109 protein-coding genes, 1 other RNA gene, 3 pseudogenes and 1 other annotated feature (2 of these 114 only partly in view) are annotated in these 115,343 nt (G+C 48.7%); of the genes and pseudogenes, 47 read left to right on the forward strand and 66 right to left on the reverse strand.

What is annotated here, in order from left to right; translation table 11 throughout:
• Window positions 1–1,620: the 3' portion of an NAD-dependent malic enzyme gene (locus LVQ77_RS04170; RefSeq protein WP_232864362.1), read on the forward strand. Its footprint begins 42 nt before the window's first position; only the last 1,620 of its 1,662 coding nucleotides appear in the window; its start codon lies off the left edge, out of view; the stop codon is at window positions 1,618–1,620.
• A gap of 101 nt (window positions 1,621–1,721) precedes the next feature.
• Here LVQ77_RS04170 and LVQ77_RS04175 read toward each other — a convergent pair whose 3' ends face one another.
• On the reverse strand, window positions 1,722–2,558 hold the full coding sequence (locus LVQ77_RS04175) for an AraC family transcriptional regulator (RefSeq protein WP_232864361.1): 837 nt from the start codon (window positions 2,556–2,558) through the stop codon (window positions 1,722–1,724).
• Between the two features lie 389 nt (window positions 2,559–2,947).
• On the opposite strand from LVQ77_RS04175, the gene cfa reads away from it, so the two are divergent.
• A complete protein-coding gene (cfa, locus tag LVQ77_RS04180; RefSeq protein WP_232903764.1) occupies window positions 2,948–4,096 on the forward strand; it encodes a cyclopropane fatty acyl phospholipid synthase in 1,149 nt (382 codons plus the stop codon).
• Window positions 4,097–4,194: 98 nt separating this feature from the next.
• Complete coding sequence (gene metK / locus LVQ77_RS04185; RefSeq protein ID WP_232903765.1) at window positions 4,195–5,340, forward strand: methionine adenosyltransferase; 1,146 nt, start codon at window positions 4,195–4,197, stop codon at window positions 5,338–5,340.
• Between the two features lie 314 nt (window positions 5,341–5,654).
• Here the strand turns inward: metK and LVQ77_RS04190 are convergent, their stop codons facing one another.
• Entirely contained in the window at window positions 5,655–6,548 is an 894-nt protein-coding gene (locus LVQ77_RS04190; protein ID WP_232903766.1) for a LysR substrate-binding domain-containing protein, read from the reverse strand.
• A gap of 109 nt (window positions 6,549–6,657) precedes the next feature.
• Between LVQ77_RS04190 and LVQ77_RS04195 the strand changes: the two genes are divergently transcribed.
• A complete protein-coding gene (locus LVQ77_RS04195; RefSeq protein ID WP_232903767.1) occupies window positions 6,658–7,239 on the forward strand; it encodes a nuclear transport factor 2 family protein in 582 nt (193 codons plus the stop codon).
• Window positions 7,240–7,331: 92 nt separating this feature from the next.
• Here the strand turns inward: LVQ77_RS04195 and LVQ77_RS04200 are convergent, their stop codons facing one another.
• The 4 genes from LVQ77_RS04200 to LVQ77_RS04215 form a co-directional block, all read right to left on the reverse strand.
• On the reverse strand, window positions 7,332–8,363 hold the full coding sequence (locus LVQ77_RS04200) for a methionine synthase (RefSeq protein ID WP_232903768.1): 1,032 nt from the start codon (window positions 8,361–8,363) through the stop codon (window positions 7,332–7,334).
• A 27-nt stretch (window positions 8,364–8,390) separates the two neighbouring features.
• On the reverse strand, window positions 8,391–9,368 hold the full coding sequence (locus tag LVQ77_RS04205) for a DUF1852 domain-containing protein (protein WP_232864357.1): 978 nt from the start codon (window positions 9,366–9,368) through the stop codon (window positions 8,391–8,393).
• A 498-nt stretch (window positions 9,369–9,866) separates the two neighbouring features.
• On the reverse strand, window positions 9,867–10,061 hold the full coding sequence (locus LVQ77_RS04210; protein WP_232903769.1) for a hypothetical protein: 195 nt from the start codon (window positions 10,059–10,061) through the stop codon (window positions 9,867–9,869).
• Window positions 10,062–10,167: 106 nt separating this feature from the next.
• On the reverse strand, window positions 10,168–11,103 hold the full coding sequence (locus LVQ77_RS04215) for a LysR family transcriptional regulator (RefSeq protein WP_232903770.1): 936 nt from the start codon (window positions 11,101–11,103) through the stop codon (window positions 10,168–10,170).
• Window positions 11,104–11,201: 98 nt separating this feature from the next.
• Between LVQ77_RS04215 and LVQ77_RS04220 the strand changes: the two genes are divergently transcribed.
• Window positions 11,202–11,636 (forward strand): DMT family transporter, encoded by a 435-nt coding sequence (locus tag LVQ77_RS04220; protein ID WP_232864354.1) that lies wholly within the window; start codon window positions 11,202–11,204, stop codon window positions 11,634–11,636.
• Between the two features lie 9 nt (window positions 11,637–11,645).
• Window positions 11,646–12,119, forward strand: coding sequence for a DMT family transporter (locus LVQ77_RS04225; protein WP_232903771.1), 474 nt, complete (start codon window positions 11,646–11,648; stop codon window positions 12,117–12,119).
• 114 nt (window positions 12,120–12,233) lie between these two features.
• Here the strand turns inward: LVQ77_RS04225 and LVQ77_RS04230 are convergent, their stop codons facing one another.
• Window positions 12,234–13,688, reverse strand: coding sequence for an APC family permease (locus tag LVQ77_RS04230; protein WP_232864352.1), 1,455 nt, complete (start codon window positions 13,686–13,688; stop codon window positions 12,234–12,236).
• Between the two features lie 665 nt (window positions 13,689–14,353).
• Between LVQ77_RS04230 and LVQ77_RS04235 the strand changes: the two genes are divergently transcribed.
• From LVQ77_RS04235 to LVQ77_RS04250, 4 genes are all read left to right on the forward strand, one after another.
• A complete protein-coding gene (locus LVQ77_RS04235; RefSeq protein WP_232903772.1) occupies window positions 14,354–16,318 on the forward strand; it encodes an EAL domain-containing protein in 1,965 nt (654 codons plus the stop codon).
• Window positions 16,319–16,676: 358 nt separating this feature from the next.
• Window positions 16,677–18,899, forward strand: coding sequence for an EAL domain-containing protein (locus tag LVQ77_RS04240; protein ID WP_232903773.1), 2,223 nt, complete (start codon window positions 16,677–16,679; stop codon window positions 18,897–18,899).
• Window positions 18,887–19,804: an amino acid ABC transporter substrate-binding protein gene (locus LVQ77_RS04245; protein ID WP_232903774.1), complete on the forward strand. Its 918-nt coding sequence runs from the start codon at window positions 18,887–18,889 to the stop codon at window positions 19,802–19,804. Before LVQ77_RS04240 ends, LVQ77_RS04245 begins: the two co-directional genes overlap by 13 nt.
• Before the next feature lie 55 nt (window positions 19,805–19,859).
• A complete protein-coding gene (locus tag LVQ77_RS04250; RefSeq protein WP_232903775.1) occupies window positions 19,860–20,747 on the forward strand; it encodes a transporter substrate-binding domain-containing protein in 888 nt (295 codons plus the stop codon).
• 79 nt (window positions 20,748–20,826) lie between these two features.
• Here LVQ77_RS04250 and LVQ77_RS04255 read toward each other — a convergent pair whose 3' ends face one another.
• The 5 genes from LVQ77_RS04255 to LVQ77_RS04275 all read right to left on the reverse strand — a co-directional run bounded on the left by LVQ77_RS04255 (window position 20,827) and on the right by LVQ77_RS04275 (window position 25,968).
• The gene (locus tag LVQ77_RS04255; protein WP_151995639.1) at window positions 20,827–21,141 is read right to left on the reverse strand and encodes a hypothetical protein; all 315 of its coding nucleotides are present in this window, start codon (window positions 21,139–21,141) and stop codon (window positions 20,827–20,829) included.
• A 175-nt stretch (window positions 21,142–21,316) separates the two neighbouring features.
• On the reverse strand, window positions 21,317–22,624 hold the full coding sequence (hisD, locus tag LVQ77_RS04260; RefSeq protein ID WP_232903776.1) for a histidinol dehydrogenase: 1,308 nt from the start codon (window positions 22,622–22,624) through the stop codon (window positions 21,317–21,319).
• 3 nt (window positions 22,625–22,627) lie between these two features.
• Entirely contained in the window at window positions 22,628–23,767 is a 1,140-nt protein-coding gene (locus tag LVQ77_RS04265; RefSeq protein ID WP_232903777.1) for a nuclear transport factor 2 family protein, read from the reverse strand.
• A gap of 162 nt (window positions 23,768–23,929) precedes the next feature.
• Window positions 23,930–24,901, reverse strand: a complete 972-nt coding sequence (locus tag LVQ77_RS04270; protein WP_232903778.1) for a nuclear transport factor 2 family protein — start codon at window positions 24,899–24,901, stop codon at window positions 23,930–23,932.
• Window positions 24,898–25,968, reverse strand: coding sequence for a LacI family DNA-binding transcriptional regulator (locus tag LVQ77_RS04275; protein ID WP_232903779.1), 1,071 nt, complete (start codon window positions 25,966–25,968; stop codon window positions 24,898–24,900). The genes LVQ77_RS04270 and LVQ77_RS04275 overlap by 4 nt, the downstream gene beginning before the upstream one ends.
• A 281-nt stretch (window positions 25,969–26,249) precedes the next feature.
• On the opposite strand from LVQ77_RS04275, the gene LVQ77_RS04280 reads away from it, so the two are divergent.
• The 6 genes from LVQ77_RS04280 (at window position 26,250) to LVQ77_RS04305 (ending at window position 32,387) form a co-directional block, all read left to right on the forward strand.
• On the forward strand, window positions 26,250–27,500 hold the full coding sequence (locus LVQ77_RS04280; RefSeq protein ID WP_232864343.1) for an MFS transporter: 1,251 nt from the start codon (window positions 26,250–26,252) through the stop codon (window positions 27,498–27,500).
• 94 nt (window positions 27,501–27,594) lie between these two features.
• The gene (hisD, locus tag LVQ77_RS04285; protein ID WP_232864342.1) at window positions 27,595–28,926 is read left to right on the forward strand and encodes a histidinol dehydrogenase; all 1,332 of its coding nucleotides are present in this window, start codon (window positions 27,595–27,597) and stop codon (window positions 28,924–28,926) included.
• The gene (locus LVQ77_RS04290) at window positions 28,926–29,693 is read left to right on the forward strand and encodes an SDR family NAD(P)-dependent oxidoreductase (protein WP_232903780.1); all 768 of its coding nucleotides are present in this window, start codon (window positions 28,926–28,928) and stop codon (window positions 29,691–29,693) included. Before hisD (LVQ77_RS04285) ends, LVQ77_RS04290 begins: the two co-directional genes overlap by 1 nt.
• A complete protein-coding gene (locus tag LVQ77_RS04295; protein WP_232903781.1) occupies window positions 29,690–30,421 on the forward strand; it encodes an alpha/beta fold hydrolase in 732 nt (243 codons plus the stop codon). Before LVQ77_RS04290 ends, LVQ77_RS04295 begins: the two co-directional genes overlap by 4 nt.
• Complete coding sequence (locus tag LVQ77_RS04300; protein WP_232903782.1) at window positions 30,418–31,209, forward strand: HpcH/HpaI aldolase family protein; 792 nt, start codon at window positions 30,418–30,420, stop codon at window positions 31,207–31,209. Before LVQ77_RS04295 ends, LVQ77_RS04300 begins: the two co-directional genes overlap by 4 nt.
• An 11-nt stretch (window positions 31,210–31,220) precedes the next feature.
• Complete coding sequence (locus tag LVQ77_RS04305) at window positions 31,221–32,387, forward strand: cupin domain-containing protein (RefSeq protein ID WP_232903783.1); 1,167 nt, start codon at window positions 31,221–31,223, stop codon at window positions 32,385–32,387.
• A gap of 58 nt (window positions 32,388–32,445) precedes the next feature.
• Here the strand turns inward: LVQ77_RS04305 and LVQ77_RS04310 are convergent, their stop codons facing one another.
• On the reverse strand, window positions 32,446–32,652 hold the full coding sequence (locus tag LVQ77_RS04310; protein WP_064518370.1) for a hypothetical protein: 207 nt from the start codon (window positions 32,650–32,652) through the stop codon (window positions 32,446–32,448).
• Between the two features lie 291 nt (window positions 32,653–32,943).
• Between LVQ77_RS04310 and ynhH the strand changes: the two genes are divergently transcribed.
• The 3 genes from ynhH (at window position 32,944) to LVQ77_RS04320 (ending at window position 35,103) form a co-directional block, all read left to right on the forward strand.
• Complete coding sequence (ynhH, locus tag LVQ77_RS22460) at window positions 32,944–33,150, forward strand: protein YnhH (RefSeq protein ID WP_503489109.1); 207 nt, start codon at window positions 32,944–32,946, stop codon at window positions 33,148–33,150.
• Entirely contained in the window at window positions 33,147–34,559 is a 1,413-nt protein-coding gene (pykF, locus tag LVQ77_RS04315; protein WP_034455914.1) for a pyruvate kinase PykF, read from the forward strand. Before ynhH ends, pykF begins: the two co-directional genes overlap by 4 nt.
• A 307-nt stretch (window positions 34,560–34,866) precedes the next feature.
• Window positions 34,867–35,103 (forward strand): major outer membrane lipoprotein, encoded by a 237-nt coding sequence (locus LVQ77_RS04320; RefSeq protein WP_034455915.1) that lies wholly within the window; start codon window positions 34,867–34,869, stop codon window positions 35,101–35,103.
• A gap of 74 nt (window positions 35,104–35,177) precedes the next feature.
• Here LVQ77_RS04320 and ldtE read toward each other — a convergent pair whose 3' ends face one another.
• The 7 genes from ldtE to sufA all read right to left on the reverse strand — a co-directional run bounded on the left by ldtE (window position 35,178) and on the right by sufA (window position 41,854).
• Window positions 35,178–36,227 (reverse strand): L,D-transpeptidase LdtE, encoded by a 1,050-nt coding sequence (gene ldtE / locus LVQ77_RS04325; RefSeq protein WP_232864336.1) that lies wholly within the window; start codon window positions 36,225–36,227, stop codon window positions 35,178–35,180.
• A 100-nt stretch (window positions 36,228–36,327) separates the two neighbouring features.
• Complete coding sequence (gene sufE / locus LVQ77_RS04330; protein WP_232903784.1) at window positions 36,328–36,744, reverse strand: cysteine desulfuration protein SufE; 417 nt, start codon at window positions 36,742–36,744, stop codon at window positions 36,328–36,330.
• A 13-nt stretch (window positions 36,745–36,757) separates the two neighbouring features.
• Window positions 36,758–37,978: a cysteine desulfurase SufS gene (sufS, locus tag LVQ77_RS04335; RefSeq protein ID WP_232903785.1), complete on the reverse strand. Its 1,221-nt coding sequence runs from the start codon at window positions 37,976–37,978 to the stop codon at window positions 36,758–36,760.
• Window positions 37,975–39,255, reverse strand: a complete 1,281-nt coding sequence (sufD, locus tag LVQ77_RS04340) for a Fe-S cluster assembly protein SufD (protein WP_232903786.1) — start codon at window positions 39,253–39,255, stop codon at window positions 37,975–37,977. Before sufD ends, sufS begins: the two co-directional genes overlap by 4 nt.
• A complete protein-coding gene (gene sufC, locus LVQ77_RS04345) occupies window positions 39,230–39,976 on the reverse strand; it encodes a Fe-S cluster assembly ATPase SufC (RefSeq protein WP_232864332.1) in 747 nt (248 codons plus the stop codon). The genes sufD and sufC overlap by 26 nt, the downstream gene beginning before the upstream one ends.
• 16 nt (window positions 39,977–39,992) lie before the next feature.
• Complete coding sequence (gene sufB, locus LVQ77_RS04350; protein ID WP_232903787.1) at window positions 39,993–41,477, reverse strand: Fe-S cluster assembly protein SufB; 1,485 nt, start codon at window positions 41,475–41,477, stop codon at window positions 39,993–39,995.
• An 8-nt stretch (window positions 41,478–41,485) separates the two neighbouring features.
• A complete protein-coding gene (gene sufA, locus LVQ77_RS04355; protein ID WP_232903788.1) occupies window positions 41,486–41,854 on the reverse strand; it encodes a Fe-S cluster assembly scaffold SufA in 369 nt (122 codons plus the stop codon).
• 447 nt (window positions 41,855–42,301) lie between these two features.
• Here sufA and iraP point away from each other — a divergent pair, with 447 nt between their 5' ends.
• Window positions 42,302–42,637 carry an anti-adapter protein IraP gene (iraP, locus tag LVQ77_RS04360; protein ID WP_232864329.1) on the forward strand — a complete coding sequence of 112 codons (336 nt, stop codon included), beginning with the start codon at window positions 42,302–42,304 and terminating at the stop codon, window positions 42,635–42,637.
• Window positions 42,638–42,713: 76 nt separating this feature from the next.
• Window positions 42,714–43,235, forward strand: a complete 522-nt coding sequence (locus LVQ77_RS04365) for a GNAT family N-acetyltransferase (protein WP_232903789.1) — start codon at window positions 42,714–42,716, stop codon at window positions 43,233–43,235.
• Between the two features lie 444 nt (window positions 43,236–43,679).
• On the opposite strand, the gene LVQ77_RS04370 is transcribed toward LVQ77_RS04365, so the two are convergent.
• From LVQ77_RS04370 to ydiJ, 23 genes are all read right to left on the reverse strand, one after another.
• On the reverse strand, window positions 43,680–44,180 hold the full coding sequence (locus LVQ77_RS04370) for a GlcG/HbpS family heme-binding protein (RefSeq protein ID WP_232864326.1): 501 nt from the start codon (window positions 44,178–44,180) through the stop codon (window positions 43,680–43,682).
• 102 nt (window positions 44,181–44,282) lie between these two features.
• Entirely contained in the window at window positions 44,283–44,897 is a 615-nt protein-coding gene (locus LVQ77_RS04375) for a response regulator transcription factor (RefSeq protein ID WP_232903790.1), read from the reverse strand.
• Window positions 44,897–46,210, reverse strand: coding sequence for a sensor histidine kinase (locus LVQ77_RS04380; RefSeq protein ID WP_232903791.1), 1,314 nt, complete (start codon window positions 46,208–46,210; stop codon window positions 44,897–44,899). Before LVQ77_RS04380 ends, LVQ77_RS04375 begins: the two co-directional genes overlap by 1 nt.
• Before the next feature lie 34 nt (window positions 46,211–46,244).
• Window positions 46,245–46,670, reverse strand: coding sequence for a nucleoside triphosphatase NudI (gene nudI, locus LVQ77_RS04385; protein WP_232903792.1), 426 nt, complete (start codon window positions 46,668–46,670; stop codon window positions 46,245–46,247).
• 318 nt (window positions 46,671–46,988) lie between these two features.
• Entirely contained in the window at window positions 46,989–48,041 is a 1,053-nt protein-coding gene (eutR, locus tag LVQ77_RS04390; protein ID WP_134183065.1) for an HTH-type transcriptional regulator EutR, read from the reverse strand.
• Between the two features lie 18 nt (window positions 48,042–48,059).
• Window positions 48,060–48,542 carry an ethanolamine utilization microcompartment protein EutK gene (gene eutK / locus LVQ77_RS04395; protein WP_154149993.1) on the reverse strand — a complete coding sequence of 161 codons (483 nt, stop codon included), beginning with the start codon at window positions 48,540–48,542 and terminating at the stop codon, window positions 48,060–48,062.
• A gap of 10 nt (window positions 48,543–48,552) precedes the next feature.
• Window positions 48,553–49,212, reverse strand: coding sequence for an ethanolamine utilization microcompartment protein EutL (eutL, locus tag LVQ77_RS04400; RefSeq protein ID WP_134183069.1), 660 nt, complete (start codon window positions 49,210–49,212; stop codon window positions 48,553–48,555).
• A 13-nt stretch (window positions 49,213–49,225) separates the two neighbouring features.
• Window positions 49,226–50,122 (reverse strand): ethanolamine ammonia-lyase subunit EutC, encoded by an 897-nt coding sequence (gene eutC, locus LVQ77_RS04405; protein ID WP_232903793.1) that lies wholly within the window; start codon window positions 50,120–50,122, stop codon window positions 49,226–49,228.
• A gap of 19 nt (window positions 50,123–50,141) precedes the next feature.
• Window positions 50,142–51,503 (reverse strand): ethanolamine ammonia-lyase subunit EutB, encoded by a 1,362-nt coding sequence (locus tag LVQ77_RS04410; RefSeq protein WP_134183073.1) that lies wholly within the window; start codon window positions 51,501–51,503, stop codon window positions 50,142–50,144.
• Between the two features lie 12 nt (window positions 51,504–51,515).
• Window positions 51,516–52,913: an ethanolamine ammonia-lyase reactivating factor EutA gene (gene eutA / locus LVQ77_RS04415; RefSeq protein ID WP_232903794.1), complete on the reverse strand. Its 1,398-nt coding sequence runs from the start codon at window positions 52,911–52,913 to the stop codon at window positions 51,516–51,518.
• Window positions 52,910–54,154 carry an ethanolamine utilization protein EutH gene (eutH, locus tag LVQ77_RS04420; RefSeq protein WP_232903795.1) on the reverse strand — a complete coding sequence of 415 codons (1,245 nt, stop codon included), beginning with the start codon at window positions 54,152–54,154 and terminating at the stop codon, window positions 52,910–52,912. The genes eutA and eutH overlap by 4 nt, the downstream gene beginning before the upstream one ends.
• Window positions 54,155–54,200: 46 nt before the next feature.
• Window positions 54,201–55,388 (reverse strand): iron-containing alcohol dehydrogenase, encoded by a 1,188-nt coding sequence (locus LVQ77_RS04425; RefSeq protein WP_232903796.1) that lies wholly within the window; start codon window positions 55,386–55,388, stop codon window positions 54,201–54,203.
• Entirely contained in the window at window positions 55,378–56,217 is an 840-nt protein-coding gene (gene eutJ / locus LVQ77_RS04430) for an ethanolamine utilization protein EutJ (protein WP_232903797.1), read from the reverse strand. Before eutJ ends, LVQ77_RS04425 begins: the two co-directional genes overlap by 11 nt.
• Before the next feature lie 10 nt (window positions 56,218–56,227).
• Window positions 56,228–57,637, reverse strand: coding sequence for an aldehyde dehydrogenase family protein (locus LVQ77_RS04435; protein ID WP_232903798.1), 1,410 nt, complete (start codon window positions 57,635–57,637; stop codon window positions 56,228–56,230).
• 15 nt (window positions 57,638–57,652) lie between these two features.
• The gene (gene eutN, locus LVQ77_RS04440) at window positions 57,653–57,940 is read right to left on the reverse strand and encodes an ethanolamine utilization microcompartment protein EutN (RefSeq protein ID WP_134183085.1); all 288 of its coding nucleotides are present in this window, start codon (window positions 57,938–57,940) and stop codon (window positions 57,653–57,655) included.
• Between the two features lie 105 nt (window positions 57,941–58,045).
• Entirely contained in the window at window positions 58,046–58,339 is a 294-nt protein-coding gene (eutM, locus tag LVQ77_RS04445; RefSeq protein WP_034455942.1) for an ethanolamine utilization microcompartment protein EutM, read from the reverse strand.
• A gap of 35 nt (window positions 58,340–58,374) precedes the next feature.
• Window positions 58,375–59,391, reverse strand: a complete 1,017-nt coding sequence (gene pta / locus LVQ77_RS04450; RefSeq protein WP_232903799.1) for a phosphate acetyltransferase — start codon at window positions 59,389–59,391, stop codon at window positions 58,375–58,377.
• On the reverse strand, window positions 59,381–60,190 hold the full coding sequence (gene eutT, locus LVQ77_RS04455; RefSeq protein ID WP_232903800.1) for an ethanolamine utilization cob(I)yrinic acid a,c-diamide adenosyltransferase EutT: 810 nt from the start codon (window positions 60,188–60,190) through the stop codon (window positions 59,381–59,383). The genes pta and eutT overlap by 11 nt, the downstream gene beginning before the upstream one ends.
• A gap of 12 nt (window positions 60,191–60,202) precedes the next feature.
• Complete coding sequence (gene eutQ / locus LVQ77_RS04460; RefSeq protein WP_232903801.1) at window positions 60,203–60,889, reverse strand: ethanolamine utilization acetate kinase EutQ; 687 nt, start codon at window positions 60,887–60,889, stop codon at window positions 60,203–60,205.
• Window positions 60,886–61,347 carry a EutP/PduV family microcompartment system protein gene (gene eutP, locus LVQ77_RS04465; protein ID WP_232864313.1) on the reverse strand — a complete coding sequence of 154 codons (462 nt, stop codon included), beginning with the start codon at window positions 61,345–61,347 and terminating at the stop codon, window positions 60,886–60,888. The genes eutQ and eutP overlap by 4 nt, the downstream gene beginning before the upstream one ends.
• 5 nt (window positions 61,348–61,352) lie before the next feature.
• Window positions 61,353–61,688 (reverse strand): ethanolamine utilization microcompartment protein EutS, encoded by a 336-nt coding sequence (gene eutS, locus LVQ77_RS04470; protein WP_232864312.1) that lies wholly within the window; start codon window positions 61,686–61,688, stop codon window positions 61,353–61,355.
• A 210-nt stretch (window positions 61,689–61,898) separates the two neighbouring features.
• Window positions 61,899–62,309 (reverse strand): 1,4-dihydroxy-2-naphthoyl-CoA hydrolase, encoded by a 411-nt coding sequence (menI, locus tag LVQ77_RS04475; protein ID WP_134183097.1) that lies wholly within the window; start codon window positions 62,307–62,309, stop codon window positions 61,899–61,901.
• The gene (gene ydiJ / locus LVQ77_RS04480) at window positions 62,306–65,362 is read right to left on the reverse strand and encodes a D-2-hydroxyglutarate dehydrogenase YdiJ (RefSeq protein WP_232903802.1); all 3,057 of its coding nucleotides are present in this window, start codon (window positions 65,360–65,362) and stop codon (window positions 62,306–62,308) included. Before ydiJ ends, menI begins: the two co-directional genes overlap by 4 nt.
• A 329-nt stretch (window positions 65,363–65,691) precedes the next feature.
• On the opposite strand from ydiJ, the gene ydiK reads away from it, so the two are divergent.
• Together ydiK and rprA are read left to right on the forward strand one after the other, a co-directional pair.
• Window positions 65,692–66,792, forward strand: coding sequence for an AI-2E family transporter YdiK (ydiK, locus tag LVQ77_RS04485; protein ID WP_064518327.1), 1,101 nt, complete (start codon window positions 65,692–65,694; stop codon window positions 66,790–66,792).
• 211 nt (window positions 66,793–67,003) lie between these two features.
• Window positions 67,004–67,110, forward strand: an RNA gene (rprA, locus tag LVQ77_RS04490) — antisense sRNA RprA.
• A 1,342-nt stretch (window positions 67,111–68,452) separates the two neighbouring features.
• Here rprA and ppsA read toward each other — a convergent pair.
• On the reverse strand, window positions 68,453–70,825 hold the full coding sequence (ppsA, locus tag LVQ77_RS04495) for a phosphoenolpyruvate synthase (protein ID WP_232864310.1): 2,373 nt from the start codon (window positions 70,823–70,825) through the stop codon (window positions 68,453–68,455).
• Between the two features lie 324 nt (window positions 70,826–71,149).
• Here ppsA and ppsR point away from each other — a divergent pair, with 324 nt between their 5' ends.
• The 8 genes from ppsR (at window position 71,150) to LVQ77_RS04535 (ending at window position 79,449) form a co-directional block, all read left to right on the forward strand.
• Window positions 71,150–71,983 carry a posphoenolpyruvate synthetase regulatory kinase/phosphorylase PpsR gene (gene ppsR, locus LVQ77_RS04500; protein WP_151996135.1) on the forward strand — a complete coding sequence of 278 codons (834 nt, stop codon included), beginning with the start codon at window positions 71,150–71,152 and terminating at the stop codon, window positions 71,981–71,983.
• 159 nt (window positions 71,984–72,142) lie between these two features.
• Window positions 72,143–73,189, forward strand: a complete 1,047-nt coding sequence (gene aroH / locus LVQ77_RS04505) for a 3-deoxy-7-phosphoheptulonate synthase AroH (protein ID WP_154149970.1) — start codon at window positions 72,143–72,145, stop codon at window positions 73,187–73,189.
• Window positions 73,190–73,392: 203 nt separating this feature from the next.
• Window positions 73,393–73,557 (forward strand): hemin uptake protein HemP, encoded by a 165-nt coding sequence (gene hemP, locus LVQ77_RS04510; protein WP_034455958.1) that lies wholly within the window; start codon window positions 73,393–73,395, stop codon window positions 73,555–73,557.
• A 292-nt stretch (window positions 73,558–73,849) separates the two neighbouring features.
• Window positions 73,850–75,826, forward strand: coding sequence for a TonB-dependent hemoglobin/transferrin/lactoferrin family receptor (locus LVQ77_RS04515; protein ID WP_232903803.1), 1,977 nt, complete (start codon window positions 73,850–73,852; stop codon window positions 75,824–75,826).
• Between the two features lie 9 nt (window positions 75,827–75,835).
• Window positions 75,836–76,867: a hemin-degrading factor gene (locus LVQ77_RS04520; protein ID WP_232903804.1), complete on the forward strand. Its 1,032-nt coding sequence runs from the start codon at window positions 75,836–75,838 to the stop codon at window positions 76,865–76,867.
• Window positions 76,864–77,679, forward strand: coding sequence for a heme/hemin ABC transporter substrate-binding protein (locus tag LVQ77_RS04525; protein ID WP_232903805.1), 816 nt, complete (start codon window positions 76,864–76,866; stop codon window positions 77,677–77,679). Before LVQ77_RS04520 ends, LVQ77_RS04525 begins: the two co-directional genes overlap by 4 nt.
• Before the next feature lie 35 nt (window positions 77,680–77,714).
• Window positions 77,715–78,677, forward strand: coding sequence for a FecCD family ABC transporter permease (locus tag LVQ77_RS04530; protein WP_232903939.1), 963 nt, complete (start codon window positions 77,715–77,717; stop codon window positions 78,675–78,677).
• A complete protein-coding gene (locus LVQ77_RS04535; protein WP_232864306.1) occupies window positions 78,670–79,449 on the forward strand; it encodes a heme ABC transporter ATP-binding protein in 780 nt (259 codons plus the stop codon). The genes LVQ77_RS04530 and LVQ77_RS04535 overlap by 8 nt, the downstream gene beginning before the upstream one ends.
• Window positions 79,450–79,453: 4 nt before the next feature.
• Here LVQ77_RS04535 and selO read toward each other — a convergent pair whose 3' ends face one another.
• The 7 genes from selO to btuC form a co-directional block, all read right to left on the reverse strand.
• Entirely contained in the window at window positions 79,454–80,899 is a 1,446-nt protein-coding gene (gene selO, locus LVQ77_RS04540; protein ID WP_232903806.1) for a protein adenylyltransferase SelO, read from the reverse strand.
• 78 nt (window positions 80,900–80,977) lie between these two features.
• Window positions 80,978–81,694: an EAL domain-containing protein gene (locus LVQ77_RS04545; RefSeq protein ID WP_232903807.1), complete on the reverse strand. Its 717-nt coding sequence runs from the start codon at window positions 81,692–81,694 to the stop codon at window positions 80,978–80,980.
• Between the two features lie 167 nt (window positions 81,695–81,861).
• Window positions 81,862–82,836 carry a LacI family DNA-binding transcriptional regulator gene (locus tag LVQ77_RS04550; RefSeq protein ID WP_232903808.1) on the reverse strand — a complete coding sequence of 325 codons (975 nt, stop codon included), beginning with the start codon at window positions 82,834–82,836 and terminating at the stop codon, window positions 81,862–81,864.
• Between the two features lie 136 nt (window positions 82,837–82,972).
• Complete coding sequence (locus LVQ77_RS04555) at window positions 82,973–83,434, reverse strand: NlpC/P60 family protein (protein WP_034455965.1); 462 nt, start codon at window positions 83,432–83,434, stop codon at window positions 82,973–82,975.
• 80 nt (window positions 83,435–83,514) lie between these two features.
• Entirely contained in the window at window positions 83,515–84,261 is a 747-nt protein-coding gene (gene btuD, locus LVQ77_RS04560; RefSeq protein ID WP_232864302.1) for a vitamin B12 ABC transporter ATP-binding protein BtuD, read from the reverse strand.
• Window positions 84,261–84,809 (reverse strand): glutathione peroxidase, encoded by a 549-nt coding sequence (locus LVQ77_RS04565; RefSeq protein ID WP_232903809.1) that lies wholly within the window; start codon window positions 84,807–84,809, stop codon window positions 84,261–84,263. The genes btuD and LVQ77_RS04565 overlap by 1 nt, the downstream gene beginning before the upstream one ends.
• Before the next feature lie 32 nt (window positions 84,810–84,841).
• Window positions 84,842–85,822 carry a vitamin B12 ABC transporter permease BtuC gene (btuC, locus tag LVQ77_RS04570; RefSeq protein ID WP_232903940.1) on the reverse strand — a complete coding sequence of 327 codons (981 nt, stop codon included), beginning with the start codon at window positions 85,820–85,822 and terminating at the stop codon, window positions 84,842–84,844.
• A gap of 392 nt (window positions 85,823–86,214) precedes the next feature.
• Between btuC and LVQ77_RS04575 the strand changes: the two genes are divergently transcribed.
• Window positions 86,215–87,156, forward strand: a complete 942-nt coding sequence (locus tag LVQ77_RS04575; RefSeq protein ID WP_232903810.1) for a VirK/YbjX family protein — start codon at window positions 86,215–86,217, stop codon at window positions 87,154–87,156.
• A 186-nt stretch (window positions 87,157–87,342) separates the two neighbouring features.
• Here LVQ77_RS04575 and LVQ77_RS04580 read toward each other — a convergent pair whose 3' ends face one another.
• Entirely contained in the window at window positions 87,343–87,561 is a 219-nt protein-coding gene (locus tag LVQ77_RS04580) for a DNA-binding transcriptional regulator (protein WP_232903941.1), read from the reverse strand.
• Window positions 87,562–87,720: 159 nt separating this feature from the next.
• On the opposite strand from LVQ77_RS04580, the pseudogene LVQ77_RS04585 reads away from it, so the two are divergent.
• The 4 genes and pseudogenes from LVQ77_RS04585 to LVQ77_RS04600 all read left to right on the forward strand — a co-directional run.
• Window positions 87,721–88,424: pseudogene (locus tag LVQ77_RS04585) on the forward strand (phage portal protein); the annotation flags it as partial.
• Window positions 88,425–88,700: 276 nt separating this feature from the next.
• Window positions 88,701–89,279 (forward strand): serine acetyltransferase, encoded by a 579-nt coding sequence (locus LVQ77_RS04590; RefSeq protein ID WP_232903811.1) that lies wholly within the window; start codon window positions 88,701–88,703, stop codon window positions 89,277–89,279.
• Window positions 89,280–89,830: 551 nt separating this feature from the next.
• Window positions 89,831–90,913, forward strand: a complete 1,083-nt coding sequence (locus LVQ77_RS04595; RefSeq protein ID WP_232903812.1) for a DUF262 domain-containing protein — start codon at window positions 89,831–89,833, stop codon at window positions 90,911–90,913.
• Between the two features lie 11 nt (window positions 90,914–90,924).
• Window positions 90,925–91,698: a HEPN domain-containing protein gene (locus LVQ77_RS04600; RefSeq protein ID WP_370644973.1), complete on the forward strand. Its 774-nt coding sequence runs from the start codon at window positions 90,925–90,927 to the stop codon at window positions 91,696–91,698.
• A gap of 263 nt (window positions 91,699–91,961) precedes the next feature.
• Here LVQ77_RS04600 and LVQ77_RS04605 read toward each other — a convergent pair.
• Window positions 91,962–93,848, reverse strand: a pseudogene (locus tag LVQ77_RS04605) (replication endonuclease); the annotation flags it as partial.
• A gap of 16 nt (window positions 93,849–93,864) precedes the next feature.
• Between LVQ77_RS04605 and LVQ77_RS04610 the strand changes: the two are divergent.
• Window positions 93,865–94,544: pseudogene (locus tag LVQ77_RS04610) on the forward strand (phage integrase); the annotation flags it as partial.
• 119 nt (window positions 94,545–94,663) lie between these two features.
• Here LVQ77_RS04610 and ihfA read toward each other — a convergent pair.
• The 10 genes from ihfA to LVQ77_RS04660 form a co-directional block, all read right to left on the reverse strand.
• On the reverse strand, window positions 94,664–94,963 hold the full coding sequence (ihfA, locus tag LVQ77_RS04615; protein ID WP_001229265.1) for an integration host factor subunit alpha: 300 nt from the start codon (window positions 94,961–94,963) through the stop codon (window positions 94,664–94,666).
• 4 nt (window positions 94,964–94,967) lie between these two features.
• Entirely contained in the window at window positions 94,968–97,355 is a 2,388-nt protein-coding gene (pheT, locus tag LVQ77_RS04620; protein ID WP_232865464.1) for a phenylalanine--tRNA ligase subunit beta, read from the reverse strand.
• A gap of 14 nt (window positions 97,356–97,369) precedes the next feature.
• Window positions 97,370–98,353, reverse strand: coding sequence for a phenylalanine--tRNA ligase subunit alpha (pheS, locus tag LVQ77_RS04625; RefSeq protein ID WP_034455974.1), 984 nt, complete (start codon window positions 98,351–98,353; stop codon window positions 97,370–97,372).
• A gap of 66 nt (window positions 98,354–98,419) precedes the next feature.
• Window positions 98,420–98,543: a sequence feature (Phe leader region), on the reverse strand.
• On the reverse strand, window positions 98,494–98,538 hold the full coding sequence (gene pheM, locus LVQ77_RS04630) for a pheST operon leader peptide PheM (RefSeq protein ID WP_001386830.1): 45 nt from the start codon (window positions 98,536–98,538) through the stop codon (window positions 98,494–98,496). (Overlaps the previous feature by 45 nt.)
• 76 nt (window positions 98,544–98,619) lie before the next feature.
• Window positions 98,620–98,976 carry a 50S ribosomal protein L20 gene (rplT, locus tag LVQ77_RS04635; RefSeq protein WP_000124850.1) on the reverse strand — a complete coding sequence of 119 codons (357 nt, stop codon included), beginning with the start codon at window positions 98,974–98,976 and terminating at the stop codon, window positions 98,620–98,622.
• A gap of 45 nt (window positions 98,977–99,021) precedes the next feature.
• Window positions 99,022–99,219: a 50S ribosomal protein L35 gene (rpmI, locus tag LVQ77_RS04640; RefSeq protein WP_005968897.1), complete on the reverse strand. Its 198-nt coding sequence runs from the start codon at window positions 99,217–99,219 to the stop codon at window positions 99,022–99,024.
• Window positions 99,220–99,315: 96 nt separating this feature from the next.
• Window positions 99,316–99,858, reverse strand: coding sequence for a translation initiation factor IF-3 (gene infC / locus LVQ77_RS04645; RefSeq protein ID WP_072009408.1), 543 nt, complete (start codon window positions 99,856–99,858; stop codon window positions 99,316–99,318).
• Between the two features lie 4 nt (window positions 99,859–99,862).
• The gene (thrS, locus tag LVQ77_RS04650) at window positions 99,863–101,791 is read right to left on the reverse strand and encodes a threonine--tRNA ligase (protein WP_064518256.1); all 1,929 of its coding nucleotides are present in this window, start codon (window positions 101,789–101,791) and stop codon (window positions 99,863–99,865) included.
• A gap of 483 nt (window positions 101,792–102,274) precedes the next feature.
• The gene (locus LVQ77_RS04655; RefSeq protein ID WP_232865465.1) at window positions 102,275–102,526 is read right to left on the reverse strand and encodes a YdgH/BhsA/McbA family protein; all 252 of its coding nucleotides are present in this window, start codon (window positions 102,524–102,526) and stop codon (window positions 102,275–102,277) included.
• A 267-nt stretch (window positions 102,527–102,793) separates the two neighbouring features.
• Entirely contained in the window at window positions 102,794–103,552 is a 759-nt protein-coding gene (locus tag LVQ77_RS04660) for a DUF481 domain-containing protein (protein ID WP_151995436.1), read from the reverse strand.
• Between the two features lie 289 nt (window positions 103,553–103,841).
• On the opposite strand from LVQ77_RS04660, the gene pfkB reads away from it, so the two are divergent.
• From pfkB to LVQ77_RS04675, 3 genes are all read left to right on the forward strand, one after another.
• Window positions 103,842–104,771: a 6-phosphofructokinase II gene (gene pfkB, locus LVQ77_RS04665; protein ID WP_232903814.1), complete on the forward strand. Its 930-nt coding sequence runs from the start codon at window positions 103,842–103,844 to the stop codon at window positions 104,769–104,771.
• A 98-nt stretch (window positions 104,772–104,869) separates the two neighbouring features.
• On the forward strand, window positions 104,870–105,160 hold the full coding sequence (ghoS, locus tag LVQ77_RS04670; protein ID WP_232903815.1) for a type V toxin-antitoxin system endoribonuclease antitoxin GhoS: 291 nt from the start codon (window positions 104,870–104,872) through the stop codon (window positions 105,158–105,160).
• A 103-nt stretch (window positions 105,161–105,263) separates the two neighbouring features.
• Window positions 105,264–106,124: a fructosamine kinase family protein gene (locus LVQ77_RS04675; protein WP_232903816.1), complete on the forward strand. Its 861-nt coding sequence runs from the start codon at window positions 105,264–105,266 to the stop codon at window positions 106,122–106,124.
• Between the two features lie 35 nt (window positions 106,125–106,159).
• On the opposite strand, the gene LVQ77_RS04680 is transcribed toward LVQ77_RS04675, so the two are convergent.
• Complete coding sequence (locus LVQ77_RS04680; protein ID WP_064518235.1) at window positions 106,160–106,696, reverse strand: YniB family protein; 537 nt, start codon at window positions 106,694–106,696, stop codon at window positions 106,160–106,162.
• Window positions 106,697–106,863: 167 nt separating this feature from the next.
• On the opposite strand from LVQ77_RS04680, the gene hxpB reads away from it, so the two are divergent.
• The 5 genes from hxpB to LVQ77_RS04705 all read left to right on the forward strand — a co-directional run bounded on the left by hxpB (window position 106,864) and on the right by LVQ77_RS04705 (window position 111,499).
• Window positions 106,864–107,532 carry a hexitol phosphatase HxpB gene (hxpB, locus tag LVQ77_RS04685; protein ID WP_232903817.1) on the forward strand — a complete coding sequence of 223 codons (669 nt, stop codon included), beginning with the start codon at window positions 106,864–106,866 and terminating at the stop codon, window positions 107,530–107,532.
• Between the two features lie 157 nt (window positions 107,533–107,689).
• Complete coding sequence (gene kduD, locus LVQ77_RS04690; RefSeq protein WP_154153176.1) at window positions 107,690–108,451, forward strand: 2-dehydro-3-deoxy-D-gluconate 5-dehydrogenase KduD; 762 nt, start codon at window positions 107,690–107,692, stop codon at window positions 108,449–108,451.
• 113 nt (window positions 108,452–108,564) lie between these two features.
• Window positions 108,565–109,155 carry a metal-dependent hydrolase gene (locus LVQ77_RS04695; protein WP_232903818.1) on the forward strand — a complete coding sequence of 197 codons (591 nt, stop codon included), beginning with the start codon at window positions 108,565–108,567 and terminating at the stop codon, window positions 109,153–109,155.
• Window positions 109,156–109,288: 133 nt separating this feature from the next.
• Window positions 109,289–110,680: an L-cystine transporter gene (locus LVQ77_RS04700; protein ID WP_151995441.1), complete on the forward strand. Its 1,392-nt coding sequence runs from the start codon at window positions 109,289–109,291 to the stop codon at window positions 110,678–110,680.
• A gap of 132 nt (window positions 110,681–110,812) precedes the next feature.
• Window positions 110,813–111,499 (forward strand): tetratricopeptide repeat protein, encoded by a 687-nt coding sequence (locus LVQ77_RS04705; RefSeq protein WP_151995442.1) that lies wholly within the window; start codon window positions 110,813–110,815, stop codon window positions 111,497–111,499.
• Between the two features lie 80 nt (window positions 111,500–111,579).
• Here LVQ77_RS04705 and cedA read toward each other — a convergent pair whose 3' ends face one another.
• Window positions 111,580–111,882, reverse strand: coding sequence for a cell division activator CedA (gene cedA / locus LVQ77_RS04710; RefSeq protein WP_370644956.1), 303 nt, complete (start codon window positions 111,880–111,882; stop codon window positions 111,580–111,582).
• 95 nt (window positions 111,883–111,977) lie between these two features.
• On the opposite strand from cedA, the gene katE reads away from it, so the two are divergent.
• Complete coding sequence (gene katE, locus LVQ77_RS04715; protein WP_232903819.1) at window positions 111,978–114,239, forward strand: catalase HPII; 2,262 nt, start codon at window positions 111,978–111,980, stop codon at window positions 114,237–114,239.
• Window positions 114,240–114,291: 52 nt separating this feature from the next.
• Here katE and osmE read toward each other — a convergent pair whose 3' ends face one another.
• Window positions 114,292–114,630 carry an osmotically-inducible lipoprotein OsmE gene (gene osmE / locus LVQ77_RS04720; protein WP_064518222.1) on the reverse strand — a complete coding sequence of 113 codons (339 nt, stop codon included), beginning with the start codon at window positions 114,628–114,630 and terminating at the stop codon, window positions 114,292–114,294.
• Window positions 114,631–114,904: 274 nt separating this feature from the next.
• Between osmE and nadE the strand changes: the two genes are divergently transcribed.
• Window positions 114,905–115,343: the 5' portion of an NAD(+) synthase gene (gene nadE / locus LVQ77_RS04725; RefSeq protein ID WP_232903820.1), read on the forward strand. The gene runs 386 nt beyond the window's last position; the window shows 439 of its 825 coding nt (coding positions 1–439); the start codon lies at window positions 114,905–114,907; the stop codon falls past the right edge of the window.

The raw sequence follows: 115,343 nt of genomic DNA on the forward strand, positions 1-115,343 counted from the left end.
ACTACCTTTAATAAGGGAAGCGCATTTAGTAACAGTGAGCGTAATGAATTTAACTTACATGGACTTATCCCCACAATTGTCGAAACAATAGACGAACAAAGCGACCGGATACGCTTCCAGCTAAATAATTTCATTACTGATGAAGATAAGCATATTTTTTTGCGTAACTTGCAAGATACAAATGAGGTGCTTTTTTATCATTACATCACATCTGATATCGAAGCTTCACTGCCATTAATTTATACGCCAACGGTTGGTTATGCCTGCCAGCACTTTTCGGAAATCTGGCGTAAAAACCGAGGAGTATTTATTGCCTGGGAGGACCGAGACAATATTGAAAGCATTCTTCGAAATGTTCTTAGCGATGATATCAAAATTATTGTGGTTACAGACGGTGAGAGAATTCTCGGTTTAGGTGACCAGGGCATTGGTGGAATGGGTATTCCTATTGGGAAATTGTCTTTATACACGGCTTGCGGCGGTATAGACCCGCACCAGTGTTTACCCGTAATGCTCGATGTCGGGACTAATAATAAAGAACTGCTAAGTAATCCATTATATATGGGAGCCCGCCACGCACGCATTTCTGATGCGGAATATTTTGAGTTCATTGATATTTTTGTGTCAGCAATTGAGCGCCGTTGGCCAGGAGTGTTGTTGCAGTTTGAGGATTTTGCACTACAACATGCAACGCCATTGTTGAAAGAATACCAGGATAAGTTATGTTGCTTTAATGATGATATCCAGGGAACAGCGGCTGTAGCATTAGGCTCTATTCTCGCAGCCTGTCTGCGTAATAAAATATCACTTTCCGAGCAACGTATTATGTTCGTTGGGGCTGGGTCTGCTGGTTGTGGCATTGCCGAGCTCATTGTATCAGCACTTAAGGCTGATGGTATTGATGAGGAAATCGCCAGAAGTCATATATTTCTTGTCGACAAAGATGGTCTGGTATTAAAAGACACCCCTGCATTAACTGATTTCCAGTATCGACTGGCTCATGCAAGAGAAAGCTTAACATTTTCCCCTGATGGCAAAAATATTGCGGCGCTGGTTAATTGCATCCAACCATCGATATTAATTGGGGTATCGGGTGTACCAGGCCTGTTTACGGAAGAAGTTATCAAATCGATACATTCTTGCACTTCCACGCCAATTATTTTCCCGTTGTCGAATCCAACATCACGCGTTGAGGCTGAACCTGTCGATATTATCGAATGGACCGAAGGTAACGCAATCATCGCAACAGGAAGTCCATTCGCGCCGGTTATCTACAATGGTAATAAACACATTATTTCTCAATGCAATAACTCTTATATCTTCCCGGGTCTTGGGTTGGGCGTTTTACTCTCAAATGCGAAACGTGTAACCGAAAGTATGTTCCTGGCAGCCAGTAAAGTCCTTGCACAATCATCGCCTATGCTCAAAGACCCGCATGGAGCATTATTACCTGAGCTTACAAAGATTCATGAAATATCTAAAAAAATCGCCATTGCCGTTGCGCTTGCAGGTGCTGAAGATGGCGTTGCTACCAGCATGGGAATTTATGAATTAGAAGAAAAATTAGAGAAGATATTTTGGAAACCTGAATATCAGGGTTACAAGCGTATTTCATTCTGACTGATTGCCCCTACTCCATTTTTTGATTAGCCATAAAAAATCCGGAAATGTTTAGCATCTCCGGATTTTTATTAAGCTACCTCCCCAGCAAACATCTGGTTTTAATCATATAAAATCGCAGCTGGCGGTGGAGGTGTAGCTTCATAGCGCGAGGGAGATACGCCAAATAATTGGCGGAATGCATAGGTATAAGCTGACGTACTACCGTAACCCAGCATTAACGCAATCTCGGTCACGCTGCGTGACTGGCGTAGTAAAATAATTGAATGCAGTAAACGATGTCGTTGTTTCCAGTTGCTGAACGTTATCCCGGTTTCTTTAATAAAATGCCGTGAAAAAGTACGTGGCGACATTCCTATCCGCTCGGCCCACTCTTCCATTAAATGGGGTAAATCGGGTGATTCGCTGATCACCTGGCACATTTCCAGCAATGCCGGTGCCGTAGGCCAGGTCATTGCAAATCCTGCGGCGGGAAGATCGTTTAGCACGTCGATTAAAGTGGATACCAGGCGCCCTTCTTTACCGTTAGCATCATAAAACTCGGGGATAGTCTGCGTTGCATGGTGGATAAAACTACGCGCAAAGTCAGAGACAGTTACCAACTTTAGCTCCGCTTTACAACCCGTAGCCGCATAGTAATCCGGGTCGATATCAAGGTTCTCCAGCATCACTTCACTGGCAGTTTGCACCCGATGAGGCATAAATGCCGGTATCCATAACCCATAACAGGCAGGAATAATGTATGAATTATTCTCCACGGAAATATATAGGGAGCCTTCACGGGCGTAGTGGAACTGAATGAAAGGATGAGAATGCAGTTCTGATTGCACGTTTTCCGCCAGCATAAACGAACGGAAGAAAACAGGGCGTGCAAGTTTAGCCCCTGTTGCATCGCCCGTGTAGCGGAATGAGTGTAATACCTTTTTTGTTTTAACCATCTGACTCACCTAAATTGACGCTTGATCGACACAACTTGGCATCCCTTCATGATACACAAACCTTCTTAGCTGCGATAATTAATTCATCAGCCCAGTCAATGAGTAACCAAAAATCAGTAAAGTAGTAACATGAAATATTTAATCGCACCCAGAATAAAGCGTTGACTGACATCGCCATTAGTTTAGCCAATAAAAAACTCAGAGGTATTTATAATAAGCCACTCTACTATTTATAAAATATATAGCTAGCATGAGCTAATTATTTATACCGCAGCAGTCAATCAATAACAAATTTATATATTTGTTATTCAAACTTTCTTTTAACGAAACATAAATGAGTTCAGATAGTCGAGTAGAAATTTAGCTTAGGCTTTTATTGAGGATGAGATATGAGTGTTGAAGTTGAAAGTGCACCCGTCGTACGCAAAGACAACTGGTATCGGATTGCAGAAGATCTTGTGAACCAGGCTGATGTCCGTTTTAACGGCAGCCGCCGCTGGGATATTCAAGTACACAATCCTGACTTTTATAAACGTGTTTTGCAGGAAGGTTCTATTGGCCTTGGTGAATCCTACATGGAAGGTTGGTGGGATTGCGCCGCGCTGGATGTTTTATTCGAGAAAATCCTTCGTGCAAAACTCGATGAGAAAGCACCAAAAAACTTCAGGGATTTAGCCCGTGTCGCGGGTATGCGCTTATTTAATTTACAGACACGTAAACGCGCCTGGATTGTTGGCAAAGAACATTACGATATCGGCAATGATCTGTTTGCAAAAATGCTCGATCCGTATATGCAGTATTCCTGCGGCTACTGGAAAGATGCGACCAACTTGCGTCAGGCGCAAGAAGCCAAATTGAAAATGTTATGTGAAAAATTGCAGCTTCAACCCGGTATGAAACTGCTGGATATTGGCTGCGGTTGGGGCGGTTTGGCACAGTACGCTGCAGAACATTACAATGTTCATGTTACCGGTGTGACCATCTCTGAAGAACAGCAGAAAATGGCACAGGAGCGTTGCACCTGGCTGGATGTGTCCATCAAGCTAATGGATTATCGCGATCTCGACAGCCATTTTGACCGTATCGTTTCCGTCGGGATGTTCGAGCATGTTGGGCCAAAAAATTACGACACCTATTTTGAAGTGGTGAACCGCTGCCTTAAACCGGACGGAATGTTCCTGCTACACACTATTGGTGCGAATAAATCAGATACCAACGTTGATCCATGGATTAACAAATATATATTCCCTAACGGCTGCCTGCCTTCTGTAAAACAAATAGCCAGCGCCTCAGAACCCCATTTTGTCGTCGAAGACTGGCACAATTTCGGTGCAGATTATGACCTGACATTAATGGATTGGCACCAACGTTTTAATCTTTTCTGGCCTGAGATACAGGATAATTACAGCGAATCTTTTAAACGCATGTTCAATTATTACCTCACATCTTGTGCAGGAGCTTTCCGTGCCCGCGATATTCAGCTGTGGCAAGTTTTATTTAGCCGTGGTGTAGAAGGTGGAATGTATGTTTATCGCTGATATTGGCTATAACCTTAATCGCAAATTAATTTCGATAATATAACTACTATTTTTATTATCAGTATTAAATGATTTAGTTATTAATTTAAGGATTTTGTATGTCACAACAGTTATTCACCTCAGAATCTGTTTCTGAAGGGCATCCTGATAAAATAGCCGACCAAATATCTGATGCTATTCTCGATGCCATTATTGGACAAGATCCCAGAGCGCGCGTGGCCTGTGAAACGCTGGTAAAAACCGGCATGGTTTTGGTGGGGGGAGAAATTACCACCGACACGTGGGTGGATATAGAAGAGATTGTGCGCCGCACGATCCATGACATCGGCTATAACAGCTCAGAAATGGGGTTTGATTCCCACACTTGCGCCGTTTTAAGTGCGATTGGTAAACAGTCTCCCGATATAAATCGTGGAGTAGATCGTGAAGATGAAGCAAATCAAGGTGCAGGCGATCAAGGGCTTATGTTTGGTTATGCATCCAACGAAACCGATGCGCTAATGCCCGCTCCTATTACCTTTGCTCACCGTTTAATGGCACGCCAGGCTCAGGTGCGGAAGAGCGGTTTATTACCCTGGTTAAGACCAGATGCGAAAAGTCAGGTTACCTTTGCATATGAGAATGGCAAAATCACCGGTATTGATACCGTGGTTATTTCCACTCAACACAGTGAAGCAGTCACCCAGCAAACCCTACGTGAAGGCGTGATGGAAGAGATCGTTAAGCCTGTTTTACCGCCTGAGTGGCTGACGCGCGATACCAAATATTTTATTAACCCAACCGGCCGATTCGTTATTGGTGGGCCAATGGGTGACTGTGGGCTGACGGGCCGCAAAATTATTGTTGATACCTACGGCGGTATGGCGCGTCACGGCGGCGGTGCATTTTCCGGTAAAGATCCATCTAAAGTTGATCGTTCAGCCGCATATGTTGCACGCTATGTCGCTAAGAATATTGTTGCCGCCGGGTTAGCTGATCGCTGTGAGATTCAGATTTCTTATGCCATTGGTGTTGCAGAACCCACCTCAATAATGGTGGAAACCTTCGGTACTGGAAAACTGGATAATGAAAAACTGATTATGCTTATTCGTGAGTTTTTCGACCTTCGCCCACATGGGTTAATCCGCTCGCTGAATTTGCTGCAACCGATATATCAGCAAACAGCGGCCTACGGTCATTTTGGACGTGATATTTTTAGCTGGGAACAGACCGACAAAGCTGACCTGCTACGCCGCTTCCTTTAAGTTTTCACGCTCTATAGGGCCAGGTTGTTAGCGCGAGTTAATTCTCATAGAGAACAGTTAACATCAGGAAATCCACGCTTTTGCGTGGATTTTTCTTTCATTCGCTCAGACTGCGGCATTTCCATTTCATATAAAATTCACTCGAACGCCTCTGGATATATATTGCACAAATAATTTTAGTTAAGTAATTAATAAACTCCAGAGAGTGCGAGATGAACCACCGACCCGGCACTGTTTGCCAATGAATTGCATCAAGTCATGATTTCACTGAGGAAATAAGGAAAAAATCGCCTACGGTCACGCCGGGAAGTTGTTCACCCTATAAAGAGACCGTGTTTCCGGGTGTGCTTGAGGTAGGCAAGCACGGCGGCACTGGGTTCGTCTTTACGACTGACCATCATCAGATTAGCTGCCAACTCCTTCGAATCAAGAACTCGATAAACCACACCCGGGATCGCCACCTGTGCTAATGGTGCTGGGACAAGGGCGATACCCAACCCGGCTCCAGCCATAGCGAGGACGCTTAGTGAACTTGATATCCGATAAGCAATATGCAAAGCGTCGCCAAGCAGTTTATGGAGTTGCGTATCAAGTTGAGAATCCACGTCATTTATTGCGTACATAATCAAAGGCTCATGGGCCAGCATATCTACCGTCAGACTCTCTTTATCGGCGAATCTGTGCTCGCTGGACATCACCACGACCCGTCCCCATTCACCCACAGATTCGTAGACAAGGGTTGATTCATGATCCGGATCGTAATCAGGCATATAGCCTACATCCAGCACCCCATTCTGAATGGCTTCATTTTGAAGCTGTGGCGCAAGCTCCTGGCAAATTATTTCAGCGTCCGGGTAGGCCCGATGAAAAGATCGGACATCCTGCATCAGCCTGCCGCTGAAGACAGCATTACCGGCAAACCCTATCCGCACCCGGCCTGTTTCACCGCGAATAGAACGCTCCACGGCAAGACGGGTATGTTCTACTTGCTTTAGTGTGCGCGTGGCTTCCGCTTGCAATAGCTTCCCGGCTTCGGTCAGTTCCACACGACGGCTGGTCCGAATCAACAATGGCCCACCCAGCTCAGCCTCAAGGGCTTTAATCTGCATGCTTAACGCGGGTTGAACAATATTGAGCCGTTCCGCCGCCCGGCCAAAATGCCGTTCCTCTGCGACAGCCAGAAAATACTTCAGGTGGCGTAAATCCATAAATCGCTCCATTAATCATTAAAAATGATTAATCAGTAAAATCTATATATTTGAGTTTAACTACTTTCGGGACCAAACTGAATCCAGTCAAACAACAGGAACTAAAAATATGCAAAATCAACTTCAAGACCGCCAACAACTTAACGACCTGATGAATGGCTGGATGCACCGTGATTTAGGTGAATGGGATCAGTTACGCGACTTGTTCCACCCTGACGGCACGATTGAAATCACCTGGTTTGAAGGCTTGGGAAGCGACTTTGTTAATGGTTCAATGCGAATGGGCGCTTCTGACCTGCGTACCAAGCATCTCATTGCTTCACCTGCTGTTACCTTTAATGAAGCCGGGGATAAAGCAATTCTGGAAACCAATGCCATCATCATCGCTGAGAACGTAAAACTGAACATTGGTTGTGAGTGTCATAACCGTTTTTACGACCTGGCAGAAAAACGAGATGGAGTGTGGAGGTTGTTCCACCGTCAGAGTGTTTACGATATCGGCACCTTCACCTTCCCTTTAGGCCCTGTAGAAATTGACCAGGCGATTGTGACGAAGTATCCGCGTGAATATGCAGCGCTGGCCTATTTACTGGAGCAGAGCGGTTTCCCTCTTGGGCGCGTATTCGCTACTCGCGGCAGTGAACTGGAAGCAAAAATGAAAGTTGAAGGTAAGCGCTGGTTGGCTGCCTGATCCCGACTCAAAAAGAGGTGAACATATCACCTCTATCCAAGTGCCTAAATTCAGTGTGTCACTCCACTTCTATGATCTAATTTTTGCCGAAGTTATTTGTTTAAGAGTTCTCTACGTACTATTTCCGCACCAGCACTTAAAGCATTTAGCTTGCCCCTTGCTACCTGGCGAGATAAGGGGGTCATGCCACAGTTGGTGCTTGGATAAAGCTTGTCTGCATCTACAAATTGCAGTGCTTTTCGTAGCGTATTAGCGACTTCCTCAGGTGTCTCAATGATATTGGTTGCCACATCAATGGCCCCGACCATGACTTTTTTGCCTCGGATGAGTTCAATGAGATCCATTGGAACACGAGAGTTTTGGCATTCCAGCGAAATGATATCGATATTGGATGCCTGCAACTTCGGGAAGAACTCTTCATATTGCCGCCATTCCGAGCCCAATGTCTTTTTCCAGTCTGTATTGGCTTTGATGCCATAGCCGTAGCAAATATGTACGGCAGTTTCACATTTAAGGCCTTCAATTGCTCTCTCTAAAGCGGCAATACCCCAATCGTTCACCTCGTCAAAAAACACATTAAATGCCGGTTCATCAAACTGGATAATATCGACGCCAGCAGCCTCTAACTCTTTAGCTTCCTGATTGAGAATTTTGGCGAATTCCCAGGCCAGCTTTTCACGACTTTTATAATGGCTATCATAAAGCGTATCGATCATGGTCATCGGACCTGGCAGCGCCCATTTAATAGGTTGGCTGGTTTGCTGGCGTAAGAATTTGGCATCTTCAACAAAAACAGGCTTCTGCCGGGATACAGGGCCAACCACTGTAGGAACGCTGGCATCATAGCGATTGCGAATTCTTACCGTTTCACGTTTTTCAAAATCAACGCCAGTGAGGTGCTCAATAAACGTAGTGACAAAATGTTGGCGCGTTTGCTCGCCATCACTGACTATATCAATACCTGCTTGTAGCTGATCTTGCAGACACAAACGCAGAGCATCTTGTTTACCGTCAATTAACTCCTCGCCCTGCAATTTCCAGGGTGACCAAAGTGTCTCAGGTTGTGCAAGCCAGGAGGGTTTAGGTAAACTGCCCGCAGTCGATGTAGGTAATAATATTTTCATAATAGATGACCTTATATTTTTAGTTAATCAAAGAACGTAATTTGCGGACCATTTCTCAAGGAGAGTTCTGTATGGTTTTATGAAATTCTCTTCAGTAAACTTACCCTGTTCAATCGCTAACTGACTGCGTTCTTCTCGATCATAAACAATTTGAGTTAATGAATAGTCCTGTTGATTCAAGCTAGGTTGATACTCTTTTCCTGCTACAGAATTAGCATTATAAATTTCAGGACGATAAATCTTTTGAAAGGTCTCCATCGTGCTAATGGTACCCGTCAGTTCAAGATCCGTGTAATCGCCAGTCAAATCACCAACAAAATAAAATGCCAACGGTGCAACACTATTTGGTGGCATAAAATAGCGAGCCTGCAACCCCATTTTGTTGAAATAGTGATCGGTCATGGAGGGTTCATTTTGCTGGTATTCTACGCCCAATACAGGATGCTGATTTTCAGTGCGGTGGTACGTATTTTTACTGGACACGCTTAAACATATAACCGGCGGTTTCTTAAAACGTTCTGTGTAAGCGCTTGAGTTAATGAAGCATTTGAATATGTTGCCATGCAAATCACCAAAATTATCTGGTGTGCTAAATCCAGGCTTATTCTTGTTATGATCTAACAGCACGACACTAAAGTCATAATCTCGCACGTAAGAGGAAAAATTATTCCCCACAATGCCTTCAATACGCTCGTTAGTTTTTTGATCGACAATATTTGTTTTCAATATTTCAATCACTGGGAAGGTATCACCCTTGCCTTCAACATCCATCTCAACGGAAATTATTTCGAGTTCGACAAAATAACGGTTCCCTTTAGGATTATCCCAATGCGCCAATGAATTGAAACGATCGTCAATCATCTTTAAAGCATTGCGCAAGTTCTCCTGACGCTTACTTCCTCTAGCCAGATTAGCAAAGTTAGTCGTGATGCGCGTATTTTCGGATGGATTATAATTCTCATCGAAAGAAAGGCTTTTAATAATAAATTCAAATTGTTTATTCATCGCGATTGGGTATCCTAATTTCTGATAAAACCTGAATTTATTTTTTGCTTTTCTTCATTACCAAACTTTCTTTTCAGGTGATTTATTCAGTAGTTTTCATATTGTCTGTAGCTAATTGCAGTAGGTAATTTATGCCAGAGTCATTGATTGAGGAAAAGTGATTAAATTTCAGCGAACATGAATTATCTTCATGTTGAGGTGAATGGTCATAGTCAATATCAGGAAAGCAGTCCCCTTCTCATAGGATTCAACGCTGGAATTCAGCGGAACGGAAGCGGTTAACTGGGTAGACATAGGGTGAGGTTACAAGGGAAGACATAACCGCATATCATTATGATATATATGATTATATTATCTTATAATCGAACATCCTCGGCCTGAAGAAAGACCATAGCCTCACCCCGATTCAGCCCCAGTTTAATAATAACCATAAATAAGTAAGGATATTGATCGCCTACTGATTCTAAGTGAAAAAAGCGCAGATAATGGAGGTAAATTTTATTCTGCTTTAATTTTATTAAGAGCAGAGAAAATGAGAAACCGCTGGTATAGCTCAGCCTTAAACCTTATTGAAAACATGGTTAAAACTATAGAAGCATGCAAACCTTTCTTCACTTGATGGTTGAGAAATGCTGCAGGCAATAAAGCCTGAGCTCCCGGATATTTCGTCTTCAATTCTTCAATCACACTCATTATAAGGCCCCTTACCAGATTCAGTTAATTCAGGTTTTCATAACCCGGTTATTGCTCGTTTCTCTATCCACATAGGGAACTATATCCCAACTATGGTCGCTAAGTTTCAATCAAACTGCCAGTAAAGCGGTGTGCCGTAAACTTCGACGAAATAATCAATGACTGCCCGTACATTTAGCGGAGGATGGCGTGCGTTGGGATATATAGCAGCGATATGCTGCGGCTCGGTATTGATCGCGGCCTCAAATCCCTCCATCAATCTGACAAGGTCACCTTTTTTAAGACTGTCACCAATCAGCCAGTCAGGAAACAGCACCATTCCCATGCCGCTAAGTGCGCTGGTAAGAAGAGATTCGGCATTGTTGGAGGTGAGTAATCCAGTAATGGGATAGTGGGTCCAGGAGCCAGCTGGATCCCTGAATAACCAGCGATTTGGACCCGATGATCCTCTGTAAACCAGGCATTTATGGTTATTCAGTTGGGCTGGAAATTCCGGTTTTCCAAATTTTTTAATATAGCCGGGAGAGGCAACCAGATGATAACGCTGAGCTCCAAATATGCGCGCGTGGAAAGAAGAGTCCGTCAGCGTGCCAATTCTGAAAATAACATCTGAGGCATCCCTGTGCGGGTCGATGTAATCATCAGTCTGCGTCAGTTCAATCAGCAATCGGGGATAGCGAGCTGAAAGTTCGCTAAGCCAGGGGGCAATATGGCGCTGGCCGAAAAATACGGGCGCATTAATCCTTATCAGCCCTGCAGGCTCAAGGGCTCTATCCTGCATCTCTTTACGAGCTTCGCTCATTTGCTCAGTCATGGTACGGGCATAGCTAATAAATAACCGTCCAGCCTCAGTGGGAATAACTGCTCGGGTATTTCGATAAAAAAGCTGCTGACCAAGTGCGTCCTCCAGTTGAAGGATGACGCGTGAAATCATTGATACGGAGACCCCTTCACGCCGAGCTACGACTGAAAAGCTTTGAGCATCAAAAACACCGATAAAAAATAACAGTGTGCGAAAATTTATCGTGCCTGGATCGTACATTATCTCAACTTCTGCAAAGGTGTTTCCTGGATTATACCGTTTTTCATTACACATCACTGCTATAGGATTCTCCACCTCAACCACTGGAGACTGTTTTAATGCAGCTTATATTTATATTGCTCGTCGTTGCAGGCGGGATGGGACTATCCGTAGAAGCCGGATTATTAGGACCACTGGGCAGCGAAGTCGGAGACTTATGGGCAACGTTCAGTATTTTCGGAGTCGGTGCTGCGCTGACATTCTTGTTAATGCTGTTCTTTAGTCCACGAAACAGCCCTTCCTTCTTTGCCCAACCATCATGGACTCTGCTGGGCGGCATTCTGGGCCCTGTTTACGTCGTGATCCTCACCGTTGCCGTTCCAAGTATTGGAATTGCGATGACCATGATTGGTATTTTGGCAGGACAGGTCTCCAAAAGTCTGGTCATTGACCATTACGGGCTGTTTGGTTCTTCTCATCGGAAAATTGACAGTAAGCGTCTTATCGCGCTGATTTTTATTGTTGCGGCCCTATTCCTCATGGCAAAAGGCTGAGGTGAACTCGTGAATATATTAATGATCATTCTGGCTGTCGTTGGCGGTGCGTTTCTTAGCATGCAGGCTGCAATTAATGGCAAGTTGGGTAGCAACGTTGGAGTATTTCGCAGTGCATTTCTGACTTTCTCGGTTGGCGCACTGGTGACCGCTCTGCTCATTTTCTTCTTCGAACCCAGGCATGCTGTGAGCTTACTGGATGTGCCGAAATGGCAATTGCTTGGCGCACTTTGTGGCGTTCCTTACATTGTCATTATGGTTCTGGCTGTTCAGCGAATTGGAGCGGCGGTTGCGACTGTTGCGGTCATCTTTGGCCAACTGGCAATGAGCATGCTCATTGATAATTTTGGCTGGTTAGGAAACGTTGCGATTCATTTTTCTGTGACACGCCTTGGTGCAGTGGTCTGCCTCGGAATAGCGCTTTTCTTTATTTACTCCAGTAATAAAACCAATGCTGTGCCAGTGGAAAATATCGCCAACTGAATGATACCTATCGGCAGGTCCATTACATTGAAATAACAGGATCTAAGATTTAGGCGGTCACCACAAAGCCCTAATCGGCTTGTGGTGACCGCAGATTAACACTGCATCAGGATATTAACTGCTCCGCACGGCTGGCGTCTGCCCTCGGGTATGCCGCCTTGCCAGCAAAGGGAAAATGAACCCTAGCCCAACCAGCACTATTGGTGTGGCAATGTTAAGTGACAGCTGGAAAATCCACTCAGGCGTAAAGGCATCCAACTTTTTCGGGAAAATCCCCGTCAGGCAGGCGAAAGCTGTAAAAGCAAAACACCAGATACCCACCGTGAGAGCCAGCTTGCGATTTCGGATAAAAACATACTCTGGTGAGTATTTCTCCGCGAGGCGCAGTACCGCAATAAAGGCCACAAAGACCCACAAATAACGCAATGGCATAACCACGGAGTTCAGATTCAGTAGCCATTTATACAAGTCGTTCATATCCCCGATACCCAACGTTGGCAGCATTATCAAAATAGCCACCAGCACCAGCGTCATCAGATAGCCATTCACAGGCGTACCCGCATCATTTGTCCGGCATAGTTTCTGAGGAATATAGCGGGAGTCAGCATCGCCCAGTAATACTTTCAGCGGCGCATCAATGGAGAAGACCAGGGCAGCAATTTGTCCAAGCGTGTTAGCCACCGCGTAGATAACCATTAACCAATTCCCCATATGGTAATACCCACCCAGTTTCTGGAAGGCGTAATACTGGCCATTCGTCATCAGGTCATCGGGAATATTATTCGAATCAAACATCATCCCCATCGCCAAAGAGCCAAGGATCGCGCAGACGGCAACCATCACGGCTAGTATTAGCATTCCACGGGGAAACTCACGGCCCGGGTTGCGGGTACTGTTGACATAAGGAGAGATTTTTTCAGCGCCACCGACAGCAAACACCAGCATCGAAATGGTTGTGATATAGGTGAAATCAATATGGGGGATGAATGTCTCCCACGTGATATTCGTCGTGGCAATATGCACCTCTGTGATGGCAGGTGCGGTTACTGCCATCACAACATACAGTAACGACATGACAAACATGGCGATACCGGCAACCGATCCCACTATCTTCAGTGATTTCATCCCTCGGGAGGCCACCCACATAAACAGGACAAACAGCGCAAGCGTAATCCCCTGCAAGGCAACCACACTGTATTCTTTGATTAGCGAACCATCGCCGTTAATGGCCCACCCAAGGGCTATCAAAATTGCCTGTGGTTTTTGCGCAAGATATGGAACATGCACCACCCAGTAAGTCCATGCAGCCAGATAAGCGAGGCCTGGGCCCATGGTGTGTTTGATCCAGGTGCTGACTCCTCCTTTACCATCTTTAAATGTTGCCCCCAGTTGCCCAACAATCAGCGCGTAGGGAATAAAGTAAAGTGCAAAAATAAACACCCAGGAAAAAATAACGACCAGCCCCTGGTTGGCATAGTTATTGACAACATTGCCAAACCCCCAGACGGTAATAAACGACATCAGCGCGATGTTATACCACCGCAACTGTTTTTGCTCAGACTGTGCCATAAACGATATCCCTTAACTGTTTATTTATTATTACTTGCGGTAATTTATTAATTGGGGGGAATTATGCACATTAGTAGCAGGGACAATATAACTATATCGTGTAAAAGTTCGGCTCTCCGCACAATATATTTCTGTATCAGTGTTTGAAACAGCCCAAAAGCATAGAGGAACCACCATCAGGCCCAGTCTTTGCGGTTTTTGTTCATTTTGATGCCATGGATTGTGGGATTGACAGAAGTATTAACTTATTTAACACATTGGTAAAAAACACAAAACATTAAATCAATTTACTTCACATCACGACCGACATCAAAATATATAAATTTGTCAGTAATTTTGTTACCAAACCCACCTATAAATAAATCACCAATAAATAAATGTATATTTCTGGACAGTAAATACATCAGGTCAGATGACTGCTTAAACAATGTAATATTTTGAGAATAGCTACTCATTTAATTAGCATCAGTAATAAAATTCAATATCGCCACTTTTCATATGGTGATATAGTAGCTTTTAACATCGCAACAACAATAACATATGAACCCACAATTAAGTAACGAATGAACTACAACTTAACTAAAAGAAACGCGATTAGCATATTCCACAAAATAAAACTAAACTTCATTAACAATCGTATTTCACAGGCAGTGCTGAGTTCTACTATGGCGATTATGCCATTTTCCGTGTTACGCGGATTAGTTATTGTTGCAGGCACGTTATGTCTGAATGTTCACTGGGTAAAAATTTCGACTTGGTTAGAAAACCTACAGCAAAGTATGCTTGTTTTTCTCCCAATACTTTTAAATATCATTTTTTCTCTGCAATGGGCTGTCAGATATCGTTTATCTATCATGCTCAGCATCTCTCTTAGCTTAACGGTTTTACTTGGTATTACCGGCCTTGAACATAATAATGAAACTAACTTTTTTATTGGTGTAAGCCTGCCAGTTGCTCTGCTGGCTGCAATCTTTACCAATTTAATTTTAGAAAAGAACATTAAACTGTTCCGCACCAATAGAATAAAATTCAACTGGCCTTCCGTAAAAATACTATTAATATTTTTCAGTAAACTGCTTGGTTTGGTTCTGATTGGTCATCTCATTTTGCATGCCAGTGATTGGCTTACTCAGGACATTTCCGACGTAATATACCCTGACAATTTCACCCATGGACTACTTTATGAGCTAGTGCGAGAAGCCACCTGGTTCTTTGGCGTACATGGCTATTATATTTTCCAGGATATCGGCTTCAGGTTCATGAATGAAACGATATCTAATATGGATGCGTGGAAAGCTGGCCACGATTCATTAAATATATTAAGTGTTCCCTTTTATGAGACCTGGTGCGCATCAGGTGGCAGCGGAGGCACACTTAGTCTCTTGATTTGCTTACTCATTAGCCGTAACCCATCAAATAGACATTTGATCAATGTCTCTTTGCCGCTAGCCATTTTCAATATCAATGAGCCACTCATCTTTGGTGTACCGGTAGTACTGAATCCGGTGATGTTTATCCCTTTTCTAATGACGCCTGCAGTGGATTACATCATTGCCTACTACGCCACCCTTTGGCACATTATCCCCCCTCTTCAGCAAATGGTAGGTTGGGCAACACCGGCCATCATTAACGCCTGGTTGGGTACAAATGGAGCAATAAGCGCTGTGTTGTTCCAGATATTTTTAATTTTTACCGGTATTGGAATTTACTGGCCTTTCCTGCGCTATATGGAAAAACGTGACTATAAAGAGATCACTCTGCCTTGTGGCAACACAAGTTTTGTTCCATTGAAAGGAAACCAGTTTCAATTACCTGTACCAGGCCATAGCGAAGTTGAATCACCGCATCATTATCTTTCTGAAGTAAATGAGTATATTGATGCCAGACGTAATATTAACGATCTGCAAAGTAGTGGTAATTTCGTACTGTGGTATCAGCCGCAAATAACGGTTGATAGCCAGAAAATTGTAGCAATGGAAGTGTTGCTTCGTCATCAAGGTGATGATGGAAAAATAACACCACCGTACTTTTTAAAATATTATGAACGAATTGGCATGATGCCAGAGGTCGATTTTTGGGTATTGGAGAATGCTGTAGAAGCCATTCATCATGAACTCTCTCGCTTTCCTGGCATGACGCTTTCGGTAAATATTTCACCACAAACTTTACTTGATCCAAATTTCCTAAGTCTGGTGAGTAAGCTACTACGTAATCCATTACCATCAGGCTGGAAGTTAGAGATGGAGATTACCGAATCGCAAAAAGTTAAAGAACCTGAGCAAGTTATAGAGGTTCTCGCTGAACTACGACAATATGGCATTAAAATCGCTCTTGATGATTTTGGCTCAGGCTATTCCACGCTCTCGTATTTAACGCAATATGAGCTGGATAAAATCAAACTAGACCGTACGCTTGTGCTCGGGTTAGCACGTGAAGGTGGTGAAGAATTTCTCCATCACGTTGTGCAACTTTGCAAAAGTTCCGGCAGCCTGGTATTGATTGAGGGTGTGGAAACAGAGAAAGAACATCAAATAGTTAAGAACTGTGGTATCCATTTGGCACAAGGCTTTCTGTTTCATCGGCCACAACCTATGAACAATCTATGCAAACTTTTAGAGGTTGATACTTAACGATACTCATAATCCATAATGGATATTATTATTTGCAATAAATCTATTTTTTTGGATATTACGCTTGTTATGAGAAGATCAAAACACATGTACGTAATCATGGATATGTTAATATTTATCGTTGACGCATTAATTAGCCATCCCTATACTCCTGACTTTGCAATTAAAGTATACCCTGCCCTATGAACATGTTTTCTTAACAGCATGACTCATCGGCAAAAATACACCGTGCAATAACATTATACAAATAAAGCATTAACAAATATCGTCATATAAACAACAAAGAAAATAATAGTTTATATTTAAAGATCTCTCTTGAGCCTTCTTTAGTCGCTTACAAAAGAGTACAAATAGAAAAATGGTAGATAAAGAGCTGGTTCAACATGAGGTTGCGCCTCCCTGTAAAAAGGATTCCAACTTACGTGGGGAATATCGCTGGTATCATTCGATTACCGGGAAAGTTGCTATCTACCTTATGTTGGGGATTCTGATTGCCTATGGCGTTGGCTCTGGGGCAGGCCTTTTTGAGGTTAACCGAATATCTCATGAGCAATGGTTTAAACAAGCATCAACTAACTCGCAAATTACCAGTTATATCATCCGCAATATCTACACCTCAGTAACGGTAAAATCCAACCATGAAGGTCAGGTCATTTCCATCGAATCAGAACACCCACTCTGCGATGACGAGACGGTAATTCAGACAGGCTTCGATCCGGCCGATATGCTGACCCTGGTTTCAACACAAACACACAATCCGACGTGGCTATTGTTATACGATAAGAATAAAGGTTTTATCGACACTCAGGCAGCGCAAAAAATGACCGCCACTGACGGCACTGCAAACAGTGCGGCACTAGAGCAATATTACCGTGGCTTTGTCTCTATTGGTGGGAAAGAGTATTTCGTAGGCTCAATTCCCATCGTTAATCCTTCCGGCGAGTTGATCGGTGCTGTTGTCAGTAGCATTGGTGAGCGCAATGCCCTCTCGGCTACTCATAATAAGTTGTTGAAAAACACCTTGTTGATGCTAATTTTGATCCTGGGTATTACAGTTGTGGTCGTGAACTGGCTAGTGCGTAATCTTTTCCGTCCGGTTCCTCGACTTGTGCAAGCGGTGACTTTGATAGCTGATGAGCAAACGGACCAGCTCACCCCGTTCCAGAATCAAGAAGATGAGATAGGCGAACTGGCAAAAGCGATTGAAAAACTACGCGTGGCAATGGTTGACCGCGGTTATCTACAACGCATGCAAGAAATGGCGCAAAGGATGGAGTACATGGCACACCATGATTCTCTGACATTGCTACCAAATAGAGTGGCTTACCGAAACTCGATCGACGACAGATTATTAAGATTAAGAACTGAAGGCTGTATCTTCAACCTGCTATTGATCGATCTGGACAATTTCAAACCCGTAAATGATACCTACGGACACGTCGTAGGTGATGAACTGCTTTTAGAATCTGCTACACGCCTGTCAGCCCTAATTAATCAAAGCGATATGGCGATCCGCCTCGGTGGAGATGAATTTGCCATTCTTCAGCAGGTTAACAAAGACTCGATATCTGAAGCTGAGATACTTGCTCGAAAAGTTTTAGAGGCACTCAGCAAGCCGTTCTCCTGCAGTGGGCACGCTTTCTCTATCAGTTGTAGCATTGGGATTTCCTGTGCACCTCAACATGGTAACACCCGAGAAGATCTTTTCACTCATGCTGACCTTGCGCTCTACACGTCCAAAAGTTTCGGGCGAAATTGCTTCCATTTCTATTCTCACGGCATGACGATGAACCCATCTAATAACCTCCTCTTTAGCCAGGAAATTGAAGATGGCATCAGAAATAATGAGTTCTTTCTCCATTATCAAAAAACTATCAGCCTCGGAAATTATGGCATTGAAGGCTACGAAGCTCTTGTTCGCTGGCAACATCCGAGTAGAGGCTTACTACAACCACACCACTTTATTTCTGTCTCTGAAGATATTGGGCTCATTGCCAGGTTAGGTGAATGGCTGATACGCAGCGCCTGTATGGACGCAGCTAACTGGCCAGCAGCAAAAATGGTTGCGGTGAATGTCTCTCCACATCAACTGCGTAGCCCAAGAATATTGGACATTATTCGCAACGCATTACAAGACAGTGGCCTGGACCCTGCGCGTCTGGAAATTGAAATTACAGGATCTGAGCAACTTGACCGCGAAGTCATCCTGCCGACACTAAATGCAATTCAGGCTCTGGGAGTGGGTATTGTTCTGGACGAATTTGGAACAGGTTTCGCCACGCTGGATTACCTGATTATCTTCCCATTCAGTCACATTAAAATTGCCCGCTCTCTTATTGATGTTCTCGACAAGTGTGAAGACAGTCAGATTTTGGTGGGGATGCTGGTTCGTTATGCACTACAGCGCGGATTGAAAGTCACCGCAAAAGGTGTTGAAACACAACAACAATATGAGTTTTTGACCTCCCTTAGAGAAGAAGAAATAACTGTTCAGGGATATTATTTTAGCCGGGCCGTAGAAAATGCCAGCGTTATGGCAGAGCTCGAACTGGAGAGAATGGAGAACACATGCAATTCATAACCACTCATTTATATCAGTCGCTTTTTTTTCTGGCAGTCACACTTCTACTCAGTATTGGTCTGCTGACCCCCTCCGATAGCCGAGCCGATGAGCTTTTATCACGCATCGCACAGACCAGGACTATTACACTTAGCTACCAGACTGATGTATTTCCTTTTTCATATGTTGAGGGCAATAAACCACAAGGCTTCTCCATTGAAATATGCAATCGACTGGTCGATATGCTTAAGCAGGAGCTAAATATTCCCGCCTTAAAAATTCATTGGGTACCTGTCTCCACGGCCACTCAATTTTTAACCATTGAGAATAAAACAATCGATATGGGATGCATTCCCACGGTCTACACAGTGGAACGCCAAAAATTAGTGACGTTCTCAGAGCCCTATTTTTTCTCGGCAACCCGCTATGTATCTCGTAAAGAAGATCATATTTCCGATATCAGCGAGCTCAATGGCCATACCGTGATGGTAAAAAGCGGTACCGTGTTTGTCCGACACATCCAGCAGGCCAATTCAGAGCATCAACTATCACTAAATATTGATCTTGGAACCGACAATGCTAAAGCGTTCTCCGACCTTGAAAGCGGACAAACACCTGCCATAGTCTCAAGCGACGTTCTGCTACTTGGGCAAATTGCACTTTCTGGGCATCCGCAGGCGTTTGCGATATCAGCAGATACCCTTAGTCCAAGATTGCCTATTGGTATGCCGATGCAAAAAGATAATGGCGATTTTACCGATGTGATTAATCGCTCCATGAAACGCCTGATGCTCAGTAAAGAGTTTACCAACATTTATAACAAATGGTTTTTTGAGTCCATCATGCCTCAGGGAATTACTCTCAACTGGCCAATGCCACCTGAATTGAAACAGTCGATTTCTTCAACTGAACTTTATTCTTATTAACTACTCTTCGTCTTTTTTCCACCACGAAGATAACAAACAACCACAAAAAATATAAATGAAAAAGAAACACTTTCTTAACTACGTACTGAGTTTATTTTTAGTTTGTTATGCGGTTCTTTTAAAGGCAGAGACAAACATGTCGACGCTGGAAAGAATTTCCAATCATAAAGTGATTAATATTGGCTATCGTGATGCACCACCCTACTCTTATAAAACCAGTGATGGTCATGTAGTCGGTTATGTCATTGATTTATGCAAAGATGTAACCGAATCTTTGAAAAAAAACCTGCGCATTAAAGACTTGGTTGTTAATTATATTCCAACACCAGTTTCTATGCGTACCACAATGCTAAACCATAACATTATTGACATGGATTGCTCTGTTAATACTGATACAGTGAAGCGTGAAAGCGTTGTGCTATTTTCCCGACATTATCTGTCCGTTTATACACGCTTCGGTTCATTTGGTGGAAGTAATATTAATTCCAATACAGACTTAGCCGGTAGAACGGTCAGCGTGGTAAAAGGTACTACTGATTTATTCAATGTTAACAGCCTTAACCGCTTGCAGAAACTTAACATTATGGTTCTTACGCAACCCACTATGAAAGATTCATTTTCTGCAATGAGTAGCCATAAAAGTTATGCCACTGCAATGAATGAGGTATCCTTAAAACAACTCATTGAAAGCAGCGAAAATATGAAAGGATATCAGATATCTACATTGACATTAGGCCCGCCGCAAGACTTAGGCATAATGCTGCGACATAATGATATAGCGCTAAAACACATGGTTGATGAAAATCTTAATACACGCTTCAATCGTAGCGATTTCAAACAGTTTTATGAGCAATGGTTTAATAGTAAATTACCAGGGAAGAACATTAACCTACACCTTCCTCTTTCTGCTGAAATGTATCAATACATCACTAAAAAATCTTAACCGTATTTCAGCCAGCACAAAGATTTTCAGAAATAAAAAAGGGAGAAAGGTAACTTTCTCCCCACTGCTCTGATATTCATTACATCAGTTGAAGCAACATGCAGAAAGACATTCCGCACAAAACACCATATAACAAATTACTCTGGGCCGTTTTACGTACACGTTTTTGAGAATGGATGGTGACATCTTCCAGTCTTTTACGGACGTTGCGCGAAACCTGAGTATGGTGTGTTATGACATCTTTTGAACAGTGCCGGAACCTTGCGATATCATCCCTTATAAACTCATCGACAACGCCGTTGTTGGCTTTGAGTTCGCGGACAATTCCTTCAAGCATTTTTTCCATGCCTTTTACCCGCAGGACAACATCTTCTTCCATTTCCAGTGACAGCATAATCCAAATCCATGATTAATAATAACACTCTGGGGGTAATTCATTTACCACCCATCCCTTTCAGGATAATAATGTCGTTAAGAAACACCCTAAGCAAGATAATAAACATTAATAAAACTTAAGTTGAAAAATCTTCAGGTGAATTGCCGCTATATTGTTCACCTGAAAATAATGATTAATCACGCTCCCCGTTGGTTATTGCATCAATACTGTCAGGCAACAGACGAATTTCCGCCGCGCGGCGATGCGCCTGCATTCCTTCGGTACGGCTTTGACGAACGGCGGGCTGCGCTACCGCCGCGATGCCGTGGTTGTCGATCCACTGGTGCGTGCAAATCTTCACATACGCGCCTACCCACAATCCGCCGGTATAGCGGGCGGCAGCCATGGTCGGCAAAGTATGGTTGGTGCCGCAGCATTTGTCGGAGAACACCACGCTGGCGTTTTGCCCGATAAACAGCGAGCCGTAATTGCGGATTTTGCTGGCCGTAGCATGTGGGTCGCGAGTGTGCACCTGCAAATGTTCGGTTGCCATGTGGTCGGCCCACGCGATCAGTTGCTCTTCGTCGCGGCAGATAACAATTTCGCCCTGCCGTTTCCAGGCTTCACCAGCGGTTACAGCCGTAGGCAAATTCGTTAGCTGGCGCTCAATTTCTGCAAGCGTGGCACGGGCGATTTGCGGGCTGGTTGTCGCCATGCCAACACGGGTATGCACGTCATGTTCGGCCTGAGCCAGCAGGTCGGCGGCCAAAATGCGCGGGTCGGCGCTGTCATCGGCAATCACATAAATCTCACTTGGCCCCGCCAGCGCGTCTATCCCCACTTTGCCAAACACCTGGCGTTTTGCTTCATTAACGAAGGCATTACCCGGCCCGACAACTTTATCCACTACCGGGATAGATTCCGTACCCCAGGCCATGGCGGCAATGGCCTGCGCCCCACCCACTTTAAAGATGCGATGTGCGCCCGCCAGGTGGCAAATGGCGATCATTGCCGGATGCGCGCCCGGTGGCAGGCAGGCAATAATTTCATCACAACCCGCGACCACCGCCGGGACGATGGACATCACCGGCGCGGATAAAATCGGGTAGCGCCCGCCTGGCACATAACAGCCCACCGTTTGAATCGGGATAATGCGGTGCCCCAAATGCACGCCCGGCAGCGTTTCGATATCCAGCGGCTGCATGGTGGCCAGTTGCGCCTGCGCAAAACGCTTCACCTGGGCAATGGCAAACTCGCTGTCCTTGCGGGTTTGCGGGTCAAGCTCCGCCAGCGCGCTGGCGATTTCATGCTCTGAAACTTCAAATTTGTCCGGTGTGGTTTTATCAAATTTGGCCGAATAATCGCGCAGTGCGGCATCGCCACGCTCACGCACCTGGTCGATAATATTTTGCACCGTCTCGGTTAGCGTGCGGTCGGCCTGAACATCCTGCCCCAGCGGGCGTTTAATAAACTCAACATCAGCTTCAGAAATCGTGCCCATCTCTTATTCCTCCATTTGTCCCAGTTTGATTTGCGCCAGCAGTGCCAGGTGATCGTAAACCACCCATTCATCGACGATTTTGCCGTTAACGATGTGGTAATGAGACATACCCATCACGAACAGACGTTCGCCAGTCGGTTTGCCCAATTCGCCATAACCAAGGTGATGGCCTTCCATAATCCAGCGTACCGCCACTTTAGTGCCGCCTTCGTCGCAAGGGTTGGAACAGATGTGCTGCGGCATCCATGCACCGTCCGGGATCATGCCAATCAGCGCCAGCGTCTGATGGATCACCGCCGCCTGGCCGTACAGCTCTTTCATTAATGGGCCGTGCCACTGCACGTTCGGGGCGTAAACATCTTTAATTTTGCCTAGCATGCGGCGGTTATAAATTTCGTGCAGCCAGCGCAGGCATTGTTCTTCGCTATCGGTGTGGGCGATAGAAACGTCGCATTCCATTTCCGGCGGGTATTGCCCAACCATGCGGCGGTTTTCGCCGATATCGGTCACGCGGAAGCCTTTATCGAACTGCTCTTTTGCCATGCCGTGCGCTATCACATCGGTATCAAGCCCCAACTGGCGCATCATCGCCATGTTGTCGCTGACCACCCATTCGCGATAAATCTTATTCTCGTGAATCATGCAGTCCGCCACGGTGCGGGTCACGAAGGTGCGGTTGGTCGGTTTGCCCAGATGGCTGTATTGGGTGTGGCGGCCCGTGCCGGTCACCAGGTGGGATGTGTAAAAACCGTCAACATCGTTACCATTCCAGATAACCTGAGTCGCCATGCCGCGGCGTTCCGGGAAAGCAATTAAACGCTGCAAGGTATCCTGCACCACTTGCTCGCGGTTATACATGGTGCCGAGTGCGTTATATAAAACGCAGTTGTGGGTGTAATGGGAATAAATTAAACCGACGTCGCGTTCATCCCATATTTTATGCGTGCAGCGCACGATGTAATCGACAATATCGGTATAACAATCATCAAAGCCACGTAATGATTGCACGCGTGGGCGTTTCTCCGGGACTAAATCAACAAAGTCGCGGCGTTCGACTTGTAATACAGGTTCATCGCGAGTGGGTTTGGTATTGCTTTTCTCTGAAGCTACTGGCGTTTTATTGGTTGTTTCAGTTGAAGACATATGACCTCCTGCGTTATTTGAATGCGCGACAGAATTTGTCAGCGCACATTATTCAGGGATAGGAATATCCCTCACCTGCAAATGGCGATAATCTTTATTTCTTTGCTTAGATATTTGGCGAGGAGCTTATCCCCGCCACTATTAATGAGTAATTAATTGCAATTAATTAAAAATCTGTGACCAAATTGCTAATTCATCCACACCTAAATATTCACGAATAATTAAACCGTCGCGTAATTCCAGCTGGCTAATACCGGTAATAGAAACCGGGCGTCGTGTTGGTGTTCCGAATTTCCCATAACCGTCGTGCCAGGTTAAAAGCGACCAACGTAATGAAAGGCGTACCGGTTCGTTTGCATCGCGGCGCACCACCAAATGGTGCAGATGCGTTTCGCTATCAGCAAACGAGGCGCGATAGCCCGATAAGAACCCGCCAATATCCTGCTCGCCTGTGCACAGCACATGCCCCGGCCCGTGCAATGTAGCAGCAGGATGATAAAGCCCCGGCACCACGCCGCTGTTCCCGCCCGCCCACATCGACAAATAGCGCTCCACCAGCCCTGCTAATGGGCCGTCGACGTCATCGCCTTCCGGGCCGCCAGCCCAACGGGCGTCCATCTCTTCGGCGCTGATATTTTCAAGCCCGGCTTCGCGGCGTGCATCCGCCAGCTGGCGGGCAAAATCACGCACTTCCACACCGGTTTGCAAAATGATGGCGGCGCGGTCTTGCAACAACCACTCCTGGCGCACTGCGCCTTCTGCACATACGCGGTCAGCCCAGGTACGCACCCAAATAGATTTGCCACTCGGTTTACCAAAGAACCCTTCGCCCTGATGCTGAATACAGGCCACGGTGCGTTGGGCGGCGTAATATTCCGACTGCGGCGAATGGGAAAAGAGAATATCTTCGGTCAATACCGTGCGCTGCGGGAAGCTGTGCATCGCTTCGAGCGTCAGGCGCATAAACTGTGAAAGGTCATTGAGCTGTCTTTCCGGGGTGTTAAACACCACCGGCGTGGCGTAAAAATCCGCCAGTTGGCCGATATCTTTTTGCTCCCACACCACATGGGTCAGCGTCAAAATAAACTGCTGGATAGAGTCAAACTGAGGGCTAAAGCCCGGCAACCTGGTCATTCAACCTCCTGCGGCTGGAATAAAAACAGCCCATCTTTTTCGATAACGCCAGAGCGTGGACGCCTTGCGGAGTGTCGCACCACCAGCACGCCGGGAACCACAACCTGTTCCGGCTCAATGTTTTCACTTTCAATCTGTTTCATCAGCAGCGCTAACGTGGCGCTGACCATGGCATCTACGGGCTGCGACGCCGATGTCAGCGCATAAGATGGCCAGCCGGACGGGCCGGTATCGTCATAGCCAATGACCGAGAGATCTTCAGGAATGCGCAGGCCAAACTCAAAGCGGGCGACGTCCATAACGGTGAGCGCCATATGGTCGTTGGCGGCAAAAATGGCATCCGGCGGATTGGGCGATGAAAACAGTTCCCAGGCCGCTTTCGCCGTTGTTTTGGCATCGTAATCGCCCTGCACCACGCGCACATTCTGGATCCCATTGCGTTCTAACGTGCTGATAAATCCGTTCTGGCGCGCTACGTTGACCGAAGAATCGGAAAGCCCGGCGACATAAGCAAAGCGCTGATGCTCGCCCGCCAGCAAAAACTCGGCAATCTGCCGGGCGGCGGCTTGGTTATCGGTATTCACGCTCGACGCCGTGGCATTTTCTTCACTGCGGTTAAATAGCACCACCGGGATACCCGCGGCGACACACTCTTCTGAAAGCTCAACCGAAAGCGATACCGAGGCCAGCACAATACCATCTACACGGTATTGCATGATTTGGTCAAAAATCCGGTCGACGTTACCGTCGCGGTCGCCCACAAACAGCAGCAAGTGGTAGTTCAGCTCATCGAGTTTCTGTGCCAGCGCTTCAAGCACCTGCGGGTAAAACTGGTTATCAAAATAGGACATCACCACGCCGACGATGCGCGAGCGAGCGGTGTTCAGTGAACGGGCGATGGCATTTGGCCGATAGCCCAACTCACGCGCCGCCTTCAGCACCTTTTCACGGGTGGCTGGCGAAATACTCGCCCCCGGAGTGAAGGTTCGCGATACCGCCGATTGTGACACCCCCGCCACTTGCGCCACCTGCTGCGAAGTCACGGGGCCAAAAGTCTTACGTTTCATGGTCTGGTATTCCTTGTCCGCATCCCACTGGAATGCCTGTTTTTTATACTTACACCATCTTTGCATGCGTATGCAACAGACAAAATTATTTTTTTCACATTTACACTATCGACCTTTACAAAATTGAAACCTTTTCGTAACTTCAATTTTTGAATACGTATGCAGAAGACAAAAAATACGCCGTCAATTTTACCGGTGACGCAAGTGAGCGACAAAGGATTGCACCGGTTAATGCCGTACTTGATTGGTTACAACCCATTAATATTTAAGAGGTTCACCACATGTTTCGTGCACTCTTTAGTCGTTCCGAAGTCAGACTGTTTTTTACCATTAGCGTGCTGTTCTTCATTTGCATCCACAGTATTGATGCCTTCCTCGCCCCGATGTTAATCAGCGAAGGAATGCAGCCTGAAGTGGTGGGAATGATTATGGGAGCCAGCGGATTAGCAACGTTGTTCGTGCGCTTCCCGATTGGCATTTTGTCCGATGTGGTAAAAAGCCGAAAAATCTTTATCCAGTTCAGCCTGCTGCTGCCGCTGGTGACCTGGCCGATTGCTTACTTCGAGCCTAACGCCACCACGCTGTACCTGGCAAAAGCGGCCGATGGTTTCACGGCCGCCACCTGGGTGCTCTATAACATTCTGTTTATCCGTTACTTTGATAAGAAAGACGCTCCCGCTGCCGTTGCTTTACTGGCACTGGCCGGGCCGCTGGGCGTGTTCCTTGGCAACTGTATCGGCGGTTTGTTAATGCACTTCTTTGATAAAAACATCGGCTATTTTATTTCAAGCATTGCGGCAATGCTCGCGCTTGTGCTGACCTTCCGCATTAAAGAAATTCACGATGCCGCCCGCGCACCAACGCTGAAAGCCTGCCTGACCAGCGCAAAGCGCCAGCTGGCGGATCCCTCGGTCTGGTTTATCGGCTTACTGGCGACGATTGTTATTCTCGTGCCGTTTGCGACACGCGACACGCTGACGCCAATTTACGCGCAGCAGCTCGGCGCAAAAGCGGGGATTCTGACTCTGCTCAGCAATATTCATCTGATTTTCTACGCGCTGGCTATCGCCCTGTGTAGTTCGGTCTTTTATAAGCGCCTGGGCCTGGTGAACACCGCTGTGATCGGCATTATTCTGCAGGTGATTTCCAGTATCGGTATTCCCTTCACCAGCAATATGTATCTCATTTATTTCTTACAGGCGATGGCGGGCTTCTCGTTCGGCATGGCGTTCGCGGTGTTTATGTCGTTGAGCGTGGTGAACACGGTTGAAGATGAGCAGTCCACGCGCATGGGCTTGTTCCAGACCATTTACTCCGTCGGCATGTTTATTGGCCCCGTCGCCATGGGCTTAATGCTGCAACATATTAATCTGTCGTCGGGTTATCTGGTGATTGGCGCGCTTTGCGTGGTGGCTGCATTCTTGACGCCGATGGCGGCTCGCAGCGTGGAGCAACGCCAGATTAGAGCGACACAAAGAAATATGCCGAAAGTTTCATCCGCACAGGAATATGCCAATAAGACCAGCCAGTAAATGTAATACGTCACACTTTATTTAATCCGATTCGACCCATTCACCCGCTTTGCCGGGCGGGACAGTTACGCATATAAAAGGAAAGGAGAGCGTCATGGCGCAATATTTAAAAACCAGTAAATCTTTATCTGAACGTCAGCAGGCCAATAAACAAATCAGTATTGTGGTTGAAAATACGCTGGCAGATATTGAACAACGCGGTAACGAAGCGATTCGTGAGTTATCCATTAAGTTCGATAATTACGACCGCCAGGATTACCGTTTATCGCAAAGTGAAATTAATGCCTGCATTAAACAGTTAAGCCGCCAGGATATTAAAGATATTGAATTTGCCCAGCAGCAAGTTTTCAACTTTGCCACGGCGCAAAAAGGCTGCCTGACGGATCTGGAAATTGAAACGCGCCCCGGCGTTATTCTCGGCCACAAGAATATTCCGATTAATGCCGTCGGATGTTATGTGCCAGGCGGTAAATATCCGCTATTAGCCTCCGCGCATATGTCGATTATTACCGCCAACGTCGCGGGCTGTTCGCGCATTATTAGCTGTGCTCCGCCGTTTAATGGCCGCCCTGCCCCGGCAATTGTTGCCGCTCAGGCAATGGCGGGTGCAACCGAGATCTACGCGCTCGGCGGGATTCAGGCGATTGGCGCGATGGCACTCGGCACCGACACTATCGCGCCTGTCGATATGCTGGTCGGCCCCGGTAACGCATTTGTGGCGGAGGCCAAACGTCAGCTGTTTGGCCGCGTGGGAATCGACCTGTTCGCCGGGCCAACGGAAACGCTGGTGATTGCCGATGAAAGTGTCGATGCCGAAATGTGTGCCACCGACCTGCTCGGCCAGGCCGAACACGGCGTGACGACTCCGGCCATTCTCCTCACCAACTCGCTGAAACTGGCTCAGGAAACGATGCGTGAAGTTGAGCGCCTGCTGACGCAGCTGCCAACCGCGGAAATTGCCCGCCAGGCGTGGCGCGACTACGGCGAAGTGATTGTCTGCGACAGCTACGAAGAGATGTTGCAGGAAGCCGACCGCATCGCCTCCGAACATGTGCAGGTGATGACTACCCGCGACGACTGGTTCCTCGCCAACATGACCAACTTTGGCGCGCTGTTCCTCGGGCCGCGCACCAACGTCGCCTATGGCGATAAAGTCATCGGCACCAACCACACCCTGCCAACGCAGAAAGCCGCGCGTTATACCGGCGGTTTGTGGGTCGGAAAATTCATGAAAACCTGCACCTGGCAGAAAGTGCTGAGCGATGAAGCCTCCACGGAAATTGGCAGCTACTGCTCGCGCCTGTGCCAGCTGGAAGGTTTTTCCGGCCATGCGGAACAGGCCAATATTCGCGTGCGCCGCTACGGCAATCAGGATGTGCCTTACGCAGGCACCGTTCCGGCGGTGGATATCGAGAAGGCATCGTAATGATGGCGCTTCCTTGCACACCGGAATTTCGCCTTGATAGCCAGCGGGCGTTAGTCACCGGCGGCTCCCGTGGCATCGGTTTTGCCGCAGCCATCGCGCTGGCGCGTGCCGGTGCGCAGGTGTGGATTATCGCCCGCCAGCCCGAACAGCTTGACGAGGCGGTCAAAAGTGCCGCTGCAGAAGGCCTGCAATTACACAGCGTGGCGCTGGATATTACCGATACCGCGCAGGTTGGCAAAACGCTGGCGGAGTTACCGGGCTTCGACATTCTGGTAAACAGCGCCGGGCTGGCGCGCCACCAGCCGTTCCTTGAGGTCAGCGAAGATAATTTTGATGCGGTGATGGCGCTGAATTTGCGAGCCACGTTCTTTGTGAGTCAACAAGTCGCCCGCAGCATGAAGCTGCGCCAGGTCGCCGGTTCAATCATTCATATTTCCTCGCAGATGGGCCATGTCGGCGGGCCGCAGCGCAGCGTCTATTGTGCGTCGAAGTTTGCCCTCGAAGGATTGACCAAAACTATGGCGCTGGAGCTTGGCGAATCGGGCATTCGCGTGAATACGCTGTGCCCGACGTTTATTGAAACTGAACTGTCGCGCGCCAATCTGGCCGATCCTGCTTTCAGTCAATACGTGCTGGATAACATTAAGCTGAAACGGCTGGGAACGCTGGAAGATGTGATGGGGCCGGTTGTGTTTCTCGCCTCGCCTGCTGCGGCAATGATTACCGGCACGTCGTTAATGGTCGACGGCGGATGGACGGCAACATGAATACTTCGCCTTTGCTGGAAAATCATGATGTGCCGCTGATTTTGCTCGGCGGAACGCTGTGCAATGGGCGGTTGTGGCAGCCGCTCGTCGAGCAGCTGAATGTCGCGAATTATAGTTGCGTCACGCTCAGCGGCGGCGATTCTGCTCACGCGCTGGCAAAGCAATTGCTTGAGGTACTACCGCCACGTTTCTGCCTGGCGGGATTTTCCCTCGGCGCGATGGTCGCGCTGGAAATGGTGGCGCAGGCGCCGCAGCGAATTGCCGGGCTGGCGTTGTTGTCCATCAACCCGCTGCGGGATCTGCCGGAAAATGCGACCACGCGCCGGGCGGCAATAAAGGAAGCGGCAAGCCAGGGGATCGCATCGTGGCTCACTAAAAATATGTGGGCGAAGTATGTCGCGCCGCATCGTCTGGATGACGCGGCACTTCATCAAAAGGTTGTTCAGATGGCGGAGGAATGCGGCCTCGACGTTTTTGCAAGCCAGACGGAAGTGGCGATTTCCCGCGATGATCATCGCGCAGCGCTGGCCGCTTTTACCGCGCCGATTCTGATAATCAACGGCGCTTATGACGCCATTTGTACCCCACAGCATCATCAGGCGGCTGCCGCTGCCGCCCCGCAATCCCGCTGGTTAACGCTGCCGGAAAGCGGTCATTTCCTCCCCCTTGAATCACCGCAGTTAGTGGCAATCGCCCTGCGCAACTGGATACAGGAGTCAGCATTATGAGAAAAAATCCGCTCAAAGCGGCCTTTCGCCAGCAGCAACCGGTTATTAACGGCTGGCTGGCGATCCCATCGGGCTACAGCGCCGAAATCGTCGGGCATCAGGGTTATGACTCGGTCACCGTCGATATGCAGCACGGCATGATTGATTTCGCCAGCGCGCTGTCGATGCTGCAGGCGATTTCCGCGACGCCTGCCACTCCGCTGGCGCGCGTGAACACTAACGAACCGGCGCAAATTATGCGTCTGCTTGATGCGGGTGCCTGGGGAATTATCTGCCCGATGATTTCAACGCCTGAACAAGCCCAGCAGTTTGTTTCAGCCTGCCGCTACCCGCCGCTTGGCAACCGCTCTTTTGGCCCGGCGCGCGCCCTTTTATACGGCGGCAAAGATTATCCGCAGTATGCCAACGAAGAGATCCTGACGCTGGCGATGATTGAAACCCGCGAAGGGCTGCAAAACCTCAATGCGATTCTCGATACCGACGGGCTGGATGGCGTGTTTATCGGGCCGAACGACCTTTCTTTAACGCTCACCGGCAGCGCGAGCGCCGAGTCTCAACACCCGGAAATGCTGGCGGCGATTGAGTTAGTGCTCAGCCGCTGTCGCGCCCATAACAAGCTCGCCGGGATTTTTTGTACTTCCGGGCAGGCCGCCGCGAATCGCATTGCCCAAGGCTTTAACTTCGTCACTCCGGCGAATGACGTTATGCAGCTTGGCAGCGCGTCACGTACCGCTATCGCCGCCGCGCGCGGTGAAACCCCGCCAGCCAGTGGCGCATCTGGATATTAATGGAGAACATTATGCAAACCATCACTCTGACCCAGGAAGAAGCCCAGCGCCGTCTGGTGCGCCCTGAAGATCGCGTTTCCTGTAGCGTGGCATTTATTGACTGCAAGTTGCCGGGATCGCACCTCAAACAAAACTATTCATTTATTGGCCCAGGCGTGACTCAGTCGGCTTCGCAGGTGGTGAATATTCCCGAGCCGCACGGTTTTAATATCGGTGCGGCGGCGATGCCAAAAGGCGTGACCAATAATTTGCATCTGCATTTCACTGCCGAAGTGTTTTTGATTCATGAAGGGAGCTGGCGTTTCCGCTGGGGCGCTAACGGCGAGCATCAGGCAGAATTTAGCGCTCCGGCGATTTTGTCGATTCCGACGTGGATTTTCCGTGGCTTTACCAACGTCAGCCCAACGGATACCTGCGGCATGGTGTTCACCGTATTGGGCGGTAATAACACCGGCGGGATTATCTGGCATCCGTCGATTCTCGACGCGGCTAGCGAATACGGCCTGTATCTGAGCCGCGATAATATGCTGATTGATGTGGAAGCCGGGGGAAAAGTCCCTGACGAAGCCGATTTGTTACAGCCGCTGGGCGCGGAGCATATCGCCGCGCTGCGCGATTATTCGGTTGAGGAAATGAGCCAGCGAGCGGTGACGGGCGAACAACGAAAATGGTCGGTAAATGCGCTGCTGGATTCGGTTTTGCCGGGTCACGGTGGCGAAATAGCACCGGTGATTGGCTACGGAGTTTCGCAAGATCTGCATAACACGCCGCCAATGCTTAACCCGCACGGGTTCTCCGTGGAGTGGTTGCGCATTCAGCACGACAATCACATTGGCCTGCACTGCTGCCCGGATGTTCAGGTTTTGATGGTGTTTAAAGGGACGCTGGAAGTGACGTGGAATCGCCCTGGCGAAGAAGTGACGATTGTGGCTGAAGAAGGTTCAGTGATTTCCGTGCCTGCGGGGAGCTGGCGTAAATACCGCGCGGTTGACGGCGTGATGGAAGCGACGCTGACGACGCAGGGCGATCATCGTAAAAAAATCTACTGGGATGTAGAAATTATTGAGCAGGCGCTGGCGCGGGATCGCTGTCTCGATCCCGACGGCTATGTGGCTACGGCAAGTATTTTGCCTGTAACCGCACGCCGGGCGGGTGAGAAAATAGCTCGCGCGTTGTAGGCGAGCTTCTCATTATATTGCAGGGATGCATGGCGGCTGAAAGAAACCGCGTGACGGCTTACTTCTGAGCGGTTACGCGGCTCGCAAGCGTTGAGAGGTCGTTATCGGGGAATGGGCTTTCCATGGAAAAGTCCCATTCTTGCGCAGCACAAACACCGTCACTGTTGCCGTGGTTCTCACATTGCGCAATCCGTTTCGCCGGGGCATTCCCACAAGCAACAAAAAAAGCAACAGCGATGACAGCAGGAACCATAAACTTAATCATTAATCTTTTTCTTCATTAAATAAAAACACTGAATGAGGAGAACTGCCTGGTTGTTGATTAACTCATTCAAAAAAATATTATATTATACAAATATATTTTAAGTAAATTTTCTTCTCAGGAAAAAATTGATTTATCCGTTTTTGCCCACCAATTTCATTCATGTTTTTGTAACCCACCGATAACACCTCGCTGTATTTATGTGCATTCTGAATTTGAAACAGCGTTTTCAATTCCTTTCGGTGCAAGTTACCTCTATAATGTGCGCGTCTTGACTTGAATGGTTTCAGCGCATTGAACTGTCCTAATATACTAGAAAGCAATCAATATCCCCGGCAGGCTGAACCGCAAGCACACTTTCCTCTGCACGCTTTATTTCTGTCACCTATCCTTACCGGGTGGCACATGAACAATACCAGCTTTAGTTTGCGCTCCGGCGCCCGTATCGACCGGAACCGAATTTTCACAATCCTTCTCAACTTACAGATAAGACTGTCATGAAAAAGACTAAAATTGTTTGCACCATCGGTCCAAAAACCGAATCCGAAGAAATGCTGAGCAAAATGCTTGATGCTGGCATGAACGTTATGCGTCTGAACTTCTCCCACGGTGACTATGAAGAACACGGTCAGCGTATCAAGAACCTGCGCAACGTGATGGAAAAGTCTGGTAAGAAAGCAGCTATCCTGCTGGACACCAAAGGTCCTGAAATTCGCACAATCAAACTGGAAGGCGGCAACGACGTCTCCCTGAAAGCGGGCCAGACCTTTACTTTCACCACTGACAAAACTGTTGTGGGTAACAGCGATATCGTTGCTGTAACTTACGAAGGTTTCACCAGCGACCTGAGCGTGGGCAACACCGTACTGGTAGACGATGGTCTGATCGGTATGGAAGTGACTGCAATCGAAGGCAAAAACGTTGTTTGTAAAGTACTGAACAACGGCGACCTGGGCGAAAACAAAGGCGTTAACCTGCCAGGCGTTTCCATCGCACTGCCAGCACTGGCTGAAAAAGACAAGCAAGACCTGGTGTTCGGTTGCGAGCAAGGCGTTGACTTCGTTGCTGCGTCCTTCATCCGTAAACGTTCTGACGTTGTTGAAATCCGTGAACACTTAAAAGCTCATGGCGGCGAAAACATCCAGATCATCTCCAAAATCGAAAACCAGGAAGGCCTGAACAACTTCGACGAAATCCTCGAAGCTTCTGACGGCATCATGGTTGCTCGTGGTGACCTGGGCGTTGAAATCCCAGTTGAAGAAGTTATCTTCGCTCAGAAGATGATGATCGAGAAATGTGTTCGCGCTCGTAAAGTTGTTATTACTGCAACTCAGATGCTCGACTCCATGATCAAAAACCCACGCCCTACCCGTGCAGAAGCTGGTGACGTGGCTAACGCCATCATCGACGGCACCGACGCAGTAATGCTGTCTGGTGAGTCTGCTAAAGGTAAATACCCACTGGAAGCTGTGACCATCATGGCTACCATCTGTGAGCGTACTGACCGCGTGATGACCAGCCGTCTGGATAACAATCAAGACAGCCGTAAACTGCGTATCACTGAAGCAGTTTGCCGTGGTGCAGTAGAAACTGCAGAAAAACTGGATGCTCCAGTTGTTGTTGTTGCGACTCAAGGCGGTAAATCTGCTAAAGCTGTGCGCAAATACTTCCCTAACGCAACTATCCTGGCTCTGACCACCAACGAAGTAACTGCTCGCCAGTTAGTTCTGAGCAAAGGCGTTGTTCCTCAGCTGGTGAAAGAAATCGCATCTACTGATGATTTCTACCGTCTGGGTAAAGAAGTTGCACTGGAGAGCGGTCTGGCTCGTAAAGGCGACATCGTAGTGATGGTTTCTGGTGCTCTGGTACCAAGTGGCACCACCAATACTGCGTCTGTTCACGTACTGTAAATTTCCTGTGAACGAATAATTTGCTTAAAAAGCGCCTTCGGGCGCTTTTTTTATTCGGTTAAATAGACAATCTGCACTAAAAAGCAAATCGGCTTGCTCTATTTAAGTCGCAATTTAGTAAGATGAATCCGATTAAAATCCTCTGTTTTTTCTATTTTTTTTAGATTTTAGCCCCGGTTCGGTGTTTCTTTGAGCGAACGATCAAATTTAAGTGCATTCCCATCAAAAATTTATTCTCAAGATAAAAAAGTTTGTGTAATACTTGTAACGCTACATGGAGATTAACTCAATCTAGAGGGTATTAATAATGAATCGTACTAAACTGGTACTGGGCGCGGTAATCCTGGCTTCTACTATGCTGGCAGGTTGTTCTTCTAATGCTAAAATCGATCAACTGTCTTCTGACGTTCAGACTCTGAACGCTAAAGTTGACCAGCTGAGCAACGACGTGAACGCAATGCGTTCTGACGTTCAAGCTGCTAAAGACGACGCAGCACGCGCTAACCAGCGTCTGGACAACCAAGCTCACTCTTACCGTAAGTAAGAGTACTTGTATTAAAATGGCGCACATTGTGCGCCATTTTTTTGCCTGAAATTCCTGCAACTCAAAATACCCCGCTAATTCATCACCACGCTGCTTTGCCCACTTATCACACTTGCACCACTACTTGTTACGGGCGCACTGCCTGTCGTCGTCCTGACGCTCTGTATAGGCGTGATATTGACCGGTTGCGACGGCACACCCTGCGGTGCATTCACCAGTACCGGATAACCCGCTCGCCGTGATATGGCACTATCAACCTGCGCCTTGTCGCTCATCGGGTTGTCGATAAACGAACCGAACGAGGCTGAAATGGCAATCGGGACCGTTTGTGGGTTTTCCCAATCGTTGCGCGACAGCGGTTGATGTACTTCCACAAAACGCCGGCCATCCGGCTCAATGCTATATTTCACCGGTTCATTGATGATTTGCACACGCGTGCCCCAGGCGACCTGGCTGAATAACGCTTTAATATCTGGCGCTCGCATACGCATACAACCCGAACTCACACGCAAACCGATACTGTTACGCGCATTAGTGCCATGAATCAGATATTCACCCCCGCCCTGCTCGAGGCGCAGAGCATAACGCCCAAGCGGGTTATTTGGACCCGCAGGCACCACAGCAGGCAGCGTAATGCCTTGAGCCGCTGAGCGCGCGCGAATGTTAGCAGTTGGTGTCCAGGTTGGATTTGGGATCTTTTGGCTGATACGGGTCACCATCACGGGGGTTTCACGCCCCAGCTGACCAATCCCCAATGGATAAACCTCAACACGATTCTGTCCTGGCGGATAGTAATAGAGCCGTAACTCAGCAAGGTTAATAACAATTCCCTCACGTGGCGTATCGGGGAGGAGCATTTGTGAAGGAATAGTCAGTTCACTGCCGGGTTTAGGCAGGAATGGGTCAACGGTATTATTCGCCTCAAGAAGAAGTAACACGCCGGTATTATATTTTGCAGCGACTGTTTCGAGATTTTTACCGTCATTAGGCACAATATAAGTTTGATTCTCACCGATTATCCGACTGCCCGGTGGCGGGAGTAAATAATCGACAGCCCACGCCGACTGGCTTGCCGCCAGAGCGCTAATTAAAAATAATGTTATTTGAGAGAACGCGCGTTTCATACTGAATTCCTGTATTCACCGGCTGAATGCCGGAATGCTGAAAGCCATGCGAGGCAATGAAATTACCTCGCGTTAACAGGATGAAAGCTGTTCTTTGAGTTTAGCTAAGATTGGCGGCTTTGGTACGAATAGCGCGGATCATTGCTTCAAGCCCTTGCGAGCGCGAGGGGGTAAGATGTTGAGCCAGTTCAAGTTTCTCAAACCAGGGGCGCACATCAAACGCGACAATATCCTGCGCAGTCATCTTTTGGTAGAGAATAAATACGATAGCAATCAGCCCCTTGACTATCGCGGCATCGCTATCACCCTCAAGCGTAATTACACCATCAGGCTGTTGATGGATAACAATCCATACCTGACTCTGACAGCCCTGAATAATGTTTTCTGCTTTATGCTCAGCTTGCAGCAACTCCGGGAGGCGCGCGCCCAGCTCTATGATGTAGAGATATTTCTCTTCCCAATTGCTGCACCGACTAAAGTTTTTCAGCAGTTTTTCTTTATCTGGCAACGTAGCCATGGCTTGCTCCCTGTTAGCCCAAAAGGCGATGAATCCGCTGTAAACCAGCCACCAGGCGATCCACCTCTTCTTCGGTGTTGTACATAGCAAATGAAGCGCGGCACATTGCCGGCACTTTGTAGAACGCCATCAGCGGCATCGCACAATGGTGGCCGGTGCGCACTGCAATGCCGTAATTATCGAGGAAACTTCCCACGTCATATGCATGATGTTTACCGAGATTGAAGGCGATAACCCCAAGACGATGTTCAGGCCCGTAGATGGTTAAATCGGGAACCGCTTGTAACGCCTGCTGTGCGTAGCGCATCAGAGAGTGCTCATACTCGCTCACCTCGGCAAGATTGAGGCTTTCTACGTAGCGTAGAGCGGCCCCCAGTCCGATAATCCCGGCAGTGTTTGGCGTACCCGCCTCAAAACGCCACGGGGCTGCGGCATAAGTGGTGCCTTCCGTCAGGCTGACGTTGGCAATCATTGACCCGCCCCCTTCCCATGGCGGCATCTTTTGCAGGATTTCTTCACGCGCATACAACACGCCAATCCCCGTCGGTCCATAAATTTTGTGACCGGAGAAAAGATAGAAATCGCAATCCATCGCCTGCACATCAATGGCATGGTGCATGATGGCCTGTGCGCCATCCACCAGCACTTTTACGCCAGCCTGATGAGCAGTGGCAATCATCTCACGTACCGGGTTTTCCGTACCCAGTACATTCGAAACCTGAGTAATAGCCAGCAGTTTTGTGCGCTCATCAATCAACGTCGGGAACACATCTAGCTGCAACGTTCCATCCTGATTAAGCGGAATAACGCGCAGCGTCGCACCCGTCTGTTCGCAGAGCATTTGCCATGGCACGATATTGGCGTGGTGCTCCATCGCGGAAATAATGATGTTGTCACCAGCCTGGATATTGGCTCGCCCCCAGCTGTTTGCAACCAGGTTGATCCCTTCGGTGGTGCCACGCACAAAGACAATCTCTTCCGGGGTTCGTGCATTAATGAAGCCTGCCACCTGATTACGCACGTTCTCCATAAGCTGCGTGGCTTCAGCACTCAATGTGTGAATACCGCGATGTACCGCCGCATAACCATGGCTGTAAAAATTCAGCTCGGCATCAATCACCGCCTGCGGCTTTTGCGCGCTGGCAGCACTGTCTAAATAGACCAGCGGCTGCCCATTCACTTCCCGGCTTAAAATCGGGAAATCAGCGCGTACCCGTTCTATGGAAAAACTCATGCATCGCCCCCTGCAAAGCGCTGGCCGATTCGTGCCAGAACCTGCTGTTTTAATGCCTCGTCACGAATGCTTTCCGTAAGCTCTGCGGCAAAGGCAAAAATAATCATTTGAAGTGCGGCCAGCTCTTTAATCCCGCGCGAGCGCAGATAGAACATCTGTTCGTCGTCAATACGGCCAATCGTGGCACCGTGGCTGCATTTCACGTCGTCGGCATAAATTTCCAGTTGCGGCTTGGTATCTACCTCCGCCAGACGCCCCAACAGAAGGTTATTGTTGGTCATCTGCCCGTCGGTTTTAATCGCGTGCTTCGCCACTTTGATCATGCCGTTAAACACTGCGCGGCCTTTATCGCGGACAATCGTCTTATGCAGCTGACGGCTGTTGCAGTAACCCTTGTTATGTTCAAGCCAGGTGCGGGTGTCACACACTTCGTTATTAATTGGCAGCGCAAGGCTGTTCATGCGCAGTTGTGTGTTCTCGCCGGTTAATTGAGTACTGGTGTTGTGGCGTAATACCGCGGCTCCCAGCAAGAAGCTGCTGCTTTCAACCGCCGCATCCTGACCAATGATTAAATCATTATGAGCAAAGTGGTAGCTTTGAGCGTTTTCAAAAGCCAATTTGTCATGATGCAACTGGCTGTTTGCACCAACTTCAGCCGTAAAACGCGCCCCGGTAAAATGGGCGTGCTCATCAAGGCTGACGTAATGCTCAATCACTTTTGCCTTAGCGCCTTCACCAAGCGACAAGTGGTGGCGATAATGCGCGGTATTCATCTCGCCCTGCTCACTACCCCGGCTAATATGCATCAGCAACAGTGCTTTCGCTGGGCTGTGATTACGTGCCACGCGTATATGCGTCACCGTTTCAGCCAGGCTTTCAGTCAGATGCAAAAACACTTCGCCCTGTACTGCCGCCGGTAGAAAGTCGCGAGTTTCATCCACTGTCACGTCAAAACCACTGTGGGTTAAATCGTCACTCAATTGCGCATTGAAGCGCCCATCGACAAACACCAGCCGCCACGCATCCACTGACAGCGCCAGCGCATCGCGTTGAACCTCAGTCAATTCATCAGGCGCAGGCAAGACAAACTGGTTATTGAGCAACCCTTCCAGCGGGGTGTATTTCCAGTTTTCATTTTTGCGCGTCGGCAACCCCAGGCGCAGCATTTGCTGCATATGTTCCTGAGCTTCTTTGCTGCGTTTCTCGCCCTGTGTTTCAAACAGGTGGTGCCACTGTTGCAGGGCGTTGCTGTTACTGCTGTTCGGTAAGCCAGCCATAACCCTGCTCCTCCAGTTGTTTCACCAGACTGAAATCACCTGATTTCACAATTTTCCCCTGATACAACACATGGACAAAATCAGGTTTGATGTAGTCAAGAATGCGCTGGTAGTGCGTGACGATAATGAACGCACGGTTGCCATCACGCAGGGAATTCACCCCTTCAGCAACGATCTTCAGCGCATCAATATCCAGCCCGGAATCGGACTCATCAAGAATACAAAGCTCGGGTTCAAGCACCGCCATTTGCAGAATATCGTTACGTTTTTTCTCACCGCCAGAGAAACCAACGTTGACCGAACGTGTCAGTAAATCTTCCGGCATTTTCAGTAATTTGATCTTCTCTTCCATCAAATCCTGGAAATCGAAACGGTCGAGCTCTTCGAGCCCGCGATATTCGCGCACCGCATTCAGCGCGGTTTGCAGGAAGAACTGGTTGCTGACGCCGGGAATTTCTACCGGGTACTGGAACGCCATAAAGATGCCTTCACCCGCGCGATCTTCAGGTGACAATTCCAACAGATCTTTGCCTTTAAAATGGACTTCACCACCGGTCACTTCATAGTCGTCGCGCCCGGCAAGCGTTGCAGAAAGCGTACTTTTCCCGGAGCCGTTCGGCCCCATAATGGCGTGCACCTCGCCCGGTTTTATTTCAAGGCTTAAACCGCGCAGGATCTCTTTGTCCTCAACGCTTACCTGTAGATCTTTAATGCTCAGCATAATTTTCCCTTAATCCTTAACCAACACTGTGCTCAAGACTAATCGCTAATAATTTTTGTGCTTCCACCGCAAATTCGAGCGGCAATTCCGAGAACACGTCTTTACAGAACCCGTTGACGATCATTGAAATCGCATCATCCTGGGCTATCCCGCGTTGTAGGCAATAGAACAACTGGTCTTCACCGATGCGCGATGTCGTCGCTTCGTGCTCGAGTTGGGCTGTATTGTTGCGGCATTCAACGTACGGGAAGGTATGCGCGCCACTGTCCGGGCCGATAAGCATCGAATCACACTGCGTAAAGTTACGGGCGTTGGTCGCCGTCGGCATGATTTTCACCAACCCGCGATAGCTGTTCTGGCTGTGCCCGGCGGAGATGCCTTTCGAGATAATCGTCGAGCGGGTGTTTTTGCCGATGTGGATCATCTTGGTACCGGTATCGGCCTGCTGGTTCCCTGCCGTTAGCGCCACCGAGAAGAATTCACCGATGGAGTTATCGCCACGCAGAATCACGCTCGGGTATTTCCAGGTAATTGCCGAACCGGTTTCTGATTGCGTCCAGGACATTTTGCTGTTCGCCCCTTCGCACAGCGCACGCTTGGTCACAAAGTTCAAAATACCGCCCGTGTTGCCATCCCCCGGGAACCAGTTTTGCACCGTGGAATATTTCACTTCGGCATCTTTATGAATGATGACTTCCACGACGGCAGCGTGAAGCTGATAGCTGTCGCGCACCGGGGCCGAGCACCCTTCGATATAACTGACGTAGCTGCCTTCATCGGCGACTAAAATAGTGCGTTCAAACTGGCCGGTTTTCTCGGCGTTAATGCGGAAATAGGTCGACAACTCCATCGGGCAGCGCACGCCTTTTGGGATATAAATAAAAGTGCCATCGGAGGCGACTGCGGCATTTAGTGCGGCAAAGAAGTTGTCATTGCTCGGCACCACGGTGCCAAGATATTTTTGCACCAAGTCAGGAAACTCGTGAATCGCCTCGCCGAAGGAGCAGAAAATAATCCCCTGTTCGGAAAGTTTTTCACGATAAGTGGTGGCGACAGATACGGAGTCAAAAATTGCATCCATGGCGATATTAGAACCTTCGCGCACCGGAACACCGAGCTGTTTAAAAGCTTCTTCCACTTCACCTGTCAGATACGCGTTGCTGCCTGGCTGCTGGACAGCGCCAGGTTGCGATTCACAATTGTCATCGCAACTGCCACACGACGGCGCAGAGTAGTAGCTGTAATCCTGATAGTTAAGCTTATCGTAATGGGCCTTCAGCCAGTGCGGCTCTTCCATTTCAAGCCATGCGCGATAGGCGCTAAGGCGAAACTCCAGCATCCACTCAGGTTCATTGCGCCGCGCAGAGATTGCCCGCACCACATCTTCGTTGATGCCGTGCGCCATTTCGTCGGTTTTTAGCTGGGTGAAAAAGCCTTCTTTATAGGAATGGCTTCCCGCCCAGGTTTGCACTTCTTCAGACGTTTCAGTGTTACGTGACATAATCCCGCCTACACCCCAAAGCTTTCACCACAGCCACATTCGTGCTGGGCTTTCGGGTTGTTGAATTTGAATATTTCGTTTAATCCTTCATGCACATAATCGACTTCCGTTCCGTCGATAAACGGCATCGCTGAAAGTGGAACCCACAACTTTGCGCCGTCCATTTCAAAAAGGAGATCGTCAGACTTAGGTTCCTTAACGGTATCCAGCACGTAGCCGAAACCCGCGCACCCGGTCTGTTTAATGCCCAAACGCACACCTAGGAAGCCCGGCTGCTGGCTTGCCAGTTTGCGAATATGAGCAGCAGCATCAGGAGTTAACGTCAGTCCCTTCCAGGCAAATTCACTGGGATCGAAGCTACCGGTTTGCACATCCATAGTTCACCTCTTTATGTTTTGCCGCCCAAAGGCTAATACCCTATGTTAATGATAACTATTATCAATACAACATCCTGATAACAGGGGTATTCACGAAATGCGCTATTTTTAGGCGTCTTAACTAAGGATAGACCCTGCTGAAAGTCTTGCAGGCGGTGAAATGAGCTATTTAACTCAATGAAATTAAGAGCATTTAACTGGAATAAGAAAGCTTAGGTGATAGAAAGTAAAAGATGTATAGAGAATACCGATTTATGCGATTGGTGGCCCCAGGAGCACGATGATCTCCATCGGCAATGCATACATGAGTATTTGTAATAAACGCCTGGCATAGCATGTTCACCCGGTGGAGTGGTGCACAGTCACAACTTAGGCTATTTTCATTTTCATCAAATACATCTCCCCCTGATTTTGTTTAGGGGTTATCTGGCTAGAAATGGGGCTTTTATGAAAAACTTGATACTGGGTGTGATAGCAAAAATTTCTAAAATGGATGCCGAAGCAAAGCAACTGGCGGCAAAAGTCGAAGCTCAGTCTCTGCTTATCGGCGCATTGTTACTGACCATTGGTAAAAATGGCGGTATGAATGAAATGTTGGAGAACGTCAGAAAAGCAATCAATGCGGCTTTAGACGCGGCTGATACTCCCCTGAAGACTGATGCCGAGATACTTTTAAATGAATTCAATAACCTTCTTTTGTTAACACAACTGCTGGAAACAAACGATGCTGAGATTGATCTTGAAGCTCTGAGAAGTATGCCTGGCGAAACAGCTGCTGAATGAGTTTACCCCGGCCAGAAGTCACCCTTTTAGCCTTTTGCTTGGAATACAGTTACAACCCTATAAAAAAGATAAGTAGATGATAATCATTGAAACCGAAAGATTAATTTTACGTCCTCAAACCATTGCAGATTTTGATGTTTGGTTGCCCATGTATGCAGACCCTCAAATTTTCCATGTGACCAATTCTCCAGGTTTTACACCGGAAGAGGGATGGAATCGTATTTTGAGAAACATCGGGCACTGGTCAACATTTGGATTCGGGATCTTCTCCATCTTCCAAAAATCTGATGGTGTTTTTTTAGGGGAAACGGGGCTGGCTAATTTTCATCGTAGTGTTGATGAGAAGTTTGATAAATGCGCTGAAGCTTCATGGGTTATTACAAGCGCTGCCCAGGGCCAAGGGATTGCAAAAGAAGCTGCCGATGCCGCACACCATTGGTATGTCGATTCGTTTTCGCCAGTCAAAACTGTGTGCCTGATTGTGAAACATCACCCAGCATCAATTCGCGTTGCTCAACATATCGGTTACCGTATTTATGATGAGTGCTTATATAAAGGAGCGGAGTGCTTCAAGCTAGAACGCTTATACGAAAAATAATCAGCTTTTCAGACGCCATTAACATGATCAATATTCCTCTTCTTACTCAATACAGCCAGAAGAGGAGTTATTTAATCCGCTTTCACAGTTTGTTTAAATCTTAATAACCCGCAGCTTTGTTAGCCGCTTTTATGCGCTTATTTCTTGAATCTTTTTCATTTTTATCAGTAGCCTGCATTATCCCACCAGCAGCATCTACCCAATCACTCGCGGTGCACCCGGATAATGTCAGACTCAACATAAGCGCGAACATATACTTCATTTTAACTCCCTTACTTCTCATCAATGTATAAAAAACGTCCGTGTAATACGCAAAGTATTTGACGCTGAATACATTATTTTGACAAAAAATCTCAAGAGGAGCAAAGGAGAATATGTTGCACAAGTGCTTTTATACATGACATTACACTCCACAATACGCCTGCAACATCATGAAATTCGCTTTCAGGAAGCGTTGAGGGCTACTTTATTTGCCTCTAACGCATCAACGGCACATTGCTGATCCAAGTGGCCACCCGGCGCACCGCCAATACCAATGGCACCGATGGTTTGGTTATCAACTTTCACTGGGATCCCACCGCCCAATAATAAGAAACCTGGGATATCACGCATGTTCTGCGCACCAGCGTTATCCTGTGCACTCTTCATAACATCGCCAGTTGTATTTTTTGTAGTCAGTGCGGTATAGGCTTTCATACGGCTGGCTTCAACGGTGTGCGGGCCTGCGTTATCCATACGCTTAACGATTTTCACAACGCCTGCACGGTCAACAACGGTTACCGCGACATTGTAATTTTTGGCGCTACAGGCCTGAATGGCACTCTGTGCGAGCTTATCGGCAAACTCGAGAGAGAGATTTTTTTCGGTCAGAACATTGCTTGCAAACGCAGGCATTGCTGCGGCAGTGCTGAAAAGAGCAGCGGCTAACAGGATGGATTTTTTCATGGTTTCTTCCCTCAACTCGGTTGTGATTAATTAACGAGAGTTAAGGTAGCGAACCAGGTTGCGCAAAACCATTCGGATGAATACCAGGGAAACCAGGTAATTTTACGTAGTGCCTTTCAGCCCGCCGTAGATTTTTATTAACTTCGCCAACGAGTTGATTTCAAGCCGCGCAAACAAACTTGCGCGATGTGCCTCGACGGTTCGTGGTGACAACGACAGATCCCGCGCCATCTCTTTGTTCGATTTCCCCTGCATGATTAGATTCATCACTTCTTGTTCGCGCGCTGAAAGCGTCGCCAGTTTGGCCTGCAAATCGGACTGGTTTTCACGCTGCTGCTGGCTTTGTTTTTGTTGCTCAAGCGCAGCACTCACAGTTTCAATTAGCAGGTCGGCATCAATGGGTTTTGTTAAAAATTCAAATGCCCCATTTTTAAATGCGCGACGGCAAAGATCTATACTGCCATGCCCGGTCATCATGATAACTGGCAGGCTGCATCCCATTTGTTTCCAGCTTTCCAAAAGCGTGATCCCGGACTTTCCAGGCATACGAATATCCAGCAACAGGCAACCATTCAGGGCTGGCATATCTGGCTGGGATTCCAGGAAATTTTGTACACTGGTGTAGGTTTGTGTTTCCCAACCCATCGTTGCCAGAAGTGCGGTTAATGAAAAGCGTATCGCTTCATCATCGTCAATAAGATAGATTCGCTGCCCCATCACGCCTCCTGGTGTATGTGTGGAAAAGTCAGGGTGAAACACGCGCCACCCGCAGCACTATTTTCTGCGTAGATACTGCCATTTAGCCGCTGTACCAGCGTTTCGGTCAACGCCATTCCTAGTCCTAACCCCTCTTTACGGGTGGTAAAGAAAGGCATAAACACCTGTTCTAAGGCTTGCTCGCTCAGCCCTGGCCCACCGTCAGTGACGGTCAACACGATGTCGTTCCCGGCCTGGCGGGCATTGATTGACACCCAGGCTTTGTCATTGTGCTGCTGCGCCTGAATCGCGTTATTGAGCAGGTTATGGAATATCTGCTCAATACCTAGTGGTGAGGCCATAAGTGAAGGGAATGATTCAGGGATTTGGTTTATTACCGTGACTTTTCCACGTTCAATCTCATTACCCAGCAGCATCGCTACTCTTTCCCAGGTACTGTACAAATCCACCGGTTGCAACGTCTGTTCATCACTGTGCAATTTCTCCCGAAACTCCAGCAGCAATGCACTAATACGCTTTGTTTGCATAACCGAAGCTTCCAGCAGCGGCTGAGCTTTTTCAGCCTGTTGTTGTGCAATCAGGCGCTGCGCGGTTTGTGTATAGCTCAAAATTGCCGTAAGCGGTTGATTGAGTTCATGCACCATTCCTGCAGCAATTTCTCCCATCGCGTTAAGACGGGCTAGTTCTGAAAAATGGGCGCGTAAATCAGCAATATTGCGCTGGCGCTTCGTCGTCTGATGCTGGTTATATAAGTAGATAGCCATTGCCCAGAAAACACCCACCAGCACCAGAATTAGCCAGGGTAAATTTCGCCAGTCAGGATTATTCGTCACCTGCAGATTTAGCGGTTGCGAGGGGCTGGTAATCTGTTTCTCCCAACGCCACCAATCATCATTCCCGGCAGCGCCCTGGGTGAGAAGTGCGACACCTTGCCAGCTTAGACTAAAGTGATGAAACTTCTGTGTACGCACCAGATCAGTAAGCAATGTGGGTAAATCAATCAACAAAGAACCTTGTGGTGAATTGATCCAGTAGGTCCCCGCGCGTGCAGGGTTGATATCCGGCCGTGGAGGATTATGAGGCGTGGTTTGCCAGCGCAAAATATAGGGGAATTTCTGTTGCACTACCGCCGGGTCGCTACTGTTTGAAAGCAAGGCGAGAATGACATCGTTTTGCGCAAGTTTGACCGTGATATCGCGATACAAAATACGGAACTCAGCGCTTTGTTCCTCATACTGCTGATGCAGAGCATAGACAACCACTCCCCCGCCGCAAAGCGCAGAGAGAATCAGCCAGATAAGGACTTTACGCATCGAGTTCCTTAATTTCGGAGATGTTCAACAGAGATCAAAGCCAACCTTTTTTGCTGAAGGTCGCTCGTGTCGCTTCATTCAAATCATAGTTGCCCAGTTCAGAATGTTTAACCCAGGCGATTTCCTGAAATTCTTCGTTAAACGTGACATAGCGATTGGCGCTCACGCAGTCAAACAACAGATAAATCATGTAGATTTCTTCTTTGCTGCCATCAGCATAGGTCTTCACGCGCACGTCGTCGGCAAAGGTCCAGGGTTTAATACTGGTTATCTGCAGTTCTGCGCCCAGCTCTTCATGAATTTCGCGTAGCAACGCCTCTTCCATTCGTTCACCCGGCTCCATTCCACCGCCGGATAACGCCCATTGCCCAGGGAACACACCGCGATCGTCTGCCATCTTACACAGCAGCACTTCACCGTTATTTTCAATAATTGGGCAAACAATAACTCTCTGGCGCATACGACCTCCTGATGTTTTTAGTTTTGCTGACGTTAGCAGAAATGCGCTCGTGAGTCTCACCTGGCATAATGCCTATGGCGCTGATAATTAGATATTTGCGAGGAGAAAGGTCATTAGAATTTATCGAAATAATTGCGGTTGCTTAATGGAGTATTGATGTACCTGGTGAGTGCGCGGGTGGATGATTTGAAAACACCGACTCCTGCGAACCACAAACATAGCTTAAAAAAACCGGTGGATATCGCTTGCGCTAATCCACCCTTGTATCTTGAAACGGTGTCGGGTTAGCGCAGCGTCATCCAACATTAATTCCTTCTATCACTGCCATTCACGACCACGCAAATGCAATGTCTCAGAAGGTTTTTCCAGGAACAAGCGTTGATAGTCAGTGGCGAACTGTCCGAGGTGCCAAAAGCCCCAATGCATCGCCGCGTCCTTCACCGTATTCCAGTTAGACCACGGGCTTATCAATTCCCGGCGAACTGCATTTAAACGGAGTGTTTTAAGCCATGCATTCGGCCCGATACCCAGTACTGCATGGAAACCATTTTGCAAAGTACGGCGACTAACGTGTAACTCATTGCATAGCTCGAGTACCGTTAACGGTTCCGATGTGCGACTTAACACGCAGTCACGTGCCTGTGATACCAGGCGTTGATAGCTGATTTTACGGGACATCAGTTCTGATGCTACCGGCTGGGCACTTTCCAGTAGTTCACTCATCCCCGAGAGCAAATTATGTGTCAGTACTCTGCGCACGTTTTCGTTGCGCATACATTCAGGGTCATGACTGCCATGTGCCAGCGCTTCATTGATAAAACGCCAGATTGTCTCTTTTTTCTGCTGGCACACATCCAGCGCAGAGTTATTTTGCAAAAGCTCAAATAAAACATCGGGTTGCTGAAACAGCCCTGCATTACGAAATAGCACATCGTTGGCAATCACCACGCCAAGAATAGTGTATTCATCTGGTGTGCTAAGCTCAAACTCCGTCCCTCCGGGGCGGGCCGCGATCTCTTCTTTTCCCAACAGTTGAGTACCGATAAACCCTTTTTCGCCATGCGTGGCCGGAATGCCAAACCAGAAGGCATTCGGCCACACCATGCAAGACTGGCGAAGAGCAAGGCTGGTGTATTCACGAAACATTTGGATGTCATCAAATAGCATCTCAGTCAGTTCACCCTGAAAATGCCCAGGCTGGAGCTGATCGTAAAGTTGCTGCCACGCAGTGATGGTGCAGGCATGTTCATAGACATCTTTTGTCACACGCTGTTGAATGACATCATCTTCAATCAGAGGTGTCACCTTTTCGTCCCGCGCATACTCCGTTTTACGCAGATGATGTAAGTCAGTATTAATTTTCTTACTCATACGCGACTCCTTGCGATACTACTCAGACTTCAGACGATAACGGCTGCTACGCTTACGCAATTTTCCGTCATGGAATAAAGCCTCAAGTTGCGTTCTGGCTTCTTCGAGCGGCCAGTTAAAATGCGCCGCGACTTCACCCGCCGTCATCCCGTGCTCCTGGGTTTGCAGCACATCGAGTAACGCTTGTGTTTCCATGGGTTTGACTGCCACCCGTTTGGCTGCGGGCTTACGGCCAAAACTGCAAACTAGCCGCTCAATGTCTTCATCAGGGCGGCCCAGTTCCTTACGGCTAACCACTCGTCCGGTGCGGCTGGCAGCAGCAGAGCCTGCATCCAGCGCTGCACGACAAGCCGCAAGATCCCCTTCAACAACCAACGTCACCATGCCAGGATTGAGCACTTCGTGGTTCAATAAGCGCACGTTTGCTGCCTTTAGCATCGCATCCGCAGCATCAATTCCCGCGACCAGGCCGTACACTTCGAGCAAACCGAGTGAGTTCATCGTTTAGCCCCTATGCACGCTGAATTGGATTACGCGCTATCTCAAGCACAGCTTCACTAAAGGCGTTACAAGCGGCTTTACAAGCGGCCTGACTGCCCGTCATAAACGCTGCTGAGTAGTTGGTTTCCGACGGTGGCGGCACGTAAGTGACAATGCGCACATCAGCAGATTTCAACGCAGCATCAATGCCAAACGTGGCTTCCAGCGGCGGTGCAACCAGGTAAGCCATAGGGTCTCCCAGCAAGATCCCTGCCGTTGTTGAAAGATACGAACCTGTCCGGGAGATTAGATGAGCCAGAAATGCGGTATCTTCCGCATCGTTAGCCCACTGAAAAGCAGGCCCCTGTTCAATAGTGGCAAACATCGAATCCAGCCCGGCACGCACTTCCGCAGGGTTTGGCCCACCCAGCATAATCAGAACTTCCCCGGCTGTAGGTGACGGGCCGTGTGCGGCGCCAGCATACAACGAACGCCCAAACACCACTTCAACCTGTGCCTGTTTAGTCGCTTCGTCGGCGGCAATATAGGTTACATCATCAGAATCAGCAGTAATCAAACCCAGGCTACGAATATGGGCAGGCAGTTTCAGCTCACGGGCAAACCCTTCACTGACGTTAGCGATAACCCGCATCGCTTTCACATTCGGTTTAATCAAATCTAAAGCTGGCATGGTAATGCTCCCTTTAACGAGTCAGGTTGATGCCCGACGCTTTCTGCGCCAGCATACGTTTAGCAAGTTCGACAATAACGGCAGCCGCTTCTACTGGCGGTGTACCACCCCGGTGAATGTTAGAGATACAGGTGCGGTCGGCTTCTACCGTGGTAGCAGTTTTTGGTGAGTAAACGGCGTAGCAAGACAAACTTTCCGATTGCCCAAGCCCTGGGCGTTCGCCCACCAGCAAAATCACCACTTTCGCCCCCAGTAGCTCACCGATTTGATCTTCAATCTTCACGCGCCCATAGCGCACAAAGAACGGTGTGCCGACATTCAGCCCGGATTGTTCCAGCCCCTGCAACAACGGCGGCAAAATCTCGCCGTAATTGGCGGTGATAGCATCTGTTGAAAGGCCGTCGGAAATGACGACCTGAACATCCGGGTTCTGTTTGCAACTGGTGCGCAGCAATTCGATGGCATTAGCGCTAAGGCGGCGCCCCAAATCCGGGCGTGTAAGGTAGAGGTTTTTGTCGCTGATTTCTGATTGCAGCTCCAGTAGCCCTTGCTGCTGCACCCATTCGGCGGGCACTTCTTTAAGAACGGTATCTTTCGAGCGTGAATGGTCAGCTAAGAAGCGCAACAAAGCCTGAGTGCGGGGGCGCGGCCCAGCGCGGCCGGTGCATACTCGGGCAACCGTGCTGTGGCGCAACTCTTCAAGCACATCAGCGCGATGCGGGTTCTGCACGCCAATCCACATTTTGGCCTCGGTAGAACCTAAATCGACACTGCAACTTTCTTCTGTTGTTGTTTGCGCCACGACAGGCGTAGTTGGGGAAGCAACAACCGCAGGCTGCACGGCATTGGCTGGGGTTTCCATATTCTCCAGCACGCTGCGTACAATTTCTTCAATCTGTTTTTGGTCCATGATGATTTCCCTGATGATTTCAGAAGAACAGCGACGGATCGCCAGCCCGGGACGTTAAACGGCCATTAGCCATCAATCCCATTGTTTCCAGCCACGCTTCAAACTCCGGCGATGGGCGCAGGTTTAGAAGCTGGCGCACGGTAGCGGTATCGTGGAATGCCGTGGTCTGGTAATTGAGCATGATGTCGTCACCCAGCGGCATCCCCATGATGTAATTACATCCGGCGGTCGCCAGCAGGATCATCAGGTTCTCGTTGAGATTCTGGTCCGCATCTGCGTGGTTGGTGTAACAGCAGTCACAGCCCATAGAGATGCCACTTAACTTGCCCATGAAGTGGTCTTCAAGCCCGGCACGGATAATCTGCCGGTCGTTATAGAGGTACTCCGGCCCGATAAACCCGACAACGGTGTTGACGATGAAAGGATCGTAATGGCGTGCCAGGCCGTAATTTCTGGCTTCCATTGTCACCTGATCGGCACCAAAGTTTGCCCCGGCGGAAAGTGCCGAACCTTGCCCGGTTTCGAAGTACAGGCAGTTTTCCCCGGCGATGCGGTTGAACTCCGCTCCTACCGCACGAGCCTCATCCAGCATAGCTAACTCAACGCCGAACTCTTTTAGCCCCTTCTCGCTGCCACAAATACTCTGGAAGATAAGCCCGCCTGGCGCGCCACGCTTGATGGCCTCAATTTGCGTGGTGACGTGCGCCAGTACGCAGCCTTGCGTCGGAATCGAATACTTGTCGATAACGCTGTAAATGGTGTCGAGCACGCGGGTTAAGTTGCCTACATCATCCGTCACCGGGTTGACGCCAATCACCGCATCGCCCACACCAAAACACAGCCCTTCGTAAATTTGTGCTTCGATACTGCGCACATCATCACGCGTATCGTTCGGTTGCAGGCGCGCACTAAAGGTGCCCGGCAAGCCAATTGTGGTATTCGCTTTTTTGATGACCGGCATTTTTTTGCCGCCATAGATTAAATCCGCGTTCGAGCAGATTTTAGCCACTGCTGCCACCACTTCGGAACTGATGCCTTTGCGTAAAAAGGCAATATCATCAACGCTGGTCTCATCGCTGAGGATGTACTCGCGCAGCTCGCTGATGCTCCAGTTTTTAATCCGCGCATAGGACGTTTCGTTGATGTCGTCCTGGATAATGCGCGTCACGCAGTCATCTTCATAAGCGATAACCGGGTTCATGCGGATATCCGCAACCGTCATCTCAGACAACACCTGTTTTGCCGCCACACGTTCCTGTGAACTGTGAGCAGACACGCCCGCCAGCACATCGCCGGAACGTAATTCGTTGGCTTTCGCCAGCACTTCTTTAACATCCTTGAACTGATAAACTTGCCCAAACAGCGTGGTTTTTAGTTTCATTGTGTCGATCCCTCAGGAAGGAAAGGCGAGTGATTTAATGGTTACCGGGACGACGGCTCCGCCAAACAACGGCAAACCAATGTCGATATAATCGCCAGTGCGGGTGACCACTTCGTCAATCACCGCAAGCTTGCGCTGCTCCATTTGTGGATACAGCAGCATCCCCAGCGCTTTGCCCAGATCCTGTTCCGCGACAACAATAAGCGGCTGCAGACCTGGGTTGCGTTGGGTAAAAATATTCACTGCATTGATGACCAACTGCACGGTGGCGTAGCTTGTGGAAAGCTCCGGTGGAATGGCAAGCGCGTAGCTGTCTTGCGTGGCATTAAGGTCCATTAGTGCCAGCCCCTGTTGCCAGTTTTCAGCCAGTCCGTCGTGCCCGACAGGATGAACAACCGGAATATTGCGCAGCGGTAATGTCAGCTCATCGAGCCAGATGGTGCTACCCGAAAGCGAGAGTGTATGTGCGCCAGCGCCAATTACGGTGGCACGAACGGTTTGATCGGGAACTTGTACCGGTAGCGAAGCAAATCCAGCATGGCGATGAATCGCCTGAGCCAGAAGCGGGCCAATATCACCAAAGATAAATGGCGTTTCTGGTGGCTGGCGGTAGCATTCCCCCACGCCTCCAGACAGCGTGATCACATCGGCAGGCTTTCCGGCGGGCAGCGCATCCGTCATTAACAGACGTTGCGACAGTGGTGAAATCTCGCCTGCGATAACTTCATAAAGCAGTTGTGCCATGCGGTCGGCAACGGTTTCAAGCTGTGCAGGCGTTAGTGTTTTTTTACCTTCACCGAACAGCTCATCGGCAATCCACTGCCCTGGGCGATGGAGGAAAGTGACGTTGCCTTGGGTGTCGGTTTCAAACAAGCGCCCACCCACATTCAGGCAAGCCGAGGCGACAACTTTACCGCCTTCGAACAGCACGTAGTTTGCCGTGCCGCCTCCGATATCAATATTCATCACCCGGTTTAACTGACGCTGCGATAACGCCTGCGCCCCGGAGCCGTAACCAGCAATGACCGACTCAAGATGCGGCCCTGCGGTGGCGACAACAAAATCGCCCAGTCGCTGGGCTAGCGCCATCACGGCAGGCCGCGCGTTGCGGGTTTTTGCTGTTTCGCCAGTAATAATAATTGCGCCAGAATCGATTGTTTCAGGTGCAATCCCCGCAGCCTGATACTGCGCAAGAATAAGGCTTAATAGCTCGTCCTCACGCAGATGGCCATCAACATCAACCGGGGTAAAGAACACCGGGCTTTGCCAGGTAATTTCACGTTTCACGAACTCATAGCGCGGCACCTGCGAAATAGCAGCCCGGTTCACCAGCGCAAGACAGGAGAAAATCACCTGTGTTGTCGTGGTACCGACATCAATACCCACGCTAATCAGTTCGCGGATTTTCACGATTGTGCCTCCACAGACGTAGCCACAACCTGAGCACTTTCTTCTTTAGGTACCAGCAGCATTGCGACACCAATCGCGGTCACGCCACCCACCAGCTTGCCGACAATCATCGGGAAGATCATCGGTGACATATTGGCCGCAGCAAAGCCCAGGTGGTCGCCCAGTGCAAAAGCAGCCGACACCGCAAACGCGCAGTTGATGACTTTGCCACGCGCATCCATATTCTTCATCATGCCGTACATCGGGATATTATTAGCGAGTGTCGCCACCATGCCACCCGCTGCAATATTGTTAATTTTCAGCAGATTGCCAACACGCATCAGTGGTTTATCAAACCAGCGAGTCAGCAGCAGTACCATTGGGTAAGCGCCCAGTAACACGCAAGAAATCGAACCAATCACTTCGATAGCACGCATCACTTCGCCGGGTTTATCACCCTCACTCATAAAGATGGGATCAAGGCCTGGGATCAGTGTCCAGCCTACAAGGAACTTCACCACTGCTGCCGCAAGGCCAACAGTAATAATCGCGACGAGAATTTTGGCGAAAATCTGGAAACCGTTAATCATTTTTTCGGGGATAAACTTCAACCCCAGTGCCACCAGAATTGCCACGATCAGAACCGGGATCATATTGAGCAAAATCAGGCTCATAGTGAATTCAATCGGCTGCCCGTTCACTTCTACGCCGGAATACATCGCCACCAGGCCACCGGCAATACAACCAATTGGGATCGTCACAATTCCCGCCAACACGCCCAGCGCCAGATAACGCCGGTCGGAAGGTTCAATAATGCCCAGTGCTACAGGGATCGAGAATACGATGGTTGGCCCCATCATTGAGCCAAGAATAAGCCCTGAATATAGCCAGGCTGCTACATCGCCCCCGGCCAGTTCTTTAGCGAGGAAGAAACCGCCCATATCACAAGCCAGCAGTGTTCCGGCGAACATCGAAGGGTTCGCGCCAAGCATTTCATAGACCGGGATAATCACCGGGCCAAGCAGGTACGCCAGAACCGGGGCCAGCGCAGTCATCCCGACCATCGCTAATCCCAGCGCGCCCATTGCCATGAAGCCCTCTTCAAACTGGCTGCCAGAACCGGAAATGCTTTTGCCGAGCTTGCCAAGCCCGATAAAACCAAGGATTTTTTCTGACCCGCCAAACTGAGTAAACACCCGGTCAACAGCAGCGATCAGCATAAAAATCATCATGATGTACATGATAACGTCGTTAATACCCATATCCCTTCTCCTTCGTCGCCTGCGGGCAGGCGGGTGTAATGTCCGTTCAGGCGTCCTGATACAGCGTGATAATTTGGGCTTCCGTCACAGTGCGTGGATTGGTGGTAATGCAAATGTCGCTCATGGCTGCGTGGGCAAAACCGGCAAAATCGGCATCACGCCCTCCAGCGGCGCGTAATCCGCTGCCAAGTTCAAGTTCATCAATCAGGTGTTCTACAAAAGCGATACTCTCGCTTGCCGCACAAGGTTTTCCCGTCAGCGCATGGCCAATTTCGCTATACGCTGTTTTGCAAACTAACTGATTAAACTTCATGACTGCGGGTAACATGATGGCGTTTGCCTTGCCATGTGGAATGTCGTATGCCGCGCCAATCTGGTGAGCTGTCGCGTGGCATAACCCTAGTCCCGCGTTAGAAAACGCCATTCCCGCCATGTAAGACGCAAGCATCATCGCTTCACGCGCCACCAAATCATGCCCCTGCCCAACAGCTTGCGGTAACGCCTGACAGATGCTGTTAATCGCGCGATAAGCAAGCCCACGAGTCAGCGGTGTACCATTACTTGCTACGTAGGCTTCAATGGCGTGGGTTAAGGCGTCGATTCCTGTTGCGGCGGTAATATGTGGCGGGACACCAAGCGTCAGACAAGCATCAATAATCGCTAAGTCTGGGATCAGCATGGCGTGAACCAGCACCTGTTTACGGTGAGTTTGTGCCGCAATAATCACCGCTACATTGGTGGCCTCCGATCCTGTTCCCGATGTAGTTGGAATAGCGATAAACGGCAGGCGGCGATTGAGGCGTGCTCCGCCGACAAGACTTTCCAGGGGGAGCTCAGGATTGGTAGCAATAACGGCGACTACTTTCGCCGCATCCAGAACGGAACCGCCACCTAGTGCGACAATGCCATCACACTGGCAACGGCTGATTTGTTCAACCGCCGCACCTATATCACTGTCGACAGGCTCACCCGGCGGGCAAGACCAGATTTCATATGCGATGCCGCTATGTTTCAGATTACGTTCCAGAACCTCAGTCATTCCAGCACGGTGCAACATGCCATCGACCATCACCAAAGGGCGATTAATACCGCGCTCGCGCAGCGCTTCACCACAACGCGCCACCGCCCCCGGTCCCATAAACGTGGCGGGCGGAACAGCAAACTCACGCACGTTGCGAGCATTCATCATGTCCAGCGCCTGATATAGCGCGGATTGCATTTCTTCACTGTGCATGAGCACCCTCCACTTGTGCCATGCCGCACACCGCGATGGCTAATGGCGTCATGAAAATGGAATGAGGGGGAAGCTGAACGGTGATACCTGGAAAACGTTGGCGGAATAACCCTGCAACACCCGGTTGCATACAAGACCCACCCGCCAGCCAGAGTTGTTCGACGTCGTAACCTTCAATGTGGCGAGCAACAATGTCTGCCATTTTTTCGTAAACCGGACGAACCACCGGCCAGAGGCTGCCGTCGCTACTGCGCTTCATTTTTTCGGCGTCTTCCAGTGCAATGCGTTGATTACCTGCGAGGGTGAGGGAAATATGATGCCCACCAGTCGCTTCATCCCCTGAGTAAATCACTTGCCCTTGTGACACCACAGCAATGCCGGTTGTGCCACCGCCAATATCCACCACGGCCGCTTTGTCGAGCTGCAACATATCGGCAACGGCTGTCGGTTCATCCAGCACACGGCTCACTTCAAGCCCCGCGGACTCCAGCACGTTGAGAGAAATTCGCGGGTCTGTTCCCGGCGGGAATGAGGTCGCAGCATGGCTAAACCGAAAGCCCAGTTGCTGCTCCAGCGTGTCGAGGTGGCGGCACACAATCTGCACCGCACCAAAGAAATCCCACACCACGCCGTCACGAACTACATCGGCCCAGTCAAGGCAAACGGCAACGGGCTGGCAGTCGTTATCGACAACCAGCGACACCACATCGCAAGTGCCAAGATCGATACCCAGCCACAGCGGTTGCTGTACCGTTTTCGGTTGCCCGTTACACAGCAAAGACGCGTTTCTTAAACGGTCGTTGAGCCAGGTCTGCTCGGTGCGTGCCATTACTGCCTCCTTAAACGATGCGGAATCCATCTACCAGTACGCAACGACGCAGGCGCACAAAGGTTCTGGCTGATGTCACACCCTCACCGGTTGGCGTGGTGATGGTCATGGAAGTCCAGCCCTCGCCACCCAATCCCAGTCCGGCAATACAAGGGCCGTTCTTGACGAAAATACTGGTGTCGATGGCGTTCGCCATGGCATTCATATTGTCGATATTGCGTGAGTGCATAGCGGCGGTGTGATGGCAACCACCTTCCAGTTTCACCGCAAGCGCAATGGCTTCGCTGACGTTTGCCACGCGGATCATCGGCAGCACTGGCATCATCATTTCTGTTACAGCAAACGGATGGCGCGCAGGGGTTTGTACCAGCAGCAAACGTGTTTCAGAGGCAACGTTGAGGTCGATAGCTGCGGCAATTTTGGTAGCATCACGCCCGACCCAGTCACGGCAGACTTGCCCTTTACCTTGTTCATCAATATTTTTCAGTAGCACTGGCAGCAGTTTTTCAGCCTGCGCGTCACTGAGTAAAACTGCGTGATTGCGCTGCATTTCTTCAAGCAGGGCGTCGGCCACGCTTTCCACCACAATCAGCACTTTCTCGTCAGCGCATATGATGTTGTTATCGAATGAAGCGCCCTGCACGATGGCTTTTGCTGCGCGAGGAATGTCGGCAGTTTCATCCACTACAACCGGTGGATTACCCGCACCCGCCGCAATCAAACGTTTGTTGGTGTGCTTACGTGCGGCATCTACTACCGCTTCACCGCCTGTCACCACCAATAAACCGATGCCGGGATATTTGAATAATCGCTGCGCGGTTTCGATATCAGGATTGAGCACCGTGACCAGTAAATTCGCTGGGCCGCCTGCCGCAACGATGGCATCGTTAAGCCAGGTGATAGTTTGCTGCGAGACTTTTTTTGCCGCCGGATGTGGTGCAAATACCACGCTATTTCCGGCTGAAATCATGCTGATGGCGTTGTTGATGACGGTCGCTGCAGGATTAGTAGAAGGTGTAACCGAGGCCACCACTCCCCACGGTGCATTCTCGATGAGTGTCAGGCCGTTATCACCCGTTAACACTTGAGGGATCAGGCACTCAACACCCGGAGTACCACGAGCCTGAGCAATATTCTTGGCGCATTTATCTGCAACACGGCCCATTCCGGTTTCCGCGACAGCCATTTCGGCAAGCTGTTGCGCATGTTGTTCGCCCGCCAGGCGAATTGCCGCAACGGCTTTCTGGCGCATCGCCACGCTGGTTAAGGCTTTTTGTGCGACACTGGCTGCCTGAACGGCGTCATCCAGTGAGGCAAAAACGCCTGTGCCGCAAGGTGGGGTAACAGGTTCTGGCGCTTTGTTAGCGGCCATTCCTGCCAGTACGGCTTTCACCACCTGCTCAATTTGTTGCCTGTCCATGTCGTTCAATCCTCACTATTTATGGAAGATGATTTCTCTGTCCATGACCACTTCATCGACAATGCCTATCACGCACATGTCGACCGGAGAGGCTTCACTATGGTGCGCACGGCGAGCGGAACTACCGCCCACCAGCAACACCCACTCGCCGTTTCCGGCACCAATGCTGTCGGTGGCTATTGCGCACTCGCCGCTCGGCTCACCCTGACGGTTAATCATCTCCACCATCAGCAACTTGTCGTGTTCAAGTCCGCTATGGCGGACTGTGCAAACGATTTGACCAATGACCATTGCCAGCTTCATGCTCGCCTCCGGACAAAATTCAGGTACAGCTATCCCGTGCCGCCCTGAGGCTGCCAGATGACTGAATTAAGGAAAGGTGACGTCCGGGGGTGACGTCACCGGCTATCAATCGATAGTCTTGTCGCTACCCAGGCCAATCGGGAACACTTCTTCCAAATCGCCATGTGGACGTGGGATGACGTGAACGGAAACCAATTCACCAATGCGTTGGGCTGCAGCAGCTCCGGCATCGGTTGCCGCTTTACAGGCCGCCACATCACCACGAACCATTGCTGTTACCAGCCCACCGCCGATTTGCTTTACTCCAACCAGTTTGACGCGAGCCGCTTTGACCATCGCATCCGATGCTTCAATCACTGCTACCAAACCTCTGGTTTCGATCAGTCCTAATGCTTCCATGATTTATTTCCTCTCACTCGGTTAAAAATCTAGTTTTATCCAGCTTCACTGTTTGCCCTCTCCCTGAGGGAGATGGTTGGGGTGAGGGTGGTTTGTGCCACCAGCACCAACTCAATAATTTCACGGGTACTGCATCCACGGGAAAGATCGTGCAAGGGCGCGCTTAACCCCTGAATCAACGGGCCGAGAGCGCGAAACCCTCCCAATCGTTGTGCAATCTTGTAGCCGATATTGCCTGCCCCAAGCGACGGGAATACCAACACATTCGCCTGCCCTGCCAGCACACTTTCAGGCGCTTTTTGCGCAGCAACCTGGGGAACGAATGCCGCATCGAATTGCAATTCACCATCCACACACAGTTCAGGTGCTCGTTCACGCACGATGTCTGTTGCCTGCTGAACGGTGGCGACACAAGGGTGCCTGGCACTGCCGTTGGTAGAAAATGACAACATGGCGACGCGAGCGGGTTGCCCGGTAATGGCCTGCCAGCTTTGTGCACTACTGATAGCAATATCAGCAAGCTGCACCGCGGTTGGTTGTGGTACTACGCTGCAGTCAGCAAATCCAAGAATCCGCTCCCCTTCGGGTGGCAGCATCAGAAACAGTGAGGAAAGCGTTTTAACGCCCGGTTGTAGTCCAATGACTTTTAACCCAGCACGCAAAACAGCTGCAGTTGATGAAATATTCCCCGCAATACACACATCAGCTTTCCCGGCTTTAACCATTGCGGCGGCAAACCAGAGAGGGTCACGCAAGCGTTCTGTTGCGTCATCCGGAGTTTTGTCACCCAGGCGCTGAGAAAGCTGCTGATGAAATTGCACCAGCCAGTCATGTGATGTTGCCGGATCAATAATATGTAACCCATCGAGCGGCAACCCCGCCGCGAGGGCGAAATGACGCAAGGCAAATGGATTGGCCAGGATGATGGGTTGTGCCAGGCCATGATGTTGCAGGTAATGCGCCGCTTCTATTACGCGAGCATCCTTCGCATCCGGGAAAACAACCCGGCGTGGCTGGTTTTGGGCCTGGTGGCGACAGCGATCAAGCAGCATGTTGGCCTCCTGCCAGGCGCCGTTGTAGCGCAGATGCATCCGGCCACTCTTTTTTCAGGCACAAGATCATCAGTACATAAACCGCACTCGAGAGGCGATTCAGCGCCTGCAACAAATCAGCTTTTTGTACGTGGTAATCCACACCGATAAACACTGTTGCGGCACAAATTTCGGTTTCGCGGATCTTGGTACGCAGAAGATTGAGCAATGCCACATCACGCCCGTGAGCGGCATCTGGCACCAGATGATCATGCCCCAGATATTTCAGCGGTTGATGAGATAACCGGTGTAAATCGTCAGCCGATAACCCAACGATTTGCTGTTCTGGTAGCGCCTGATCCAGAGCATCAGCACGCATGATATTCCCAAGCAAAGAGCGGATATCTGCAAGCCAAAGTGCCGCTGTTTTATCAAACTCAGTTTGTAGCCACACCGCAGTCGCAATGGTGCTATCAAGGCTTGCGCGAAACGCCAGACGAGGATCGTTTTTCGCCACAAACACCTGCGCATTGAGATGAGTTAGCGTGTCTGGTTTTTCCTTCACTTGCTGCTGGCACAACTCACAATGGGCTACCTGCGCTACTGCCTCACTCGTCAAGCCATGAACTGGCTGTAACTGCTCCTGCATTTCAACAAACAACCGTCCGTCGTCATCCTGGAATTTCACCAGTAAATGGCGAGCGTCAATCAACTCGCGGGCGGATGGCGTCATACGGCTGTCAGCAGGCAGACGAATTTCGCTCCCTTCGCTGAGGGTATGGTTTGCCCGCAGCCAGTCTTCGGTGATGAAGGTGCTCATACGCGCCTCGCCTTAGCATTCCTGCCAGTTGGCAGGCCAGGCAACATAAAGAAAACGAACGTGGCCTGGGGTGCCAAATTCAATACTGGAGCCTTTCGGGATAAACATCACATCCCCGGCTTTGCCGATAAGCGTTTCGCCTTCGTGGCGAATATGTAATTCCCCTTCCAGCACCATATCGATTTCGTCGTAATTCAGCGTCCAGGGGAAAAAGCCGTTTTCCCACTGCATAAAACCCGCGGCCATGCTGCTGCCATCTGCGCCTGTCACCAGATCAGTTAGCCCAACGCACGGCTCTTGCGCACCATCGAAACGACCAAACTTTACCGAGCTGCCATCAATGACTTTAATTCCGCCCTTGCCCGTGACCGCGTGGAAGCTGGGCTGCATTCCGCTGCCCGAGCGGGTTTTCTGCTCTTGCTCAACTTTATCGATGAGTTGTGCCATCAGGCTTTCCGTGAACTTACCTTCAGGTAACTGAGAGAGGATTTCTTCACGAATACGCTGACGTTCAGAACGAGGCGGCGTATGGTCTGCTGCCACCGGGCCTGCATCCTCTTCGACTAAGGTTATCTCGAGTTGGTCGGCAACCACGCGGGCTTCGGGCGTGACAATCGATTCTTTTAGCACGAAAGCGATAGTTTTAAGGCCACGAGTCTGGGCTTCACGAACATCGTTTGCAGTAATCAGCTTTTTCATTGAACAGGTTCCTTCAGGCCTGCGACTTCGGCCAGATAATCCTCAAGTTGCCTGACGCTCTCAGCATCCAGGCTGTTCAGTGCAAATATTGGCGACGTAAATCCTGAGTCAATTAGCATCGCCTGCGTTTGGGCAATATTTGCATCGGGCAAATCAATTTTGCTTATTACCGCAACCTGTTGCAGGTGCGGGTAAATATCCAATAAACCGGCGGGAATACGGCATTGCGAATCATTGGCAGCATGGACATATATCAATAAATCCGCATCAATCAGGGTATTTATTAATGCACAATATAAACGAGGGTGGCTGATAAATTCCCCCGGCGTATCAATATTCCCTGCATCGCTAAATTCAACCGCCTGAGTTTTTCGCGCCAGTGAATAATTTCCCTGTAATGCGTTAAACAACGTTGTTTTTCCCGCGCCCACGGTGCCGACAAAAACGATGCGTTTCATCAGACCTAGCTCCGCGTCATGGTACAGACGGTATAGTTAAGAATGCTGCTCAGGCCGGTAATCGTTTGTTGTAACGCTTCTTCTACCGACCCGACCGAACCGTAAACCACCAGTGCGCCGCTAAATCTGTCCAGAAAACCTATTTGTACGCTGGCAGCTTTCGTGGCGAGATCACCCGCTATCATTGCCGTTTCACCGGGAGTCAGCGTCATAATGCCAATGGCTTCAGCGCCGGGCACACCTATTTTCTTTGCCAGTTCTTCGCCTGGGTGGGCAATTAAATGCGCCAGTGTTACCTGTTTTCCAGGAACAAATTCCTGAATAATGCGTTCCTTTTCCATTGCGCCTCCTGAAGAATTACCTCCATGCTGACAATAAACCGCAAAAGGGAATAACAAATTTCGGCAACTAATGGGGAAAGGTGAAGTGGATCACTCAATAAATACAGAAAAGCACGATTATTCATTTCAGGATGTAAATAAAAAGCGGCGGGATAATATCCCACCGCCATTATTATTTATTTTTGAATAATTCCTGATTCAGGCTATTTATCACACCACCGCGGTTGTTAAGCGCGATGTGCAACAAAGCCGCCCTTGCTCGTCGCTGATTTCGATTTGCCAGACCTGGTGCCTACGCCCAACATGCACTGCAGTACAAACACCGCGCACGATACCTTCACGCGCGGAACGCAGATGGTTGGCATTAACCTCAAGCCCGACAATTTTCTGCTCGCCTTCGGTACACAAGTACCCGGCCACAGAACCGAGTGTTTCAGCTAACACCACCGACGCACCGCCGTGCAACAGGCCAAATGGCTGGCGAGTGCGGTTATCAACCGGCATAGTGGCTTCCAGCTCGGTTTCTGTGATGCGGGTAAATACGATACCCACATGCTCCACCATATTGTCAGCGCCCATTTTATTAAGCGCATCCAGGTTTACTTCACGTCGCCAGATCATCCCATAATCTCCAGTAGTGCCTGTAGCGGATGGCGAACACCGTTGCCTTCCACACGTTTGACCTGGCTGCGGCAGGAATAGCCGGTTGCCAGGCAGCGTTGGCGCGGCAGGCGCTGCATTGCCTGGTGCCACGAAAGCTCGTAAATCCCCAGTGAGTTAGCATGGTTTTTAACTTCATGCCCGTAGGTTCCCGCCATGCCGCAACAGCCGACGCTGACGTTTTCAAGTTTTGCGCCCAGGCGCGCAAATATTGCCGCCCACTGGTTTGGCGCAGTGGGTAGTGCTGTGACTTCGGTACAGTGACCAAACAGATACCACGACTCACCACCAACGCTTGTCATTTCACGGTTTTCCAACACAGCAGGCAACCATTCATGCACCAGTTGAACGTGGAAATCACCGCGTTCTTCACCGAGCGTCTGCTTATATTCGTCGCGATAGCAGAGAACCAGAGCCGGGTCGACCCCCACCATTGGCATTCCCAATTTCGCAATGCGGTTGAGAAAGTCCGACGTTTTACGCGCGGTGCGAGCGAATTTTTGCAGGAAGCCTTTGATGTGTTGCGCTTTGCCGTTGGGTGAGAATGGCAGAACGACCGGCTCGTATCCCAGCTTTGTCACCAGGCGCACAAAATCCGCCACCACTTGCGCATCGTAGTAACTAGTGAACGGGTCCTGCACCACCAGCACCGTTTTAGCTTTCTGCTCAGCACTGTAGCTCTCAAGCTGCTCAAGTGTGGTATTTGCTGAAGTGTGCCCTACTAACTGCTGCTGCAACGATGGCGTCGAGAGCATTGGGAGATCGATCATGCCGATATGTTTGGCAGATAGACTACGTACCCACGGCTGACTCATAAAGAAGTTGAAGGTCTTTGGCGCACGCGCCATTAACGGTGCATAGCTTTCGACGGTTGCCACCAAATGGTCACGCATTGGGCGCAGATAGCGGGTGTGATAGAGCTGCAAGAAGCGAGAGCGGAATTCCGGCACGTCGATTTTAATTGGGCATTGCGTTGAACACGCTTTGCAGGCCAGACAACCCGACATCGCCTCTTTCACTTCATGAGAGAAATCATATTCGCCTTTACGAGCATGCCAGGTATTGCGTGTACGTTCGATAAGCGTACGCAGGCTGGCGCGTTTTTCCGGCATCTGTTTTTCGAGTGCATCCGGGTCAACGCCACGATCGGCAAGCAAACGCAGCCATTCACGTGTTAACGTCGCCCGCCCTTTTGGCGAGTGAATACGGTTGCTGGTAATTTTCATCGACGGGCACATCGGGCTTTTCACATCGAAGTTAAAGCACAGACCATTGCCGTTACACTCCATTGCACCGCGCCATGAGGTGCGCACCGCAATCGGGATTTGCCTGTCGAAAGTACCGCGCTTCACCGCATCGACCTGCATCATTGGGTCATCCACACCTAACGGCGGGCAGATTTTCCCAGGGTTCAGGCGGTTGTCGGGGTCGAATACCGCTTTGATGCGACGCAGTTCTTCATATAACGTTTCGCCAAAGAATGCCGGGCTGTATTCGGCACGGAAACCTTTACCGTGTTCGCCCCACAATAAACCGCCATATTTCGCGGTGAGCGCAACCACATCGTCAGAAATGCGCTTCATCAGCACTTCCTGATGAGGATCGGTCATATCCAGCGCCGGACGCACGTGTAAAACGCCCGCATCGACGTGGCCGAACATGCCGTAACTCAGGTTATGGCTATCAAGCAACGCGCGGAACTCAGTGATGTAATCAGCCAGATGTTGCGGCGGTACACAGGTATCTTCCGCAAACGGGATAGGTTTCGCCTGCCCTTTCGCATTACCCAGCAGGCCAACGGCTTTTTTGCGCATGTTATAAATGCGCTCGATACCAGCCAATTCGGTACAAACCTGCCAGCCGATAACGCCACCTTCGCCTTGTGAAATCAGCGAATCGAGACGCTCACATAGTGACGCAACCTGGTCTTCGATGAGCGCCAGGTCATCACCCGCAAACTCCACGATATTCAGACCCAGCATCTCTTTGCCTGGAACGTCGGTGATTAATTCACTGACCGAATGCCAGACGATATCCTCACGCGCCAGGTTCAGGACTTTTGAATCGACGGTTTCGACGGAGAGCGCACGGGCTTCTACCATAAACGGCGCGTTGCGTAGCGCGGAGTCGAAGGAGTCGTACTTGATATTCACCAGGCGGCGCACTTTTGGCAGACGCGTGATATCCAGTTTCGCCTCGGTAATAAACGCCAACGTGCCTTCTGAGCCGCAAAGAATGCGTGTCAGGTCGAACTGCGAAAGGTCGTCGTTGAAGACGTGGCGCAGATCGTAGCCGGTCAGGAAGCGGTTAAGTTTCGGAAATTTATCGATAATCAACTGACGATGTTCGCGGCAACGCCCAAGCACCGTGTTATAAATTCTGCCGGTTGGGCTTTCGTCGCGCCCCATTTCTTCAGCAAGCATTGTCGCCATCGGGTGCGTGTCGAGAATATCGCCGCCCAACAACACAGCACGAACGCCCATAACGTGGTCAGACGTTTTGCCGTAAACCAACGAACCTTGCCCTGAAGCATCGGTATTTATCATCCCGCCGAGCGTGGCGCGGTTACTGGTAGAAAGTTCCGGTGCAAAAAAATAGCCGTACGGCTTCAGGTATTGGTTGAGCTGATCTTTAATCACACCTGCTTCGACCCGCACCCAACCCTGCTCGGGGTTAATTTCAATGATGCGATTCATATAGCGCGACATGTCGACAACGATGCCTTTATTCAAGGACTGACCGTTAGTGCCGGTGCCGCCGCCACGTGGTGTAAAGACCAGTGTTTTGAAGCGTTCCTCAGAGGCCAATCTGGCAAGTAATGCCACGTCTGCCGTAGAACGAGGGAATAACACCGCATCTGGCAACAGTTGATAAATACTGTTGTCAGTGGCCATGGTGAGCCTGTCAGCGTAGCTGGTGGCGGTATCGCCGGTAAAACCTTGTTGTTCCAGTGCCTGCAAAAAATTGAGCACCAATTGAACAAGACCTGGTGCCTGAGAAATTTGTGGGATCATTAGTGGGTCGACCCTGCCTGACGTTATAAGTTGTGAGTTATCGTTTGCGTTTAATAATTCTAATACCCTAAATAATTCTAGTTGCAGGCAGGCGACAAGGCCGTAAGTCCCCAGGAGCATAGATTGCTATGTGACTGGGGCGCACGGGTGTAGTCAACACACCTGCGGCTCGAATTATGACGGGCATTCGTTTTTAACACATTTTATTCAGACATTCCCGTCTGTTTTGTCCCTGTCCAAAATCGAGGAAATACATCATCATTAACACATCCGCTTCGCGGTTTTAACGTGGCGTTTTGCCCGTTATCAGTAATTAAGGGATTTTATCTATGGTTAAAGTGAGTCAGCCAAAGGATCTGCTACAAATCCTGCTGTCGGTGTTGTTTATCTCGGTGATGATCATCGCCTGTTTGTGGATAGTGCGCCCATTTGTTCTTGGTTTTGCCTGGGCAGGTACAATCGTGCTCGCCACCTGGCCACTGATGCTCAAAGTTCAGAAATTATTGTGGGGAAAACGCTCACTCGCCGTTCTGGTTATGACGCTATTGCTGTTGATGTTGTTTGTTATTCCGGTGGCGTTGTTGGTGAACAGCCTGGTAGATAACAGCGGCCCGGTTATTGATTGGGCTACCAAAGGCAATATGGAGTTACCGAAATTTGAGTGGCTTAATACCATTCCGCTTATTGGCGACAAACTCTACGCAGGCTGGAATACACTGGTCGAGAGTGGTGGCAGTGCCATTATGGCGAAAGTGCGTCCATATATCGGCACCACAACAACCTGGTTCCTGGGCCAGGCGATACACGTAGGTAGTTTCCTGATGCATTGCGGCCTGATGCTGCTGTTTAGTGTGCTGCTGTATGCGAAAGGTGAAACGCTGGGCAATGGGATTCGCCACTTTGCATTCCGCCTCGCGGGAACGCGTGGTGATGCGGCTGTATTACTTGCAGGGCAAGCGATTCGCGCTGTAGCACTTGGTGTAGTTGTCACCGCACTGGTTCAGTCGGTTTTAGGTGGCGTGGGGCTTGCCATCTCCGGTATCCCAAATGCGACACTGCTAACCGTAGTGATGATGTTATGTTGCCTGGTGCAAATCGGCCCATTGCTGGTGTTGGTGCCTTCAATTGCCTGGTTGTACTGGACCGGTGATAACACCTGGGGCACGGTGCTGCTGGTATGGAGTTGCGTAGTCGGCACGATGGATAACTTTATTCGTCCGGTACTGATTCGTATGGGTGCGGACTTGCCGATGATCCTGATTCTTTCTGGCGTTATCGGTGGATTGATTGCCTTTGGCATGATTGGCCTGTTTATCGGGCCGGTTCTGCTGGCAGTCTCTTACCGTTTGATTTCGGTATGGATGCACGAGGCACCAGCGCCTCAGGATGATCCGAATGAAGTCGTGGAAGTCCTTGAAGAGCACGAATAAGTACACCATCTAAAACGAATGTTGCTCCTACAGTTGTAGGAGCAACATAACCAAACTGATTAACACTACTTATCAATTCCAGGCTTGAACCCCTCTCCAGAACTCCTTGATGCATCAAACATCCCGTAATGTGACCCCAACCGTTTACTTTCTATTAACTATTGAGACGAATCCGAGTGACGCTCCAGGATGAGATGCCTACTATTACTTCACGGCTATGAATCAACACATTGATTTATAAGCATGGAAATCCCCTGAGTGAAACAACGAATTGCTGTGTGTAGTCTTTGCCCATCTCAACGATGGGCTTTTTTTTTGGGCTACCCTGCATGCCAGATGTCATAAAAAAAGACCCATTATGAACAAGGTAATGCCGTTCACTTAACGCTTGAAGACTTCAATGCTGCCATATATGCGATGAGCCCTATCAGCTTCAGATGGGTAGTTTCTGCCGCTGGCGCGGCCAGAATTGATAGGGGGATTACAGAGTATTACTGACGCGAGGGGTACCGGGAGAGGATAAATCTGCAATCATCTGGCCGCCAGAGCCAGCGGAAAGTCTTTATCTATAGCGCTAAAAACATACCGGGCATTGCCACATTGATGCAACAACACCTGGTAAGTAGCCAATTATGTCCATCTCGCTTTCTGTACGGCGAGCACTTCTACTGGTATTTCCCTGGAAAGAATCAAACCCTAATGGCAGTGAATAATTGGGTGAGTTAACTACCTGATATTTTTGGTCTGCTGCCCTTTATATAGAAATATTTTGTATGTTATGTGCTGAACTATCTTATTAAAGAGAATTGATGGTTTAAGGCCCTATTTGCAAGTCTAATTTAATATGGTTAAATGATGGTTTAGGGAACTCGGGTTAATAGCCCTTCAATGGAATTGAACCATGAAACTAATATTGACTATAATTATGATTACTACCCTCTCTGGTTGTATTACTGGATATTCAGCAGACAGGGAGAAGCTTTTAGCTATTTCTCCGTGGGGAATAACAGAGATAATGTGATTTGTGTTAGCTCAATCAGGTACGAAATTTACGGTTTACTTCACGGAAGTGTCGTTGTAGCGTAAATTATTAAATATTATGGTCAACTATAACTGGCCATAATATTTGAGCTTCAGGAGTCGATGTATCTCTTCGTTTGGCTGTAATCAACGGTTATCTTCATGTACTTAAGCCCAGTCCCGGTTCATTCAAATACTGGTCGCGCAGAGTAGTTACAGTTAAACCCCATGACTTGATCGGATATGACCACCGGTGTCAGCAGACAGGCTTTATCTGCAGACACCGTCACAATTAAAAACCTTTAATCCTTCAATCCCTCTGCAGCAATAGCACCGCCGCATGCAAGAGCTGGTTGTGGCTAGCTGCTCGTTTTCATTAAAATCAGCTTTGATTCATCGCCCTATTTTTAGATTGGCTTAGACATCACTTAACGCGAATCAAGTCCAATAGTAAACCGTTCGGAAGTGAAAACGGGATTGTGACTGCATTTAGGAAAACCGAAGGAACTCTGCTTACAGTTCTGTTTCCTTGAATCGGAGACCCGAATTATCGGGCCTCCATTCCTTAAGTGAACGACATTACTCAAGAACAAGGAGCCTTTATAGACTTTTGGCGGATGACTCCACCCTATAAAGAACTCTATTTATTGGTTTCTGCGAGACTTAACCAGGTTTGCACCACCGTGTCCGGGTTCAGGGAAAGACTATCAATCCCTTCTTCCATCAACCAGGCTGCAAAATCTTCATGGTCGGATGGACCCTGACCACAAATTCCCACATATTTGCCCTGTTTCTTCGCCGCTTTAATTGCCATCGATAGCAGTGCTTTCACTGCGTCGTTGCGCTCGTCAAACAGTTCAGAAACCACACCGGAGTCGCGGTCCAGCCCCAACGCCAGCTGAGTCATATCGTTTGAACCAATGGAGAAACCATCAAAATATTGCAGGAACTCATCTGCCAGCAAGGCGTTAGATGGGATCTCACACATCATGATAATTTTCAGCCCGTTCTCACCGCGTTTCAAACCCTGACGTTCCAGCTCTTCCACCACTGCTTTGGCCTGCGCAACAGTTCGTACGAACGGCACCATCACTTCGACGTTAGTCAGGCCCATGTCGTTACGTACCCGTTTCATTGCAGCACATTCCAGCGCGAAACAGTCGCGGAAGCTGTCAGCCACGTAACGGCCTGCGCCACGGAAACCGAGCATCGGGTTTTCTTCATGCGGCTCGTAACGCTCGCCGCCCACCAGGTTGGCGTATTCGTTAGATTTAAAATCAGAGAGACGCACGATAACGCGCTTCGGCCAGAATGCCGCACCGAGTGTCGCAATCCCTTCCGTCAGGCGAGCGACGTAAAACTCAACCGGATCGTCATAACCTTTCATCATCTCGCGGATTTCTTTTTGCAACGCAGGCTCTTGCTGGTCGAACTCCAGCAACGCACGCGGATGCACGCCAATCATACGGTTGATGATGAACTCCAGACGCGCCAGTCCCACGCCTTCGTTCGGCAGGCAGGCAAAATCAAATGCACGATCCGGGTTACCAACGTTCATCATGATTTTCAGCGGCAGATCCGGCATGGTATCTACCGTGGAACTGTTGATGCTGAAATCCAGTAGTTCCTGGTAAACATAACCGGTGTCCCCTTCGGCGCAGGAAACCGTAACGTTCTGGTCATCCGTCATGCGTTCAGTGGCATCGCCACAACCCACAACAGCAGGAATCCCCAGTTCACGAGCGATAATCGCCGCGTGACAAGTACGGCCGCCACGGTTGGTGACAATTGCCGCCGCCTTTTTCATGATCGGTTCCCAGTCCGGGTCGGTCATATCGGTGACTAAAACGTCGCCTGGCTGAATGAGGTTCATCTCGCTAATGTCATGAATCACTTTAACCGGGCCCGCACCGATGCGATGACCGATAGCGCGTCCTTCAGCAATGATTTTGCCTTGAGAATGCAGCTGGTAACGCTCCATCACCTGACCCTGAGAACGCACGGTTTCCGGGCGAGCCTGGACAATAAACAACTTGCCAGTGTGCCCATCTTTGGCCCATTCGATATCCATCGGGCGGCCATAGTGTTTCTCAATTTGTACAGCCTGCTTCGCCAGTTCCTGCACTTCTTCCGGCGTGATAGAGAATTTATCGCGGTCAGCTTGCGGCACATCTTCGATACGCACCTGCTTGCCATGCTCCTGGCTTGGAGCATAAACCATACGGATTTTTTTCGAGCCCATATTGCGGCGCACAATCGATGGTTTACCGGCAGCTAAAGTTGGTTTGTGAACGTAGAATTCATCAGGGTTAACGGCACCCTGCACCACCATTTCACCCAGACCATAGGCGGAGGTGATAAACACCACCTGGTCAAAACCAGATTCAGTGTCGATGGAGAAGAGCACGCCAGAGGATGCAAGGTCTGAACGAACCATGCGCTGGACGCCAGCCGAGAGCGCAACACCACGGTGATCATAACCCTGGTGGACGCGATACGAGATAGCACGGTCGTTGAACAGGGAAGCAAATACATGCTTCACGGCAATCAATACCGCGTCATAACCTTGTACGTTGAGGAAAGTTTCTTGTTGTCCGGCAAACGACGCATCTGGCATATCTTCAGCTGTTGCAGAAGAACGCACGGCAAAAGAAGCATCAGCATCGTCTGAGGAAAGCTGTTCGTAAGCATCATGAATGGCTTTTTCAAGCTCAGGCTGGAATGGTGTATCGATTATCCATTGGCGGATTTGCGCACCGGCTTTTGCAAGCTCAGTCACATCGTCAATATCCGTTTTGTCCAGCAATTCATAGATACGCTGGTTAACACCACTCTGATCAAGAAACAGGTTAAATGCCTCGGCCGTGGTGGCAAAACCATTCGGCACGGAAACACCCATACCGGAAAGGTTAGTAATCATTTCACCCAGAGAGGCATTTTTGCCCCCGACCCTGTCTACATCATTCATGCCGAGTTGGTTGTACCAAAGCACCAGCGGTGACGAGTTGGACATCGAAACAATCCTTTTGTGATATATAAATGAGAATTACATTACATCCCTTTTAGATTGGCATAATTAGATGAGGGAATAAAACAGGTGAATCGTTCAAGCAAAATAAAAATTTGAATTTTTCAGATATATTTACATTTTATCTAACTTGTTGATTCTTAATTTAATCCCTATATTAATAAAGGTTTATCAAGAAAGTAAAAATGAACCGTACATTTCATTAAAAATAAAAACTACGTTTCAGTTTTAAAAATGAAATGAGATTGATCCAGGATGGAAGGTTTTAATTTATGCTTCAGCCTATGTGAAACATTTCAGGAATAAAAAATGGATAACTCAGCAGACAGGCAAGTTTTTTATATTTCCGATGGCACCGCGATCACCGCCGAAGTCCTTGGACATGCGGTTATGTCTCAGTTTCCTGTTGCCATTAACAGCATCACGCTGCCGTTTGTTGAAAACGAAAGCCGGGCCAATGCGGTGAAAGAACAAATCAATGCCATTTATCAACAATCTGGCGTGCGTCCATTAGTGTTCTACTCCATCGTTTTACCAGAAATTCGCGATATTATTTTGCAAAGTGAAGGTTTTTGTCAGGATATCGTGCAAGCGCTGGTTGCGCCTTTACAGCAGGAATTAAAGCTGGAACCGACGCCGATTGCTCACCGAACTCACGGTCTTAATCCGGGCAATTTAATCAAATATGATGCGCGTATTGCCGCCATTGACTACACACTCGCGCATGATGACGGCATTTCAATGCGCAATCTCGATCAAGCACAAGTTATCTTGCTTGGCGTATCGCGCTGTGGCAAAACCCCAACCAGTTTGTACCTTGCGATGCAGTTTGGTATTCGAGCGGCAAACTACCCGTTTATTGCCGATGATATGGATAACATTCAGCTGCCAGCAGTGTTGAAACCTTTACAACATAAGCTCTTTGGTTTGACTATCAACCCAGAACGTCTTGCGGCAATTCGTGAAGAGCGCCGTGAAAACAGCCGTTATGCGTCGATGCGCCAATGCCGCCTGGAAGTGGCTGAGGTTGAAGCCCTATTTCGTAAAAATCAGATTCGCTATCTCAACAGTACCAATTACTCGGTTGAAGAGATGGCGACCAAGATCCTCGATATCATGGGCTTAAATCGTCGCATGTACTAACAAACTAGTGCAAAGGTGCAATTTTGTATGGTAGGGTGTACAGAATCTGGTGGTAACGATTCAGTTCTACGGTTGAATTCAACATAAATTGGTTTATCGTGACTGCCATCACTTCCCGGTACTCCTGCCGAGCTGAAGACAAAATTTCTGAGACACCCAATGAATAAAACAGATGAATTGCGCACAGCGCGCATCGATAGTCTGGTAACACCTGCGGAACTCGCACAGCGTCTGGCTGTATCCCAGGAAGTTGCACAAAACGTAACGGCTTCCCGTCGTCGCATCGAAAAAATTCTTAATGGCGAAGACAATCGCCTACTAGTGATTGTTGGCCCTTGCTCAATCCATGATCTGGATGCGGCAATGGATTACGCCCGTCGATTGCAGACTGCGCGTGAGAAACACCAGCATCGCCTTGAAATCGTAATGCGTACCTATTTCGAAAAACCGCGCACGGTAGTCGGCTGGAAGGGTTTGATCTCCGATCCCGATTTAAACGGTAGTTACCGCGTAAACCACGGTATCGAGCAGGCGCGCCGCCTGTTGCTGCAAGTGAATGAACTCGGCGTGCCAACGGCGACCGAATTCCTCGATATGGTGATCGGGCAGTATATTGCCGATTTGATTAGCTGGGGTGCGATTGGCGCACGTACCACCGAAAGCCAGATCCACCGTGAAATGGCATCTGCCCTTTCATGCCCGGTCGGTTTCAAAAATGGCACCGACGGCAACACGCGTATTGCAGTTGATGCCATTCGGGCCGCCCGCGCCAGCCATATGTTCCTTTCGCCTGACAAACACGGCCAGATGACCATTTACCAAACCAGCGGCAACCCGTACGGCCATATCATCATGCGCGGTGGCAAACAGCCGAACTACCACGCAGCCGACATCGCCGCGGCGTGTGACAGCCTGCATGAGTTTGATTTGCCAGAACAACTAGTGATCGACTTCAGCCATGGTAATTGCCAGAAGCAGCACCGTCGCCAGCTCGAAGTTTGCGAAGATGTCTGTAACCAAATTCGCAACGGTTCGCGGGCGATTGCAGGCATTATGGCTGAAAGTTTCATTCGTGAAGGCACACAGAAAATTGTTGCCGGGCAGCCACTGGTGTACGGACAATCAATTACCGACCCTTGCCTGAACTGGGAAGACACCGAAACGCTGCTCGATATGCTGGCAGACGCAACGGATAGCCGTTTCTAAATTTTCGGTGGATGACGATCATCCGCACTATAACCGCATTTCCCAGGTCGGATTAGCGTAAGCGACATCCGACCCTTTCCCCTCTTCCGCTCAAAATTGATCCATTCACAAATTTCTTACAAATAACACTTGATGATGAAACATAGTTTATTGATAATGATTATCATTGTTACATTGATTGTCATTTGTAAACAGAGTGAAACATGGATAAAGCATTCACCCCTACGAATCCGCAATCTGCGGCTGGCCCACGTCAGATAGACAGCAAGCTTTTGCTCGGCCCTGACGGACGAGTGGTTATTGTTCACGAAGGCCAGCAATATCAGTTAAGACAAACTCAGGCCGGGAAGTTAATCCTGACCAAATAAATTCCCTTCATACTTCAAGTTGTAGGTGCGTTGGCGACTCGCCTTCCTACAACTCGAATTATTGAGGGGAATAGAACCTAAATACAACCCAAATTATTTCTCCGAAATAGTTCGAGTTGCATCGCGGCGACAAGTGAACGAATCCCGATGAGCTTACATAAGTAAGTGATTCGGGTGAGTGACGCAGCCAACAAAGATGCGGCTTGAAATATGAAGGAGAAACGCAAGCCACCCAGGTTTTTCATCATCCCAGGCAGCCAGCGCTTTTAAATTTTCTTATGGAGATTTGCGCATGCCTGCTTTACACACAGTCGGCTTCCGTCTGTCATTACTGACTGTTGCGGTTTTTTCTGCCCTGCCCGCTTTCGCGAAAGACGATCAAATGACCGTGGTGGCCACTGGCAACCAACGCAGCACATTTGAAGCACCAATGATGGTTACCGTTATTGATGCCAATACCCCTGAAAGCCAAACTTCATCATCTGCCGCTGACATGCTGCGCCGGGTGCCCGGGATCACTCTTTCCGGCACCGGCCGCACCAATGGTCAGGACGTCAGCATGCGCGGTTACGATCGCCGTGGCGTGTTGATGCTGGTTGATGGCGTACGCCAGGGCACGGACACCGGGCATCTCAACAGCACGTTTCTTGATCCGGCTTTAATCAAGCGTATCGAAGTGGTGCGCGGCCCGGCAGCTCTGCTGTACGGCAGCGGCGCACTCGGCGGTGTGATTTCTTACGAAACCGCAGATGCCAGCGATTTGCTGTATGAAGGCCAGAACAGTGGTTTCCGCGTGTTTGGTAGCGGTGCGACGGGCGATCACAGTGTCGGAATGGGTGCCAGCGCCTTTGGCCGCACGGATAACCTTGATGGCCTGGTTGCGTGGTCGAGCCGCGACCGTGGCGACATCCGCCAGAGCGACGGCGAAACCGCGCCAAACGATGAAAACATCGGTAACTTCTTGACTAAAGGCACCTGGTATATCGACCCGGCGCAGTCACTGGCAGGCTCTCTGCGTTATTACAATAACGCCGCACAGGAGCCTAAAAACCCACAGACGACTAACGCTGACTCAAGCAACCCGATGGTTGACCGCTCAACCATTCAGCGCGACGCACAGCTGAAATACCACATTGGGCCGGACCAAAGCGATTGGCTAAATGCCAATGCTACCGCCTACTGGTCTGAAGCGCGTATCAACGCGCAGGGCCAAACTGATGGTGCTGAGTTCCGCAAGCAAACCACCACTGGTGGAAAAGTCGAAAACCGCAGCCGTGTATTTACCGACAGTTTCGCCGCCCACCTGCTGACTTACGGCGGTGAGTATTATCGCCAGGATCAAAAACCTGGCGGCAACACCACGGGCTTCCCACAGGCCAACATCGACTTCGGCTCCGGCTGGTTGCAGGATGAAATCACCCTGCGCGACCTGCCTGTCTCCCTGTTAGCCGGCACACGCTATGACAATTACAGCGGCAGCAGCGACGGCTATGACGACGTGAACGCCGATAAATGGTCATCGCGTGGCGCACTGTCCATTACGCCAACCGAATGGTTGATGCTGTTTGGATCTTATGCGCAGGCGTTCCGCGCCCCAACCATGGGCGAAATGTATAACGATGCGAAACACTTCTCTATCGGCACTCGTTACACCAACTATTGGGTTCCGAACCCGAATCTGCGCCCGGAAACTAACGAAACGCAGGAATACGGCTTTGGCTTACGCTTCGACGATTTAATGCTGGCTGAAGACGGCCTAGAATTTAAAGCCAGCTACTTCGATACCAAAGCAAAAGACTACATTTCTACCACCGTCGATTTCGCCAAAGCGACCACCATGTCCTATAACGTTCCTGATGCCAAAATCTGGGGTTGGGATATGACGGCGAAATACACCAGTGCGTGGTTCAGTTTAGATCTGGCCTACAACCGCACCCGTGGTAAAGACACCGATACCGGTGACTGGATTTCAAGCCTGAACCCAGACACTGTCACCAGCATACTGGATGTGCCTGTCGCACAAAGTGGCTTCTCCGTGGGCTGGGTTGGCACCTTCGCCGAGCGCTCAACTCATATCAGCAGCAGCTACAGCACGCAGCCGGGTTACGGTGTAAACGATTTCTATATCAGCTATACAGGCCAGCAGCAGTTGCGCGGGCTCACCACTTCCCTGGTACTGGGTAACGCCTTTGATAAGGAATACTGGTCGCCACAGGGGCTCCCACAAGATGGCCGTAACGGCAAAATCTTCGTTAGTTATCAATGGTAAGGAAGCAATATGACTCAGCGTTATGAAAACTGGTTGCAGCTCAAACAACAGCACCCTAAAAAATATGCTCGCGACATCGCTCGTCTGATGAACATCAGCGAGGCCGAACTGACTCATGCACGTGTAGGGCATGATGCATGGCGCTTAAAAGGTGAAGTTCGCGACATTCTCGCCTCCCTTGAAAACGTCGGCGAAATCAAGTCCATTTGCCGTAACGAATATGCGGTGCATGAACAAGTTGGACGTTTTGAGAACCAACAACTTCATGGCCATGCAGGGTTGGTTCTTAACCCCCGCGCGCTGGATTTGCGTCTATTTCTGAACCAATGGGCTTTCGCTTTCCACATCCGTGAAGAAACCGCACGCGGTGAGCGCCAGAGCATTCAGTTTTTTGACCATCAGGGTGATGCGCTGCTGAAGGTGTATACCACCGACAACACCGATTTCGCTGCCTGGGGCGATATGCTGGCGAAGTTTATTTATGCCGATAACCCGGAGCTTGAGCTGCAAGCAGCAGCAGAAAGCGTGATGACACCTGCGGTAGATGGCCAACAGGTTGACTCCGAATGGCGCAGCCTGCGTGACGTGCATCAGTTCTTTGGTCTGCTCAAACGCCACCAGCTAACACGCCAGCAGGCATTTCGCCTTGTCGCTGAAGACCTGGCCTGCCAGGTTGATAACAGCGCACTGGCACAGCTGTTAGCTCAGGCGAAACAGGATCAAAATGAAATTATGATCTTCGTCGGCAACCAGGGCACCGTGCAGATTTTCACTGGCAAGGTGGAAAAAGTTGTGCCAATGGATAACTGGATCAATATCTTCAACCCTCAGTTCACCTTGCACTTGATGGGCGACACCATCGCGGAAAGCTGGGTGACGCGTAAACCAAGCGGCGATGGCTTCGTGACAAGCCTGGAACTGTTTGCGGCTGACGGCACGCAAATCGCGCAGCTTTACGGGCAACGTACAGAAGGCGAACCTGAGCAGCAGCAGTGGCGCTCACAACTGGAAGCATTGGTAAGCAAAGGGCTGGCCGCATGAAACGCTGGTTAATTGCCCTGCTTGCAATGCCAGTGATTGCCGCTGCCAATGAACGAGTGGTGGCAATTGGTGGCGACGTTACGGAAATTGTCTTTGCACTAGGTTCGGGTGACCAGTTGGTCGCCCGGGACAGCACCAGTCTGCATCCGGAGGCTGCAACAAAGCTGCCTGATGTCGGTTACTTGCGCCAGCTTAATGCCGAAGGGATTCTGGCTATGCGCCCGACGCTGGTACTCGCGAGTGCGCAGGCCAAACCTTCGCTCGCACTTGAGCAAGTCGCCAGTAGCAACGTCAAAGTGGTCACTATTCCGGCGAGTAATTCACTGGATGCTATCGATGAGAAGATTGACGCAGTCGCGCAAGCGATGGGGAAAACGGCTCAGGGCGATGCTTTGCGCAAGCAAGTGCATAGCAAACTGGCTTCGATTCCTGAGAAACCATTGCCGGTGAAAGTGCTGTTCATCATGAGTCACGGTGGCATGACTGCCATGGCGGCCGGGCAAGAGACGGCGGCTGATGCTGCGATTCACGCCGCGGGTTTGCAAAATGCGATGCAAGGTTTCAAGCGTTATCAACCAATGTCGCAGGAGGGCGTTATTGCCAGCCAGCCGCAATTGGTACTGGTCACAGCCGACGGCGTGAAAACGCTGGGTGGTGAAGATAACGTCTGGAAACTGCCGGGTCTTGCGCAAACTCCCGCAGGAAAAAGCCGCCAGCTGCTAGTTGTTGATGATATGGCGTTGCTCGGTTTTGGCCTGCAAACACCCGATGCGATCCTTGCGTTACGACATAAAGCGGAGCAATTGCCTTGATACGCCGTCCCCTGCCCCAACGCGCTCTGTTCGCCATGATTCTGGCGTTACTGGCGCTGTCTTTGGTTGCCGCCAATTTAGGTGCCATGCGCCTTTCCATCGCCGTGCTGTGGCAAACTCAGGATGAAGCGTTGCGTCATATCTGGCTCAACATTCGTCTGCCGCGAGTATTGCTAGCAACGTTTGTGGGCGGCGCACTGGCACTTTCAGGCTGCGTGATGCAGGGGCTATTTCGCAACCCGCTGGCTGATCCAGGTTTACTTGGGATCAGTAGCGGTGCTGCACTTGCGGTTGGGTTTTCAGTAGTCCTGCCGATCGCACTACCGGCAGTCCTGGCATTATATGTTCCAATGCTTGCCGCATTTGTTGGCAGTCTCGCGGTCACGCTGGTGATCTTCTTCTTAAGCCGCCAGGGTAACAACAGTCTTTCGCGCTTGCTGCTGGTAGGGATTGCCATCAATGCGCTTTGCGGTGCGGCGGTCGGCGTGCTTTCCTGGATAAGTAATGATGCCCAATTGCGACAGTTATCGCTTTGGGGAATGGGTAGCCTTGGGCAAGCCCAGTGGTCAACTTTACTTGCTACCGCTTCGTTTATTCTCCCGGCTTCGCTGGCTATCGCGTTTCTGTCCAGACGCCTTAACCTGTTACAGCTTGGAGATGAAGAAGCCCATTATCTTGGCGTGGATGTCAAAAAAACCCAACGGCAACTGCTGATTTTAAGTGCGTTGTTAGTCGCAGCAGCCGTTGCCGTAAGCGGTGTGATTGGCTTTGTTGGTTTAGTTGTTCCGCACTTAGTACGGATGTGGCTAGGTGCCGATCATCGCTGGCTGATTCCCGGCTCGGTGCTGGCTGGCGCAATGCTCCTGTTGGTTGCCGACACCCTCGCCCGCACGCTGGTTGCGCCCGCTGAAATGCCCGTTGGCCTGCTGACCAGTCTGCTTGGCGGCCCATGGTTTTTAGCAATGATTTTCCGCCCGGGGAGGGAAACTGATGGCTGATTTATTACAGGCGAAAAACGTTACGTTTCGGCCAGGCGAGCGAAAATTACTCGATGACATTAATCTGACGCTGGCTGCCGGTGAAGTCGTGGCGCTAATCGGCCCTAACGGTGCCGGAAAATCTACCCTGCTGAGAGTACTGACTGGTTTCCAGCCACCAGACGGTGGTGAAATTACCCTTGCTGGGCGCCCACTCACTTCATGGTCTGGAGATGCTCTGTCGCGTAAACGTGCGGTAATGCGCCAGCGCAGTGGTATGGCCTTTAGCTGGGCCGTTGAGGATGTGATTGCTATGGGGCGCGCGCCGTGGCCGGAAAAAGAGACTAAATCTGTCGTCCAGGAAGTGATGGCGCTAACGGGGTGCGATACGCTTGCCGGGCGCGATTTCTGCCAGCTTTCTGGTGGTGAACAACAGCGCGTACAACTGGCTCGCGCACTGGCGCAGCTTTGGCTGGATGGGCAACCCCACGGCTGGCTGTTTTTAGATGAACCGACCTCGGCGCTCGATCTGTATCATCAGCAACATATCTTGCGTTTACTGCGCCGTTTATCGCTGATGGGAACATTGTCCGTTTGCGTGGTGCTGCATGATTTGAATTTGGCCGCGTTGTGGGCTGACCGGATTGTATTGCTGCATGAAGGGAAGTTGGTGGCAAATGGCTCGCCGCAACAGGTGTTGAATGAATCGACCTTGCAACATTGGTATCAGGCGGATTTACGGGTGTTCAATCATCCAGAACACCCGGTGCCTCAGGTTTGGTTACAGCAATAATAGGCTAACTAGAGCAACTAACCTCCAGGCGTTTGCCCCAGTCCGGCGGACGCTGTGTCAAATCTTCCGAATGTTCCGCAAATGGCTGGCGCAGTGCTTCATGTAGTTCAGCCAGAACACTCACATCACCTTTATCGGCGGCATCGATAGCACGCTGAGCCAACCAGTTACGCAGAACAATTGAAGGATTTGCAGCTTTCATTGCCTGCTGGCGCTGCTCGTCACTGACCTGCTCAATTTGGAGACGAGTACGATAGCGGGTAAACCAGCTATCAAAAGCGGCTCTGTCGATAAATTCATCCCGTAGCGGCGAGCTTGCTGAATTTTGCTCAGTCAGGCTTAGCATTCGGAAAGTGCGCGTGTAGTCGCTCCCTTCTTTTGCCATCAAGCCGAACAGTTCCGTGAGAATTTCATTATCTGCCGTTTGTTCGCTCAGCAGGCCCAGTTTGCCGCGCATTAATTCCCCGAATGCTTTCATCAGCGCGAACTGATAGTGATCGAGCAATTCATTGAGCCATTCCACCGAGATAAACGGTGACAGCGTCTGCGCCAGGCGTTGCAGGTTCCACAGACCTATTGCTGGTTGATTATCAAAAGCATAACGCCCCTGATGATCGGAATGGTTGCAGATAAAATCAGGCTGATAGTCATCAAGGAAACCGTACGGGCCGTAATCCATCGTCAGGCCGAGAATCGACATATTGTCAGTGTTCATCACGCCATGGGCGAAACCGACAGTTTGCCAGTTAGCAATCATCTGTGCGGTACGCTCGACAACATCTCGGAACCAAAGCTGATATTTATCTTTTTCATCAACCAGATGCGGCCAGTGATGGGCAATCACATAATCTGCCAATTGCTGTACTTTTTCGGGTTCACGACGATAGTAGAAATGCTCGAAGTGGCCAAACCGGGCGTGGCTTTGCGCCACACGAATCAGCATAGCGCCTTGCTCAGTGGTTTCGCGGCGTACTGGGGTGTCGCTGGTGACGATACTGAGCGCACGCGTGGTTGGGATCCCTAAGCCATGCATCGCTTCACTGGCGAGAAATTCACGTACCGTTGAGCGCAACACAGCGCGGCCATCCCCCATCCGCGAATAAGGTGTTAAGCCTGCACCTTTCAAGTGCCAGTCAAATTTTCGCCCGTCATCCAACTGTTGTTCACCGAGCAAAATACCGCGCCCGTCGCCAAGTTGCCCCGCCCAGACACCAAACTGATGACCGCTATAAACCTGAGCTAAAGGCTGCATACCCGGAAGCAGCATTTCGCCACTCCAGATACCCGCATGAGATTCGTCAAACAATGAGGCATCAAGCCCGAGGTCATCAGCCAATGGACGGTTATAATAAAAAAGCCGGGAATGATGCAGCGGCGTTGGCTTCAGAGCCGTGTAAAAGCCGGGCAATTCGTCGTACCAGCTATTGTTAAATACAGGTTTATTGGTCATGTTACCTCCTGCCGATAGTGTAGTGCTTGTACGAGGTTTTAAACACAGCACGTTGGCAGGGGTATTCACTCGATCGGGTTAATTAGAATGAAACCAGTCGGTTAATGCCTCAGGTGAAATAGCCGGCCAGCAATTACCCTGCATGGCGAAGGCAGTTAATGAGAGGACTTTCTTACGCGCTGCATCTTCATCAATACCCGTTATAACTAATGTCTGGCAAAAAGGAGTAAGTTGGGCAAGCATTGCTAACATAAAGGGTTCAAAAGAGCGTTGTTTAATTTGTTTATGAATAAATAATTTATCCATAAATACACGTTTAAATAGCCCGTCAAAAATCGGTTTAGTCGTCGCCACTCCCGCACCAAAATTAGCCAACACTAATGAATAATGCTTACACATTGTTACTAAACGCATATTTTCATTGCCACAATTTAACTCGGGGAAGTTTTCATTGATAGAAAACTCAATGAACGGAAGCTGCGCCAGGCGGGAAGCCAGCACCGGATTGGCTAAAATCTCATCAACGATTACCGCGCTTATATTTACCCAGACAACCATGCTCTGAGTCTTAAAGAATTCTTGATAGTTTTCGAGTAATTCTATTTGCTCATGAAACAATATTAATTGCTGTTCTGATTTAATAACTGGCGCAACTAATTCTGTTGGAATACGCACCGGCGCATCGACTCCAACAAAATTAACTAATAATTCAACACCTAAAACTTCCCCCTTAGGTAAGTAAACAGGCTGGAAATAAAAATCCGAACGATATTGTGCATCGAGTGAGAGGATCATGTTGCCAGCCGTGTTTCGAATGAGGTGGATGGCATCGTGACACGATGAACATCCAGCGTTAACTGGATTGATTTGATTGTATTTAAACGCAAGGTCATCCTTGATATGTGTATCAGATTCTTTTCGAATATAATTATATTATCCTGGTTATCTTCCTATCGCCAGTTTTAGCGAATATGACGGACAGAATCACGGTGGATTATCTCGGGAGAAAAGGATTCATTCTCATAATCATTTTCCAATAATTTACGGATCGCAAAACGCGCCATTTCACTTATCGGAAAATGAACACTGGTAATTGCAGGTCGAACAAACGCGGCTCTTTCTCCACTGTCGTAACAAACCAGTGAGATATCCTGGGGAATTCGCAGCCCACGTTCAGTGATTGCCAGCATCGCACCTACTGCCAATTCCTCATTACAACAATAAATAGCCGTCGGTTGGCTACTTTCAAGTAACTGAGATGCCAGCTGATAGCCAGCCGGCATGTCGTACTCGCCACCCAGTACCGTAATAGGCACAAGCTGCGCCTGATTCATGGCATTAATAAAGCCCTGAAGACGCAGTAAGCTTGAAGACCGCCCACCCGGCCCATGCAAACAAGCAATTGCAGTATGGCCAGCATCAATAAGAACCTGAGTACCAAGAGCACTCGCCGCAAGATGATCAAACACCACACAGCGTGGTTCAAGCCCCGGTACATCCCGGTCCAGAATAATAAATTTGCGGTCTTGTTCAGCCAATTGCACAAGAGTGTCATCGGTGATGGCGCGGACATGTAATATCAGACCGTCACAACGTAAATTAAACAGTCGCTGAATAGCATTGAGTTCTTTCTCAGCAGTATCACGCCCTTGAGTCACTAATAGCTGTTTTCCCTGTAATTCAGTTTCACTCTGAATGGTATCCATCAGTGCCCCAAAGAAACCGCCACGATAAGAGGTCGTGACAAGCCCTAAGGTATTGCTTTGACTGGATGCTAAAGCTCGGGCCGCAGGATTCGGCGTGTAGCCTAATTCGATGATCGCCGCTTCAACTTTGATTCGGGTCTGCGCGTTAACTTTACTATCGCCATTCACCACGCGCGAGACGGTCGCCCGGGATACACCTGCGCTGGCGGCAACATCTTCGAGAGTAACCATGAACTATCCTTTAGTGGGAGCGAAATGCTGCCAGATATTACCTGATATCGTGAATCGCACCTGGGTTAGCCACGCAATTGCTGAAGGGAGTCACGTTTAGGGCCAATAGACTGGCCCTGCCCGAGAAAAAACTGTGCTAGATACGGCGGGCCTGCCAGAATTTCTTGCTCCAGTAGACATTATCGAGAGACGAACGCATCACGCCGCGACTGGTCGAGGCATGAATGAATTGGTTGTCCGTATCGTAAATACCAACATGCAGGCCACTTTCACCAGACCCCGTCTTAAAGAACACCAGATCGCCCGGGAGTAAATCATCTTTATCAATTTCAGTGCCAATTTTAGCCTGTTGGCGCGTTTCCCGTGGCAGTTGCAGATCAAACCGGTCACGGAAAGTAATTGACACAAAACCGGAGCAATCGACGCCACGACGGCTCATGCCACCATAACGATACGGAGTGCCATGCCAGCCGCTGAGTTGATCATTAAGCCTGGCAATTACCGTTATCGAGTCTGAAAGACGAGAATTTGGAGGTGGCGCATGATGACTACACCCAGCGAGCACCAGACATGCCACTACAAGAATCCATACACGCATTTTCAGGCTAGTCCTCACCCGTTTATAATTTCCAGTAATTTAGCGCTTACCTATGATTTGGTGCAAGTTTTTACCAGCAACTAAAGTGTGGCTATCAGCATGCTATGCCCTTCAACCTGCATTCTGCGAAAGTGCATGTTATAGGCTGTCGCTAAATGCTGCACAGACAGCACATCATCCCGCTGACCTTGCGCAATCATTTTACCCGCACGCAACAACCAGACAGTATGTGCATGACGCAAACTGTGGTTCAAATCATGGCTGCTCATCACCACCGCAATGCCAGCTTCGCATAACGCCATCAGAATTCTGTCCAGCGCAGTTTGCTGAGCAATATCCAGACTGTTCATTGGCTCATCCAGCAGGAGCAAGCGCCCATGCGGGTTAATTTCAGGGTGAATTTGCAATACAACTGCTGCCAGGCGAACACGCTGCCACTCGCCACCAGAAAGCTGGTTAACACTGCGCGTGAGTTTATCTGTCAGACCCAGACTGCTAACGAGCTTGAGCATCACGTTATCGTCAGGACTGACTTGCTGATGCATTTGCAGGTAGTGCCAGACAGGCATGGAAAATGGTGGCATTTGTTGCTGAGAGAGATAAGCACGATGGCGAGCCAATTGCGTAGGTTGCCATTCGTTCAGGTTGCTGCCGGCAAAGGTAATTTCCCCGCCCCCCAAACTCAACCCCGCAGCCCTCATTAATAATGTGCTTTTCCCCGCGCCGTTTGGCCCGACAAGATGCACCAGTTCGCCCGTGCGTACCGTGGCGGAAATCGGCCCTAGCCGCTCCGCCACAACCACATCGATAAGCTGTAATAACGACATTATCTCGCTAGCGCCGACTTAATAGCATTAATAACCACTGGATCTTCAGGCGTCATATCCGGTGAAAAACGTTGAATAACCTGGCCATCGCGCCCGATAAGGAATTTCTCGAAGTTCCACAGAATATCGCCTACATGAGCGGGCGCACGGCCTTTGCTGCTCATGCGTTCAAAAAAACCACTCCCATCAGGCGCAACAGCAGTTGGCGCAGCAGCCACTAATTGTTGGTACAACGGGTGACGATTCTCTCCGTTGACATCCACTTTGCTAAACATCGGGAACGTTACGCCATAAGTGGTGCTGCAAAAGGTTTTGATCTCTTCTTCGCTGCCCGGTTCCTGGCCCAGGAACTGATTGCATGGGAAACCGAGAACCGAGAAACCTTCGTGCTGCAGCTCTTTTTGCAGATTCTCTAACTGTTCGTATTGCACCGTCAGACCGCATTTAGAGGCTACATTTACCACCAGCAATACTTTACCTTTCCAGTTTTCGAGCGTTGTCGCTTCACCGTCAATGGTGGTGACTTCAGTATTCAGAATGTCTTGCATTGTGTCCCCTTAAATTGAAATCAAACGATGGATTATTTCCCAGCTTTTAATAGTAGCCATATAAATAGCGGAGCGCCCAGCGTTGCTGTCACAACACCTATCGGCAATTCGGCTGAAACCAGCGCCAGACGTGCAATGACATCAGCGCCAAGCAACACTGTTGCTCCAGCCAGCGCACTGGCAGGCAATAAAATACGATGATCCGTTAGCCCCTTAAGACGCAGCATATGCGGGATGACCAGGCCGATAAAACCAATAGCGCCGGCAAGTGCCACGCTCACACCGACCAACCAGCCTGTTGCAATAACCATAATATTGCGCCACAACCAGACGGGCAGACCTAGCTGACGAGCAGACATTTCACCCAATGCCATTAAGTTTAATGGTGCATAGTTCCGACATAGCCACAGCATCACCGGAAGCAGAGTTATCATCAGCCACCATTGCCGCCAGTCTACACCTCCAAAACCACCCATCATCCAATACATTAACTGGCGTAAGTCGAGGCTTGAACTGAAATAGATAGCCCAGGTCATCAGCGCACTACAGATAATCCCCAGGGCCACACCTGCAAGCAGCAATCGACTATTAGAAAGATGGCGCCGCGAAAAACGCAGCAGGATAAAAGTGATAATCAGCGCACCGGCGATCGCGCAAATACCCAGAATCCAGTCTGGCAGCATCCCTTGTCCAAGTAATACTGCTGCTACCAGCGCAACCCCTGCTCCATTGGAGACACCAAGCAGACCAGGCTCGGCCAGTGGGTTTTCAAATAGGGCCTGCATAATGGTGCCAGAAATCGCCAATGCCGCGCCAACCAAGAGCACTGCTAAGGTACGGGGCGTACGGATCTGCCAGATGAACAACTGTGCATCCTCACGCATCCAGTGTTGAGGAGCAAACCACTGGTCCCCGGCGCTTAAACTCAGCACCACCATCCCCAACATTGTGGCAAACAATGCAAGTAGCCAGCGGCGTTCGTGGCGGCGTTGTTGAGCGACAAAAGTGAGCATCTGCTTGGAAAGATCCGATGAGAGAGAATTCATGCAACTGATTTTACGGGGAGTTTCCTACATCCGACAAGCGCTAAAGGAAGCGCGCGGGCCTGCGCGTGAGATTTCTTCTATTCTACGCTCCCAATAATACATGAAAGGTAAATAGATAATAATTTATGGAGGAAATAGCACTGATAGTTTCACTTCCATATATAACCAACCATAGCGACTATAAAACTCCATCACGTCATAATTAGCTTTGTAATTATTTAATAGATAACCATTATTTATCAACGGCATTACGAATATTAAATCGGGAATAAACGAAGTGTGATTATAAGAAGGCAAGGCGTGATCATTGCAGACTGCAGGGATTAAAATAAATAAAAATTCAAGGAAAGGTAATTACCGTGTCTGACAACACTCTGCAAAATACATATCTGCAAACTCCCGACAGAAACCTTATTTCTGATCTCATTACAGGAAAACTGCTCCCGGGTGCAATATGGCACAAGCGTAATTATCGGTTTAAATTTATGATGCGCACAGCCCTGTTCTACAATCCCACTCGCCGGATGCTCGAGAGTCTTGCCCTGCGACCTGATTTTGAGCAGATGTTAAAGGCGCAAATAACATTACCAAGTAAGCCACATCGCCAATATTTAGTTCGGGGATTAAACGCCAGCCAACGTGCTGATGCGGTGATCGGGCATTATCAGTTCGTGGACTCATTATCATCAAAGCAGTTGGCTAGCGCATTAATTGCGGTACAAGAAAAAACACTGGTGACCCTTACAGGAAAAGATGACAGTCAGTTTTCGCTCTCCGCTTCTTGTGCAGGAAGTGCCGAACGTGAAGGTGAAAGTACACTGTGGCTTCGGGACAGCAACCAACACGTTCTCGCCAGCCTCACTTTTAGCGTTTTACGCTCCAAAGACCAATGGCAGCTTGTGATTGGTGGCCTGCAAGGGCCAAGACGGGAAATACCTCACGAGGTAATCAAACAGGCAACACGAGCCTGCTACGGTCTGTTCCCTAAACGTCTGCTGATGGAGTTTATCTGGCAATTTGCAGCCCGGAGCGGAATTTCCAGTGTATATGGGGTCAGCGATAATGGTCATGTCTTCAGGGCGCTGCGATACCGGTTAAGTAAAGGTCGCCATTTCCACGCAAGTTATGATGATTTCTGGCAATCCATTGAAGGTATAAAAGACAACGCATGCCGTTGGCAGCTCCCTTTGCAGTTGAAACGAAAAACTCTTGAGAGCATCGCCAGTAAGAAACGTGCGGAATATCGTCGCCGCTTCCAGCTACTGGATGATATGGCGGCGCAAATTGCTAATCTGTCGTAGAGACGTTTCTTGCTGCGGCATTAAACTGAGATAAATTGCTGGATTTTAAGCAAAGAAAAAGGCCGCTAAAGCGGCCTTGAGATCTAAATTTAATCAACTGAAATAAAAGGATTTATTTCAAACAGCGTCCACGCGCTGTCCACATCGAAAAATCCAAGCCTCGGTTTTCCGGGGCTTTTTCGTTTATCACATCCACATAGTTTGTTGTCCACCTTGCATCGGGTGAGGCAACACTGGTGTTCTCTCGCCAGGCTTTACGATGTAGTGCTTCACAGTCTCGATCGTCACAAATGTCGCACTGCAATTCACATTCTGGCACTGGTGGTAACGCTCTTTTGTTTCCGTTGAATGATAGCGACTTGTCCGGGCGTGGGCGGCGGTCTGACACAATGGGCAATGGAACATTTCAACACCTCGACTGAGTTCGTTTGATGCTGATGCCGATGCTGATACCTTACCCATTAAATCATTTATTAACAATGAGTTATAACATTTCATTCGCTTTCACCCTCCTCCTGATACTCAACATCAGAAAGCCTCACTTCAAGCTCTAAGGACGTCGTGAATGCGTTTTTAGAAAAGCGCATGAGCGTCACCGGCAAGCTGTTACGGCTCGAAACCTCACCGGCCAAATACACCCGCAAAGGCACCGGGGAAGATGCGTACTGGTTTGTGCAGTCGTTTGTCACCCCGCATGAGTTCGCGCCGGGTTCGGTATTCCACCTTCTGGAACCGGATATTAACCAGGAGCTTTACGGCCTGCCGGAATATCTCAGCGCACTTAACTCGGCCTGGCTCAATGAGTCGGCAGCCCTGTTCCGGCGCAAGTATGACCAGAACGGCGCACACGCCGGTTACATCATGTATGTGACCGATGCCGCGCAGAGCAGAACCGACGTGGAAGCACTGCGCGAGGCAATGCGTAGTTCTAAGGGATTAGGGAATTTTAAAAACCTGTTTTTCTACGCGCCGAACGGCAAACCGGACGGGATTAAAATCGTGCCGCTCAGTGAGGTGGCGACCAAAGATGATTTCTTTAACATCAAGAAAGCCAGTGCCGAGGATTTAATGAGTGCACACCGTGTACCGCCGCAAATGATGGGTGTGATTCCCAACAATACTGGCGGATTTGGTGACGTGGTGAAAGCGGCACAGGTATTTGTGCGTAATGAGCTGACGCCATTGCAGGAAAGAATCAATGAGGTGAATGATTGGTGGGTGATGAGGTTATCCAATTCAAAACCTATGAACTAACGGAAACCCATTAAACTAAAAGTAAGCCGCTGAATTAGCGTAAATTTTTTAATTTTATTGTCATCCTGCACTTGCGTCCATAAAACCCGAAAACATTGATCAAATCAATGGATTGTCATACCTACTATCGCTATAATTCGCCCCAGATAAGACACTAGCCAAAACGTGATTAAACTGAAATCAGTTGATGCAAGAGCACACTTTCATTTTTTCCGTTTTATTCCAAAGATTTTTCGATACACCATAAATATAAAATTTCACTAAAAAAACCTAATGGATTATTTTCGTTTATGAATAGCGACCAACTATGCAGCATTCAATCTAAAAACACATTAGATCACCTCAAAGAATGTTTACAAATAGAAGTTATAAGCCGAAGTGGTAAAAAGAAATTTTCATGGCTAAAGGTTTTTCACCGAGTTGCTTTTAGTAGAAAGAAACGGTTTTACTTCTGGTGGCGCATTGCTAACTACATGTATGGCTCACCTAATAAACGTTATAAGAAAATGGCGCGAAAAATAAATGAAAACCTTCGCCATAAATATGGAGCCGATATAAGCATAGCTGCACACATTGGTGCTGGCATGAAGATTAATCACTATCTGGGGATTGTAGTTAGATCGGAATGCATTATTGGTAAGAATATGAACATCCGACAAAACACTACAATTGGCCGTAAAAACTCACAAGGTGAAATTGGAATTACTTCTATAGGAGACAATGCAGATATCGGAGCGCATAGCTGTATTATTGGTGATATAAAAATTGGTAACAACGTCACTATCGGTGCAATGACTTTTGTAAATAAAGACATTCCTGATAACTCTGTTATTTATAACACTGTTTCATCTATCATTAAATGCAAGTAAAACTCCATTCATATCGAACACTATTGAGCACGTGAAGGGTGTTATTGAATAAATCGATTTTTTTTCCGACTGTTGGTTCAGATCACTTATCATCCTGACAATACCAGCGGGCCCGGTAGCCTCGCAGACAGATGTTTTTGTGTAGCGAGCTGGCACCTGTCGAATGCCCCACTTTGCGCCGCTCATAAAGCGGCTTTTTTACGCCCTCGCCTCACGCTCTCAGACGCGCCACACAGCCCTAACACCGATAACCTCACCCAAGGCAAAGCGACACGCCAAAAATCGCAATCATGGCTCGCTCAGACGTAAATTAAATAAAATAAATACCACGCCTGCCCGCTTCATGGGTCGGTTTTAATGCAGGTGCCTACTAATATTGAAGCCTTTACAGATAAGGCGTAACAAGAACCTTTGATGATATCCATTTGAATGCAAAAACATGCATTTGATGCATGCATAGTTTAAATCACTTACAAAAATGATTTATGATGTCTTATGAGCAACATACACATTTTTCTTTAATGTACTGTATTTGTAACTAAGGACAAGGCATGGTCACACTTAAACATAATCTTGACGAACTACAGCAGATTGCCAAAGAGCGTACGGTAAAAACTCAAACAATTGAGTATGATTTGGAAACTCTTGTAAAAAAAATTCAAAAAAACGTAATCAAGCTGAATCCAGAATATCAAAGAAAACATCGCTGGAGCGATGCAAACTCATCAAGACTTATCGAGAGTTTAATACTAAACATTCCAATTCCATTCATTTACATTTCGCAAGATGTAGATGTTGATGAAGAAGTTGATACTGAATCTTCGAGGTTTTCTGTAATTGATGGGCAGCAGAGACTAACTGCAATTTTCAATTTCTTTCAAAATGAGTATCAACTAGAGGGGCTAGAGGTATTAGATAAGCTAAATGGCTCTTATTATAAAGACCTGCCATCATTTTTAATTCGTAGACTTGAAGAAAGAAGCATCCGTTGTCTAAGAATTGATTCAACCGTCGACCCTCAAGTAAAGTATGATATTTTCGAACGACTAAACTCTGGCTCCGTAAAATTAGAGTCCCAAGAGCTTAGAAATGCAACTTGTCGTGGACCATTCAAAGATTTAGTCAAGAAACTTGTATGTAATCAAGACTTCCTGACTGCATGTAAATTGACTCCTAATAGTAAAAGAGTCAAAAAAATGGAAGATGAAGAGCTTATTCTACGCTTTTTCGCCATTAATTATAAAAATGGATACAGTGACTACAAAGGTGGTTTTAAACAATTCTTAACAAATAAAATGAGTGAATTCAATGAGCTAGATGAAAAATCATTAAAAGGAATGGAAAAGGATTTTGTTCAAACATTTCGAAGTATTGCTACAACGGATCTGCAGTATCCTTTTGCGAAATACAGAATCACAACAAAAGGCTTGAAAAAAATGTCAGATTTTAATGCCTCTGTTTTTGATGCTGTGACACACTTATTTATGTTACGTAATAAGAAAGGTGAACAGCTTGATTCTAATACGGTAATTAACATGTTTACAGATCCTGATTTTTTCACTGCATGTGAAGGAAGTGTAAACGATGTATCAAAATTAAATTTCCGTATTGAGAAAGCAAGAGGCTTAGTATAATAACCACATTCATTGCAGACTATCTTGACACTGTAGATCTACAATGGAAAGAGGTTGACATTTTAGCCAATGAGGCAATGCGCGTTGAAACAAGTAATAGTGAGCTATATAATGCACTCTGCCGCTCAATAACAATATTAATTGTTGCACATATGGAAGGTTTCCTCAAAGGTGCTGTTAAAAACATTATTAGTGATTACAATTCAGTTAAGTTTAAAAACCTTCCTAACGCTGTAAAAATTACATATTGTAAAAAACACCTTGGGTTTGATGAATCAGCTTTCGCAAATTATCATGAAAGAATACGTCATCTTATCGCTGATCTTGAAACATCTTCTGATTTCAAAATATCCCATGAAGCATTTACTTTTGATAAGAATAGGAATCCTAAACCTGATTCATTAGATTCAATTGCATCTCGATTTGGTGTTTCAGATATATTCAAAAATTTAAATGAATCACTATTTGATGAAGTATTCTCAATGACATCAACTCGAATAAAAAAAGCATTACCCATAGTATCGAAAAGAATCAAAAGAAAGCTATCAAAATTCCCTTATCAATTTGAAAAAAACCCATATGGCACTGAACCGGTAAAATATCGCGGAAGAAGTATGTGGCAAACTTTTCTTGATGACTTAAATATGAAAAGGCATACAATAGCGCATGGAAATGATTTTCAAAACTCCTTATATATCAATACGTTGATTGATTTAAAGGATAAAGTCATGATCTTGCAGCTTTCATTTCTTCTCATAATTTGCTCTGAACTGTGTAATAGCTAGCAAAATATTATCGTGGCAGCAATGCTGCCACTTTTTCTCATAATTACCCTACCGCCTTAGCAATTACAGTTAAACCTATTTAAAAGCAGGAGGTTATTAACAGCAAACACTTGAACAGGGATATAAAACACTTAAGGTAATAAAAAATACGAATAAATTTATACTCTAAAAAAATATCAAATCATGAATTAATCTAATTCTACATCTAAACACTATCTGAATATCGTCTCTGGAACTTTACCATCACAACTAACATCCCTAACATTCAAAATCTTAAGCACTACTACGGTTTGTTCAGTAGTTGCAGGGATGGAATCATCTTCGCTGTTAAAACCGACCAACCCCCAGTTATTGACAGGACTCCGAGTCGCGGCAGAGCCGCTCTTTAAGGTCAAAAGACCAAGGTCAACGTCAACGGCTTTAGCAACGATGCGCCATTGAGTTGTACGCGTAACATGAACATTGTCAGAACCAAGATGCGGGGCGAAGATGCCCACAACCTTCTGCACCTCCTCGTCATACGCATTCAGCTCGTCAGCCACCTTACGGGCGACACGGACGGTTTGCGCGTCACGTGGTACGTTTGCCCCACCCTGTGCGGCAATGTACAGGTCAAAATCACCGCCGTCGGCTGCGGCTCTGACATCTTCGACTCGCTCATCAAGCTCACTGGCGATGCTCACGCCACGCGGTAATTTACGCAGCTCGCGATAAGCGCCCATTGTCGGTACACCAATCGGTTTAAATTGAGGGATGCGCCATGTGGACGCCCAGGCATTAACTGCTGCTGCGGTGTCTTTTAACGGCTTGCCGGTGTCTTTATCCAGTTCGCCATCCAGTGCGTAACCGTCGATGTTCTTCGCGATGTATTTTGCGATATAACCCGCCGCACCACGCTCATCACCATCTTCTTTTAAAGAGTAACGACTCATGATCCCGATAACCTGCTGACGCTGGTAAGGCTGGCAGAAAAGCATCATGTGCCAGTGTGGAGTGCCGTCATGGTGAGGCTCGACGACGCGCATGCCATACACATTAAGGCCATTGTCTTTGAATGCGGTGCGCATCTTGCTCCAGATGCCACACAGATAGCGCTGACCCTCTTTTGGGCTGTAGGCTTCATCGTTCCATTTATGGTTAAGCTGGACGGTTTTATCCGCGCTAGTGACGCGTGTGGGGTGATATTTTGATGGAGTCGTGATGGTAATAAACATTCCGACATCACCTTTGCTGGAGGCGTAACGCTCAATCCCCGCAATAGTGTTCATTAATTCCATGCGGCGGATTTCAGGGTTAGAAATGCTTTTAAGCACCTTATCAATCAGGTCGATCCGCTCGCCGGTTTCCACGTTCTCCAGTTCGCGGCTTTTCAGATATTCCAGATTAGCCAGGCGACGCGCATGTACATCGCGGATGGCTTGTTTACTGGCGTAAGGTGAACGTTTTTTACTGACCTCACCGACTGCAATTAGCAGTGCTTCATTCCAGCGGGTGCGCTGTGCTTTAAACTGACCAACCCACCAGTCATCCGTAATAAGACGGAAAACTGCTGAAAACGCTTCACGTGCAGTCAGCTTTCCTTTGCGATACTTTTTCCAGTGCAGCGGCGTAACATTGAATGCGCGGGCTGCTCCCGCAATTTCACCGTAAAGCCAGGATTGCGCCTCATCGGTAAACAGCACTTCCTTTTTATCGCCCTCATGTTCGCTGGCATAGCTGTCGCTGAGTTCTTCATATGGACTGAATAACTGAGCCGCTATCCGTCCCGCGAACTTCTCCAGCGCTTTATCGTTCATACCCGGCAGATGTGAGTAAGCATCCTGTTCGGACAAAAAACGTATTGAAGCGTCGGTGCTCATCCGGTGATTGCGATTTACGCGTTCAATGCGTGGCCATAAGCGCCGCTTGAAAGTGGAGGTCAGGAACCGCAATGCATCAAGCTGGCTTGAGTGGCGTTTCAGCCAGTCATAGCGGTTACTGAATTTGGTGCAGAGGTTATGCGGGAGTGTATTTATCTCAGCTAAAACCGCTTGCACCTGACGGTGTTCGTCACGTGTAAGAGGTCTGTCATAGGGATCTCGCGAGATAGCCTCGCGCGGAGAGTTTCAGGGAAAAGCACCGACAAATGATTTGCCGGTGCTTTGAATCAGGGGGTGGCAGAAGGAGCTTGCGCAGTATTGTGCAGCTCGTAGAGCTCAAGGGATTAAACCCTCAACGATAAATCGAGAGCTCACTACTCTGGGTGGCATGTTCACCTCGTTAGTTGAGTCCGAGTTGTTCATGGGGGAGCACCCATTCAGGGGAATAAAGCGCCTCAAGGAACAAACACCTGAAACGGGTTATCTGACCACTGATGAGATTGATTTATTGCTTTCCAGATTGGATGGCGATAATCGGTTGATCGCAGTGCTTTGTTTGAGTACTGGAGCCAGGTGGGGTGAAGCTGAAAGTCTGAAAGCGGAGCATATTGTCCATAATCGGGTGTCATTTGTTAAAACCAAAACAAACCCAGAACGGTTCCAATTTCTGAAGAAGTTGCGCAGGAACTGGTAGGCGATAAAAAAGGATTTCTCTTCCCTCGCGCTTCGTATCGGGAGTTTAGAGAAACGTTGAAACAGGTGAAACCTGATTTACTATCAGGCCAGGCGACTCACTCGTTGAGACATAGCTTCGCAACTCACTTCATGATTAATGGAGGAAGCATTATCACTCTGCAGCGGTTACTGGGACATACCAGAATTGAGCAGACGATGGCGTATGCTCATTTTGCTCCTGAGTTCCTACAGGATGCCATTGCACTTAATCCACTTAGGGGAAATTTGCATCCACAATGCGTCCACACATAGGTGCTTTCAGGTGGTCACTGATGGGCTTCTAAGCCGCATTAAACCGTTGTAGGTCGGCACTTTCAGGTGCCAGAAGCAAAGAAAAAGGCCGCTAAAGCGGCCTTTTTGGTTAATTCAGGTTACTCGTCTTTCGGCGACGCGTTTTCAACCCTACTCTTCAACTTCTGACCAGGTCGGAAAGTCACTACACGGCGTGCCGTGATAGGAATATCTTCACCAGTCTTCGGGTTACGCCCGGGACGTTGGTTTTTATCGCGTAAGTCAAAATTACCAAAGCCTGATAGTTTAACCTGCTCGCCGTTTTCCAAAGCGCGACGGATCTCTTCGAAAAACAGTTCTACCAACTCTTTAGCATCACGTTTGCTAAGCCCTAGCTTATCAAACAGATATTCTGACATTTCAGCTTTTGTAAGCGCCATACGTTCAATCCCTCAATGATGCCTGGAATCGCTCTTTTAATGCCTCTACACATTTTGCAACGGTAGCGGCCATCTCCTCTTCTTCGAGTGTACGGCCCGTATCCTGCAGGATAAGGCTTATGGCAAGGCTCTTATAACCTTCGGCTACACCTTTACCACGGTACACATCAAACAAGTTTACGCCAACTACCTGATTTGCGCCAACTTTCTTACACTCTGCCAAAATATCTGCTGCGGGAACGTTTTCTGCAACCACAACTGCAATGTCACGACGGTTCGCAGGGAAACGAGAAATCTCTTTAGACTCAGGCACAGCGCGGTCTGCAAGCTTGTTCCACAGCACTTCGAACACCAGTGTACGACCGTTGAGTGAAAGCTTACGTTCAAGTTCCGGGTGCACAACACCAATGAAACCAACGTATTCCCCGCATAAATAAATGGCAGCACTTTGGCCTGGATGCAAGGCTGGGTTGCTTGCTGCTTTAAATTCGATGTCTGAAAGTTTACCGGTCAGATCCAGAACAGCTTCCAGATCGCCCTTCAAATCATAGAAGTCGACGGTGTTACGCGCCAGATCCCAATGCTCTTCGTAGCGGTTGCCACAGATCGCACCAGCCAGCATAAGATCCTGACGAATACCCAGGTCTGCCTGCGTATCAGGAACAAAGCGTAAACCGGACTCAAAGATGCGCACACGCGCCTGCTGGCGGTTTTGGTTATAAACCACGGTATTGAGCAGGCCAGTCAGCAGGGACAAACGCATTGCTGACATTTCGCTGGAAATTGGACTTGGCAGAATCAGATTTTCTTCACCCGGGTGCAGCAGTTGTTGAACTTTAGGATCAACAAAGCTGTAGGTGATCACTTCCTGGTAGCCTTTATCGACCAGCATGGTTTTCACACGCTTGAGCGAAAGGTCAGCTTCACGGTGAGTTCCCATGATCAGACCCGCTTGTACAGGCTCATTAGGAATGCTGTTATAGCCATAAACGCGCGCTACTTCTTCAACCAGATCTTCTTCAATCTGCATATCAAAGCGCCAGCTTGGAGCCACTGCCGTCCACTGGTTATCGCCTTCAGTCACTTCGCAGCCAAGACGACGCAGAATATCGCCAACCTGCGCATCTGAAATATGATGGCCAATCAGACGGTCCAGCTTGCTGCGACGCAGAGTAATTGTGGCAGCTTTTGGCAGATGTGCTTCATTAGTCACATCAATTACCGGGCCTGCTTCACCGCCACAGATATCAGTCAACAGACGAGTAGCACGTTCCATTGCTTTGTACTGCAACGCTGAATCCACACCACGCTCATAACGATGAGAAGCATCGGTATGCAAGCCATGGCGGCGCGCGCGGCCGGTAATTGACAGCGGGCTGAAGAATGCACACTCAAGCAGTATGTTCTGGGTTTCATCATTCACACCAGAATGTTCACCACCAAAGATGCCGGCCATTGCCAGCGCTTTGTTGTGGTCAGCAATGACCAGAGTATCGGCATTCAACTTCGCTTCGTTACCATCAAGCAGTGTCAGGGTTTCGCCCTCTTCTGCCATACGTACAACGATGCCACCTTCAATGCGGTCTTTATCGAACGCATGCATCGGTTGGCCGAGTTCCAACAGCACGTAGTTAGTTACGTCAACTACCGCATCGATAGAACGAATACCACAACGACGCAGTTTTTCTTTCATCCACAGCGGCGTAGGAGCTTTGACGTTGATACCTTTAACCACACGGCCCAGGTAACGTGGACATGCTTCAGGTGCATCGACACGAATTGGCAGCGTGTCGGTAATAGTCGCCGCTACAGTAACTATTTCTGGCACGTTTAATGGCAGTTGGTTCACAACCGCAACATCACGGGCAACACCGATGATACCGAGGCAATCGGCGCGGTTTGGCGTGACGCTGATTTCGATAGTGTTGTCGTCAAGCTTCAGGTATTCGCGGATGTCAGTACCAATCGGCGCATCCAGCGGCAGCTCAATAATACCGTTATGGTCGTCTGAAATACCCAGCTCGGAGAATGAGCAGAGCATGCCTTCTGATGGCTCGCCGCGCAGTTTTGCAGCTTTAATTTTGAAATCGCCTGGCAGAACAGCACCAACGGTTGCCACAGCAACTTTCAGGCCCTGACGGCAATTTGGTGCACCACAAACGATGTCTAACAGACGGTCGCCACCGACATTAACTTTTGTTACACGCAGCTTGTCAGCATTCGGATGTTGGCCGCACTCAACCACCTCACCCACAACCACGCCGTTGAATTCGCCAGCAACGGCATCAACACCATCAACTTCAAGACCAGCCATAGTAATTTGACCGGAAAGCTCTTCACTACTGTTGGCTGGGTTTACCCATTCGCGTAACCAGAGTTCACTGAATTTCATTGGATATCCCGCCCTTATTTAAACTGTTTGAGGAAACGTAAATCATTTTCGAAGAATGCACGCAAATCGGTTACACCGTAGCGCAGCATGGTTAAACGTTCCATGCCCATACCGAAAGCAAAGCCTGAATAAACCTCTGGGTCGATACCAACGTTACGCAGAACATTCGGATGCACCATGCCACAGCCTAATACTTCCAACCATTTACCATTTTTACCCATCACATCAACTTCTGCGGATGGTTCGGTGAACGGGAAGTAGGACGGGCGGAAACGAATCTGCAAATCAGCTTCGAAGAAGTTGTTCAGGAAATCGTGAATCGTGCCTTTCAAGTTGGCGAAGTTGATATTGGTATCAACAATCAAACCTTCCATCTGGTGGAACATTGGCGTGTGAGTCTGATCGTAGTCGTTACGATACACGCGGCCCGGCGCGATAATACGAATCGGTGGCTGCTTGTCTTTCATGGTGCGAATCTGAACGCCAGAAGTCTGGGTGCGCAGTAAACGAGTTGCATCGAACCAGAATGTATCGTGGTCAGCACGAGCCGGGTGATGGCCTGGAATATTCAGCGCATCGAAGTTGTGATAGTCATCTTCGATTTCCGGGCCAGTCGCCACGGTGAAGCCTAACTCACCGAAGAAGCTTTCAATACGGTCGATGGTGCGTGTTACTGGATGCAAACCACCATTTTCAACACGGCGACCAGGCAGTGAGATATCGATAGTTTCTTCCGCCAGGCGAGCATTCAGTGCAGCACTTTCAAGTGCATTTTTGCGAGCATTCAATGCTTCCTGCACTTTCTCTTTGGCTTCGTTAATTACTGCACCCGCTGCTGGGCGCTCTTCTGCTGGCAATTCACGTAGGGTGGTCATCTGGAGGGTCAGATGACCTTTTTTCCCTAAATACTCGACGCGTACGTTGTCTAACGCGGCAACATCCTGGGCCTCGTTTATGGCGGCCGTTGCGTTGGCAACCAGCTCTGCGAGATGTGGCATGGTATTCCTCTTATGCCGGCATAATTACCGGGGTAGTTGATTCGTATACAAAGATAAAAAGGATGCAAAAAAAAAGCCTCCATTATGGAGGCTTTCGGCGCTATTTTTCGTTTCTTTTCTTACGCGCAAAGCCCCCGAGTTCAGGTGCTAAAGTAAAAAAAGAAACGGAAAATAGCAGCATTCATGCTTGCAGTTACCTTATTGAACAGTGTTAAACATTACCGTTAGAAATTAAAAGAGGGAGCAAGCTCCCCCTAATAACTGGCTTACGCCAGAGCTGCTTTCGCTTTTTCAACTAGTGCAGTAAATGCCACTTTGTCGAATACCGCGATGTCAGCCAGGATCTTACGGTCGATTTCAACAGAAGCTTTTTTCAAGCCGTTGATGAATTTGCTGTAAGAGATCCCGTTCTGACGAGCTGCAGCGTTGATACGTGCAATCCACAGCTGACGGAATTGACGTTTACGTTGACGACGGTCACGGTAAGCGTATTGGCCAGCTTTGATAACAGCCTGGAAAGCAACGCGGTATACGCGTGAACGCGCACCGTAGTAGCCTTTGGCTTGTTTAAGGATTTTTTTGTGACGAGCACGTGCGATAACACCACGTTTTACGCGAGCCATATTAGCTCTCCTGTTCTATATTCTGAATTAATTAAAAAATGCTACTTATGCGTACGGCAGGCAAGCGATGACCAGGCCCAGATCCCCTTTGGAGACCATACCTTTCGGACGCAGGTGACGTTTACGCTTAGTAGACTTTTTAGTCAGAATATGACGCAGGTTAGCGTGCTTACGCTTAAAACCACCACCGGCGGTCTTTTTGAAGCGCTTAGCAGCGCCGCGTACAGTTTTAATCTTTGGCATTTAATAACTTTCCACTTCGCATTGTTAATAAAACGAACCAGAAGGCGAACAAAACTCACGAGGCCGAAACCTCGCGAGAACTGTTACTTGATGGCCTTACTGTTTCTTCTTCGGAGCGAGCACCATGATCATCTGACGGCCTTCGATCTTCGATGGGAAGGATTCGACGACTGCCAGTTCACTCAGATCGTCACGGACGCGGTTAAGCACTTCCATACCAATCTGTTGGTGAGCCATTTCACGACCGCGGAAACGCAGTGTGATTTTAGCTTTATCACCCTCTTCCAGAAAGCGAACCAGGCTGCGGAGTTTTACCTGATAGTCGCCATCATCGGTACCAGGTCGGAATTTGATTTCCTTGACCTGAATAACTTTTTGCTTCTTCTTCTGTTCCTTAGAAGATTTGCTTTTTTCGTAGAGGAATTTGCCGTAATCCATAATTCGACAAACAGGCGGTTCAGCATTAGGACTGATTTCAACTAAATCAACCCCAGCCTCCTCGGCTTTTTCTAAAGCTTCATTCAGACTCACAATACCTAGTTGCTCGCCGTCTATACCTGTCAGACGAACCTCAGTGGCACGAATTTCTCTGTTTATGCGATTAGGACGCGCCGGTTGAACTCTTTTTCCGCCTTTAATAACTCTATTCCTCTAGTTGATTAAGATTGCGACTGCGAATTTCATTCTGCAGCTTTTCAATCAATTCGTTGACGTCCATGCTCCCCAAATCTTTGCCACGACGGGTACGAACGGCAACTTTGCCTGCTTCGACCTCTTTATCGCCACAAACTAACATGTAAGGGACACGACGCAACGTGTGTTCACGGATTTTAAAGCCAATCTTCTCATTTCTCAAGTCTGCTTTTACGCGAATGCCTGCATTTTGCAGTTTACGGGTCAATTCTTCGACATAATCAGACTGTCCATCAGTGATATTCATAACCACTGCTTGTACCGGCGCCAGCCAGGTTGGGAAGAAGCCCGCAAATTCTTCGGTCAGGATACCAATGAAACGTTCCATTGACCCGAGAATTGCACGGTGAATCATTACCGGAACCAGGCGTTCGTTACTTTCGCCGATATAAGACGCGTTCAGGCGTGATGGTAAAGAGAAGTCCAGCTGTACAGTGCCGCACTGCCATGCACGATCCAGGCAGTCATACAGCGTAAATTCAATTTTAGGGCCATAGAATGCACCCTCACCCGGCTGATAATCAAACGGTATATTATTTTCTTGCAGCGCTACGGCCAAATCCGCCTCTGCACGATCCCACATTTCGTCGGTACCGATGCGTTTTTCCGGGCGGGTAGACAGTTTCACAACGATTTTTTCAAAACCGAAGGTGCTGTACATGTCATAAACCATGCGGATACAGCTGTTCACTTCATCGCGAACCTGCTCTTCGGTACAGAATACGTGAGCATCATCCTGAGTAAAGCCACGAACACGCATCAGGCCATGCAACGCGCCTGACGGCTCGTTACGGTGACAGCTACCAAACTCAGCCATACGTAATGGCAGGTCGCGGTATGACTTCAGACCCTGGTTAAAGATCTGCACGTGACCCGGGCAGTTCATTGGCTTGATGCAGTATTCACGGTTCTCGGAAGAAGTAGTAAACATCGCATCTTTATAGTTGTCCCAGTGGCCAGTTTTTTCCCACAGCACACGGTCCATCATGAACGGGCCTTTCACTTCCTGATATTGGTACTCTTTGAGTTTGGAGCGTACAAACACTTCCAACTCACGGAAGATAGTCCAGCCGTCGTTATGCCAGAACACCATACCTGGCGCTTCTTCCTGCATATGATACAGGTCGAGTTGCTTACCAATTTTGCGGTGATCGCGCTTAGACGCTTCTTCCAGGCGTTGCAGATAAGCATTCAACTGCTTTTTATCTGCCCACGCGGTGCCATAAATACGTTGCAGCATTTTGTTGCTGCTGTCGCCACGCCAGTATGCACCGGATGTTTTCTGCAGTTTGAAATGATGGCAGAAACGCATATTCGGTACGTGCGGACCACGGCACATATCAACGTATTCTTCATGATGATACAGACCTGGCTTATCATCATGGCTGATGTTTTCATCAAGAATCGCAACCTTGTAGCTTTCGCCACGGTTAACGAAAGTTTCGCGGGCTTCGTGCCAGCTCACTTTCTTCTTGATGACGTCGTAATCTTTCTCAGCCAGCTCGTGCATACGCTTCTCGAGCAGCTCAAGATCTTCCTGCGTCAGCGTGTGGTCAATGTCAACGTCGTAGTAAAAACCGTTATCAATAACCGGGCCGATCGCCATTTTAGTGTGCGGCCACAGCTGTTTGATGGCATGACCCAATAAGTGGGCGCATGAGTGGCGGAGAATCTCCAGGCCAGCTTCATCTTTAACGGTGATAATCGCGAGTTTAGCATCGTGCTCAATAACATCAGATGCATCAACCAGTTCGCCATCAACACGGCCAGCGATACACGCTTTTGCGAGGCCAGGACCGATGTCCAGGGCTACATCCAGCGGGCTAACAGCATGGTCGTAATGGCGTTGGCTGCCATCAGGAAGAGTAATAACAGGCATTATAAGTCCTTATTCGCAGTGGTGACCCATACGCAAGATCACATGCAACATGTATTTTACTTTGGTTTCAACCGGTTGTGTCGTCATCTCGCCCACAATTGCAAGGCCGACTCCACAATTTATGCGTGAGTGCGAAGTTCACAGCCTCACGACGGTTGAGAATACTATCACTTTAAGGAGGGTATGTCGCGTTTTGCAGTCCAGAGTCATCTTGATACCGGTAATAATAACTGACTGTTTTATCCCCATTTTTTCACGCAACTATCAGTGAAAATACGTTTGTATTCTCGAAAAACATGCAAATGAAACTAATAAGATTTTCTAAACATTGTGCTGACCAATAATTACATTATCGGTTTATAAGATTAGGAAAATAAAAAAACCGGGCATCTTGCTCCGGTTTTTTATTTCATACGAATTTGAAAAATGAGCGATCAATTAGCAAGTTCGTATAAATGAAAACTAATCAGTATTGCTCAATTACTAATACCACTCGCCAGCAACAAGTGTATGGACATCAAAAGCATCATCCATTGAACGGCCAGTTGATTGAGCACCCGGTTGGATATTTGAACCAGCTTCGATATCAGTCGCATGCCACGTGTTGGAAGGTGCAGTCTGCGAGGCGGCTGTAGTGCTTGTTAAAGTAGTGGCCGTTACAGGTTGAGCGGCAAACGCACCGCATGAAATCACAGAAAGTAAGGCTGCAGTAGCGATATATTTAATATTTTTCATATTCTTGATTCTCTTATTTAGTGGGACAGCAAGTTATTATCTCGCTATGAAATAAGAGTAGATCCAGATCACACTTTTCACAAGGTGATTTATTTATCAATTTGTGCCAAATATAAAGAAAATATGACGAGACAGATGATTAAGGAGAGATTGTGAAGAAAATTAAAAAAAGATCTTTTTATTTAAAATAAAACCATGGACCAAAATAATAATAGCACATTACGATAAAATAAAACATTAAAGCCGGGAATTACCCGGCTTTGCCAATTACATCTTATAACCAAGAGTAACTGCGGTGCGTCTATCTGTATGCTCTGGAGCTGAATCAGGTGGATTTGAGTTCCAGGTGACGTTGTAGCCAACCCGCAAACCAAAGTGCTCATTGATTGCAACTTCAAGCGCAGTTTCAGAGTTTACCGTCGTATCCTGACTACCCAGCACAGAAACACCCTGGATAAATTTGGCGTTATCGGTCAGTTGCCAGTTATAGATACCTGACGCGTAACCCAACGGCTGAGTCTTATGCCCGCCATCAGTGTACTCGTCATAACGCACGCCTGGACCAAATTCCACACGCAAACTGTGTACCGGGCCACTGAGGAACTGACGACCATAACCTGCGGTCAGCACATCACGCGACTGATATCCGTTGTAGCGGTCTGTTAACCAACTGGCCTGACCAAAGAGATAATCGCTATCAGTCATGTTGTAACGGCTACGACCACCAGCAGCATAAGTCTCAGAAGAGCGCTCATCGTTAGAAGACGTGTTGTTTGCATTACCCCACAGTGACCACGCGGTAGAGGTGTCGTACCAGGTCATGTTGGTGTTCGCAGTCAACGAAGAACTTGTGGTGTTGCCTGATTGCGCAAGATAACCCGCATTCAGGTTACCTTCGAACGGTTTCTTAGCGGTAGATGGGTCATCCATGACAGTGAAAACCGAATTATCTGCAATTGCAAAGTGACTCAATAGCGCACTTCCGGTCAGCAAAATTGCAGCCGGTACTGTCTTAACTAAATTCATTTAATCGTCCGTACAACATAAAAAGAAACCATCAAGGTTCCGGAATCTCTTCTGTGGATCAAATAATTATGAGCCAAGAAAGGTTACAAATTATAAAAAAGCCCGAATAACATAGCAATGAATTCTTCTTTCATTTTTTGAATAAGAGAGCTCTTAAAACATCTTTATTTTCATAAACATAGTGTTCTATTGCTTTTTACAAATCATATGATAAATCATTGTGTTAATTGACATTCTTTGGGCTGAAACAGTGCTACGCTTTAACCCAACGCTCAATTAAGGAGGATATATGGCTCGGATTTATACATTGACACTTGCTCCCTCACTCGATAGCGCAACATTAACCGCACAAATTTACCCGGAGGGAAAACTCCGCTGTACCGCTCCAGTGTTTGAACCTGGCGGTGGCGGCATTAACGTTGCACGTGCGATTGTGCACTTAGGAGGCCAGGCAACAGCCATATTTCCTTCCGGTGGCGCGACCGGGGAACACCTTTGTGCCCTCCTGCTAGATGAACATGTCGCTATTGATACTATTAATGCACGCGACTGGACTCGGCAAAACTTACATGTTCATGCGGAATCAACCGGCGAACAGTATCGTTTTGTAATGCCTGGAGCCGCACTCACCGATGATGAATTCCGTCTGCTCGAAGAAAAAGTTTTGTCCATTGAACCCGAAGCTATTTTGGTTATCAGTGGCAGTCTCCCACCAGGCATTAACGTTTCTAAACTTTGTGCATTAGTAAAAGCAGCTCAAAAAGCAGGTATCCGCTGCATCGTGGATAGCTCTGGCGAAGCCTTAAAAGCAACCCTTGAAATCGGCAATATTGAGTTGGTTAAACCAAACCAAAAAGAGCTCAGTGCATTAGTAAACCGTGATCTCACTCAACCTGACGATGTGCGCCAAGCCGCCCAAGAGATTGTCGACAGTGGCAAAGCGAAACGCGTGGTGGTTTCTCTGGGTCCACAAGGTGCTCTTGGTGTTGATGCCAGCGGTTGCGTGCAAGTTGTACCACCGCCAGTCAAAAACCAAAGTACGGTTGGCGCAGGCGATAGCATGGTCGGCGCAATGACGTTGAAACTGGCAGAAGGCGCACCTTTATTAGATATGGTTCGTTTCGGCGTCGCCGCAGGCAGTGCAGCCACCCTAAATCATGGCACTCGTTTGTGTTCACTGGAAAATACGCAAAAAATCTACGATTACTTGCGTAGTTAGCGACTACATCCTGAATGGCGGCTTGTCGTTTCGTCAGAAGTCGCCATTTCATATAGATCAACTATGCTGAAACCTTCGGGATAACAATGAGGTGAATAATGAGTAGCGGAGACATCGTGCGCTATGTTGTCACATTTAAGTTCCAGGAAAATAATCTCACGGATCTTAACGAGCTCAATAACCAACTGACACGCGGCGGTTTTTTGCTCACTATGTCAGATGACGAAGGTAAAATTCACGAGTTAGGTATCAACACATTTGGGTTAATAAGCACGTCAAGCCAGGCAGAAGTTGAAGAGTTATCCCGTGGCCTTGGTCAGTTAGCACTGGGTATCGAACCCGAAGTGTCAGTAACAACATGGGAAAACTGGCTACAAGAGAGTAAATAACCAAGTTTTAAATATCATGACCGGGGATGTGCGTCAGTTCGAAGTTTGACCCGGTTAACAGCGATAAGCTAATGATCTACCAGAAAACCTGGGGAGAAGCATCATGTGGCAAGCTATTAGTCGTCTGTTAAGTGAACAACTCGGCACTGCTGAAATTGAACAACGCACGGAATTACCCGGCGGCGAAATTCATGCCGCCTGGCGAATTCACTATGCCGGTCATGAGATCTTTGTCAAAAGCGATGCGCGTGAAATGTTGCCCATCTTCACTGCTGAAGCCGACCAGCTTGAGTTACTTTCGCGCAGCAATACGGTACGCGTACCAAAAGTCTGGGCCGTTGGCAGCGATCGCGATTACAGCTTCCTGCTGCTCGAATACATGCCATCAAAACCGCTGGATGCGCATAACGCCTTTTTGCTGGGGCAACAACTGGCACGATTGCATCTATGGAGCGAGCAACCGCAATTTGGCCTCGATTTTGATAATGATCTTTCCACTACCCCTCAACCCAATGCCTGGCAACGACGTTGGTCTACATTTTTTGCGGAACAACGCATTGGCTGGCAGTTAGAACTCGCCGCTGAAAAAGGGATCCATTTTGGTGATATCGATCTCATCGTCGATTTTGTACACCAAACGCTTGCCTCCCACCAGCCGCAGCCATCATTGCTACATGGTGATTTGTGGTCAGGAAATTGCGCAATGGGGCCTGATGGTCCATTTATTTACGACCCGGCGTGTTACTGGGGAGACCGCGAATGCGACCTGGCAATGTTGCCATTGCATCCTGATCAACCACCGCAAATCTACGACGGTTACCAGTCGATATCCCCTCTTCCCTCCGATTTCCTTCTACGACAACCGATCTATCAACTCTATACCCTACTTAACCGGGCGATTCTTTTTGGCGGCCAGCATTTAGTGGTCGCAGAAAAAGCATTGGATAGAGTTCTGGCGGCGTAATGACTTCGCCACTCCTCAAACAGGAGTGGCGTTTTCTAGATGAAACCCAGTAATGAAAAGAAGAAGTAGCCGATGACGATAATGATGATGGGTAAAACATAGAGCGGGAAAATTTGCAGGAAAATCGTGTGTCGCGGCACGACAATTTTTGCATCAATCTGCGCTTTCGTTAACCCTTCCGGGCCTTTTGCTTGTTCCAGAATCAATTGATCTTGCACACCTTCACGCAGAAACTTCGCCTGGCGGCTCATACGTGCGCCAGATGCCTGTAATGCGAGGCCAACAAATATCAGCGCGTAGATGACCCAGAACAGAATGTTTGCCTGCTGATGGAACTCCGGTTGTGGCGAGTTGTACCAGAAGAAATTTAAAAATGGCGTATTGAAACGCATCATCTCAATCATGACATGAGCAAAATCCAGCATCACGGCATTAATGCCCGCCTGTTTTTCGCTATGCGCATCCATAAACTTCAAAATCGAAATCAGTGTAGAAATTACCGCTGGGATAAAAATTACCCAGCCAGCCACACGTTTGAGTACGGCAATGCGTCCAGCTTGTTGATACGTCATTCGTTCCCCTTGGTTAAGACGTAACTTGTACGCACAAAGTCTACCTTGTCCGGTGTGATTTCGCCTGAGCTTTACGGGCGAATTTCATAAAGCAGTGGCATCCTCAGGTAATTCCAGCTATTGATTAGAGATCTTATCTTTAATACATAAATGACAGGAGTCGTTAAATGGCTGTTACTCGCCAAATTGTAGCTGCAATTTTTGATATGGACGGTTTGTTGATTGATTCAGAACCGTTATGGGATGAAGCAGAGCTAGAGGTTATGGCAAGCATTGGCGTGGATATCTCCCGCCGTTGCGAACTGCCCGATACGCTCGGCTTGCGTATCGATCTGGTCGTCGACCTGTGGTTCTCCCACCAACCGTGGAATGGTCCAACGCGTGAAGAAGTGACTAACCGCGTCATTACCCGTGCCATTTCCTTAGTTGAAGAGAAACGCCCTCTCTTGCCTGGTGTGCGTGAAGCCGTTGCATTGTGCAAAGCACAGGGGCTGAAAGTAGGTTTAGCTTCTGCATCACCTCTGCATATGCTTGAACGCGTTCTGGAAATGTTTGATCTACGTGACCAGTTTGATGCCATCGCCTCAGCTGAACACCTGTCTTACAGCAAACCGCACCCTCAGGTTTACCTCGATGCCGCCGCTAAACTTGGCGTCGACCCGCTATCTTGTGTGACGCTTGAAGATTCCGTAAATGGGATGATTGCCACCAAAGCTGCGCGTATGCGTTCAATCGTGGTTCCCGCCGAAGAAAACCATGATGACGTGCGCTGGTGTCTGGCCAACGTAAAACTGCCGTCACTGGTTGAATTACGCGCCGAACACCTGCTTGGCTAATCTTTTATAAGGTGCGGGGCTACCCCGCATCTTTCTCAAAATCATACCTCCGTCAAAATTATTGAAACGCTATTTCATATTAATTTGAATTTCCCCCATCCCGTATCTATTCTTTATTTACACGCGCATATGCGCTTTTCCGGATACCGGGGTAACTATGATTCTCGATGCTTTTAATCTGCAGGGTAAAGTCGCTATCGTCACAGGTTGTGACACTGGATTGGGTCAGGGAATGGCGATCGGCCTTGCTGAGGCTGGTTGTGACATCGTTAGTGTGAACCGCAAAATTCCACACGAAACCGCGCAAAAAGTGGAAGCGCTGGGGCGACGTTTTCTCGCCATCCAGGCAGATTTAAGCCAGCACGAGGTCATTCCGGGCATCATCGAACAAGCCGTGGCGGGAATGGGGAAAATAGACATTCTGGTCAATAACGCGGGCACCATTCGCCGCGAAGATGCCCTTGAGTTTAGCGAGAAAAACTGGGATGACGTGATGAACCTGAACATTAAATCAGTGTTCTTTCTCTCTCAGGCGGTAGCAAAGCAATTCATCAGGCAAGGTGGCGGCGGGAAAATCATTAATATCGCCTCAATGTTGTCATTCCAGGGCGGTATACGGGTTCCCTCTTATACGGCATCAAAAAGCGCGGTGCTCGGTGTCACGCGACTGCTGGCAAACGAATGGGCACAGCACAATATTAATGTGAATGCTATTGCACCCGGATATATGGCTACTAACAATACTCAACAACTGCGTGATGACGAAGTGCGCAGCCAGGAAATACTAGACCGTATTCCGGCAGGTCGATGGGGCGTTCCCGCGGACCTACAAGGCCCAATAGTTTTTCTCGCATCAAGCGCGTCCGATTACGTCAACGGATATACCATTGCAGTCGACGGGGGCTGGCTAGCCCGGTAAATCCGCTATCGCCGGGTAACCGGCGGTAGCAAAATGTTACGCCGTCACCTCTTCCGTCTACTGTATAAAATCCCTATACTGTATGAATCGACAGTTTTCATCCAGGTAGTATCATGACGGCGGAAGGCCATCTTCTTTTTTCCATTGCCTGCGCAGTTTTCGCAAAAAACGCCGAACTCACGCCCGTGCTTGCTCAAGGAGACTGGTGGCATATTGTGCCGTCAGCCATTCTGACCTGCTTATTACCAGATATCGACCATCCAAAGTCGTTTCTGGGCCAGCGTCTGCCGTGGATTTCCAAACCTATTGCCCGAGCCTGCGGTCATAGGGGCTTTACACACAGTTTGTTTGCGGTGTTTGCAAGCCTTGCACTGTTCTATCTTAAAGTCCCTGAAACCTGGGTTATTCCCGCCGATGCGCTACAAGGCATGGTGTTGGGTTATTTGAGCCATATTCTGGCAGATATGCTTACGCCTGCTGGTGTTCCACTGCTGTGGCCATGCCGTTTGCGCTTTCGCTTTCCGATTGTCAGACCGCAAAAAGGCAACCAACTTGAACGCGTTTTGTGTATGGCGCTGTTTGGTCTGGCTGTGTGGATGCCGCAAAGTTTGCCCGATAACAGTGCGGTACGTTGGTCATCACAGGTGATAATTTCAATGCAAATGACCTTCAACAGCCTTTTAAATCAGCATTCAGCACAATAATTAGACGAAACCATTCAAAATGTAATAATCAATTCCTTTTGAATATAAGTGTCGTTCTAAGCTTCTGGTACGATTTACAGAATAAAGATGGCAATCAGTCCATCTATTTAAAAAACACTCAGGAGATACGGGGATGAATTTTCCACTTATAGCGAACGTTATCGTGTTCGTTATTCTGCTGCTGTTGCTGGCGCAAACTCGCCACAAACAGTGGAGTCTGGCAAAGAAAGTACTGCTTGGTTTAGCAATGGGCGTAGTATTTGGCCTTGCGCTGCATACCATTTATGGCGAAGACAGCCCGGTACTTAAACAATCTATCCAGTGGTTTAACATCGTTGGTAACGGTTATGTACAACTGTTGCAAATGATCGTCATGCCATTAGTGTTCGCCTCAATTCTGAGCGCGGTAGCTCGTTTGCATAATGCCTCTTCACTGGGGAAAATCAGCTTCCTGACTATCGGAACCTTGCTGTTTACCACTTTGATCTCGGCACTTGTCGGCGTGTTGGTGACCAACCTGTTCGGCCTGACCGCTGAAGGTTTGGTACAAGGTACAGCTGAAACCGCCCGTCTGAGCACCATTGAAACCACGTACGTGGGCAAAGTGGCTGACCTGAACGTGCCGCAACTGATTCTGTCATTCGTGCCGAAAAACCCGTTTGCTGACCTGACTGGGGCGAACCCAACCTCCATCATCAGCGTGGTGATTTTCGCCGCATTCCTGGGTGTCGCTGCTCTGAAATTGCTGAAAGACGATGCACCGAAAGGTGAGCGTGTTCTGGTTGCGATTGATACGCTGCAAAGCTGGGTAATGAAGCTGGTACGCCTGGTCATGCAATTGACGCCATACGGTGTACTTGCACTGATGACTAAAGTTGTTGCCGGTTCAAACCTGCAAGACATCATCAAGCTCGGTAGTTTCGTGGTTGCGTCTTATCTCGGTCTGGCAATTATGTTCGGTGTGCACGCAGTATTGCTGGCCGTAAACGGCGTAAGCCCGCTCAAATACTTCCGCAAGGTTTGGCCGGTACTAACATTTGCCTTCACCAGTCGTTCTAGCGCCGCCAGCATTCCATTGAACGTTGAAGCGCAAACTCGCCGTCTGGGAGTTCCTGAGTCCATCGCAAGCTTTGCGGCGTCCTTTGGTGCCACTATCGGCCAGAACGGTTGTGCTGGTCTCTATCCTGCCATGCTGGCGGTGATGGTCGCTCCAACTGTCGGTATTAACCCGCTGGACCCGGTCTGGATTGCAACTCTGGTTGGTATCGTCACCGTAAGCTCCGCAGGTGTTGCGGGCGTTGGTGGCGGTGCAACCTTCGCAGCCCTGATTGTTCTGCCAGCCATGGGCTTGCCGGTCACACTGGTAGCATTGTTGATTTCTGTTGAGCCACTGATTGATATGGGTCGTACTGCTCTGAACGTTAGCGGTTCAATGACTGCCGGTACTATCACCAGCCAGTTGATGAAGCAGACGGATAAAGAATTACTCAATAGTGATGAAGAAGCGGAATTGGCGCATCGCTAATCAGTAGCAAAACCACCTTATAATCTGCGACAATAAACGGTTCCTGTAACAGGGAACCGTTTTTTTATTTATAACTTAGAGCCCCTCTCAGGGTGCCAAAACACTTTCGCCTTCTACGGACCTCTTCCCTCAATGAAACGACTCTGCATTCTACTTTTCTTCTTTGTCTCTGGCGCCTGGGCAGAAAATGTCGATAGCCCTTACCTGAAACATGCGCAGGAAGGTGACAGCCGTGCGCAATTCTATCTTGCCGATACTCTGGTTAGCGCAGGCGAATATCAGCAGGCAGAAAGCTGGGCTGCCAAATCAGCCGCTCAGGGTGATGCCGATGCCATGGCATTATTGGCTCAACTCAAAATTCATGACCCTGCCACCGCTGATTACCAACAGGCTAAATCGTTAGCACAACAGGCCGTACAACGAGGCAGCCAGTCTGGAAAAGTGACTCTGGCACGCATTTTCGTTAATACCCAAGCGGGTAAACCCGATTACACCAGGGCCATTGAACTGCTGGAAAGCGCCTCGCAGGATATAGAAAGTGACTCAGCAGTCGATGCGCAAATGTTTCTGGGGTTACTCTACGCCAATGGTGTAGGGACAGCGCAAGATGATGAAAAAGCCACTTTCTGGTTTAAACGCAGCTCTACGCTCTCCCGCACCGGATATGCCGAGTATTGGGCTGGAATGTTATTTTTAAACGGTGAAAAGGGTTTTATCGCTGTCAATAAACAGCGTGCATTGCAGTGGTTAAATCTGAGCTGCATGGAAGGCTTTGATACCGGTTGCGAAGAGTTTGAGCGGCTCAGTAACGGCGGGTAAGTCAATCTGCGTTGCAGGGCCTGCACTCGACAGGCCTTTAAATTCAAGTCTCTTAAAACAGCTCTGAGCTCGTTCTTCTCTCAGTAAATCTCATTTTCATGTCTGACCTGTATTGCCCAGCGTTGTGCCGATTCCGGTAAGGTAAAGGGCGGTGACTGGCGGAACGCATTTCCTACCAGCACAAAAGCCACGTAGCGGTTGCGTAGCAGCCACACATCCTTAAACCCATCCACTCGAAAAGCATGAGACGGTGGTGAGGGTTCAACACGCGCTTGGTACGTAAGAACGGGACGAGTATTCGGTTGGCGTAAAGGTTTCATAGGCAATGGAATCAAAACTAAATTGATGAACAACTTCGCTATGATAGCGGAGAACTGTCCCATAAGTCTCGCGTCGAGATGACCTTGTCCTATAGTTAAAGCTGTTTTGGGCCATACGAAGCCCAATGAGAGCAGAACTAAAACAGGAGATGAGTTCAATGTCGACGAACGATAAGCACCCTCTGAATCACAGTGCACCTATACATGACGCCAATGAATCGAAGCCTGGTATGGATTCACTGGCACCCGATGATGGCTCTCATCGCCCTTCAACTGAACCGAGCCCTCCGGGAGCGCAACCCACTGCGGCAGGGAGTTATAAAAGCCCGGACACCTCCAACGAAAAATTAAAATTGCTCGATAAGCATCGCAAGAACGGTGAAAACTTCCCTCTGACCACCAATCAGGGCGTGCGCATTGCCGATGACCAGAACTCGCTGCGTGCTGGTACGCGTGGGCCTACGCTTCTGGAAGATTTTATCTTGCGGGAGAAAATCACCCACTTTGACCATGAGCGTATTCCTGAGCGAATCGTTCACGCGCGCGGATCAGCGGCACACGGTTATTTCCAGCCATACAAAAATATGGCGGAAGTGACCAAAGCAGATTTTCTTTCCGACCCCGACAAAATCACTCCGGTATTTGTACGTTTTTCAACGGTACAAGGTGGCGCAGGCTCGGCCGATACAGTGCGTGATATCCGCGGATTTGCCACTAAGTTCTACACCGAAGAAGGCATTTTCGATTTAGTCGGTAACAATACTCCGGTATTTTTCATTCAGGATGCGCATAAATTTCCTGATTTCGTCCATGCAGTGAAACCTGAGCCACACTGGGCTATCCCGCAAGGTGGCAGCGCGCACGACACCTTCTGGGACTATGTCTCGCTGCAACCTGAAACGCTACACAACGTTATTTGGGCGATGTCTGACCGCGGTCTGCCGCGCAGCTACCGCACCATGGAAGGTTTCGGGATTCATACTTTCCGCATGATTAACGCAGAAGGGAAAGCGACTTTCGTACGCTTCCACTGGAAACCGACCGCGGGCAAAGCTTCTCTGCTTTGGGATGAGTCGCAAAAACTGACCGGACGTGATCCTGATTTCCACCGCCGCGACCTTTGGGAATCGATTGAAGCGGGTGACTTCCCGGAATATGAACTGGGCCTACAATTAATTCCGGAAGAAGATGAATTTAAATATGACTTTGACCTGCTCGACCCAACCAAACTGATCCCGGAAGAACTGGTGCCGGTTCATCTGGTGGGCAAAATGACGCTCAACCGCAACCCGGATAATTTCTTTGCCGAAAATGAACAAGTGGCATTCCATCCGGGCCATATCGTTCCAGGCTTAGATTTTAGTAACGACCCGCTGCTACAAGGCCGCTTGTTCTCTTACACCGATACACAAATCAGTCGTCTCGGGGGGCCAAACTTCCATGAAATTCCGATAAACCGTCCGACCTGCCCATATCACAACTTCCAGCGTGACGGCATGCATCGCATGGATATCGACAGCAATCCTGCCAACTACGAACCCAATTCCATCAACGACAACTGGCCGCGTGAAACACCTCCGGGGCCAAAACGCGGCGGTTTCGAAGGCTATCAGGAGCGTATTGAGGGCCATAAAGTCCGCGAGCGCAGCCCGTCGTTTGGTGAATATTATTCGCAACCGCGGTTGTTCTGGCAAAGCCAGACTCCTGTGGAACAGCAGCACATCATCAGTGCCTTTAGTTTCGAATTATCTAAAGTCGCGAGGCCGTATATCCGCGAACGTGTACTGGATCATTTGACACATATTGATATTTCCCTTGCTCATCCGGTCGCAGAAAATCTCGGAATTGAACTGTCTGATGAGCAGATGCATGTTGCGCCGCCAAAAGATGTGAACGGCCTGAAGAAAGATCCAAGCCTGAGTTTGTATGCCGTGCCAAGTGGTTCAGTGAAAGGCCGCGTGGTGGCTATTTTGCTGAGTGAAAAAGCCAATGCTGCGGATGTTCTGGTTGCGATGAAGGCGCTGAAAGCTCAGGGCGTGCATACCAAACTACTGTTTTCCCGCATGGGTGAAACAAGCGCTGATGACGGATCCCTGCTCCCGATTGCCGCCACGTTTACCGGTTCGCCTTCGGTCACGGTAGATGCGGTGATTGTTCCCGGGGGCGATCTCACTTCAATTCTCAACAACGGTGACGCAGCTTATTATTTACTGGAAGCTTATAAACACTTAAAGGTCATTGGTCTTGCAGGGGATGCCCGCCAGTTTAAAACTCAGCTAGGAATCGATAATAACCAGGGCGAGGAAGGCGTGGTTGAAGGTGACACTGTCACGACTGCATTTACCGATGATTTCCTTAAACTGTTAGCCGCGCACCGTATTTGGTCGCGCAGCAATAAAATCAGCCATATCCCGGCTTAACCCACAAAAAAGCCGTCACATCAGTGACGGCTTTTCCATTTCTAACGTGTAATTATTTTTTGACCTGCGGGTCAGTATCGTACTCAGCACAAGTCTGATAACCCGAGTTCATCACATGCCCGGTTTCATCAAGCGCTACGAAATAAGTTTCTGTTTTGCCATCACGCTGACCGAGAATGTAGGTCTGGCAAGTACCACGTGCGTGAATCATGGTCACTTCTGAAGACGGTTTGCCTGCAACCTGTTGAACTTGCTCACGGCTCATGCCTTTTTTCACATCTTTTACAACCGGTGTTGCTACCTGATCTTTAGTACGATCGTAGGCTGTACAACCGGCAAGCATTGTCATAACCGCTGCTGCACTTAAAATTCCTGCAAAAGTCTTGTTCATATTTTATCCTCGTTTTTCAGGGTATTGCTCATGCGTGTTAGATAAGCCTGGAATATAAAAGCGCATTTTTCAACTAAGCAGACCAAATGAACAAATTTTAGGATTATTAAACAAAACACCAGGTTAGCTCCAAAACGTACCAAATAGCTCTAAATCACACCAAACGGCACAACCACTCTCCCATGAGTCTTGTCGTTTTACCCACAAACGGGTAGTTTTAACAAATCTGACTTTTGCTACCTGCATACGCAGGTAAATTGCACCGGAGGGTTAAATGGCTCTGCAACAAGAGATTATTCAGGCACTAGGGGTGAAACCACAAATCGACCCAGCACACGAAATTCGTGTCAGCGTTGATTTCCTGAAGTCGTACCTGAAAAGATATTCATTTATTAAATCGCTGGTGTTGGGTATTAGCGGCGGCCAGGATTCAACCCTTACCGGTAAACTCTGTCAGCTCGCCATCAATGAACTGCGTGATGAAACCGGTGACGAAAGTTACCAGTTTATCGCAGTACGCTTGCCATTTGGCGTGCAGGCCGATGAACAAGACTGTCAGGATGCCATCGCCTTTATTGAGCCAGACCGCGTGCTAACCGTGAATATCAAAGGTGCTGTGCTGGCGAGCGAACAAGCACTGCGCGAAGCAGGTATTGAGTTGAGCGATTTTATTCGTGGTAACGAAAAAGCTCGTGAACGTATGAAAGCACAAT

Origin of the sequence: Buttiauxella cochleicola (assembly GCF_021282435.1) — a bacterium.
In the GTDB taxonomy this organism is placed as follows: Bacteria; Pseudomonadota; Gammaproteobacteria; order Enterobacterales; family Enterobacteriaceae; genus Buttiauxella; species Buttiauxella massiliensis.

Bases quoted from the DNA above. Each gene is read 5' to 3' on its own strand.
- LVQ77_RS04175 (WP_232864361.1), bottom strand. From the start codon at position 2,558: ATGGTTAAAACAAAAAAGGTATTACACTCATTCCGCTACACGGGCGAT.
- cfa (WP_232903764.1), top strand. From the start codon at position 2,948: ATGAGTGTTGAAGTTGAAAGTGCACCCGTCGTACGCAAAGACAACTGG.
- metK (WP_232903765.1), top strand. From the start codon at position 4,195: ATGTCACAACAGTTATTCACCTCAGAATCTGTTTCTGAAGGGCATCCT.
- LVQ77_RS04190 (WP_232903766.1), bottom strand. From the start codon at position 6,548: ATGGATTTACGCCACCTGAAGTATTTTCTGGCTGTCGCAGAGGAACGG.
- LVQ77_RS04195 (WP_232903767.1), top strand. From the start codon at position 6,658: ATGCAAAATCAACTTCAAGACCGCCAACAACTTAACGACCTGATGAAT.
- LVQ77_RS04200 (WP_232903768.1), bottom strand. From the start codon at position 8,363: ATGAAAATATTATTACCTACATCGACTGCGGGCAGTTTACCTAAACCC.
- LVQ77_RS04205 (WP_232864357.1), bottom strand. From the start codon at position 9,368: ATGAATAAACAATTTGAATTTATTATTAAAAGCCTTTCTTTCGATGAG.
- LVQ77_RS04210 (WP_232903769.1), bottom strand. From the start codon at position 10,061: ATGAGTGTGATTGAAGAATTGAAGACGAAATATCCGGGAGCTCAGGCT.
- LVQ77_RS04215 (WP_232903770.1), bottom strand. From the start codon at position 11,103: ATGTACGATCCAGGCACGATAAATTTTCGCACACTGTTATTTTTTATC.
- LVQ77_RS04220 (WP_232864354.1), top strand. From the start codon at position 11,202: ATGCAGCTTATATTTATATTGCTCGTCGTTGCAGGCGGGATGGGACTA.
- LVQ77_RS04230 (WP_232864352.1), bottom strand. From the start codon at position 13,688: ATGGCACAGTCTGAGCAAAAACAGTTGCGGTGGTATAACATCGCGCTG.
- LVQ77_RS04235 (WP_232903772.1), top strand. From the start codon at position 14,354: ATGGCGATTATGCCATTTTCCGTGTTACGCGGATTAGTTATTGTTGCA.
- LVQ77_RS04240 (WP_232903773.1), top strand. From the start codon at position 16,677: ATGGTAGATAAAGAGCTGGTTCAACATGAGGTTGCGCCTCCCTGTAAA.
- LVQ77_RS04245 (WP_232903774.1), top strand. From the start codon at position 18,887: ATGCAATTCATAACCACTCATTTATATCAGTCGCTTTTTTTTCTGGCA.
- LVQ77_RS04250 (WP_232903775.1), top strand. From the start codon at position 19,860: ATGAAAAAGAAACACTTTCTTAACTACGTACTGAGTTTATTTTTAGTT.
- LVQ77_RS04255 (WP_151995639.1), bottom strand. From the start codon at position 21,141: ATGCTGTCACTGGAAATGGAAGAAGATGTTGTCCTGCGGGTAAAAGGC.
- hisD (WP_232903776.1), bottom strand. From the start codon at position 22,624: ATGGGCACGATTTCTGAAGCTGATGTTGAGTTTATTAAACGCCCGCTG.
- LVQ77_RS04265 (WP_232903777.1), bottom strand. From the start codon at position 23,767: ATGTCTTCAACTGAAACAACCAATAAAACGCCAGTAGCTTCAGAGAAA.
- LVQ77_RS04270 (WP_232903778.1), bottom strand. From the start codon at position 24,901: ATGACCAGGTTGCCGGGCTTTAGCCCTCAGTTTGACTCTATCCAGCAG.
- LVQ77_RS04275 (WP_232903779.1), bottom strand. From the start codon at position 25,968: ATGAAACGTAAGACTTTTGGCCCCGTGACTTCGCAGCAGGTGGCGCAA.
- LVQ77_RS04280 (WP_232864343.1), top strand. From the start codon at position 26,250: ATGTTTCGTGCACTCTTTAGTCGTTCCGAAGTCAGACTGTTTTTTACC.
- hisD (WP_232864342.1), top strand. From the start codon at position 27,595: ATGGCGCAATATTTAAAAACCAGTAAATCTTTATCTGAACGTCAGCAG.
- LVQ77_RS04290 (WP_232903780.1), top strand. From the start codon at position 28,926: ATGATGGCGCTTCCTTGCACACCGGAATTTCGCCTTGATAGCCAGCGG.
- LVQ77_RS04295 (WP_232903781.1), top strand. From the start codon at position 29,690: ATGAATACTTCGCCTTTGCTGGAAAATCATGATGTGCCGCTGATTTTG.
- LVQ77_RS04300 (WP_232903782.1), top strand. From the start codon at position 30,418: ATGAGAAAAAATCCGCTCAAAGCGGCCTTTCGCCAGCAGCAACCGGTT.
- LVQ77_RS04305 (WP_232903783.1), top strand. From the start codon at position 31,221: ATGCAAACCATCACTCTGACCCAGGAAGAAGCCCAGCGCCGTCTGGTG.
- LVQ77_RS04310 (WP_064518370.1), bottom strand. From the start codon at position 32,652: ATGATTAAGTTTATGGTTCCTGCTGTCATCGCTGTTGCTTTTTTTGTT.
- pykF (WP_034455914.1), top strand. From the start codon at position 33,147: ATGAAAAAGACTAAAATTGTTTGCACCATCGGTCCAAAAACCGAATCC.
- LVQ77_RS04320 (WP_034455915.1), top strand. From the start codon at position 34,867: ATGAATCGTACTAAACTGGTACTGGGCGCGGTAATCCTGGCTTCTACT.
- ldtE (WP_232864336.1), bottom strand. From the start codon at position 36,227: ATGAAACGCGCGTTCTCTCAAATAACATTATTTTTAATTAGCGCTCTG.
- sufE (WP_232903784.1), bottom strand. From the start codon at position 36,744: ATGGCTACGTTGCCAGATAAAGAAAAACTGCTGAAAAACTTTAGTCGG.
- sufS (WP_232903785.1), bottom strand. From the start codon at position 37,978: ATGAGTTTTTCCATAGAACGGGTACGCGCTGATTTCCCGATTTTAAGC.
- sufD (WP_232903786.1), bottom strand. From the start codon at position 39,255: ATGGCTGGCTTACCGAACAGCAGTAACAGCAACGCCCTGCAACAGTGG.
- sufC (WP_232864332.1), bottom strand. From the start codon at position 39,976: ATGCTGAGCATTAAAGATCTACAGGTAAGCGTTGAGGACAAAGAGATC.
- sufB (WP_232903787.1), bottom strand. From the start codon at position 41,477: ATGTCACGTAACACTGAAACGTCTGAAGAAGTGCAAACCTGGGCGGGA.
- sufA (WP_232903788.1), bottom strand. From the start codon at position 41,854: ATGGATGTGCAAACCGGTAGCTTCGATCCCAGTGAATTTGCCTGGAAG.
- iraP (WP_232864329.1), top strand. From the start codon at position 42,302: ATGAAAAACTTGATACTGGGTGTGATAGCAAAAATTTCTAAAATGGAT.
- LVQ77_RS04365 (WP_232903789.1), top strand. From the start codon at position 42,714: ATGATAATCATTGAAACCGAAAGATTAATTTTACGTCCTCAAACCATT.
- LVQ77_RS04370 (WP_232864326.1), bottom strand. From the start codon at position 44,180: ATGAAAAAATCCATCCTGTTAGCCGCTGCTCTTTTCAGCACTGCCGCA.
- LVQ77_RS04375 (WP_232903790.1), bottom strand. From the start codon at position 44,897: ATGGGGCAGCGAATCTATCTTATTGACGATGATGAAGCGATACGCTTT.
- LVQ77_RS04380 (WP_232903791.1), bottom strand. From the start codon at position 46,210: ATGCGTAAAGTCCTTATCTGGCTGATTCTCTCTGCGCTTTGCGGCGGG.
- nudI (WP_232903792.1), bottom strand. From the start codon at position 46,670: ATGCGCCAGAGAGTTATTGTTTGCCCAATTATTGAAAATAACGGTGAA.
- eutR (WP_134183065.1), bottom strand. From the start codon at position 48,041: ATGAGTAAGAAAATTAATACTGACTTACATCATCTGCGTAAAACGGAG.
- eutK (WP_154149993.1), bottom strand. From the start codon at position 48,542: ATGAACTCACTCGGTTTGCTCGAAGTGTACGGCCTGGTCGCGGGAATT.
- eutL (WP_134183069.1), bottom strand. From the start codon at position 49,212: ATGCCAGCTTTAGATTTGATTAAACCGAATGTGAAAGCGATGCGGGTT.
- eutC (WP_232903793.1), bottom strand. From the start codon at position 50,122: ATGGACCAAAAACAGATTGAAGAAATTGTACGCAGCGTGCTGGAGAAT.
- LVQ77_RS04410 (WP_134183073.1), bottom strand. From the start codon at position 51,503: ATGAAACTAAAAACCACGCTGTTTGGGCAAGTTTATCAGTTCAAGGAT.
- eutH (WP_232903795.1), bottom strand. From the start codon at position 54,154: ATGGGTATTAACGACGTTATCATGTACATCATGATGATTTTTATGCTG.
- LVQ77_RS04425 (WP_232903796.1), bottom strand. From the start codon at position 55,388: ATGCACAGTGAAGAAATGCAATCCGCGCTATATCAGGCGCTGGACATG.
- eutJ (WP_232903797.1), bottom strand. From the start codon at position 56,217: ATGGCACGCACCGAGCAGACCTGGCTCAACGACCGTTTAAGAAACGCG.
- LVQ77_RS04435 (WP_232903798.1), bottom strand. From the start codon at position 57,637: ATGGACAGGCAACAAATTGAGCAGGTGGTGAAAGCCGTACTGGCAGGA.
- eutN (WP_134183085.1), bottom strand. From the start codon at position 57,940: ATGAAGCTGGCAATGGTCATTGGTCAAATCGTTTGCACAGTCCGCCAT.
- eutM (WP_034455942.1), bottom strand. From the start codon at position 58,339: ATGGAAGCATTAGGACTGATCGAAACCAGAGGTTTGGTAGCAGTGATT.
- pta (WP_232903799.1), bottom strand. From the start codon at position 59,391: ATGCTGCTTGATCGCTGTCGCCACCAGGCCCAAAACCAGCCACGCCGG.
- eutT (WP_232903800.1), bottom strand. From the start codon at position 60,190: ATGAGCACCTTCATCACCGAAGACTGGCTGCGGGCAAACCATACCCTC.
- eutQ (WP_232903801.1), bottom strand. From the start codon at position 60,889: ATGAAAAAGCTGATTACTGCAAACGATGTTCGTGAAGCCCAGACTCGT.
- eutP (WP_232864313.1), bottom strand. From the start codon at position 61,347: ATGAAACGCATCGTTTTTGTCGGCACCGTGGGCGCGGGAAAAACAACG.
- eutS (WP_232864312.1), bottom strand. From the start codon at position 61,688: ATGGAAAAGGAACGCATTATTCAGGAATTTGTTCCTGGAAAACAGGTA.
- menI (WP_134183097.1), bottom strand. From the start codon at position 62,309: ATGATCTGGCGACGTGAAGTAAACCTGGATGCGCTTAATAAAATGGGC.
- ydiJ (WP_232903802.1), bottom strand. From the start codon at position 65,362: ATGATCCCACAAATTTCTCAGGCACCAGGTCTTGTTCAATTGGTGCTC.
- ydiK (WP_064518327.1), top strand. From the start codon at position 65,692: ATGGTTAAAGTGAGTCAGCCAAAGGATCTGCTACAAATCCTGCTGTCG.
- ppsA (WP_232864310.1), bottom strand. From the start codon at position 70,825: ATGTCCAACTCGTCACCGCTGGTGCTTTGGTACAACCAACTCGGCATG.
- ppsR (WP_151996135.1), top strand. From the start codon at position 71,150: ATGGATAACTCAGCAGACAGGCAAGTTTTTTATATTTCCGATGGCACC.
- aroH (WP_154149970.1), top strand. From the start codon at position 72,143: ATGAATAAAACAGATGAATTGCGCACAGCGCGCATCGATAGTCTGGTA.
- hemP (WP_034455958.1), top strand. From the start codon at position 73,393: ATGGATAAAGCATTCACCCCTACGAATCCGCAATCTGCGGCTGGCCCA.
- LVQ77_RS04515 (WP_232903803.1), top strand. From the start codon at position 73,850: ATGCCTGCTTTACACACAGTCGGCTTCCGTCTGTCATTACTGACTGTT.
- LVQ77_RS04520 (WP_232903804.1), top strand. From the start codon at position 75,836: ATGACTCAGCGTTATGAAAACTGGTTGCAGCTCAAACAACAGCACCCT.
- LVQ77_RS04525 (WP_232903805.1), top strand. From the start codon at position 76,864: ATGAAACGCTGGTTAATTGCCCTGCTTGCAATGCCAGTGATTGCCGCT.
- LVQ77_RS04530 (WP_232903939.1), top strand. From the start codon at position 77,715: ATGATTCTGGCGTTACTGGCGCTGTCTTTGGTTGCCGCCAATTTAGGT.
- LVQ77_RS04535 (WP_232864306.1), top strand. From the start codon at position 78,670: ATGGCTGATTTATTACAGGCGAAAAACGTTACGTTTCGGCCAGGCGAG.
- selO (WP_232903806.1), bottom strand. From the start codon at position 80,899: ATGACCAATAAACCTGTATTTAACAATAGCTGGTACGACGAATTGCCC.
- LVQ77_RS04545 (WP_232903807.1), bottom strand. From the start codon at position 81,694: ATGATCCTCTCACTCGATGCACAATATCGTTCGGATTTTTATTTCCAG.
- LVQ77_RS04550 (WP_232903808.1), bottom strand. From the start codon at position 82,836: ATGGTTACTCTCGAAGATGTTGCCGCCAGCGCAGGTGTATCCCGGGCG.
- LVQ77_RS04555 (WP_034455965.1), bottom strand. From the start codon at position 83,434: ATGCGTGTATGGATTCTTGTAGTGGCATGTCTGGTGCTCGCTGGGTGT.
- btuD (WP_232864302.1), bottom strand. From the start codon at position 84,261: ATGTCGTTATTACAGCTTATCGATGTGGTTGTGGCGGAGCGGCTAGGG.
- LVQ77_RS04565 (WP_232903809.1), bottom strand. From the start codon at position 84,809: ATGCAAGACATTCTGAATACTGAAGTCACCACCATTGACGGTGAAGCG.
- btuC (WP_232903940.1), bottom strand. From the start codon at position 85,822: ATGCTCACTTTTGTCGCTCAACAACGCCGCCACGAACGCCGCTGGCTA.
- LVQ77_RS04580 (WP_232903941.1), bottom strand. From the start codon at position 87,561: ATGTTCCATTGCCCATTGTGTCAGACCGCCGCCCACGCCCGGACAAGT.
- LVQ77_RS04590 (WP_232903811.1), top strand. From the start codon at position 88,701: ATGAATAGCGACCAACTATGCAGCATTCAATCTAAAAACACATTAGAT.
- LVQ77_RS04595 (WP_232903812.1), top strand. From the start codon at position 89,831: ATGGTCACACTTAAACATAATCTTGACGAACTACAGCAGATTGCCAAA.
- ihfA (WP_001229265.1), bottom strand. From the start codon at position 94,963: ATGGCGCTTACAAAAGCTGAAATGTCAGAATATCTGTTTGATAAGCTA.
- pheT (WP_232865464.1), bottom strand. From the start codon at position 97,355: ATGAAATTCAGTGAACTCTGGTTACGCGAATGGGTAAACCCAGCCAAC.
- pheS (WP_034455974.1), bottom strand. From the start codon at position 98,353: ATGCCACATCTCGCAGAGCTGGTTGCCAACGCAACGGCCGCCATAAAC.
- rplT (WP_000124850.1), bottom strand. From the start codon at position 98,976: ATGGCTCGCGTAAAACGTGGTGTTATCGCACGTGCTCGTCACAAAAAA.
- rpmI (WP_005968897.1), bottom strand. From the start codon at position 99,219: ATGCCAAAGATTAAAACTGTACGCGGCGCTGCTAAGCGCTTCAAAAAG.
- thrS (WP_064518256.1), bottom strand. From the start codon at position 101,791: ATGCCTGTTATTACTCTTCCTGATGGCAGCCAACGCCATTACGACCAT.
- LVQ77_RS04655 (WP_232865465.1), bottom strand. From the start codon at position 102,526: ATGAAAAATATTAAATATATCGCTACTGCAGCCTTACTTTCTGTGATT.
- LVQ77_RS04660 (WP_151995436.1), bottom strand. From the start codon at position 103,552: ATGAATTTAGTTAAGACAGTACCGGCTGCAATTTTGCTGACCGGAAGT.
- pfkB (WP_232903814.1), top strand. From the start codon at position 103,842: ATGGCTCGGATTTATACATTGACACTTGCTCCCTCACTCGATAGCGCA.
- ghoS (WP_232903815.1), top strand. From the start codon at position 104,870: ATGAGTAGCGGAGACATCGTGCGCTATGTTGTCACATTTAAGTTCCAG.
- LVQ77_RS04675 (WP_232903816.1), top strand. From the start codon at position 105,264: ATGTGGCAAGCTATTAGTCGTCTGTTAAGTGAACAACTCGGCACTGCT.
- LVQ77_RS04680 (WP_064518235.1), bottom strand. From the start codon at position 106,696: ATGACGTATCAACAAGCTGGACGCATTGCCGTACTCAAACGTGTGGCT.
- hxpB (WP_232903817.1), top strand. From the start codon at position 106,864: ATGGCTGTTACTCGCCAAATTGTAGCTGCAATTTTTGATATGGACGGT.
- kduD (WP_154153176.1), top strand. From the start codon at position 107,690: ATGATTCTCGATGCTTTTAATCTGCAGGGTAAAGTCGCTATCGTCACA.
- LVQ77_RS04695 (WP_232903818.1), top strand. From the start codon at position 108,565: ATGACGGCGGAAGGCCATCTTCTTTTTTCCATTGCCTGCGCAGTTTTC.
- LVQ77_RS04700 (WP_151995441.1), top strand. From the start codon at position 109,289: ATGAATTTTCCACTTATAGCGAACGTTATCGTGTTCGTTATTCTGCTG.
- LVQ77_RS04705 (WP_151995442.1), top strand. From the start codon at position 110,813: ATGAAACGACTCTGCATTCTACTTTTCTTCTTTGTCTCTGGCGCCTGG.
- cedA (WP_370644956.1), bottom strand. From the start codon at position 111,882: ATGGGACAGTTCTCCGCTATCATAGCGAAGTTGTTCATCAATTTAGTT.
- katE (WP_232903819.1), top strand. From the start codon at position 111,978: ATGTCGACGAACGATAAGCACCCTCTGAATCACAGTGCACCTATACAT.
- osmE (WP_064518222.1), bottom strand. From the start codon at position 114,630: ATGAACAAGACTTTTGCAGGAATTTTAAGTGCAGCAGCGGTTATGACA.